This is a genomic window from Spartinivicinus ruber (genome assembly GCF_011009015.1).
In the GTDB taxonomy this organism is placed as follows: Bacteria; Pseudomonadota; Gammaproteobacteria; order Pseudomonadales; family Zooshikellaceae; genus Spartinivicinus; species Spartinivicinus ruber.
In genome coordinates this window covers 5790344-5905686 of record NZ_CP048878.1, presented here as the reverse complement: position 1 = coordinate 5905686, position 115343 = coordinate 5790344, and the positions used below count along the sequence as shown (strand labels likewise).

Below are 115343 nucleotides of genomic sequence, written 5' to 3'. Positions count from 1 at the left end.
ACCTGCGGTAGCTACTTTAATTTACATAAAAGTGCTATTGGAACTCATCGCTTGACGGCCGCCCCTAAAAACCCTTCGCTTTGGCTATATAGAAACTCTAAACCTTTAAATGATGACACGCAAAATTAGGGTATGTAAAAAACTAGTTAAAAGTTGCTAGTAAATCTTTGATGCAGGTTGAGATGAATAGTTTAAACCAATTGACTGCTGGCAAAAGAGGAACTCAGTTTGTAGCAAAGCCCTCAATTTGAGGGCTCTTAACTGAAGGCCTTATCAGATATAGGCTACAGCCTGCTACACACTGTAGTAAAGATCAAACTCAACTGGGTGAGTGGTTTGATTAACCCGCTCGCATTCTTCATGTTTTAGCGCAATATAGCCATCAATCATATCATCACTAAATACGCCGCCTTCTTTCAGAAAGTCGCGATCTTGATCCAATGCTTCTAATGCTTCTTCCAGACTAGTCGCGACTGTTGGGATTTCTGCCGCTTCTTCTGGTGGCAGGTCATAGAGGTCCTTATCAGCAGCATCACCAGGGTGGATCTTGTTTTTAATTCCGTCCAAGCCTGCCATTAGCATGGCTGCAAAAGCCAGGTAAGGGTTGGCGGTTGGGTCGGGGAAGCGTACTTCAATCCGGCGAGCTTTTGGGCTGTTGACATAAGGAATCCGAATAGACGCTGATCGGTTGCGTGCTGAGTAAGCCAGCATGACTGGTGCTTCAAACCCAGGAATTAGGCGCTTGTATGAATTGGTGGAACCATTTGTGAACGCATTTAGTGCTCTTGCATGCTTAATAATCCCGCCTATGTAGTACAGGGCTGTTTCAGAAAGTCCTGCATAGCCATCACCCGAGAAAACATTTTCACCATTTTTGGAGATAGATTGGTGAACGTGCATGCCATTACCATTATCGCCAACTAATGGCTTGGGCATAAAGGTAGCGGTTTTGCCGTAGTGGTGAGCAACATTATGAACGCAGTATTTTAGAATCTGGGTTTCATCTGCTTTTCTAACTAACGTATTAAAACGAGTGCCAATCTCACATTGCCCGGCTGTACCCACTTCGTGGTGATGAACCTCAACTGGTAGATCCATGGCTTCCATGGATGCGCACATTGCTGCACGCAGGTCATGCAGTGAGTCCACGGGTGGTACTGGGAAATACCCCCCCTTTACTCTAGGGCGGTGACCGATGTTGCCGCCTTCAAATGCTTGTGAAGAGGCCCAGTGTGCTTCTTCTGAGTTAACTTCGTAAGAGCAGCCGGAAATATCGGCTTTCCATTTCACATCATCAAACACAAAAAATTCAGGCTCGGGGCCAAAATATGCGGTATCACCGATGCCAGTTGATTTTAGGTAGTCTTCTGCACGTTTGGCGACAGAGCGAGGGTCTCTCTCATAACCTTGCATAGTCGCTGGCTCAATAATGTCGCAGCGTAAAATTAAGGTGTTTTCATCAGTAAAGGGGTCAATAACTGAAGTGGAGTCATCAGGCATTAGCATCATGTCAGACTCATTAATGCCTTTCCAGCCGGCGATTGATGAGCCATCAAACATTTTGCCCACCTCAAAAAATTCTGAATCAACCTCACTAGCTGGGATGGAAACATGCTGTTCCTTTCCCTTGGTGTCGGTAAAGCGTAGGTCTACCCACTTTACATCGTTTTCTTCAATTAACTTCAGAGTATTCGCTGACATGCTGTTTCCTCCAGAGGTCTATAAGCCGGTTTCGGTCTAACTTGTTTCTTGAACTACTAATTTGGTTAATGCACTGTTGGCCACTCCGGTTGAGATGAAAGCTAACAGCTAAAAATTTCATTGCGGCTATCAGCAATAGTCATGCCATTACACAAACTTACGGCTAAACCAGAAAAATCAGGATGAGTGCACTGAAAAAGCTTGAAAAAATAAAATAGCAATGCACTTAAGTAGTGCGCTAAAAACAAAATGCACCACTCAAGCGCTTTATAATCGTAAATTTTTATAAGTGACTAGCAAATGGAACTTCTTAAATAGGACTGCCTTGACGTAGTGATCATGATAGCTGGTTTTTGTATAATATTTTGCTACATATTAGTTGCAAACAGATGAAATCCCCTCCATGAAATTCATTGTTAAACTGTTCCCTGAAATCACCATTAAAAGTAAGCCTGTGCGCCAACGCTTTGTAAAGCAGTTGCGGCGCAACATTCGCTGGACATTAAAGCCCATCGACCCTGAAATTGAGGTGATAGGAAGCTGGGACAAAATCGAGGTTGTTACTCAACAGCAAGAAAAATCCATCACCCAGCAAATAGCAGAAAAGCTGTCCCATACCCCTGGAATTTGCCAAATTTTGGAAGTAGTGGATTACCCCTTAGTTGACCTTGACGATATGCTCGATAAAGTGGCGGCCATTATTGGGGATTCGCTGGTTGGCCACTCTTTTTGTGTTCGTTGTAAGCGTTCTGGCCACCATGAGTTCACCTCAACCGATGTGGAAAGATATATTGGGGGGGGCTTGCACCAAAGAATTGCAGACACCTCGATTAAACTAAAAGGCCCTGATATTACGGTAAAGCTGGAGATAAAAAATAAGCGCTTTTATGTAGTGAAGTCTGTATTACCTGGGCTGGGAGGGTTTCCACTCGGTACGCAAGATGGAGTTTTATCGCTCATCTCTGGTGGGTTTGACTCAACCGTCTCTAGCTTTTTAACCATGAAACGCGGCTTACTCACCCATTTTTGTTTTTTCAATTTAGGTGGCCATGCCCATGAGATAGGGGTTAAAGAGGTTGCCTATTACCTCTGGAATAAATTTGGTTCTTCTCACCGGGTAAAGTTTGTCACTGTGCCATTTGAGCACGTTGTAGCTGAAATTCTGCAGAACGTTGATAAGTCCTACATGGGGGTGGTGCTAAAAAGAATGATGTTGCGTGCAGCTAGTAAAGTGGCCGAAGGCTTAGAGGTAGAAGCTCTGGTAACCGGAGAAGCAATTGCGCAAGTCTCCAGCCAAACGCTGGTGAATTTATCAGTAATTGATGAAGTGACTAATAATTTAGTGTTGCGCCCCCTAATTACCATGGATAAGCAGGATATTATCAACACCGCTAGAGCTATTGGCACTGAAGACTTTGCTAAAAATATTCCTGAATATTGTGGCGTCATATCGGTTAATCCAACTACTAGGGCAAGGCGGCATAAGGTTGAGGATGTTGAGTCTAATTTTAATTTCGCGGTATTAGATCAGGCTGTTACAGACCGTCGAGAGGTGTTAATCAACGATATAATTCAGGATGACTTGAAAGCCGCCGAGGTTGAGGTATTGAGCATCCCTTTACCTAATAGTGTAATTCTTGATATTCGCCATCCTACCGAGGAAGAGCTAAATCCGTTAAAAATGGATAACAATGAAGTAAAAACCATCCCTTTCTATCAACTAAATACTGCATTTAAACAGCTTGATGCTAGTCAACAATATATGTTGTATTGCGATAAGGGTGTGATGAGCCGGCTGCATGCGATGCATTTAAAAGACGAAGGCTACAAAAACATCAAAGTTTATCGTCCTTAGTGAACTTTCTTAGTGGATCGGTGGTAAACTACCGCACCAAAATTTTCTGGATTTTCTAGCTGAAGACGTTGAATTGGTAAGACAATCTACCAATTCTGGCATTTACTGTAAGAATGCACCTACTAACATGTCTGTTTCTAGGGTGCTGCTCTTTGGCCACTTCAGATTGTAGTTGTTTTACTGTAGAGGCACCCTCTGTGATTGAGAAGTTAAGAAATATTGCCATTATTGCTCACGTAGACCATGGCAAAACTACTTTGGTAGATAAACTGTTACAGCAGTCTGGAACGTTGGAGCGCCGCGATGTTGGTACTGAGCGGATTATGGACTCTAACGACCAGGAGCGTGAGCGTGGTATTACCATTCTGGCAAAAAATACCGCAATTAACTGGCAAGACTACCGCATTAATATTGTGGACACCCCAGGACACGCAGACTTTGGTGGTGAGGTCGAGCGAGTACTGTCGATGGTTGATTCCGTATTGCTATTGGTTGACGCGGTTGATGGTCCAATGCCACAAACCCGTTTTGTTACCCAAAAAGCGTTTGAGCGCGGTTTAAAGCCAATAGTAGTAGTCAATAAGATCGATCGCCCTGGTGCCAGACCTGACTGGGTAATTGATGAAGTGTTTGACTTATTTGATCGTCTAGGAGCTACCGAAGAGCAACTCGACTTCCCTGTTATTTATTGTTCTGCACTAAATGGTATTGCTGGAGATGACCCTGAGTCGTTACAAGATGACATGACGCCTTTGTTTGAAATGATTGTCGATAAAGTACCTGTACCCAGTGTAGATATCGATGGGCCTTTCCAAATGCAAGTCTCTGCATTGGACTACAGCAGCTACTTAGGTGTTATAGGGGTTGGCCGGGTAACCCGTGGTCAATTAGCACCAAATACACCTGTAGCAGTAGTTGACCGTGAAGGTAAACAGCGTTCTGGCCGTATATTGAAAGTGATGGGTTATTTAGGTCTAGAACGGGTTGATATCGAAAAAGCTGAAGCGGGTGATATTGTTTGTATCACAGGTATTGATGGCTTAAATATTTCCGACACTTTATGTAACCCAGAAAAACCAGAAGCTCTACCACCTTTAACAGTTGATGAGCCTACAGTGAGCATGACTTTCCAGGTCAACGACTCTCCATTTGCTGGTCAGGATGGTAAGTATGTCACCAGCCGAAATATTAAAGAGCGTTTAGATCGTGAGTTGATCCACAACGTAGCTTTACGGGTTGAGCAAGGTGATACCGCAGATAAGTTTGTTGTTTCTGGTCGTGGTGAACTGCACTTGTCTGTATTGATTGAGACTATGCGCCGTGAAGGCTTTGAGCTTGGGGTTTCACGCCCTGAAGTTATCACCAAGGAAATTGATGGTGAGATGTGTGAGCCCTATGAGCAAGTAGTAGTGGATGTGGAGGATGCACATCAAGGCGCAGTCATGGAAGAGATGGGTAATCGGAAAGCGGAATTAACCAATATGGTACCTGATGGTAAAGGCAGAACCCGCTTAGAGTTCATTATGCCTGCTAGGGGTTTGATTGGTTTCCGCTCTCAGTTTTTAACCATTACTTCAGGTAGTGGTATTTTAACCCATATTTTTGATCACTTTGGCCCAGTTAAGGCTGGCGAAGTAGCTAAACGTCAAAATGGCGTGTTGGTTTCAATGGTTAACGGTAAAGTGCTGGGCTACTCGCTGTTTAACTTACAAGACCGTGGTCGTCTATTCCTAGAGCCAAACGTTGAAATCTATGAGGGAATGATCATTGGTTTACATAACCGTGACAATGATTTGGTAGTAAACCCAACCAAAGGTAAGCAGTTAACCAACGTTCGGGCATCAGGCTCAGATGAAAATATTATCTTGACTCCACCTATTAGGCACTCACTGGAGCAGGCATTAGAGTTTATTGAAGATGATGAACTAGTTGAAGTAACGCCTAACCACATTCGGCTGAGAAAGAAATTCCTCAAAGAGCACGAACGTAAGCGGGCTTCTAGAGCTAAATAATCTTTTGCATTGCCTTTAGGTTTTCGCAAAAGCTAAAAGATATGGAGTAACAGGGTATTCTGTAGCAGCGACATGGATGTTGCTTTAGCTCTTGATAGGCTATGGGTTGGTCCTTCAAATACCCTGTTATTCTACATCAAACATCTCACTCCCAACTCACACTACTCACCAGCCATTCACTATCTTCTTTAACCCACTCTGTTTTGACTTTGTAAATGCCTGACTGATTAGGCAGAATACTTTCTGCACCAGTAACTGTTACTGCAGACTCTGAGGTTGCTACGTTAGGGTAGGTAGAGTTATATGTAATGTTATTGTTAGTAATATAAATTTTTATATTTTTATGACGCAAAAAATACCCTAATAAAAGGCGTTTTACTCCTTTACGATCCAGTCCATTATTAGAGTTAAAGCTTTCACTAAGTGTTTCTAGTACTTTTTGACTATTCTTATTCTCTATAGCTGTTTGTATTTTTTCAATTTGCTGAGCGATGGCAGCTTTTGCTGGCGTTTCAGTACAGCCAGCTAATATAGAAAAAAAACTAAGGAGGAATATCAACTTTAGCATGAACTTGGTGTAATGTTTAAAATTAGCTTTACTCATATCAATGGTCTTTATTATTGCTGAAATAGTAAATTAACATAGCAGGTCAAGCTGAAGGACAAAAAATGTATACCCTTTATCCTGCAATAAAACCTTATGCACGACATACCTTAGAAGTAGGTGAGCCGCACCAGCTTTATCTAGAAGAAAGTGGTAACCCTAATGGTATACCTGTCTTATATCTTCATGGTGGACCTGGTGCAGCATGCGATAAATTCAGTCGTCGTTATTTTAATCCAGAAATTTATCGGATTATTTTATTCGATCAGCGAGGCTCTGGCCGATCAACTCCACATGCTTGTATAGAAAACAATACAACACAAGACTTAATTGCAGATATTGAAGCAATCAGACAGTTTTTGAATGTTGACCAATGGGTTCTATTTGGTGGATCTTGGGGAGCAACCTTGGCTTTACTGTACGCAGAACAAAATCCACGAAAAGTGTTGGCGATGATTCTCCGGGGAGTCTTTCTATGCCGAGAGCAGGATATTAACTGGTTTTATCAAGAAGGTGCGAATCAGATTTTTCCTGATTATTGGCGGGATTTTACCTGTTGGATAGCAAGTGCAGACGCCCACGATGTCATTGGTGCTTATTATAAGAGGCTAACAGGTAACGATGAGCTGGCAAGGATGTCTGCAGCTAAAGCCTGGGCACTGTGGGAGGGACATTGTGCAACACTAAGACCTAACCAGGCGGTATTAGATGCATTTATTGACCCTCACAAAGCCAGAGCACTGGCTGCTGTTGCTTGTCATTATTTCAAAAATAAAGGGTTTTTAGAGCCAAACCAAATTTTAGAAAACCTTGAACCTATTAGAGATATTCCAGGCATAATTGTCCACGGACGTTATGATATGGTATGTCCATTGGAAAATGCTTTTAGATTACAAGTGCAATGGCCGGCAGCAGAGTTACACATTGTACGAGATGCTGGACATTCAGCCGCTGAGCCGAGTATCTCAGATGCTTTGATTAGAGCAACGGATGATATTGCTAAGCAGCTAAAACCTGACTTAATGCCTGATGAAGGTTAGCTCGTCATGAATAACTTTTAGGCTTTGTTATCATCGTTCTTCACCCCAGTCACTTATTTCATATAAGCTCCTGGGGCTTCATCACTCGATGACCTCGCCTAAAAGCCATGCATTTTGAGCTAAAAATGTAACATGAAGGCTGTGCTGAGAAGGCTGGGCACAGCTTTGTTTATTTTTTCCCTACCTATACCCGTCGCAAATCATTTTTAGGTTTTGTTATCGTCATTCCTCACCCCAATCACCTATATGTAGGTGATTGGAGCTTCGTTGCTTGATGATCTCACCTAAAAAACCCTTCGCATTGGGTATATTTTAAAAACCAATAAGAGCTGTCTATTTATTAACCTTATTGCACTAAAGTGGTAACTTTTTTTTGCGAAAATCGGTAATAAACTCAATTAAATCAGCTATAACAATATTATAAATCTGTTGCCGTTTATATATTAGGTAGTAGATTTATTGTGGGGCTGTTGCAAACTTAAGCTCCTTCACCATAAGGGGGGATTGTTAGGATAAGTGTTGCTTTTTAGTAAATACACCCTTGCCCAGAAGGATAAGGATTAAATACATTTTTCGCAACAGCCTGCTGTGGGAATAGGCTTAGGAGTTAAAATTACTTTATTATTAAACAAGGACGAACATGAAAAAAATTACAATAGTAGCAGGATGCGCATTATTGATAGCCAATTTTGCAGTTGCTGAAGTACCTACACCTGGCGTATATGATATGCACTTTGATTGGGGGTGTGATGGTAGTTATTCCGTTTCTAAAAACTTCACTTTAAAAGATGATGGTACCTTTGAGTCTGGAAGCTTAAAAGGTACCTGGATGGAAATCGACAACACCTTAACCTGGAAGTACAGTAACAACACTTTTTATACAGGCTACCACACCAGCCGCTCAGCCACGGGAGTTGCAGTTGGTTACAATGGTCTGAAAGGCTGCTTCTATATGATAAAAATGAGTAAACCACTTAATCAGCAGCGAGCCCAGCAACAGTATGATATAGCAGAGCCTCAGTTTGATAATGGTATTGGAGAAGCAGGGGAGGAGGCACTTTTCTGACGGTATTTGAGTAATTAATTACTTTTCTCTTTTGTAATATAAAGCCGGCTATTTGCTGGCTTTATGTTTTTATAGATATGATATGCCACTTAATTTGTAATGATAAAAATGAGTGGCAAAAAAATGCGAGCACTTATTCAGCGGGTAAAGCAAGCCAGTGTCGGTGTTAATAACGAAGTGGTTGGCTCAATTGATCAAGGGTTACTGGTTTTACTTGGTGTACAAAAAGGGGATGACCAGGCCAAAGCCACCAAGCTGCTTGAAAAAGTGTTGAAATACCGAGTTTTTGCTGACTCAGAAGATAAAATGAATCTCAGCCTAAGAGATATTAATGGCGGCTTATTGGTGGTTTCTCAGTTTACTTTAGCTGCGGACACCCAAAAAGGCTTACGTCCTAGCTTTAGCTCTGCAGCCCCCCCTGTAGAAGGCGAGAATTTGTATAACTATTTCGTGGAGCAAGCGAGAAACCTTCATCCAACAGTTGCTACTGGGCGCTTTGGTGCCAATATGCAAGTTAGCTTGGTTAATGATGGGCCAGTGACTTTTCTTTTGGAGGTTTAAAGTTGTCAGGAAGTCTGGTTAAGCAGACTTCCGTTTAGCGACTATTCCCCCCATCAGCACCCCGGTTTCAAACAACAGCCACATAGGGATAGCGAGTAATGACTGTGAAAATACATCAGGTGGTGTCAGTAACATGCCAACTACAAAGCAGCCAACAATGATATAAGGGCGTTTTTTTCGTAGGCTGGTGACACTGCTAATCCCTGACCAAATTAATAAAACGGTAGCAATAGGGATTTCAAAGGCTATTCCAAAAGCAAAAAACAGTTTGAGGACAATGCTTAAGTAACTATGGATGTCCGGCATTACCGATACATCTTCGGGACCTATAGTGGTAAAGAAATTAAATAACAGTGGAAATACAACGTAATAAGCAAAAGCAATCCCCAGATAAAACAACATAACACTTGATGCTAGTAGGGGGATCGCCAGTTTACGTTCATGCTGGTATAGCCCTGGTGCGATAAAACCCCACACTTGATGCAGAATATAGGGAATAGCCAGAAAAATAGCAGCCACAACGGTTAGCTTAAAGGGGGTAAAAAAGGTTTGGGTAATTTCAGTTGCGATCATTGACGAGCCTTCAGGCAGGATTGACCGCAGTGGCTCTGAAATAAAACTGTAAATATCATTAGCAAAATAAAATAAGCAAGCAAATGCAATCAAAACTGCAACCAGGCAGCGGAGAATGCGAGACCTAAGCTCAACCAAGTGTTGTACTAAGGGTTGTTCCTGACCAAGCTCAGGGTCATCTGAGTTGTAGTAACCATCCGATTGATCTGTCATAAATGCTTAAATCACTAATCGTTGAGAGACGAAGTGGTTGAGGGTGATTTGGTCTGGGAAGCCTGGTTAGGCTCGGTACTATGGGTATTTTCTACTGGGGTAAAACTACCCGTTTGAGAGGGCTTGCTTGACTGCTCGGTACTGCTTTCAAGTCCTTCAACTGAACTATCTATCGACTGCTTGAAATCACTGATTTGTCGGTTTACGTCGGCTTGAGCTTGTTTTAGATCTTGCATGATGGATTCATTATGCAGCTGGCGTCGAATATCATCAGCACCTATTTCCCGCTCGATTTCTGACTTCATGGCCGCAAAGCCACGTTTGAGCCGCCCAACCCATAGCATCAGTGTTTTTATTGCATGGGGCAACCGCTCTGGGCCTAGCACTAGCAACCCAATGATAGCGATAACAATCAGTTCTGCAAAACCAATATCAAACACAATTCACCTGAACGCTGCTTAGTGGCTATTTATTTTCTGACTGTTTTGCTTGCTGTTGATCAGTAAGAGGCTTGTCATCATTAGGCTTATCAAGCTGCTGTTGAGAGCTGCTGTCTTCATCGCTTACTGCTTTTTTGAAGCCTTTAATAAAAGAACCTAAATCGCCACCTAACGAACGTAAGCGTTTGCCACCGAATATCAACAGAACAATCACTAGAATAATAATTAACTGTGGAACGCTAATGCCAAACATCCTTAATCTCCAAACTATTTTGATACCCAGGTTTGCTACCAAACTGTGCCATTAACAGGACATTAGCTGTTAAGACCTCTCCATCTTACATGGGTTTTAACGCGCCGCCACCTAAAATATGAAAGTGTAAGTGGTAGATTTCCTGTCGGCCCTCTTGTCCTGTGTTGGTAATGGTACGAAAGCCATTCTCTAAACCTGCTTGTCTAGCTACCTCAGGAATAGCCAACATTAATTTGCTCATTATATCACGATGCTCAGAGCCAATGTCGTAAAGATTAGCGATATGTTGTCTGGGAATCAGCAGTAAATGCACAGGTGCTTTTGGGTATAGGTCGTTAAAGGCCAGACAGTGATCATCTTGATAAACGATGTTTGCAGGAGCATCACCACGGGCTATTTTACAAAAAATACAATCACTCACAGTACTTTCATCACACCTATCATGGATTACTATTTAGATATTGAGTCTATATCTGTATTTATCCAGGGTGTTTCTGCCTGGTGGCTTTTTCCTCTAGCCCTGATAAATCAAAGCGTCTTGCCAGCTCTTTAAGCACGTCTTCAGGGCCCAAACCAAGATGAGAGAGCATTACCAGAGTATGAAACCAAAGATCAGCGGTTTCATAAACCAAGTCAGATTTTGCGGCTGCTTTGTTGTTTTCGGCCTGATTGGCCAGGTCTTTGGCAGCTAGTAGCGTTTCAGTCGCTTCTTCGCCGACTTTTTCCAGAATTTTGTTAAGCCCTTTGGCATGCAGGCTGGCGACATAAGACTGATCAGGGGCGGCTTGTTTGCGGGCTTCCAGCACCTTGGCTAGCTCAGCTAATACATCATTCATAAGGCTATTTGTCTTTTTGGCTGTCTTTATTTGTAGCTTTTTGATAAATGGCTTCTGGGTCTTTTATTACAGGCTCAGTGGTTTGCCAAGTCCACCGATCACCTTGTTTGGCAAGTTTTCGGAAAAAACAGCTCTCGCGCCCTGTATGACAGGCAATGCCTCCCACTTGCTCTATTTCCAGAATAATCACATCACCATCACAGTCCAGCCGAATGGCTTTAATTTGTTGTTGGTGTCCTGATGATTCACCTTTATGCCACAGTTTTTGTCTTGAGCGAGACCAATAGACTGCATGACCTTGCTCAGCTGTTAGTGATAATGCTTCCTGATTCATCCAGGCCATCATTAACACTTTCCCGGATTGATGATCTTGGGCGATAGCTGGAATTAACCCATTTTCATCCCACTTAATTTGGTTAAGCCACTCCATTACAGCCATACTACAACACCTGCTTTACGCTTTTTTTTCACTGAAAATTAAAAATACGCCTACTGCACCAACTAGGATACTAGGTAAATTTGCTTGATTAAATAGTTGCATCCAGTTAGGCCAGACTATACTGGCCACAGAGCCAGTGACTAACAATAAGCCAATTAAATAGCGTTTGTTAGTGGTTTTAGGCTGCTTAGTTGTTTGAGTGGGTTCGTGGAGGTGTTGTTCCAGCCACTGAAGCATATTTTGGCTGATGATTGGGGCTTGTTCCAACCATTCTGGAGCCCGGTGGTGAATATGTTTTAAGACCCCTAGTGGGCCAACCCGGTCTTTCATCCACTGCTCAAGGTAGGGTTTGCCGGTGTGCCATAAGTCTAAGTCGGGGTAAAGCTGGCGGCCAAGCCCTTCAATGTTGAGTAGGGTTTTTTGCAGCAATACTAGCTGGGGTTGCACTTCCATATTGAAGCGTCGAGCGGTTTGAAATAAGCGCAATAACACATGGCCAAAAGAAATATCTTTTAACGGCTTTTCGAAAATAGGTTCACAGACAGCACGAATAGCAGACTCTAATTCGTTTACTCGGGTATGTTTTGGTACCCAACCAGAGTCGATGTGAAGCTGAGCCACCTGGCGATAATCCTGGTTGAAAAAAGCCAGCAGGTTACGAGCAAGGTAGCTTTGATCCTCTGCCGTTAACGAGCCGACAATGCCGCAGTCGATAGCAATATATTGGGGATCATCTGGTTCATAAGGTGATACAAATATATTGCCTGGATGCATGTCCGCATGGAAAAAACTGTCACGAAAAACTTGGGTAAAAAAGATTTCTACGCCCCGCACTGCCAGCTTTTGCATATCAATACCTTGGGCTTTGAGCTGATCTATTTCAGCAACTGGAATGCCATAAATCCGCTCCATGACCATTACAGAACGAGAACAATAATCCCAAAACACTTGTGGTACATATAGTAAATTGGAATTAGCAAAATTACGCCTCAGTTGTGATGCATTAGCAGCTTCGCGTTGTAGGTCTAATTCATCGAAGATGGTGTGTTCATAATCCGCCACCACTTCTAACGGGCGTAGCCGCCTGCCTTCGGTAGAAAAAGCAACCAGCAGTTTGGCCATAAAGTAGAGGATGGTCATATCCTGCTTGATGATTTTATTAATACCCGGTCGAATGACTTTAACTACTACCTGTCTGTCATCGGGTAATTTGGCCAAATGTACTTGAGCGACTGATGCAGAGGCCATCGGTTTGGGGTCAAATTCTGCAAAAAGCTCTGTAACTGGCTTACCTAAGCTTTGCTCAATTAATTTAGTGGCTAGCTTGCCGGAAAAGGGTGGCACTTGGTCTTGCAGTTTTTTAAGCTCATCAGCAACATCATCAGGCAACAGGTCGCGCCTAGTGGATAATAATTGACCAAATTTAACAAAAATAGGGCCAAGCTCTTCTAGGGCCTTTCTTAGCCTTTCTGCTCGGGGAGCGGGGTTTTTAATCCATCGCCAGGGAAGTAATAGTAATGCAAAGCGAAGATACCAGGGAAGTTGTGGGTGGTAGACCAACTCATCTAAGCGATACTTGGCAACAACAAGGGTGATTTTAAACAAACGAGGCAGTTGGACCACGGCTTACTCTATAGTTGTGGTTAATCTAGGTGTTTTACATTGTCGTTATGCTGGTCAGGTTCGTCAATAAAGGGTTTGCTTCGATGCCGAATAATCGGCTAACTGTTGTACAGTTTTGTACTCTTTGAAGGGCTTGATTAATCTGTAGCCAGGAAAAAGGCTCAGAACTTTGGTTGGTGAAACTGAAAAAAAGTGAATCAGTTAGTAAGCATTCAGGGGAGCATGAGAGCTTAATTAACCCTCTTTAAAACAGTAAGGCCAAATAACTTTTTGTAGCTCTGATGCAAACGACTCCAGTGGTATATGGCGATCCTGCATTCTCTGATAGGTACACCCCACAGCCGTCCATGCCCATTCTTCCCAATCAAGGATATAGGATCGTAACCCTGTTTCGAATAACCCTTTATTATGTCGGTAACATAACTCTAATAGAGTCTTATGTTGCTCAATGAGCTGTTCAATTATTTTAGTTTGCTCATCCGAATATAACTTAGCTAACTTTGACGGCACATCCATTAAGCATCAGTCCTTAGTGGCTATATACTTTTCTTTTTGACTATAGATATTACAATCTAATGCTGATTAACTAGCAGAAGACTTCTAGCTAAGTTTAGATCGTTTGAGGGTTTTTCCTAGTTTCTTTGAATATAGCAAGAAAAACTTCCAAACTACTCCATTATGTCGTTAAATTAATAAAAGATTTGATTAACAATGTAATATGCGCAAAATTACTTCTTTAAATACGAAGGTTATGTTGCAGTGGTACTTGTAACGTGGTTTGAAAAAATATCAGTGAATAAAAAAATGTTTACTGCTAATAAAGCCTAATCAGTTTGTTTGGTTATTACTTGTTTTATATTTAAATTTTTGCTGTAGAGAGCTTTTTGTTTTTCAGTAAGTGTTAGTGAAGTAAGTGGAACTGTGCATGCCAGCTATATTTTAATAGACGTTAGAAAGTATGCTTGTAGAAATAAAAATAATGTCTGATGTGTATTTGTTGGAGAGATAATATCTCATATAAAAGAAAACGACTAGAAAATAAAAAATATTTAGTAAATTAGATATTTCTTATTATTTACTGTAAAGGTTATGTAAATCTTTTCATTGTTTTTGAGTCAAGAATGTGTTTGTAGGTATGCCTGTAAGTATTTTCTGCTATATCTTGTCTAAATAAACTCAAGTAGCCTGTATTTTTTTAAAAACTCTTAACAAAATTTACTATAAATTTTTTGTTGTATGTGTAGTTGGATGTTATTAAAAATCACATACTGAAGGTTTGCTTGAGAGGTATTTTATGCAAGTAGTTCGATTAATAGGCGTGTTGTTTCTTGCAATTATTGCTGTGCAGGCAAATGCTGGTGGGCGTTATGGGTTAATTAAGTCTGCGACAGGTAAGTGTTTGGATGTTGATGGTGGCAGAGCAGGTAATCACACCCCTGTTATTGCTTGGGACTGTCATGGTAGGGCAAACCAACTTTGGAAAATGGACCGTAAAGGTCGGTTGAGACCAAGTCATGCACCCCATATGTGTTTGGAAGCAGGAAAAAACTTACAGCAAGGGGATAGAGCATTTATTTATGAGTGCCACTCAGGCAAGCATCAGCGTTGGCGTTGGAATGGTAATACCCTGCAAAATAAGGCAAATAGTTGGGTAGTGCTGGACTATTTTGTTGATCAAGGTCGAGTAGGTGTTTGGCAGCGTCATAATCGCGCAAATCAACAATGGTATTGGCAAGCACAGCAGTCAAGACGCCACAATAATTCTTTTTACCAAGAAGAACCGCAATATAATTATAGACCGGCTTGTGAAACAAAAAATCGAAAAGCAGGTCCGCTTTGGAATCAGCGCCATGCAAATGAAGCCTGTCCCAATATTTGTGGAAACTATAATAGCCGTTGGACAGGCCACTGGAGCACAGTAGAGTGGGGAGTAATGTCAGTTTGTCAGTGTAAACGGTGTTAAAAGTAGAAAAAGAAAAGGCTGATTTAATCAGCCTTTTGGTAATATTAAAGGCTATGATATAACTCTGCTAATGATGATAATTTTTCATCATGTAAAATATGTTGTCCCTGCGACACTATTTTTATACCACCCGTATAAACGTCTTTTACAACCTCTCGGCCTCCAGCAAAAATTAATTCGTCCCATAAAGTATTAGTGTCTAATCTTAATGTTGCTGGGTGATCTTCTCTCAGTACGATAAAGTCGGCATAGTGTCCCTCGTGAAGTGAGCCTATATTTAGTTTCAATGATTGTTTTCCTCCTAAGTAACACTCATAGGCTAACCTTAACCCAGGTGATAAAAAATCGGTATTTGCTAAGCAAGCTCGCTCGTTGTCCTGATAGCGTTGGCTGTATTCAATTAAACGCAGCTCTTCAAATGGGTCAATACGTATATGAGAGTCTGAGCCTATTGCAATCTTACCACCTTGCTCAAGATATGCTCTCATTGGAAAAATACCATCTCCTAGATTAGCTTCGGTAAGTGGGCATATTCCTACAGTAGCGCCAGCATTTAAAATGCCTTTGAGTTCTTCTGAGTTAATATGCGTGGCATGAATTAAACTCCAATTTTTATTAACTTCAACATTATCAATTAAGAGTTCAACAGGTCGCTTACCATAAAACTTTATTGCATCGGCAACTTCCGCTGGTTGTTCAGCAATATGGATATGTATTGGAATATTTTTATTATTATAAATATTTGTGAATTCCTGTAGTGTATGCTTATCAATAGCTCTAATTGAATGAGCAGCTACTCCCAGTTGAAACCCGTTTGGAATATGTGAATGAAGTGAGTGATGGTATTGAGTATATTCTTCTAAGCTAGCCATGCCAAAAGGGTGTTGCTTTGGTTGTAATGGAACACCAAATCCTCCCTGTTGGTATAGTACAGGTAAGAGACATATTCTGATGCCTGTTTGTACGCCTGCATACAATAACTGTAGAGCCATTTCAATTGGTGTATTATAGGCGTGTCCATTAGGTTTTTTATGTAAATAATGAAATTCGCCTACTGATGTATAACCAGACTCTAACATCTCTACATATAACCAGTCTGCAATTGTTTTAAAGGATTCAGGGTCTAGAGTTTGAACTAACTGGTACATTTTATCTCGCCATGTCCAGAAGCTATCTTGCTTTTGGTCAGCGGAACGCTTTTCTCCCAAGCCTGCCATTGCACGCTGGAAACTATGAGAATGACAATTGATAAAGCCTGGAATAACAATACCAAGCTCTTCACATTGCTCTTTCATAACCGTGGTTGTCGGTAAATCGTGGAATATTCCGTTTGGGTCCACTTGGAAATATTTTGATTTAAGCCATTGTTGTCCATCAAACAATAATTGAGCATGAAAAATCTTCATCACTATATTCCTTTATTCATGGCTAGCAGTATTTCAGTAAAGTTCTCCACAATCTCTTGTAAAACTTTCGTTGTTTTTTTCCAAACTAATGGTATTTTTTCTCCAGTGGTTTCATCCATATAAAGACGTTGGCTAATTTCCATTTGAAAACTGATTATGCCGGATTGATGATTACAAAAGTGACGAGTTATATTACCTCCTTGAAAAGGCCCGTTGGAGGAATAGGTGCAATGATGGCTACGAATGATATCTTCGGCACATTGAATAAACTCATTAGGGCAAGTAACACCTTGACGATTAGCTGGCATATAGTCAGCAAATGGGGCTGACTGTATAGATTTAACTTGTCCTTTTATACTGTGGCCGTCATAAAGCATGACTAATGGAAACTGTTGGCGTAAAGCAGTCAGAACTTGACTAATTTTTTGATAATAAGGATGGTAATATTTTTCAACTCTACGAGAGATCTCTGACTCGCTTGGTTCCATACCCTCTTTATATATTGGACGTCCATCAAAGCTGTATAATGGAACTAATTCAGTGACTCTACTTTTTTTTGTATATAAGCTCTTTTCACCAGGCAGTTGACGATTAAGGTCAATGACATAACGAGAGTAAACTGCATGTATCAGGGGAATACCTAATGGAATGGCAAAGTCATATAACTCATTTACAAACCAGTCAGTATCAGGCAGATTCAATATGTCTGTGTCAGCTACACTTTCAGTAAAATCTTTGGTGAGTAAGGTGCCACAGTGGGGTACACTAATCAGTATGGGTAATTTCAGTTCGCCTGGTTTAAGTAGAGTATACGGTTGGTTTTCTGTCACTAATGTTGGCATATCACGATCCCTTTAATTTTATAATGAAACAAGTAAATTCTCTAAAAGAATAGTTTTAGTTGAGGTGTAAACTTCCTTGTTTCCTGATGCTATGTCTTTATGATAACTTCTGTGTTAAAAGTAAGATACCACTAGTGAAGTGTGTATGCAGGCAGTATAAAAACTATCTAGAAAGCATTTCAAGTAACTACTTACTTTTAAATGAAAATCCATATTATTAATTCATTATAATAAACATGCCTGCAAAATATTTTTAGACAAACCATTTTGTCATTCCATTAGTCCTATCTTTTTTAGTCCTCAGATGTTGAGTGAAAATAATCTAACGAATTATTTCGATAACATCTTTAATTAACGAGGCCAAAAATAAAATGGGAGAGATATTTGCAAAAGGCTATTATGCCAACAGCTTCAACGTTGCATAATCAACTTGCGTTTAAATCAGTTCAAACACTTATTAATAATTGATGTAGACTGGCAGTTACCATTAAAGCTAAATTCGGCTGGAGCATGTATTGGCTACAAATTTTTCGAGGTTGTTGATTTATCCAACTGCTCAGCTAACCTTTTCACCCTAGCGGTTAACCGGTCCGTTGCCAGCTTTAACTCGTCTAAATCATCAAAAAAGCATTCTACTTCGTTGCGTGAGGGGAGTTGGCGTAGCTCCTCTTGCAGGTATTCAGAAAGGTTTTTCTGGAAAGTATTAGCGGTTTTTTGGGCAAAAGACAGGCCGCCACGGAGACTTTGTCCTAGCGTATGAGCGAATACTGGGCCGGTATACTTTGCCAGCCAGCCTTCCCAGTCTAGTTGGCTATTTTGCAAAATTTGCTGGATTTGCATAGCAAAATCGCTACTGCCTATAATCTGTACTGAGTTGCCAAACAGTTGATTATTCTTATCCTGACTAACTAACAGCTGCAATAAAGCTGGGCCTGTGCCAGATAGGCAACAGGTAACTTCTGCTTCGTGGAGGCTTTTCAGTCTGACGCCTTCAGCAGATGGCTCTAGATAAATTACCAGTTGGGGTAAAGTGCACTGAATACACAGGGTTTTTCCGGATAATTTAGCCAGCTGCTCTAAAGCAATCGGATCAAGACGCAAAATCCGGTTAATAGCGGTTTCTATTGAAGCAAAAGCGGCAGTTGTGATAATTGAGCTGGCCATTATAAAAATACTATCCTATTACTCCATATTTCCAATTTTGTGCTTAAGGTTTTATTCCTTTGTGCACGGCAACAATCCCACCCGTTAAATTATGGTAGGTAGTTCTGACAAAGCCGGCATCTTCCATCATTTCTTTCAGTGTTTCTTGGTCTGGATGCATACGAATAGACTCTGCCAGATAGCGGTAACTGTCAGAATCACTCGTCACCAATTTGCCTAAAGCAGGCAAAACTGAGAAAGAATATAAGTCGTAGGCTTTACTTAGCAAGGGGTTTTCAGTTTTTGAAAACTCTAATACAAGCAGTCTACCACCAGGTTTTAATACCCGTAACATGGAGCGTAATGCTGCATTTTTATCTGTTACATTACGAAGGCCAAAGGCAATAGTGATGCAGTTAAAAGTATTATCAGCAAAGGGTAAGCACTCAGCATTAGCTTGGACAAACTCAGTGTTATCAACAATGCCACGATCGATTAGCTTATCTCTACCTACTGTCAGCATAGAGTTGTTAATGTCTGCTAAAACTACCCGACCAGCAGGGCCTACCAACTTAGCAAATTGGAATGCCAAGTCACCTGTGCCACCAGCAATATCCAGCACCTGATGACCTTGTCGAACAGCGCTGAGCTCAATGGTAAACCGCTTCCATAAACGGTGAACGCCAAATGACATCAAGTCATTCATAATGTCGTATTTTTGGGCAACGGAATGGAAAACCTCAGCTACTTTTTCGGCCTTATCTTTTTTGGCGACAGTTTGATAGCCGAAGTGAGTGGTATCCTCTGTTTGCTCTTGCTGCTTTGTCATCACATGCCCTCATTTTACAGATCAACTAACTTTACCACACTCGTGTCTGGGTCTCGACTAGCACCAGCCTGGTGTAGTTCTGCCAAGTATTGCTGCCATAGTTTATCCTGGTTAAGGCTTAAGTAGTGTAAGTATTCCCAGGTATATAGCCCACTATCATGACCATCATCAAAAATAAGTTTTAAAGCATAGTTACCCACTACATCAATACCTGTAATGGCTACATGCTTTTTCCCTGTTTGTAAGATGGGTTTACCGTGGCCGCGCACTTCTGCTGAAGGGGAGTGAACACGCAGAAACTCGCAGCCTAGGGTGTAACTTTGGTCTGAATAAACCAATTCTAAGGTTTTAGAGCGCTTGTGCAGTTTAATATCTTGTGGAATGGGTGCTGTGGTTGCCATGGTTAAATCAGTTTTAATAACAATTTAACCCAGTTTACACCGAAATAAAGCTTGGAGAGATAGGTTTTTTCCAGCTGCTTGATTGAGGCAAAAAAGGTGCTGTTGTAGCAGCACCTCTTAACAATACTTAAATTACTTTGCGGCGTAGAAGTAAAGCAAGTGATAGCATCAATAGCCCTAATGTGGAGGGGGTTGGGATGTCAATGATTGGGTCTCTTGCCCAAAGACTAATGTTAGATAGCCCTGCTGGGTTGCCACCTTTATTAATTAAAGTATTACTGGTATCCCAGGTTCCGGCGAATTTGAAGTTAAATTCCTCTGCAAGTACTGGGTCTAGCCCGAGGTCACTTATATTAAAGTTATATATAGCAAAGTAATTAGAACTTTTGAAAATGACTGACACCTGATCAAAAAACATACCGCCGAGCAAGTCCAGTAATTCTTCTGGGTTAATGGCGGGTGGGTTCCAGGACCAGTCGCCCATTATTGCATCGCCCCCTACACAGTCTGTACTGCTTCCATCTTTATCTTTGCAATTAGTCAACAGAAGAAGGTCATCAATAAACTGATAGCTTGTTACACCATCGGTACTAGTCGCCCCTTTAAAACCTTGTCCATCATCTTTACCTAAATAAACCCAGCCGGGATCATCAGTCTGGCCATCATTGTCTAAGTCTTGTAGCTCACTTTCTACCGTGAAAGCTGCTGGTAAGCCAGGCCAGTACGGTGACTCTTTATTAAACCAGCCATCATTATCATAACCTAGGTTTAGAGTTGGATTTTCAAACCCACTGTTATTTCCTTCAAATGCACCAATACAGTCACTGGCATTGAAAGGTGGATTTATTGTTGTGCCTGGATCAGTTCCATCTAATCGTTGCACAAAGTTAAGTTGTATGTCTGAGACATCACAAGGCATAAAAGTTGCGTAGGCATTATTAACTCCTATAAATAACCCCACAGCAACCAATAACGTACGACACTTCATGGGTACAACTCCACGATTTTTTTGGTTGAGGTATTCAAAAAGTGTCACGCATTATTAATGCCAGCAGAAAAACGTGAATTTAATCAATAGGTTGGATTAGTTGTGTAAGTTGGGTGTAAAAAATTTAAACTCAAAAAAGAAAACTCACCATTAGAATTTGTTTAATAGCCGTTAAATTCGAAAGCAAATGATGTTATGGCTGCTTTACTGGCAGGTACTATCGACTGTAAGTGTCGAGAAACTTCTCCTAATGACATGCCTGGTTGAAATCGCTGCATTAACTGCTGAAAAACATTATTGGGGCTATTGTAGGCCTGATTGATTTGGGTGACGTTTTGCAAGTAACTGACGGTTGGTTGGTTTTGTGCTAGTTGCTTAAAGCGTTGAGTAAATAATTCATCACTATTCAGTTTGGCAGCAATAGCATTAGCCATGTCGGGTGTTAGGTAAGAATCTACTTTAATTTCATTGGTTTCATTTAATGAAACTTTAAGATAGGTAGATTCCATTAGCCCCATTTCCTTCAAAGTATGCTGCAACTGTGCCTTTAATGAGTCAATGGTTTGGCGAAGCTCTGACTGATAGTTGGCCAGTTTAAAGTCACGGTGTAACTTCAGGCTGGAAGAGCTGATTTGTCCAGACAGGTGAATGGACTCAGAACTTGTCGCTTGATTCCCTTCGTTTTGCTGCTGATTACCTTGAGGGGAAACCTTTGGTTGCCTACTCCCTTCGTGCCTGGCATGGTCAATAATCGGATGAGTATTGGTTGTTAAGTTCATAGTTAAGCGGTAATTGTTTGCCGTTAATTGATAGTTAGTAACTATCCAGCAATAACTGTACCGGGTTATTTCATGCAGTTCCTAAGTTTAATTTGGAGTTGTATTGGTGATATATCGATGATGTTCTAATCTAGAGAAATTGTAGGTATTGAAATAAACTCACTTATTAAATGGATATTATTCATATGTTAAGGACTACACTATTATTCTTTCTGATCTTCTTTTCTATCATTAGCTTTGCTGAACCACCCAAAGAATATCAATGGACACAGGGGCGCTATGAGCAGCAAATGGGCTTAACGGCTTTTAATGTTTGCTATTTAACAGGCATTAAAGGGGCTTTTGAAAGTAGAAATGAAATTGTAAGAGTTTATCAAAATAATGGTAAATATTATTTAGGTGGTACTTCACATCAGCAGGGAGTGGGTGGCTGGGCTATGTGTGTGGGTTCATTTTATGGTAGCTCCTCATTGACAGCTTTTAACTGGGTAAGTAGTCAAGGCGGTGGCACTCAAATGGTTCCAAGTAATACTCATCGTTGTTTTTTTACTGGCTTAGCAGGAGCATTTAACAGCAATCAAGATCAAGTGGATATTAGCCGAATTAATAACAGCTGGGTTTTAGGTGGTAGTGGAATCAGTCAAGAATTAGAGTCCTGGGCTGGTTGTGTTAAAAACCCATTATCTATTTTTTTGACACAGACTTTTACCTGGCATCACGGTAGTCCAGAAGTGGCCATGACAAATGCAAATGACTCAATATGTTTTCTACATAGTGTCAAAGGGAAATTTGACGCTTTTTACGACTGGGTAAGAATTGCTATAAAAAATGGTAAATTTGTTTTGTCGGGTTCATTTTTTAGACCAGGAGTCTCTGCAACAGCGGTTTGTACTCCTAGGTTGTTGTAAGTAGGGGAGTAGTTTTCTGTCTTGTGTCTGTTTTATTAGGTTTGGTCACAGCCGTTTAAAAGTATTTATTCCCGAGGATTTCCACTATTTTTCTAAAGTGAAAACTCCCTCTCAATTAAATAGACGCAGCTTAATTATTTGAAATATTTTAATAACAGCTTTGATCTCGATTATATAACTACTCCTGTGGTTGTCTTTCAAGTAATCGTTATTAAAGGTGCTGTTATGCTTTCTTTTAAAAAACTGCCGTTAAGCTTATCGATTTTATTATCATCTACTTTTGTGAGTGGGGCTTCTCTACATAACCCAAAAATTGAACATCAGCCTAAAGATGGGGTTGTGACGGTGTTTGGTCCAGGTGGACCGCACACGGCTTTAATTAGGGCAGGCAAGGCCTTTCAAAAGAAGACAGGGACTAAAGTTGAAGTTGTTTTTGGGCCAGAATATAAGTGGACTGAAGATGCACAAAAAACAGCGGATATTATTTTTGGCTCATCTGAACAATCAATGACAGCTTTTACTGAAAATTATAAGTTTTTTGATGAAAAGGATGTTGAGCCTATTTATATTCGTCCTGCGGTGATTATTGTTAAAGAAGGTAATCCCAAAAAAATCACTGGTTTTAAAGATTTGCTTAAGCCTGGAATGAAGGTGGTAGTGACAGAAGGTAAAGGTGTGTATAACACTTCAGGTACTGGTGTTTGGGAAGATATTGCTGGTCGGTTGGGTAAATTAGAGGATGTGAAAAAGCTTAGGCCCAATATTGTTTCATACGAGAAAGGCAGTGGCGCCAGTTTCAGGGCTTTTAAAGAGAAAGAAGCGGATGCATGGATTACTTGGGCTCATTGGGCACTAAATAATGCGGATAAAACCGATTATGTAGAAATTGAACCGGAGCGCAGAATTTATCGTGACATGAATATTGCTATCTCAACAAAGGCAGACAAAGAAGCAACCAAATTTGCAGAGTTTTTAAAATCTAAAGAAGCATTGAAGATATTCGAGTCTGAGGGGTGGAAAAAGTAAATAAACAAGCTTATACAACAAAGTAAAAAAGCCACCTCTTATTAAGGTGGCTTTTTTGAGTTCTACAGAATATAACGACTTAAGTCTTCGTCTTTAGCTAAGTTGCCTAGATGTTTATCAACATAGCTTGCATCTATTTTTAATGGCTTACCATTTTGCTCAGTACCTAAATCTGCTGCACTAAAGGAAATTTCTTCTAGTAGTCGTTCGACAACAGTATGTAAACGACGTGCGCCGATATTTTCTGTGCTTTCATTTACTTGCCAAGCGACCTCAGCTACTCGGGTGATGCCATCTTCAGTAAATTCTATAGTTAAACCTTCGGTATTTATTAATGCTTGGTATTGTTCAGTTAATGAAGCATCAGGCTCAGTTAAAATACGCTTAAAGTCTTCTACTGAAAGAGCATTTAATTCCACACGAATTGGTAGGCGGCCTTGTAATTCTGGGATTAAATCAGACGGTTTGGATAAGTGGAATGCACCAGAGGCAATAAATAAAATATGGTCGGTTTTAATCATACCGAACTTGGTGTTTACCGTGCACCCTTCGATTAAAGGAAGTAAGTCGCGTTGGACGCCTTCACGGGAAACATCGGCATTGCTGCCAGAAGAGCGTTTAGCCACTTTATCGATTTCATCAATGAAAACTATGCCGTTTTGTTCGACAGCATTGAGGGCTCTGGCTTTTAGTTCATCTTCATTGACCAGCTTGGCTGCTTCCTCGTCTTGAACTTGTTTGAAAGCATCTTTAATTTTCATTTTACGGGTTTTTTTTCGGCTGCCAGACATGTTAGAGAACATACTTTGCAATTGGCTGGTCATTTCTTCCATACCAGGAGGCGCCATAATTTCAACCCCAACTGGGTTTTCTCGCACTTCAATATCAATTTCTCGCTCGTCCAGTTCACCTTCACGTAATTTTTTACGAAAAACTTGACGAGTTGCTGAATTGTCCTTTTCTTCTGCATTTTCTTCAAAACTGCGTGCAGGGGGAAGTAGTGCATCTAGAATTCTATCTTCAGCAGCATCTAGGGCGCGGTGTTTAACTTTTTCCATTTCTACTTCACGCATCATTTTGATTGCTGCATCTGCTAAATCGCGAACGATGGACTCAACGTCGCGACCTACGTAGCCTACTTCGGTAAATTTTGTGGCTTCTACTTTAATGAAAGGCGCTTTAGCTAATTTGGCCAAACGGCGGGCAATCTCTGTTTTACCCACCCCAGTAGGACCAATCATTAAAATATTTTTAGGAGTAATTTCATTGCGTAATTCTTCGTCCAACTGCATCCGGCGCCAACGGTTCCGCAAAGCAATAGCTACGGCACGCTTGGCTTCGTTTTGGCCGATTATATGTTTGTCTAATTCATGGACGATTTCACGAGGGGTCATGTTGGCCATAATAAACCTGTTTGCTACTGATCAGTGGTTATTCGCAGTCTAGTTCTTCGATAGTGCGGTTGTGATTGGTGTAGATACAAATGTCAGCGGCTATTTCCAATCCTTTTTCCACAATATCTCGTGCGCTTAGCTCGGTGTTTTCTAGCAGTGCTCTTGCGGCAGACTGGGCGAAAGGACCGCCAGAGCCAATAGCAATTAGGCTATCTTCTGGTTCGATCACATCTCCATTACCGGTAATAATCAATGAGGCTTTTTCGTCAGCCACTGCCAGTAAAGCTTCTAATCTTCTTAACGCTCTATCAGTCCGCCAGTCTTTGGCTAGCTCAACGGCTGATCTCACCAAATGACCCTGATGTTTTTCAAGCTGTGCTTCAAACCGTTCAAATAGAGTAAATGCATCGGCAGTGCCGCCAGCAAAACCAGCAATAACTTTTCCGTTAAATAAGCGGCGTACTTTTCTGGCATTACCTTTCATGACGGTGTTGCCTAGTGAAACCTGGCCATCTCCACCAATAACTACTTTACCTTGACGACGAACAGATAAAATCGTCGTACCTCGATATTGTTCCAAACTTGATTCCTCTTCATTGATGAGGGCTGCATACTCATTAACTTGCAAAAAAGCAGTTGCTGAAACAACTTCTTACAGTTTAGTTAACAGGAGAACATGCACCACTATTTTAGAGGTATATGGGGGAAAGCTGCTGAAATTCAAGCAATTGACCAGATTTCTACACTTTTGTATGACAGTAACTTTGTGTAACAGCATAACCTGATGAGTCATACGAGTTAGAATAGATACATTGCTGCTCTCGCAGCAGGTGTAGCGTTTGTAAAAGTGTTACCTGATTCGTACAGCTAAAGAGTCTATTTTATTACTGGCAAGTAGTGTTTTGGCTTTGCCAAGTTTGTCTTTGGTTTTAAACGGTCCAACCTGCACTCTGAACCAGGTTTCGCCATTTTTTATATTCACTCTTTGGGTTTGAGCGGATAACCCCATCAAAATTAGCTGTGCTCTACGTCGTTCAGCATCTGTCTTATTACGAAATGAGCCTGCTTGAAGTACATAGCTCTCATTAACTGACTGCGGTGCTTGCACAGCCTTTGGCTGTTCTTCTTTGTTGTCGTTTTGATTGGTAACAGGTTTTGCTGTGGGCTTTGGTTTTGGTGGAGCGGGGTCTGAAACAATAGTCTCATTCTCAGTAAGGATTGTATAAAAATCAAACACTGCTTTTGTCGGCTGTTGAGAATTAGCCGACTGTTGTTTGGTAGGGTTACGCTGTTGACTGTTGTTTGCTACAGCTTGTTTCAAGTCAACGGCATTAGGTGCCAGTTTGAACAATAACGCAATAAATAGTCCAACTACAACACCTGTAAATAACCACATCCAAGGCGGCATTGCGGGTTTACTGGCTGCAGTTTTTTTTCTGCTGGCACCTCGTTTGGGTGAGTTGCTTTTGGTTTTGCGATTAGATTGAGCCATAGTTACAAATAAATTGCTCTTAATACTCCTCATTTCTCAGAATGTAAGTGTATCATTCATAATCATTACTGACACAAAATTAACTAATTTTGTTTTTAATACTAGGTATATGGTCATATTGAGTTAGTACAAGGATTTAGGTACCATTTTTCCATGAACGAATCATCCTCCTCATTATCCCAACGTTTGCAGGTTGCTTTTATCAACTGGCAGCCGCAGTTTGCCAAGCGACGACGATAATCACACCTAGCGATGCAACTCCAGGCAATAACTTGCTGTCCTTAATCCTTTGATTGGGCGTGCTAGTATGCCTTTATCCAGTACCATAATGTTGACCTTAGCCCCAGTGTTTGTAAGGAATTGTAATGAATATTCGCCAGTACCTAGAAGCGAAAGTAAGTGAAGCCCTAGTAGCGGCAGGCGCACCTGAAGGAGCACCTGGAGTAGTAAGGCCTAGCTCCCGAGCCAACTTTGGTGATTATCAGGCAAATGGAGTCATGCCTGTTGCGAAAAAGTTAGGTATGAATCCTCGAGAGTTTGCAGAGTTGGTGTTAGCCAAACTGGATTTGAAAGATGTGGTAGATAAGCTTGAAATCGCTGGCCCTGGCTTTATCAACATGTTTTTAAAACCAGACTGGATGGCTGGTCAGCTGACCACAGCTCAACAAGATGACCGGGCTAATATTCAGACAGTTGCTAAGCCACAAACAATAGTAGTTGATTTATCTGCTCCTAACCTGGCGAAAGAGATGCATGTGGGCCACTTGCGTAGCACTATTATTGGCGATGCTATGGCGAAAACGTTGGAATTTTTGGGGCACAAAGTAGTTCGGCAAAACCATGTGGGGGACTGGGGAACTCAGTTCGGCATGCTGATCGCTTATATGGAAAAGCTTAGTTCTGAAAACCCTGATGCACTCTCCATGGAGCTGTCTGACCTGGAAAATTTTTACCGGGAAGCCAAAAAGCTGTTTGATGAAAGCACAGAGTTTGCTGATCAAGCCCGTGAATATGTAGTTAAACTGCAAGCTGGTGACGAGCACTGTAAGAATCTATGGCAGCGGTTCATAGATATTTCACTATCACATAGTGAAGAGGTGTATGAGCGGCTTAATGTGTCATTAACACGTAATGATGTAATGGCCGAAAGTGCGTATAACGATGACTTGCCTAACATCGTTAATATTCTGTCAGACAAAGGTCTATTAAAAGAAGACAAGGGAGCTAAAGTCGTATTTCTGGATCAATTCAAAACCAAAGATGGTGACCCAATGGGGGTAATAATTCAGAAAAAAGATGGTGGCTATTTATATGCAACAACTGATTTGGCTGCAATTCGCCATCGGTGCTTAACCCTGCATGCAGATCGGGTACTTTATTATGTCGATGCCCGTCAGTCTCAGCATTTTCAACAGGTTTTTGCGATAGGTCACCAAGCAGGTTTTGTGAGTAAAAAATGTTCATTGGAGCACCACGCGTTTGGCATGATGTTAGGCGAAGATGGTCGGCCTTTTAAAACCAGAGAAGGTGGAGTGGTTAAGCTGGCTGAGCTTCTAGATGAAGCTGAAGAGCGCGCTGCAGTAGTGCTTGCAGATAAAGGCACTAACCTGGATGAAGAACAGAAAGTTAAGGTCATTCAAGCAGTAGCAATGGGTGCTGTTAAGTATGCGGATTTATCAAAAAACCGTACCAGCGATTATGTGTTTAGCTGGGATAATATGTTAGCCCTTGATGGCAATACGGCACCTTATTTATTGTATGCCTACACACGTATTCAAAGTATTTTCCGTAAAGCTGGTGTTGATTCGCAATCATTAGAAGGCGATATTCAGGTGGCAGAGCCATCAGAACGACAGTTGGCTATCCAGTTGCTAAGGCTTCATGAAACCATTGATGCAGTTGCTTTAGAAGGTCTGCCACATTTGTTATGTGGTTATCTTTATGACCTGGCAGGTAGCTTTATGAGCTTTTATGAAAAGTGCCCGGTCAATAAAGAAGGCGTTCCGGCTGATATTAAAAATAGCCGACTACTGTTGTGCGCATTAGTAGCAAAAACCTTGAAAATTGGTTTAGATGTATTAGGGATTGAAACAGTAGATCAGATGTAATTAGTAGTTTCTTTGCAAGGGCTAAATAAATGATTCAGAACCTTATGTGGCATGGATGCTGATTTTCTGAATTGTTTATTTAGCCTTATTTCATTAGTAACATGAAATTAACTGTCACATTTTATTGCTAAAACTATTAATTCTTCTAACCATGCAAGACATTTTGTTCGTAGTTTTCCAATAAACTATCCATCAAATTATTGTGATTATTTACTAGAAGAGCGTTATTATGGTGCTCATCATTACTTGCTGTTGATGGTAGTTCGGAGGATTGATTGGCTATTGGAATTAGTTGGTTAGCCTCAGTTATTTGGTCTGATAGTACGTCCTGTAAATTAAGTGGCTCAGGCAGAGCAAAGCTTGATACAGTAGGCTCTTCGACGGTTTGTGAGTTGTTTGGCTGGTTATTGTTATCGTATTGATTTTTGTTGGATTGGTTGGTTTCTGTCGCGGGGGTAAATAGATTGTCGCTTTCAACTAAAAAATTACTGTTACTTACTAGGTCATGATTAGCTGTATTTACTTCAAACGGCACTTCATAGGGCATTGGTGTGCTGTTTCCAGCTTTGTCAAAACTAGTCAGCGTTAGGGTGTAGCTACCGTCAGCTAGGTTGATATGAGTGTTATCGAAAACCCAATTTCCCTCAGAATCTGTTGTTGTAGTACCGATGCTGGTGCCATCTAAAAATAGCTCGATAGTTGCTTCAGGTTCAGCTTTGCCACTGAATATCAGCTGATCATCATCAATAAAACCATCACCAGCACTGTTACCATTTTCACCTCGAATATCCCATAACTCAGGCTCTATAGGTTTCTCTGTATCAACTGTGATGGGGAAGTTTTCTGAAACAGGGCTTTTAGTGCCATTTAAATTAGTACTTTGGGCAGTAATAGTGTAGTCGCCATCAGGTAAGACATTTTTTGTATAATCCAGAACCCACATACCTTGGCCATTTGAAATCGTAAAACCAATACTCACACCATCAATAAAAACTTCAATAGTACAGTGTTCCCCTGCTGTGCCGAAAAAATAAAGCGTGTTGTCAGAAGTAATGCCATCAAAGGGGTTACCGGTGTCTATTGAAATATGAGTTACGACAGGCGTAATAATGTCTGGAGCTTCTGAGTCGGGTGTTTCAGAGCCTGGTTCAGGTTCATCAGGCTCCTCAGGTGTTGGTTTCTCGGAAGTAGGTGGCTCAGGCTCAGATGGTTCTGGTGTTGGTTTTTTAGAAGTTGGAGGTATAGGCTCTGAAATAGGTGGCTCTGGTGGGGTAATCACAGGAAGCGGAAGGGGTGGCGCTAGTGGTTCAAAACTGTGCTTGGGTGAGACTAGTACTATTGAAAACTCTTCATTCTGTCCGGGTGTTTTCAGTTCATAAGTAAAAGATGCTGTCTGAAAGCCGCTGCTGGCGATAGTATCATTACCGTCACGCAAAATGTAAGCCACCTCTTTGGTGCCTTCAGATAACAGCTCTTGCCTAAATGAATAGCTTCTAATGGCATGAGTAGCTGGTAGTAGCTTGCTAGGATCTGCTCCTTCATCGATTAGCTGCTGAATGGCTGCATAAGAGTTTGGAGTTGAGGTATTCAACAGTGCTACAAAGTTAGGGGCAAATCCACTACTACCAGCCAAATTGATAATGCGTTCTTGAGCTTCTGTCGTGGTGTGTTCAGAAATAAAATTAAGCATACCCATTGTAAAATCCTCCATGATTTTTTTGGGCCGTCCTTATCAGGCATATGCTGGGCGGGCTTTTTTCTTGTGATTATGCTTTAACATTAGTTTGGGTGATGGAGGCTACCAGGTAAGTAACTCTGAACTGTGAATGAGTTAACGTGAGTGCAGCTTAAACTACCAACTCAATCACAGTTTTAGTTCATATCTTGAGGGTCCACATCAACTGACCAACGAACTTGGCGACTGAGTTTGCTATTTTCTAGATGTTGGGTAATCAAGCTAGTTAGTTGGTGTAAAGGCTGGCGATGTTGAGCTTGGATTACCAGCTGATAGCGAAATCGGCCCTGTCGCTTTTCCATTGGAGCAGGTAATGGGCCAAGTACTTCAACACTTTTGAATGTGTCATAACTGGCTTCAGCCTGTTGAGTACATAGGTAAGCTTCGTTCAGTAATGCTTCTGCTTTTTGCTGGTAGGAGGACTCGGCTCGAAACAACACCATGTAACCAAACGGCGGAAGCAATAGTCGCTGTCTTTCATTGAGAAGTGATTGTGTCATTTCATCATGCCGGCTTGCTTGGAGAAGTTGCAACATAGGGTGATTTGGCTGGTGGGTTTGAATGATTACTTCACCTTGAGTAGCTGCTCTGCCTGCTCGCCCTGCTACCTGGGTAAGCAGCTGGATGAGTTTTTCAACACCACGAAAATCACTACTGAACAGCCCGCTATCTGCATCGACAACAACCACTAAGCTCACTTTAGGAAAATGATGGCCTTTGGCCAGCATTTGAGTGCCTAATAAAATGGCAGGTTTTGCTTGATGGACTTTTTCAAGTAACTCCTGCATCGCGTATTTGCGCTGGGTAGTGTCACGATCAATGCGGATTAACTCAATATCTGGAAACCATTGATTTAGGGTTGCCTCGCAGCGTTCTGTTCCTGTGCCGACTGGATGCAAGCTATTTTGCTGACACTTTGGGCATAGGTGGGGAATGTTTTCCTCAACACCACAGTGATGACAACGCAATAAAGGGGGGTAGCGATGTAGAGTTAAATGGGCATCGCACTGGCCACAATCTGCCAACCAGCCACATTCATGACATATCAATGTTGGTGCAAAACCCCGCCGATTAATAAAGACCAGCACTTGATTGCCTGCATTTAAATGGCTAGCGATTACAGGCTGTAAGTCGACGGCTAAACCATCGGAAAGGGGCTTACCTTTCAAATCCAGCATGTTAATAGAGGGTGGTTCTGCATCACCGGCTCGGTCAGGTAACTCTAGCTTTTGATACCGGCCTGCAGATACATTAAATAGTGACTCTAATGATGGGGTTGCAGAGCCCAGCACGATTGGAATCTGTAATTGGTTGGCTCGATAAACGGCTACATCTCTGGCGGAGTAGCGCAGATTGTCTTGCTGCTTGAAAGAGCTGTCGTGTTCTTCATCGATAATGATCACGCCTGGCTTTGCCATTGGGGTAAAAATCGCTGAGCGAGTACCAATGATGATCCCTGCCTGCCCTGATGAGGCTGTTTGCCAGGCTTGCCAGCGCTCCAAATCTGTTAAGTTTGAGTGTAGTGCAACTATTGGTACACTGAATCTGGCTTTAAACCGTTGTAAGGTTTGTGGGGTTAAACCAATTTCAGGTATCAGTATCAAAGCTTGGCATTTTTGCTTTAAACAAGCCTCAATAATTTGTAAATACACTTCTGTTTTACCACTGCCAGTCACCCCTTTTAAGAGAAAACAGTGAAACTGGTTCAGTTGATTGGTTACTGTAGTGACTGCTTGTTGCTGTGATTGATTGAGTGTGAGTGCTGGTTCATATAGTAAGCTACTGGGCCAGGGTTTGATGAGTGTGGGTTCAGTAGTTTCCACTTCCTCAATTAACTGCTTTTGTTTTAATCCCTGAATAATGTGGTTGGCGATACCAAGCCCTTTCAGACCAGCTAGGGTAAGACCTGCTGGGTGCTCTAAAAGGGTTTTATAAGCAGCTAACTGCTTAGGTGCGCGGGATAGGGCGATAGTCTGATCTTGATTAGCAGTAACTGTATTATAACGTATGCTAGTGCCATAATTGGATGTTTTACCCTGTCTCAGTACAGCAGGCAGAGCGACTTGAAGAGTTTCTCCGAGGCTGTGGTGGTAGTATTTGGCTGTCCACTGACATAACTTGAGCAAGTCATCTGGAATAATAGGCTGCTTGTCAATCAGTTCAAGTACAGGCTTTAGTTTGTCAGTTGGCCAGTCTGACTGTTGACTGATGGCAATTAGCACCCCAATAAGCTGGCGATTACCAAAACTGACCTTTACTCGAATGCCTGGCTGTAAAGGTTGGTTATCCTTTTGACAGGGTTGTAAATAATCAAATAGGCGTCTAAAGGGTACGGGAAGAGCAACTTGTAAAAATACGTCTGGTGCCTGAGAGTCTTGCTGGCTCATTGAGTGATGGCTACTGGGCTGGGAAAAACCACTATCTTGACAGAAGTTGGTACGTGAGCCAATGCTTGTATACCAGTCCTGAAAACTTAAATCCTTAGTGCGCACAGCTTGCTTATTTAGTGCACTCTGGTAAGATGCGCGGTCTAATTTAAAAGACAGAATTTTCGTGCGGTGCTTGACGGCGAATCAGAGGTTTTGAGAGTTGATCAAGTGGCGGTACAGTTCCCTGAGGAATAATCCATGAAAGCTGATATTCATCCAAATTACGAAGAAATTACTGCAACTTGTAGCTGTGGCAATGAAATCAAAACTAGCTCTACTCTATGCAAGGATATTCACCTAGACGTTTGTTCTGCGTGTCACCCTTTCTATACTGGCAAACAGAAAGTACTAGACACTGGTGGTCGTATTGAACGGTTTAACAAGCGTTTCTCTGTGCGTGGTCTTAAGAAGTAAAATCATGCATTTCAGCTCAAAAAAGGCGCTACTGATTAGCGCCTTTTTTGTTGTCCAAATTTTTTCTGCAAGTTGGGCTAAAAATAGTTGTCAGCTAAAAGGCCCTTGGCATTCTGCGACACTGGCTAAAGTGTTAGATGGCGATACGCTACTATTGTCAGACGGTGAAAAAGTTAGACTGATTGGTGTAAACACGCCAGAACAATCAACTGATAATAGACCAGCAGAGCTTTTTGCTAACCAAGCCACTCAGCAAGCAAAAGCTTTTTTCAATGGTCAGCACGCCATTAAACTGCAGCGAGGGAAGCAGCCAAAAGATCACTATGGTCGAACCTTAGCTTATGTTGCACGTAGTGATGGTAAGTTGCTAAGTGAGTTCTTAGTGGCCCAAGGTGCGGCGTTTTATCTGGCAATACCTCCTAATTTAGAGTTGCTTTCCTGCTTAATTAAAATAGAACAACAAGCTAGACACCAGCGAAGTGGTCTATGGCATCATTATAATTCAGCTGACTCAATAAACATCAACAAGTCTGGCTTTAGCTTAGTAACCGGCAGGGTGGAAAAGGTTAGTCACTCTGCAAATGGTATATGGGTGGATTTGGTGGGGGAGCTAGTGCTGTTTATTCCTAAGGCCAGCAAAAAATACTTCAGTGGAAGTACACTTAAACAAGCGCAGGGTCGTTTAATCGAAGTGAGAGGCTGGCTGATTGACCGCAGGGCAAAGGGGCGTAAACTTAAACGAGGGAGGAAGCGGTGGATGATGAAAGTTTTTCATCCAGCGGCGATCATATTTAAATAAAGGTCACTGAGGTAGGAATGTCTCTAATGTGTCGTTTATTAGCGATTTCTTTTGTTTTATTGGCTGCCTTGCTTTCAGGCTGTGCTGTTAACCCCGCGACGGGCAATCGTGACTTTGTCATGATGTCTGAAAGTGATGAAATTTCCACTGGTCGCCGCCATGCGCAGCAGGTTAGCCAGCAATTGCCGATTTATCCAGATAAAAAGCTTCAGGCATATGTGCAAAGGGTTGGTCAGCGTATTGCCTCCAGAAGCCATCGGCCTAATATTGTTTATCAATTTACTATCGTCGACACACCAGACATAAACGCTTTTGCTTTGCCAGGAGGGTATATCTATATCCATCGGGGACTGATGGCTTATCTTAATTCTGAAGCTGACTTAGCTGCTGTTTTGGCTCATGAAATTGGTCATGTCACAGCTAGGCACAGTGTTCGTCAGCATAGCGCTAGCTTTGCAACCAGTGTGTTAGGTCAGGTGGTAGCTGCTTATACAGGTGTAGGTATGGCAGGAGATCTCACGAACTTATTAGGAACGGCGGTAGTAAGAGGGTATGGACGGGAGCATGAGTTAGAAGCTGATCGGTTAGGCGCTGAGTATCTGGCTAATGCAAACTATAACCCTCAGGCAATGATTAATGTGATTGGGGTGTTAAAAGACCAGTCAACATTTTCAGCGAAAAAGGCTAGAGCAGAAGGCCGAGAGCCAGTTTCTTATCATGGGGTTTTTGCCACCCATCCACGCCATGATGAGCGTTTGCAACAGGTAGTCAATAGTGTGCCCCAAGTGTCGGGTGATGATGGGCGAGAGCGCTATTTACGGGCAATTGATGGTTTGGCATTTGGTGATAGCACTCAAGCAGGGGTAAGAGTAGGACGGGACTTTTTACATAAGCCTATGGATTTGAAGATGACTTTTCCCAAGGGCTGGAAGATTCAAAATAACCCGGATAGTGTCGTTGCTTTATCTCCAAATGAGCAAGCAATACTAGCAATGAAACTGCTGCCTATTAAAAACCAGGTACAACCAGTGGAGTATGTTCGTGAGTTAATTGGTAGCGACCAAATGCTGGGTGGGCATGCTATTCAAAAGTCACAGATAAAGGGCTACTCAGCAATTGCCAAATCTGGTTTTCAGGGACAACCAAAACGAGTAGCGATTATTTACTATAAAGGGAAAGTATTTTTATTAGTAGGTGCTACTAAACAAAGCCGCTATTTCTCTAATTATGATCCACTAATGTTAGAGGCCATTCATAGCTTTCAAGTATTGCCACGCAAAGATTATAAAAAAGCGGAAGGCTTAAGAGTTAGGTTAACTCGTGCAAAACGTGGTGAAAGCTTTGCCCGACTAGCTAAACGTAGTGCTTTAACAGAATATTCAGTTGAGCAACTACGGCTGCTAAATCACTACTATCCTAGTGGTGAGCCAAAAGCGGGTGAGTGGCTAAAAGTAATACAGTAGTTGCAAGCGCAGTAGTTTTGCAAAAGCCTAATTGCGGAAGTTACCAGCTTGTTAGGCCCCCCCCTTTTTTATATGCTTCTTCCCACAAAATAAACAACTGGAATCATCGCCATGTCTGAGGATATGAAACAAGCCGCACTTGATTATCACGCCTATCCCAAGCCAGGGAAAATCAGTATTGAACTAACCACTTCAGCAGAAACCTCACGAGATCTCTCCTTGGCTTATAGTCCAGGTGTAGCAGAGCCCGTGCGTGAAATCGCTAAAGACCCAGAGGCTGCTTACAAATACACAGCAAAAGGTAACCTTGTTGCTGTTATTAGTAATGGCTCAGCAATTCTAGGTTTAGGTAATTTGGGTGCGTTGGCCAGTAAACCTGTAATGGAAGGCAAGAGTCTTTTATTTAAAAAGTTCGCGGGCGTTAATTCGATTGATATCGAAGTAGACTCAGAAAGTCCTCAGGCATTTATTGATACAGTCAAACGCATAGCAGACACTTTTGGTGGAATTAACTTAGAAGATATTAAAGCCCCTGAGTGCTTTGAAATTGAAAAAGCACTTATTGAAAAGTGTAAAGTGCCTATTTTTCATGATGACCAACACGGTACTGCGATTGTTACCGCGGCAGGCATGCTTAATGCCTTAGAAATAGCGGGTAAAACCATTGAAGATGCAAAAATGGTATGCTTGGGTGCTGGAGCTGCTGCTGTCGCTTGTACTAAGTTATTAATCAGTTGTGGAATGAGGCCAGAAAATATCTTGATGCTGGACCGTAAAGGTGTCATTCACAGTGGCCGTGATGACTTGAACCAGTATAAAGCAGCTTTTGCTAATGATACTGATAAACGGACATTGGATGATGCTATTGAAGGGGCTGATGTATTCCTCGGTTTATCAGGTCCAGATTTGTTAAAGGCAGCGCAGCTTGCCAAAATGGCTGAAAACCCAATTGTATTTGCTTGCTCTAACCCTGATCCTGAAATTAAGCCAGAATTAGCAAAACAAACCCGCCCAGATGTGATTATGGCAACCGGTCGTTCTGATTATCCAAACCAGGTAAACAATGTACTTGGCTTTCCCTTTATTTTTCGAGGTGCGTTAGATGTCCGAGCGACTGTGATCAATGAGGAAATGAAGATAGCGGCTGTTCATGCCATCAAGAACTTGGCAAAAGAGCCAGTGCCAGAGGAAGTGATTAAAGCTTATGGCGGTGAGAAAATGACTTATGGGCGGGAGTATATTATTCCTAAGCCAATGGATTCTCGATTGCTGGGTGAAGTTGCTGGTGCAGTGGCTAAAGCAGCAGAAATGTCTGGTGTGGCGAAAGCACCTTACCCTGAGCACTACCCGTTAAAGAGTATTGCTGATATCAAATAATTTCTAGTTAATGCTTATAAATAAAGAAGCCTCCAAGTGGAGGCTTCTTTATTGGGTTGTTTATTATAAAATTTTAGCCAAAGTGAGTGTTTTTTAGGGTAGGCCGTCAAAGTGATGAAGCCCTATGAGCCTATAAATAGGTGACTGGGGTGAAGAACGACAACAACACCCCTTAAAATTCACTCGCGAAGGATATACTAGAAGATATCTTCGGTTTTTAATGCCCCCTCATCATCTAACCCAGGTAGTTCACTTGATGGGTCATACTTAGGGACGAATTCCGTTCTGAATATCTCGAAAATAGTGTTATGAGCACTGGCTTGTGTAGGCTTGCCAGTATTGGCATTTATTTTTACTTTGACTAGTCCATCAGGTTGCTTTAAAGGCCGTTCTGACTTGCCTTCTAAGGCTTTTGCCATGTATTTAATCCAGATAGGAAGTGCAGCAGTACCACCAAACTCTCTACGACCTAAAGTGGATGGCTGGTCATACCCTACCCAAACAGTTGTGGTTAAATCACCATTAAAGCCAGAAAACCAAGCATCAACCTGATCATTGGTGGTGCCCGTTTTTCCTGCAATGTCAGAGCGTTTCAGTACTAAAGCCCGGCGCCCTGTGCCGCGCTTTATTACGTCCTGCAACATCGTGTAGAGAATATAATTGGCTCGCTCGTCCATAATGCGAGGGGCAGGCTTAAATGCGCCTCCTGCTTCTACTGAGCCGGCCAGATAAGGCTGGGCTTGATAAACAGGTTTATTTAGGCGCTCAATATGATCAATAAAATAAGGCTCAACTCGATATCCACCGTTGGCTAAGCTGGCATAGCCTTTAGCTAGGTCGATGGGAGTCATTGCCCCACTTCCTAGGGATAAGGATAAGTCTCGAGGTAAATGCTCTTGATCAAAACCAAATTTATTGACATAGGAAAGCATTTTATTAATGCCTAATGCCTGTAATAGTCGTATTGAAACTAGGTTGCGGGACTGGTACAGCGCTTTACGCAAGCGAGTAGGTCCAAGAAATTTACCACTAGAGTTTTTGGGGCGCCAGGCTTTATTCGTGCTTGTATCGTTGTAAATGATAGGGGCATCATTAACAGTACTGGCAGCTGTGTATCCATTCTCGAGAGCGGCACTATACAAGAAAGGCTTAAAGTTAGAGCCAGGTTGTCGTGCTGCTTGAGTCGCTCGGTTAAATTTACTGAGGTTAAAATCAAACCCGCCAACTAAAGCCTTTACTGCAGCATCTGACGGTCTCAGTGATACTAAGGCTCCCTGGACTTTAGGAATTTGCGCTAGATAAAGTGTTTTATCAACCTGAATAGTCCGAATTAAATCACCAACAGCAAGTACGTCGGCTGCTTTTTTGGGTGCGGGACCTAAGCTGTTAACGGTTTTATGGAGGCGTGCCCATTTCAACCCATCCCAGCTTAGTGTTTGCTCTCCGCTATCAGTTAGCACAGTAGCTGAATTTTCATCGAGGCTAGTAACAATTGCAGGTACTAATCGGCCAATAGGGGATACTTTGTTAAGCGCCTGCTGCCACTTTTCCAGATCAAAGCCTGCTTCAGGAGGCATTTGCTTTTCTGGGCCACGGTAACCATGACGCCATTCATACTCCACAAGGCCATCCTGCAGCGCTTGAGTTGCCATTAGCTGATTACTACTGGATATAGTCGTATAAACCGAATAGCCATCTGTGTAAGCGCTAGGGCCATAACGATCAACCATGGCTTTCCTCACCATTTCAGCAAGATAAGGTGCGTAAAGTTCAATGGTCAGTCCATGATATTTGGCAACTGCTGATGTGTTGGAGGCTTGCTGAAATTGCTGATCATTAATAAAACCCAGTTCATTCATACGGTGCAAAATCCAGTTACGCCTCTCTAGAGCGCGTTCTGGATTGACAATGGGGTTATATCGGGACGGCGCTTTGGGTAGGCCGGCGATCATAGCTATTTCTTCCAGGCTAAGCTCATTGAGGTCTTTGCCGTAATAAACCTGAGCGGCAGCAGCTACACCATAAGCGCGGTTGCCCAGATAAATTTTGTTCAAGTAAAGCTCAAGAACTTCCTCTTTAGATAGCTCGCGCTCAATTTGTAAAGCCAACAAGATTTCGTTGAACTTACGGGAGAAGACCCTTTCCCGGCTGAGAAAGAAGTTTCTTGCTACCTGCATGGTGATAGTGCTTCCCCCTGTTCTAATCGAGCCGCTTTGCAGCAACTCAACCGCCGCCCTGGCTAAACCTTTAGGGTCAACACCATGATGGCTGTAAAAACGATTATCTTCTGCTGCAACAAAAGCTTTAATTAAAAGTTCTGGCAGGTCGCTATACTTGATAGGGGTTCGACGCTTTTCACCAAACTCAGCAATGAGTTTCTGGTCAGCAGAGTAAACTCGCAGAGGTGTTTGTAATTTAACCTCTCTTAAAGTTTCCACATCCGGCAGACCAGGGCTAAGGTATAAGAAAGCGCTCGCTAAAATGAGGAATGTGCCACATATTGAAAGAAAAGTAGCCCATAGTAAAAATCTGATAAATGTCACAACTTTCCTCTAGATCCTACGAAATTGAATGGCTAAGCGTAAACATGGGTGATTGTGCCGCGATTTAATGATCATTATAAGGACTTTTTTAGCATTTCACAGAATTGCGGAATCACTGCTACTGTTATTTAATGTAGAAAAGTAACTTTCATTTGTAAGTACCCGGTGCTGATAGGAAATTGGCTGTGATTGGAATGCTAAAAAAGAAAACTCCAACAGTCCTTGGTATCGACATAAGTTCAACCTCGGTCAAGCTAATTCAGTTGAGCAGGTCTGGCAGCCGATACAAAGTAGAAGCTTATGCAGTGGAGCCACTGCCCGATAATGCTGTCGTTGAAAAAAATATCAACGAAGTGGAGGCGGTGGGTGATGTCATTGCAAAGGCATTTAAAAAGTCTCGAAGCAGCTGCAAAGATGTTGCAGTGGCAGTTGCTGGCTCGGCAGTTATCACTAAAGCCATTGAAATGGATGGTAGCCTGAGTGAAGACGAGATGGAAACCCAAATCTCGGTAGAGGCTGATCAGTATATTCCTTATCCACTGGATGAGGTGTCTATTGACTTTGAGGTCGTAGGGGCTGCTGAAAAGAACCCTCAGATGGTGGAAGTATTGTTAGCTGCCTGCCGAAAAGAAAATGTTGATATGCGTGAAGCGGTGCTCACTCATGCAGGTCTAACTGCTAAAGTGGTTGATGTGGAAGCTTACGCGATGGAGCGTGCTTTTGAGCTGCTGGAACCACAGCTCAAAGAGGTAGATGAGCCAACAGCTGCAGTGGTTGATATTGGCGCTACCATGACAACGCTCAGTGTGCTTAATAACGGTAAAACCATTTATACCCGTGAGCAACTATTCGGTGGCAAACAGCTGACTGAAGAAATTCAGCGTCGTTATGGGCTGTCATTTCAGGATGCAGGCTTGTCGAAAAAGCAAGGTGGTTTGCCTGATGACTATGAACCTGAAGTGTTGAGGCCTTTTATGGAGGCAGTGGTTCAACAGGTGTCAAGGTCGTTGCAGTTCTTCTTTTCTTCCAGCCAATTTAATGATGTGGACTATATTATTTTGGCAGGTGGCACTGCGTGTATTCCAGGTTTGGCTGCTATGGTTCAGGAGAAAATAGGTACCAGAACAGTAGTTGCCAACCCTTTTGCAGATATGTCATTAGCGAGATCAGTTAATTCTGCTGCGCTGATGAATGATGCCCCATCACTGATGATTGCTTGCGGTTTGGCAATGAGGAGCTTCGACTAATGGCTCGGATAAACCTCCTACCTTGGCGGGAAGAATTACGCGAGGAGCGCAAAAAACAATTTTTGGTTGTTTTGGCAGCAACGTTAGCAGTAGCTGGTGTCACAATATTTTTAGGTGACATGCAAATAAACGGTGCTATCGATTATCAACAGAGCAGAAATGAATTTATGAAGCAAGAAATTGCTGCTCTGGATAAAAAAATTGTGGAAATTAAAGAGCTCAAAAAAAAGCGTGAAGAATTGCTGGAGAGGATGAAGGTTATTCAGGATCTTCAAGGAAACCGGCCTATAATTGTTAGAGTATTTGATGAGCTGGTTAAATCTGTTCCTGATGGTGTTTTCTTTACCTCTTTGGAAATGAAAAAAAATCAGCTGTTGGTGAATGGTTTTGCTGAATCTAACAACAGAGTTTCAAACTTGATGCGAGACTTTGATAACTCAGACTGGTTTAACAACCCTAACCTTACTTCAGTAAAGGCTGCTGAAAAAAGTGATCTGGCTAACCAGTTTGTCCTGACCGTCAATCAGACAACTCCGAAAGCCCTTCAGGAGCAACAGAAGAAGGAGCAGGAACAATGAGTTTTGCTGATTCCTTTAAACAGTTAAATGACTTAGATCCTGAAAATATAGGGTCATGGCCGACTTTTGCAAAAGCCTTTGTAGTCATTGTTATTTTTGTGGCAGCAGTAGCAGCAGGCTATTACTTTCACTTAAGTGAACTTAAAAAGCGCTATGATCGGGTTCAGGGGGAAGAATCTACTTTAAAAGAGCAATACCGCCATAAAGCCTTTCAAGCTGCTAATCTTGATGCATACAAAACACAAATGGTTGAAATGGAAAAAACCTTTGGCGCGTTGGTGAAACAATTACCTAGTGATACTGAGGTGCCAGGTTTGTTAGAAGACATAAGCCGTGCAGGTCTGGGAAGTGGACTATATTTTAATGCTATTCAGCTACAGCCTGAAAGAGCTCAGGAGTTTTATATCGAGCTGCCGATTAATATCAGTGTACGCGGCAACTACCACGACTTGGGTAACTTTGTTAGCTCCGTGGCCAGTTTACCAAGGATTGTAACTTTGCATGATTTCAGCATAAAGCCTTCAGCTGATAACCCTGAAATTTTGAATATGGAAATAGTGGCCAAGACTTATCGTTATCATGATAAGTCTGAGGAAGCGAGCCAATAGGAGACGAGGCACCAGATGAGCAAACCGATGCATGTGAAATTGATTGCCCTGAGCGCCCTATGTGTTCTGGCTGGCTGTTCTCCCAGTGGCCAGTTTGCTGATTTAGAGCAGTATATTGAAGAGGTGCAAGCGCAACCGAAGGGGCAAATTCCACCACTTCCTAAATTTAGAACTTATGAAGCATTTACCTATAGCGCTTCTGGGTTACGTAGTCCTTTCCTGCCGCCAGTTAAAATTGAAATTGCTAAGGAAGATCAAGAAGAATCAACAGTACAGCCAGACCCAAACCGGCAGAAGGAGTACTTGGAAAGCTTTGGTATAGAGTCATTTGAAATGGTTGGAACCATGAGTAATGGTGCTCGTTTTTTAGGACTGGTTAAAGGAAGTGATGGCGTTCATAAGGTAGAAGTGGGTAATTACCTTGGCCGTAATCACGGTAAAATAATAGATATTACTGAAACAAAAATCAGTGTAATGGAAATTGTTCCAACAGGAAAAGACCGTTGGGTCGAAAGGCCAAGAGAAATAGAGTTAAAAGAAGGTGGCTAATCAGCACAAAATTAACTATATCGTTTATAGGGGGAATAAGGGTGCTGCTGCATTAATTCATCCCAAACGATATGAAGAAAAAAGAGGCTGATAAAATAATAAAGTTTTCTACCACTGAAAGTTTTATTACTAGCAAAAAATAAATACCTTTCGATTTATCTATAAATTGATAGTAGCGATTTGGTTTTACAAGCTTGACTTATTCACCAGTTTATAAAGCTTTTGGGGTGTGGTGAAACAACCAAGCTTGTTGGCAGAAAGTGGTACTGTCCAAGTAAAAAAATAGTAGCCATTACTGAAGTTTTGTTTGGCTACAATATAACTATTTATCCGGGCTCTGGGGATTTTTGATATTTCCTGAATTAAGAGCATTTAAACTCAATGAATCTGACAAAAACAACAACTGGTGGGTAGGTATGAGCACCAAATTAATAAAAAGTGCGGGAATTTCGTTGTTGGCTGCAGTGTTTAGTTTCGATTCACTGCAGGCACTTGCCGCAACTATTAAGGACCTAGAAGTAGCTTCTCTGCCTGGTGAAAAGGTTGAGCTAAAACTGGAGTTTGATGGCGGTGTACCTCAACCACGAGGTTACACAATAGAAAAGCCAGCCCGGATTTCAATTGATTTGCCTGGCACTAACAGTGCTTTGCCAAATAAATATAATGAAATTGGCTTTGGCAGTGCTAAAAGTTTAACCATTCTGGAAGCGAGAGACAGAACCCGTCTTATTGTTAATTTGGCGAAACCTTCTAAGTATGCCACTCGTATTGAAGGTAATAGCCTTTACATTTTGATTGGCTCTGATGTGACAGGGGCTGTAGCGGCTGCCAGCCAACAGACCAGTGAGTCGGCTGGGTCACAAGCAACAGCAACTACAAGGTCTTTGGCTCAGGCAACTAGCACTAGCAGAAAAATTAAAAAAGACTACGGTAGAAAAGCAATCACTAATATTGACTTTGAACGTGGTGAGAGTGGGGAAGGTAATGTAGTGATCACCTTGTCAAACCCCAGTGTGCCACTAGATATGTCTGAGGAGGCTGGGCGAATTAGACTTGAGTTTGCGGGTGCTGAACTACCTACCGAATTACGTAACCGCTTAGATGTAGTTGACTTTGCAACGCCAGTACATTTTATTGATGCCACTAAGGAGCGCAGTGGTGCAGTTATTGTCGTTGAGCCTGAAGGTTTTTATGATTATCTCGCTTATCAGACAGATAATACGCTGACAATCAGTGTTAAGCCATTAAAAGAGCAAGAAGTTGAACAAAGAAAGCGGGACCGGTTTGTTTATACTGGGGAAAAACTGTCGCTTAATTTCCAAAATATCGAAGTGAGAAACGTTCTCCAGCTAATAGCTGACTTTACTGATCTTAACTTGGTTGCTAGTGATACCGTAACTGGCGATATTACTCTACGGCTTCAAAACGTTCCTTGGGATCAAGCTTTGGATTTAGTACTAAAAGCTAAGGGATTGGATAAACGTAAAGTGGGCAATGTACTCATGGTGGCGCCTGCGGATGAAATAGCTGCCAGAGAAAAACAAGAGTTGGAAAATGATAAACAAATTGCAGAGTTGGCTCCCACTTTTACTGACTTGATACAAATTAATTATGCTGATGCGGCTGAGGTTGCTGTGGTATTACAAGGTAGTTCAGAAGGTGATGTTGGGCTGTTAAGTGAGCGTGGCACGGTTCAGGTGGTTGAAAGAACCAACAGCATATTAGTTCAGGATACCCGGAAAAAGTTGGATGAAATCATTGAGCTAATTAAGAAAATAGATATACCTGTCCAACAGGTACTTATAGAGGCTCGCATTGTAGATGCAAGTGATGATGCCGCAGAAGCGTTAGGTGTTCAGTGGGCAGGCCATTCAGACCGAACTAAAAAATGGACTGCTGAAGGAAATGATAAAAACGACTCAGGTGGATTAAAATTAAATTCAGGTGGAGATGAAGATCTATTACTAACAGATTTGGTACCTACAGGGACATTTAATCCCACTTCAAATCTATTATTAGGGTTTTCAACAGATAACACAGTTCTTTTTGCTCAACTCTATGCTTTGGAAAGTGAGGGGAAAACCGAGACTCTATCACAACCCAAAGTATTTACCACTAATAAAAAAGAAGCCTTAATTAAAACAGGCCAAGAAATAGCTTATCAAGAAGCCAGCTCTAGTGGAGCTACTTCAACTTCGTTTAAAGAGGCTGTACTCTCACTGAAAGTAACTCCACATATTACACCTGACAACCAAGTATTTTTGGATGTAGTTGTTAATAAAGACTCTGTAGCGACAGATATAGCGGGAACAGTACCAGGGATTAATACCAATGAGGTACAAACACAAGTGTTAGTACCTAATGGGCAGACAGTTGTCATTGGTGGTGTATTTGAGCAAGAAATAGAGCAAAATTCTTCTAAAGTACCTTTCCTTGGAGACATTCCCATTATAGGCCGGCTCTTTAGAAAAGATGAAAAGAGAGATAATAAGGATGAACTCCTCATTTTCATTACACCAAAAATCGTTGATAATGCTCTGACGTCGCGCTAACCAGTTATGTAATAGATGTCGAAGTACAATATATTTTTAATTGGCCCGATGGGTGCTGGCAAAAGCACCATCGGGCGTTTGCTTTCTAAAGAGCTGAACTTGCCGTTTAAAGACTCTGATCGAGAGATTGAAGCACGGTCAGGGGCGGATATTCCCTGGATTTTTGATGTGGAAGGTGAAGAGGGCTTCAGGCTACGGGAAACCAGTATGTTGGAGGACCTGGTTCAAGATGAGCAGGTAGTATTGGCTACTGGTGGTGGCGCTGTGTTGAAGCAGGAAAACCGACAGCTGTTGACTACCTATGGTACAGTGGTCTATCTGGAAACCAGTGTTGAACAACAGTTGGAGCGTACCTCTCGAGACAAGCGCAGGCCATTACTGCAGCAGGCTGACCCTAGAACAGTTTTGACTGAACTACTTGCTGTGAGAGGCCCTATTTATGAGTCGCTAGCAGATATCACCATTCACACAGATGGTATGTCACCTCGTGGGGTGGTGAGTGAAATAGTGGAAGCACTGAACCAACTGGATAGAATCCAATAACTCAATTCATCAATATTAAAGTGCTGTAAATCAAGATGGAAAAGTTAATTGTAGATTTAGCTGAAAGAAGTTACCCCATATACGTCGGAAAACAATTAATTGATCAGCTTGAGTACTATCAGCCGCATATTGATGGAAAACAAGTTTTAATAATCACTAATGAAACTATTGCCCCGTTGTATTTAGAACGGGTCAAACAAGCTCTGTCTGATCGCTATCATGTGGCTGAAGTGATTTTACCTGATGGTGAGCAATATAAGACATTAGTGACAGTTGAAAAAATCTATGATGCTTTATTAACCAATAAATTCAATCGTACAGTTACCTTAATTGCTCTAGGTGGTGGTGTTATTGGTGATATCACAGGCTTTGCTGCTGCTACCTATCAACGAGGGGGTAACTTTATTCAGGTACCAACCACGTTGTTAGCTCAAGTGGACTCATCAGTGGGTGGCAAAACCGGAGTCAATCATCCACTGGGTAAGAATATGATTGGTGCTTTTTACCAGCCTAAGTGCGTGATTGCTGATACTACTACCTTAAATACATTGCCAGACCGAGAGTTGTCAGCGGGTATTGCTGAAGTCGTAAAATATGGTTTAATTTGCGATAAACCTTTCTTTGGCTGGTTAACTGACCATATGGACTTGTTGGTTAACAGGAGCCTTGGTGATTTAAGCTATGCTATTTTGCGCTCCTGTGAAAATAAAGCCAAAGTCGTCGCTGAAGATGAAAGAGAAGGTGGTATTCGCGCTATTTTGAATTTAGGTCATACCTTTGGCCATGCTATTGAAAACTATATGGGCTATGGAAAGTGGTTGCATGGTGAAGCGGTTGCCGTAGGTATGGTACAAGCAGCTGAATTGTCTCATAGAATTGGTTGGTTAACTGAGTCAGAAGTAACCAAGATCAAGTCGTTATTACAGCAAGCAAATTTACCAGTGGTACCGCCGACTGAAATGTCTGCTGATGATTATTTGGAATTAATGGCAGTGGATAAAAAGGTTATTGATGGCCAGCTACGGCTTGTATTGCTAAAGTCTATTGGTAAAGCCATTGTGACAGCTGACTTTGACCAGCAGCACTTACTTGATACTTTGGTAGTCTAATAGTTAATTTGTATTCTTATTTTGTTTAGTTAGGTCAATGTTATTTTGTGATAGATGATTTTCAGCAGCACCTGCAGCAAGCGAAAAAACTTATAGCAAAACATAGCAGTTCATTTTTTTGGAATGGTGCTGAGCGGGGCAGAGCTGTTGAACAAATAAATCATCTGGTCAACTTTAGTCAGCTACTGCTATTAGTCGCTGGTCCTACTAGCAGTGGTAAAACCACTGTTCTTCAACAGGCTAATCAGACGCTACAAGAGCAGTGTCGCATTTGCTTTATCACTGCAGCGCCAATGATGAATGCTAGCCAGTTATTTTCTCAGCTATGGAAAAAACTGGTTGATCAAACCCAGCCCGTTAGTGTTAAAACCCCCGAAGCCCTATTGTTTGCTGTTAGAGATGTTTTATTGACCGAACAGCAGGCTATCGTATTGATAGATGATGCCTTATTACTCGATGTGGACGCATTACGTCTGTTAGTGGTGTTAGCAATTAAAGCCAATGAGCATAGTTTGCCTATTCATTTTATCATTTCGGGGAGTGAAACATTAGCTAACAAACTACAGCAATGCAATCAATTAGCTAAGACTGACCTGTTGTATACCATCCACTTAAATCAATTAACACTGGAAGAAACTGCTGATTATTTGCGTCAGTACTTAAAAATAACAGCAGCTGGAGAGGTAAAGGAACTTACGACAACTGACTTAGACAAAATCCATAAGCAGGCACAAGGTAACTTTAGCAAGCTGAATATGCTTGCCGATGAGGTATTAGCACGCAAGATGGATATCAGTGAGCCAACTAAGCTAGGGCTACCGAAGGGGCATCTCTATGCTATCGCTATAGTGGCAGGTACTTTATTAATATTGCTGTTAGTAAATTCACTGTTTTTTTCTGAAGTTCCAGAGCCAGCTCAATTTAAAGCAGAAATCAGTAGTAAAACCACAACTATCGAAGTGCCCCTTTGGGATGAGGAGGCTGCTGTAACAACCCCAGAGCTACCTATCGTTGAAACTGAGTTAACCACTGAAGTATCTGAAGCTGATAAAAAACAATTTGATCAACCTATTGAAAATAAAGTTACTAACACCGTTATTAACATAGAAAAAACCAAAGTAGATTCAAATGATCAGAAACAAGTTGCAGTAGAAGAAAAAACTAAAAAGCCGTTTAATGGTGAACAGACACCAGTAGAAAAAGCTGATTCAAGTGCCCGACAAAAGCAGTCTGATTCTATTGCTAGCACTAGCCTTGCACCTGATCAAAAAACAGTAGAAAAAAAGCAACCAGTAGAGCCTAAGGTTAACAAGCCACAACCAAAACAACAGGTTAAGCAAACCAAACAACCAGTTAAATCTCCAGTAAGAGTTACTAAGAAAAAATCACCAGTTTTTTTTGCTGATGAAAACTGGTACTTAAGGCAGCCTAAATCAAGTTATGTACTACAGGTGTTAGGTGTTAGCTCAAGTCGGGGGGCTAAAGCATTTATTAAGAAACACTGGGCTGCTGGCAAGTTAAAGTATTTTCGGACTTATTATAAAGGCAAACCGTGGTATGTCGTCACTATTGGCTTGTATCATAATCGTGATTCTGCACTAACAGCTTCTCGCCAATTACCACTAGAGCTTAGACAGCAAAAACCCTGGGCTAGAAGTGTTGCGAGTGTTCAGGCGGATATTCGGAAAAACTAATAAGCTGTTATTCAAGACGGTTATTGCTCTTCAGCTACAATATGTTGTTGAGATTGAATGTACTTTCACTATCCTGTAACCCAATCCACGTTGCCTGCCTATTAATCAACTGGCTTTTAAAACGCAGTAAGTAGATAAGAATAAGTGGGTTTTAACTAAAAGCACTTCTAAAAGACTTGGTATGCTCTTATTGAAAGAGGGAGACCAGTAACTTCTACTTTATGGGTGAGATATCACCAACAATTGCAATATGAGCTGTCTAATAAAATTATGACTATGAGACACCTATTTGTCTCAGATGGACATCATGTGTAGAATGTTTGCCCCTTGCACCAAAATTGCTACCGCATAATAACAACACCAAGGATAGCTAAGTAACTAAAAAATCAAGAAATTCCTGGTGAGAGTGTGCCATATGAAAGTTTTGTATCACCCTGAGCAGTATAGGGATAACTGTGGATTTGGTTTAATTGCACATCGTGATGGGCAAAAGAGTCACCACTTACTGCAAACGGCTATTGAAGCGCTAACTTGTATGACTCATCGTGGTGGAATTGCCGCCGATGGTAAAACAGGTGATGGCTGTGGTTTGTTAATTCAAAAGCCTGATAGTTTTTTTCGTGCTGTTGCCAAAGAGACTTTCCAACAAGCTTTAAATCAGCACTATGCTGTGGGGATGGTGTTTTTAAGCGCAGAAGATGCCATTGCAGATAAAGGTCGTGAGGCACTTAATCATCACTTAGCTGACCAAGGGCTAGAAGTTGTGGGCTGGCGAACTGTGCCAACTAATCCCGAGTGCTTAGGTCCTATCGCCAAAGATATCCTGCCTAAAATAGAGCAGGTATTTGTTAACTGTCCTTATGGAATGTCTGAAGAACAGTTTGAAGTTGGCCTGTTTATGGCCAGGCGTCGGGCTGGCTTAGTTATTAAGAACAATAAGCACTTTTATATGTGCAGCCTAGCCCAGCGAGTCATTTCCTATAAAGGCCTAATGATGCCGGTGGATTTGCCCAAGTTCTATCCAGATTTGGGTGACTCCCGGTTTGAGACGGCAATTTGCGTATTTCATCAACGCTTTTCCACTAACACCATGCCTGAGTGGCACTTAGCCCAGCCATTTCGGATGTTGGCTCATAACGGTGAGATCAATACCATTAGCGGTAACCGCAACTGGTCAGTGGCAAGAAGCAGCAAGTTTCGTTCAGAACGTTTGCCTGAGATGGATACGGTTAAACCAGTAGTCAACACCACCGGGTCAGACTCATCCAGCCTGGATAATATGCTGGAAGTATTGGTGAATGGCGGAGTGGACATTTATCGTGCCTTGAGAATGCTGATTCCACCTGCCTGGCAAAACGTAAATACGATGGATTCTGATCTGAGGGCATTCTATGAGTACAACTCCATGCATATGGAGCCTTGGGATGGCCCAGCAGGCTTGGTAATTACTGATGGCTTAAAAGCGATCTGTATGCTGGACCGTAATGGTTTGCGGCCTTCTCGCTGGGTAATGACCAAACAAGGTTATATTACGGTTTCATCAGAAATTGGGGTTTATGGCTATCAGCCGGAAGATGTAATTGCTAAGGGCCGGGTAGGGCCAGGTGAAATGCTGGCCATTGATACTGAAACCGGCCAGATCCATGAAGCCAAAGCCATCGATAACTACCTGAAAACCAAACAGCCCTATAAAAAGTGGCTAAAAGAGCACGCTTATCGCATTCAATCAAAATATTTTGAAGAGCCCCACCGGCTTGATCAGCATTTCGATCGTGAAGAGCTGAAAACCCATATGAAAATGTTTCAGGTTACTTTCGAAGAGCGAGATCAAGTACTGCGCCCATTAGCGGAAGGTGGCCAGGAAGCAGTGGGCTCAATGGGTGATGATACGCCAATGGCCGTATTGTCTCAGCGAGTACGCCCAGTTTACGATTATTTTCGCCAGCAATTTGCCCAGGTAACCAATCCGCCCATTGACCCGTTACGAGAAGCGATTGTGATGTCGCTGGAAACCTGTATTGGTGCGGAGAAAAACCCGTTTGAAGAAACGCCGCAACATGCCGCGCGGGTAATTTTGGGCTCACCAGTATTGTCGCCCATCAAGTTTTTAAAGCTCTTTGATATTGAAAAACCTGGCTTTGAAGCTACCACTATTTCACTTAACTACCCTGAAGAAGAAAGTCTGGAAGGTGCTATTAACAATGTTTGCAGGCAAGCAGAACAGGCTGCTCGTGATGGTAAAGTGATTTTACACTTTACTGATAGAGATATTCAGCCAGGTCAGCTGCCTATTCATGCAGCAATGGCAACAGGTGCAGTGCATCATCATTTAATAGCAAAAGGCTTGCGTTGTAATACTAATATTGTTGTAGAAACTGCCACTGCCAGAGATCCTCACCACTTTGCGGTATTAATTGGTTTTGGTGCAACTGCTGTATACCCCTATTTAAGTTATGAAGTGATTTATGACTTAATTAGAACTGGAGAATTGTTAGCTGACCCTATCCCTGCTTTTAAGGCCTATCGAAAGGGTATTAATAAAGGGTTGATGAAAATCCTGTCAAAAATGGGGATTTCTACCATTGTTTCCTACCGAGGTGCTCAGTTATTCGAAGCCATTGGAATTAGCAGTGAAGTAGTGGATCTGTGTTTTAAAGGGGTGGCCAGCCGAATCGAAGGCGCTAACTTTGAGCATTTTGCTTATGAGCAACAGTTGTTGGCTAAAGAAGCTTGGAAGCCTCGTAAGTCAATCCAGCCCGGTGGGTTACTCAAATATATTCATGGCATGGAATATCATGCGTTTAACCCTGATGTTGTACAGACCTTACAAAATGCAGTTAAAAACAGTGATTACCAAATATTTAAAGAATACTCACGACTAGTCAATGAAAGACCAGTCGCAACTATCCGTGATTTGTTCAAGCTTGAGTCTGATCGAAAGCCGATTGCCATTGATGAAGTGGAGTCAGTTGAGCAAATTGTTCGCCGCTTTGATAGTGCAGCCATGTCGCTAGGGGCGCTTTCTCCTGAAGCTCATGAAGCGTTAGCTGAGGCGATGAACCGACTGGGGGCTCGTTCTAACTCAGGAGAGGGTGGTGAAGACCCTGCTCGATTTGGTACCAATAAAGTATCCAAGATTAAGCAAATAGCTTCCGGCCGGTTTGGGGTGACGCCTCACTACTTGATGAATGCGGAAGTTTTGCAAATTAAAGTAGCTCAGGGGGCTAAGCCAGGCGAAGGTGGTCAGCTACCCGGCAGTAAAGCTAATCAGTTGATTGCCCGGCTACGTTATTCCGTACCAGGGGTGACTTTGATATCACCGCCACCTCATCACGATATTTATTCGATTGAGGACCTGGCTCAGCTGATTTTTGACTTAAAGCAGATCAACCCTGAAGCGCTGGTTTCAGTCAAGCTAGTATCAGAGCCGGGAGTCGGCACTATTGCTGCAGGTGTGGCAAAAGCCTACGCCGATTTAATCACTATTTCTGGCTATGACGGTGGTACAGCCGCGAGTCCACTTAGCTCGATTCGTTATGCTGGGTCGCCCTGGGAGCTGGGCTTAAGTGAAACTCATCAGGCGCTGCGAGCGAATGACCTTCGAGGCAAAGTCAGAGTCCAAACTGATGGTGGTCTGAAAACGGGATTGGATGTTATCAAAGCGGCTATGTTAGGGGCTGAAAGTTTTGGCTTTGGTACAACTCCGATGGTGGCAATGGGCTGCAAGTATCTACGTATTTGTCATCTCAATAACTGTGCGACAGGCGTTGCCACCCAGGACAAGCACCTTAGAGACCACCACTTTATTGGCACAGTGGAAATGGTGATTAACTTTTTCACTTATATGGCCCAGGAAGTGAGGGAGTTATTAGCGTCGTTAGGCTATCGCAGTTTAGATGAAATCATTGGTCGTACAGATTTATTAACAAGCGCTGAGGGCACGACACCTAAACAGCAGAACTTGGATCTATCGCCAATTTTAGATCATAGCCATATCCCTCAAGACAAGCCTCATCGTTGCTTGGTTGGACATAATAATCCGTTTGATCGCGGTGAGTTAGCTGAACGAATGGTGCAAGATATTCTGCCTGCTATAGAAAACCTGACTGGTGGTGAATATCAATATCGAGTGAGTAATTGTGATCGGTCAATAGGTGCCAGACTTTCTGGGGAAATAGCCAAGCGTTATGGTAACCAAGGTATGGCTGATAGCCCTGTGACCTTAAAACTGATAGGAACAGCGGGTCAGTCGTTTGGTGTGTGGAATGCTGGTGGTTTGGACATGTACCTGGAAGGGGATGCAAATGACTATGTAGGCAAAGGAATGACAGGGGGTAAGCTGGTTATCGTTCCACCAAAGCAAAGTGAGTTTAAGTCTCAAGATACTGCGGTTATTGGAAATACCTGTTTATATGGAGCCACTGGCGGAAAGTTATTTGCTGCTGGTAGAGCTGGTGAGCGACTGGCGGTAAGAAACTCTGGTGCCCATGTAGTTGTTGAGGGAGCTGGCGACCATTGTTGTGAATATATGACTGGGGGTGTAGTAACAGTATTAGGACAGGCTGGACATAACTTTGGTGCAGGGATGACCGGCGGTTTTGCTTATGTACTGGATTTAGATCGACATTTTTTTGATCGCTACAACTATGAGTTAGTGGAAATTCATCGCATTGATACAGAAGCGATGGAGCAATATAAAAGCTATCTCTACACGATTATTGAGGAGTATGTAGCGGAGACGGGCAGTGAATGGGGTAAAACCATTCTTGATGATATGTACGACTTTATTGGTAAGTTCTGGTTGGTTAAACCGAAAGCTGCGAACTTAGACCAGCTGTTGTCAAGTATTCGTACCCGTCCCGAGTAATTTAAGAGGTTTGTAACAATGAGCGATCGATTAAATAACAACTTCCAGTTTGTTGATGTGGGGCGGACAGACCCAGATAAAAAAGATATTTTAGTAAGAAAAAAACAATTTGTAGAAATTTACGATAGTTATACCCCCCGTGAAGCGGCTGGACAAAGCCACCGTTGTTTAGCTTGTGGTAATCCCTATTGTGAATGGAAATGCCCTGTTCATAATTATATTCCTAATTGGCTTAAATTAGTGGCTGAGGGGAATATTATTGAAGCGGCAGAACTTTCTCATCAAACCAATTCTTTGCCAGAAGTCTGTGGGCGGGTGTGTCCACAAGACAGATTATGTGAAGGTGCCTGTACTTTAAATGATGGTTTTGGTGCAGTGACTATTGGTGCTGTGGAGCGTTATATTACCGATACCGCATTTGCTATGGGGTGGCGACCAGATTTATCTAATGTGGTTAAAACTGATAAAAAAGTAGCAGTCATTGGTGCAGGCCCTGCTGGTTTAGCTTGTGCTGATGTGTTAGTGCGTAATGGTGTTAAACCGGTTGTATTTGATCGTCACCCAGAAATTGGTGGGCTGCTCACTTTTGGTATTCCAGAATTTAAACTGGAAAAAGATATTATTAAAAAGCGTCGTGATGTTTTTACCAAAATGGGTATGGAATTTAAATTAAATACCGAGGTGGGAAAAGATATCACTATTCAACAGCTGTTGGATGATTATGATGCGGTTTTTATGGGGATGGGTACTTACACCTATATGAAAGGTGGCTTTCCTGGAGAAGAGTTACCAGGGGTATATGAAGCATTACCTTATTTGATTTCGAACGTAAACCGCTGTTTAGGATTAGAAAAAGCCTCTGATGAATTTGTTGATATGCGTGGCAAGCAAGTCGTGGTATTAGGTGGTGGTGATACCGCAATGGACTGTAACCGCACGGCTATTCGCCAGGGGGCTCGTTCAGTGATTTGTGCCTATCGGCGTGATGAAGAAAATATGCCTGGTTCTCGTCGTGAAGTAGCAAACTCAAAAGAAGAAGGTGTAGAGTTTTTATTTAACCGTCAACCGGTAGCGATTGTGGGTGATAATAAAGTAAAAGGAGTTAAAGTTGTCACCACTCGCCTTGGCGAGCCTGACAAAAATGGCCGCCGTAGCCCAGAACCCATTCCAGGTAGCGAAGAAATTTTACCAGCAGATGCAGTATTAATTGCTTTTGGTTTTAGACCCAGCCCTGCAAATTGGTTTGAAGATGTAACAATTGAAACAGACGCATCTGGTCGAGTAATAGCTAAAGAAGAAACTGAATTTAAATTCCAAACCTCTAACCCCAAAATATTTGCTGGTGGTGATATGGTTAGAGGATCTGATTTAGTGGTAACGGCTATTTGGGAAGGTCGAGAGGCAGCAGAGGGAATATTGGATTACTTAGAATTGTAAAGTGGCTTGTGAAGAGTGCTGGGTCTTAGCTACACGGCTTACAGAGGTTGCCCTTATTGGTGGGGCAGCCAGTTTTAGTCCATAAGTCTAACAGTTCAATATCGCTTTGAGGTAAAGGAGGAAGAGTAAGAGGCATACCTGATGTAACTGAATTTTTTAGACCTCGCCATTCTAAATGTCGATCTTTTAGTCGACTGACGATTTGACTATCCTTACAATCTGGTCCTGGCTGTAATATTTCAATTGAGTATTTATCAAGCTGGTTGTAGTTAATCGTTGTTTGAGGAAAATAAGCTAATGACTGTTTTTTAGGATCTGAAAAAATTGATAGTGATATATTTCTTGATTGTTGATCGCCACTATGACAGTGCTTACAACTTCCATTAAAAATACGCTTTTGCACTTCATTAAATAATTTCCTACCAAAAAAGACAGTGTCATCTGCTGATGCAGTATAAGGTGGTAGGTCCGAACGGTCATTTACAATGTATGTATACAGCGCTTGTAATTGCTCGATGGATAAAGGGTAAGCTGGCATAGCGACTGTTGGATCTGGTGCACGATACCATTTATCTTGTTTTGCCTCCCACTTCTGTCCATGTAGTTGATTTTTATTTGAAGACCCTTTAATTACTCTTTTCTTAAAGTATTTAAAGCTGAATAATGGTAATCCTATACGAAGCCTGGGAATTTTATGGTTTATGTTTTTTGAGTTATGACAAGTATCACAACCGTAACTGTTAAACAAACGAGATCCTTTATTTAGTAAGGTATTATTATTGACAAAGTTTGGCACTTCTTCAAGTTGATTGTTAATAGTTGATAAAATATCTTTAAGTTGATTTTGTGGTAGTGGGTACATTGAAGACGTTGAGTTGAAATAGCGAGGGACTGGATTAGTTAAGAACTGTTCTAGTCCAATTTTTGTATACCTGGCAACCTCCATATGAGTAAACTTGAGTGGAGGAATACCATAATAAAGATCATTATCACTAAACTGTTTTAGTGTTTTTTTACTAAAAGGAATTTTTGGAGCTTTGCCATACTGATAAGCAAGGCCAAGGTTCAGATGGCAAACTGAACATTGGCTATCATCAGAAGACACATATGTTAAAAAAGCAAGCTCACTCTGCATTGCATTAACTTGGTTATTTTCCTGAAGATGACAGGAAGTACATACTTTTAAATTTGCCTGAGCTGAAATAGAAATTTGCAGAAAGGTAAATAAAAGTAATAGTTGTCTCACATTACCCCTCTTTCCTGCAAATATAATCGATTTGCTACTTTCCTTAACTCACTATCAAGAAGGTGAGACCAGAGAAAAACAACTTCTTCTCCATACTCTGTTGATAAATCGAATTTTTTCATACTAACTTTAACTGGATAACGATAGTCAAATCCTCCAGTATATGAAAAATCATTTAAACATAAATGATTTTGAAGTTGATCTTCTTGGAGTACTGCTTGGAATGAAATAGTTAAGTTACACCTAGCTGGGTTGTCAATAAGTATTTCAATAGGCTCACCAGTTTCCTTTTGGTCCAATACTGCAACTAGGGGGGCGTTCAGCATTAGCTTATCAACTGACTTTTGGTAAAGGGTAGGGTCTTTTTTTAGTGCTGATTTCAGTATTCTTCTTTGCAGTACTTCAAGTTTGAAAAGAGCTTTTGCTTTTTCATTTTCGATAGGAACCTTCTTTTCTCCTAATTTACTATGAAAGTCTTTAATTTGAACTTCACTCGTTGCTATTTCTTTTAATCTATCCAAAACTTCTTTATCACTAAGTTTACTAGAAGCTTGATAAGTAAAGCAGGCTGTTAAGGGGGTAATTAACAAACAAAATAGTCCAATTTTTCGCACTATATTTACTCCTGGTTTTATTGCTAAATAGGCAGTAAGAAAAGGTTTTCATTAAGTATTCTTCGTTGAAACTCCTTGGTTATCTCTTTTGACATTTTTCTTTTAACTTTGTTTTGTTTGAGTATTTTATTAAGGTATTTTTTATAAAAAGAAAGATTGTCATCATTGATATAAAGGTTTCTTAATTGAAAGTTAGTAGTAATTTCCAGTGAAAGCTTACTTAAAGTCATTTCTAAGTCACCGTTGAAGTTGGCTTGAAAAGACCTACCCAAATGAGGAATGTTGAAGTAAATGGTGCCGCTAAAGTTTGGGTTAGTAGTAAGACTAGTGACGGTTACTTGCTCGCTGTTATCTGTTAGTTTGAATTGATTGTCTATAAAGCTTCCTTTAAATCCACTGTTGGTAATATCAAAACTCATAAAACCACCTAATGAGTAAGTACCATTAATAAATCCTCTAACACTAACATGGTAATCAGTAAGATTTCTATGCATCCACTCTTTCATGCTAAATTGTTTAAAGTCACGAAATTTGAGATCTTCTGCATTGATATTAACAGCGATAGGGGCTGTAGTTATTTGCTCACTGAATTGATCTTGATAACGATAGCTAACAGAGCCTGTCAGTGTTAAGCCCCCATTAGCTAGCTGTCGGAATGCTTTAAATTGGCTCTCATTAAAACGCAATCTATAGTACATAGTACGGTTAAAGTTAACTCCAGCTTGAGGCTCATAGGAGGCCTCTATAGAACCAAGAAGATTAAAAAGTACTAACTCACAATTTAATACCTCCATACTTAATGGAAAAAAAACTGCCTCGGGGTCATTTTCTTTTATTCTGATGAAGTCAGTTAGATAGTCATCATAATCTGGTACTATAGTCATTCTTAGATCAATAAAGTTGACACCATCTTCTTGTACTTCACGTAAATAAATTTGTCTGTCTTGGTCAATATTTTCTACTCGCCAACTTTGTGGAGATGCAAGATAAGTACTGGGTTCGTTGGTTGCAAAGCCAATAATTACCCCTGTATCACTAGTAATCGGGTGAGTAGGCTCAATAGTTGCACAAGCAATTGAAGCGCTAATAATAAGATAAAATAGTATTATTTTTTTTAGCATAGTAAGTTCTTTATAAGTTCAACAAATCGATATAAGTTGCTTCATTAGACTCGCATGGTTGCTCACAGGTAAAAGTATACTTTTCGTCCAATGTATCAATATCTATTAGCTCTAAGTGGTTGATATCACCTCTAAATAGTATTTGATATAGAAACTCAATAAATCGTTGTTTCTCATCGTCATTTGCTAGAGTATCGTATTTCTCTTTAAGCTCTTTATCTGAAAGAAAAGCACTACCTAATAAAAAGTAACTAGTTGCTTGAGTTAGGTTATATTTTTGTGAAATAAACTCAGAATTGTAAATATTTTTATGGAGTTGTGAAAGATTAATACTTATTGAGCCACTTAATTTAGATATTAAATTTAGACTTCCAAATGGATTTTCTATTAATTTATTCTCAGTAACACCTGTTAATAACTTTGCTTCCCAGTCCTGCCAGCCTGTGTTTGTCTTAAGAATGCGAACATCAAATGTACAGATGATTTTTGTTAAATGGAACTCAGCACCTTTAATTTCAGAGCCTGCTGGAGACAGTTTAGAAAGTATTCGACGCTCATTTTGAGGGTTTTCATCATCTTTTAAGGAGAATGTACAGTTTTCTTTAGCTGTGAGAGTATCGCCATATATGATAAATGAAGAATATTCCGGGTGTTCATTTCTGAAATTATTTATACTAAAGTCTCCAAACCCCATACTAACTTGATATTGGTCAAATCTTGAGCTTTCATAAGTCTTACGAATCTTGGTTTTAAGTTTTGGTAGATAGTAAATTGATCCAGGAAAAGAGGTTTTTTGGTAATAAATGCTATGCTTATTTGTGCCATAAAAGTTAACTGGAATGGCTGTTGTATTGCTTGCTAGTATAGATGAAGAAAAAAAAATGAATGTTAAAATAGTAAGCTTGATAAGTTTCATTTTTCCCGTCTCGAAGTTAAATAGCATGAGTCCTTCCTGTGCTAAATATAAGTAAAGCATGATATATAATAATTAACCTACATCGGGCTAATTTGGTATTGTATTAATAAGGCTTAATTGTCAGTGAGTATAAATTATCAATTTAAATTTGCATAATATCAAAATATATGAGGCTTAGGGTAAATTATAGGAATTGGGGGTTGCAATCAGCAACCCCCAATCACTTTACTGTGCTACTTGACTTTATAACTGAAGCTTTTAATCCCAGTCATCCCAATCAAGGCCCGGTTCGTCTACTGGGCGATCAATAGGTGTTACTGAAATAATTTGGTTTGGATTAATGTCACGACTCCAGTAGCTTGCACATTCGCTATTAACTAAGATTGGTGAGATTAATCCATTTGATTCTACATTTATACATCCAATAGTGGCTGGTATAACAGTCTTTTTCTCAATAGAACGACCCATCATATTGCGAGAAACAGTGAACTCTTTACGTTGTTCTTTTTTTACATAGTCACGTTTGTAAGTCCAAACTGTAGAGGAGGTTTTATCAACTTCTGCGGTTCGAATTTTTAATGGCTCTAGCATTTCATCTTCGAATTTAGTTCTTAGTCCCTCAACTACTGTCTTAAAGTTTTCTAACTCGGCTCTATGAGAGTCAATAAATTGCTTATAGGCAACATTATCATCTACATCAGGAAGTGACTCAAGGGTATACATATTTTCCACTTTATTGCCATGGTTATCTGTTAATGTTATTTCAACAGAACAATCCCGATTATTTAAGTTTTTGGCTTCTCCAGTCACCCTATTTCGATTACATAGGAATTCTTGTTCCCAGTAACGGCTGACTTCTACATCCATACAAAAACCATTATGGTAAGCAAAGAAGGATGCCATACTTTCTTTAAGTTTATCCCATTTTACATGAATTGTTGCATTATAAGCAGGAAATGCTTGCTGGTAATAGGCTGTCATATTTACACCTAATGCAGCTCCACCTTTTAACAGGCTTGGAATAGCGGCTGCACCCCAGGGAGTGAGTAGACTTGATACATAAAATTTCTCACCCAGCTTTGGTCCATTTTTTGAGTATTTTGCTTTAAAAACCATAGAAAAACACTCGTCCACTTCAATAGGGTTCCCAAAGTCATCTTGTTTGACAACTTTAGCACATGCATCCCCAGCTTGAGCTTCATCATATCCAGCGACAGCTAGTTCCATTTTTGTGCGGGTAAATGCTAACGGTGTTAATTTTTTACCTGCGGCGTTTACTGCAGCTTTCAAGTCGCGAAAATCATCAGTAGTAATCGAATAGTCGAATAAAACATTTAAATAAGCATACTCTTGATTATCTGAAGGGTTGGTGATTTTAGCAAAAGACAGTTGAGGCTGTTGCCCTCTTTGTGCAATGAAACCTTCTCTGGGGCCTACATAAATGACACTGGGATCATTATTATCTATCATTAAGCGATATCCTGATAAATGGTCAGGTAGCTCAACTCCAGGCGGTGTAATTGCTGGATTCATAGGGATAGCCTGTACCAAACAGGGTAACAGAGTTGATAGTGCTGCAACTTTTTTTAACATTATAACTAGACTCCTTTATATTATGTGTTTTTTGAAAAAACCAACTTCGTAAAGAGCCGCTAACTGATAATAGTAGGTGCTACTTTTTCAATATGCGACCCGTTATGCGTAGGCATAACTCTTTAAAACTATTTTTAAGTATATTGATAGGATATTTTTTAATGTGATGAAACTGTCTAGTGTATCCATACATTATATAATGTACCTGTTTGTTAACTTAATTCCTTGTTATTTGTATAGTGCTGGTTTGTTGTGGGAAATAATATTGAATAAGTATAATGAACGCTTGTTCTGTTTTGCTGTCCTTGCTGGTTTATTTGAAGCTATATAGTAATGTAAAATTACCAGGTGTCTATTAGCAAAAAGTAGTAATTTTTTCTTAATATAATTAAGTAATATTTTGTATGATTATTTTTTGTTTGGTTGTCTTAAATATTATAAAAGCTGAAGTTTCTTAGAGGTGTTAGTATTTTGTTAGACTGTTGTAATATATAACATTAGTTCCTATGATAAATTTAGATAATGAAGGAGATATAATTTGAAAAAGTGTATGCAAGCCATAGAAATTACGCAGTTTGGAGGTCCAGAAGAGCTTGCATTGTATGAACGGGAGATACCAGTACCTAAGACAGGCGAGGTATTAATTAAGGTAGCCGCTGCAGGTATTAATGCCCCGGATTTATTGCAACGAAAAGGTAAATACCCGCCACCACCCGGTGCTTCTGATATTCCTGGTTTAGAAGTAGCTGGTGAGGTGGTTAGGGTGGGCGAGCATGTAACTCAGCTGAAAGTGGGTGACAAAGTTTGCGCACTACTTGCTGGTGGTGGTTATGCAGAATTTGCTGTGGCTTCTGCGGATTTATGCTTACCGATTCCAGATAGCTTTTCCATGGTAGAAGCTGCAGCATTGCCAGAAACCTTTTTCACCGTTTGGCATAATGTATTTGAGCGCGGCCAGTTAACAGCAGGGGAAACCTTGTTAATTCATGGTGGTACCAGCGGTATTGGTACCACGGCTATTCAATTAGCGGTGGCTAAAGGTGCTACTGTATTTGCCACTGCCGGTACCAAAGAAAAGTGCGATTTATGTTTAAAGCTTGGTGCCAGTGCAGCAATTAATTACAATGAAGAAGACTTTGTTGAAAAAATTAAAATTTTTACAGAAAATGAAGGCGTTAACTTAATTCTAGATATGGTGGGTGGTGATTATTTTCCACGAAACTTATCTTGTTTAGCTGTAGAAGGCCGGCTGGTGCAAATCGGTATGCAGCATGGTTCAGCTAGTGAAATTTCACTATGGCAAATAATGTCAAAAAGACTAACCATTACAGGTTCTACCCTAAGAGCAAGAAGTGTTGAGGATAAAGCTAAAATAGCGGCTGCGTTAAAAGAAAAAGTTTGGCCGTTATTAAATTCAGATGTTGTTAAACCTGTTATTCATGTTGTTTTTCCACTGGTTGAAGCCAAAAAAGCACATCAATTGATGGAGAGTGGTAAGCATGCAGGGAAAATTATATTAACAACCTAAAAATAATTCTCAAAAAGTATAAATAGTGAAGGGCAAGTCATGAAACTCTCGACTTGCCCTTATAGAGTGGTGGAAAGATAGCTTGTTATTCTATATCAACCATTAAACTTTTTCCTGTTGTAATCTTCTTAGTAAAAATAAACCCAACAAGCAAATAGCGAGTATTCCTGCTGTACTAGGCTCAGGCATTGGAGTAGGTTCATCGGGTGATGATATTTCATTTAATATTTTTTGTTTAATTGCTGCGGCAAATTGAGTTTCATCAAAATCGGTTGTCAGGACAAACCCTTCTTCAGTAATTAAATTTTGCTCTAAATACTCTTGTAAATTTGCAGGTAAACCCAGCATATCCACAACTTCTTGCCCTAAAATGTCAATGAGGTCCGATAAGTAATCTTGAGCCATTTCAGGATCAAGAATAGCCAGGGTATTTATCATGATACCTTCTATTGCTGCATCATCTCTTGCTCCATTAATGGCAACATCAAAAGCTGCTAAACAGGCCAGTAACTGTTCTTCAGTTGGTGGAAGGTTATTTATGTCAATACATAAACTTCCATCTCTAAAAAGGTTTTGTACGCCATCCGTTGATACATCAACAATTAGCATGTCACCTTCATAGTCATTATTTAGCATGGAATTAACAGCAGAATCGACGCCACCAGCAATATTGGTACCTTGGGCATCTCCATCGGGAATCATACTAATTGCACTAGAAAATGCCATGGCTGAAGTAGCGTCAGTTACTTGAAACCATGGGGTTGAGTTTAATTCGAAGCTCATGGGTGCCATTGGATTATCTGCACCAAACGCAGCAAAAGGAAAAGCTGCAATTGCAATTCCATTAGGCAATGCTTGGATTGCACTAATTACCTCGGGATCTTGGAAAGCTGCCGCATAGCCATTCATTTGCAAGGCAAATTCGCTTGCATCAATACTACTGGATACATCAATGGCGAAAGCTAGCTCTTTACTTACTGGTACAGCTTGCGCTGTATTCATGAAGGTAAATGGTAGTAGTGCTGCAGCTAAGGCAATGGTTTTTATAGGTTTCATTTGCTCCACCCTTTTAATATAATTCAATAATCGTGTGGCAAGATCTGTGCCGTTATTTTTATTCTTATAAATCAGTTGTTTATATATTTCGCGAAGACAAGTGTTGTAATTTATTTCAACATAAAGAAATAAATATTAAAAAGCTTGTGTGGTATTTGTTGCTTTTTAAAATTAATAAAAGGCTGACTCTGTCAATGCTTTAGTCAGGTTTTAATTTCTTATTAAAATAGCAATACAATTTTTAGTCTTTAAAAAGCATATTAAGTGTAGAGCGCGTGAAAATAGCAAAATTTTATTATTGTAAATAAAATAAACACCAGTTGATGACTATTCCTTTCCAGAAAGTTTTAAAGTTTGGTGAGATATTTGCTATTAAACTATGAACAAAGTTCTAGTGTCTTGATTCCTAAGATGAGGGTTGGGTATCTTATGTTTGTGTAGGAAGCAACAGACGCTTAATATTGGTTGAAAAATGACCTGTTTAGCTATTGTTAGCCTTCTAGAGAGAAGTCAAGCGCGATTGAGAGGAATCTGTTATAGTTCGGTTAAAATAGCTTCGTTAAATTGGCAAGATTATATAGACGACAGGTTCCCAATGGCTGCATTAAAAAACGATCGCTTTTTGCGAGCTTTACTCAAACAACCCGTAGATGTAACCCCGGTTTGGATGATGCGCCAAGCGGGTAGGTATTTACCTGAATATAAGGCGACAAGAGCAAGTGCCGGAGATTTTATGGCTCTTTGTCAAAACCCGCAATTAGCTTGTGAAGTCACCTTGCAGCCTTTAGATCGTTTTCCTCTTGATGCTGCTATTTTATTTTCTGATATTTTAACAATACCTGATGCGATGGGCTTGGGGCTTTATTTCGAGCAAGGGGAAGGCCCTCGTTTTAAAAAGCCTGTTCGTACTGAAGCGGATGTTAATGCTTTGTCGGTACCAGACCCATTAGCTGACCTTGGCTATGTGATGGATGCAGTCAAATTAATTCGTCAAGAGTTGAATGGCAGGGTGCCATTGATTGGGTTTGCTGGTAGCCCATGGACCTTAGCGACTTATATGGTTGAAGGTGGTAGCACTAAAGATTTTCGTGTGGTGAAAGCTATGCTATATGATCAACCAGAAGCCTTGCATCAGCTGTTGGGTAAATTAGCTCAAGCGGTAACTGTTTATTTAAATGCACAAATTGAAGCTGGTGCCCAGGCAGTACAAATATTTGATACTTGGGGAGGCGCGCTTAGTCATGCTGCTTACCAAACGTTCTCGTTGGATTATATGCAACAGATAGTCAATGGCCTGATTAAAGAGCGAGAAGGCCAACGCATCCCAGTTATTCTATTTACCAAAAATGGTGGTCAGTGGTTGGAGCGAATAGCAGCAACAGGTTGTACAGCTGTTGGTTTAGATTGGACGACTGAAATTGGTAATGCCCGTGCTCGCATTGGGAATCAGGTAGCGTTACAGGGCAACATGGACCCTTGTGTGCTATATGCATCCCCTAAACGTATTAGAGAGGAAGTTGCGACTATCTTAAAAGCTTATGGCAAAGGTTCGGGGCATGTATTTAACTTAGGCCACGGTATTCACCAATTTGTGAAGCCGGAACATGCTGGTGCTTTTGTCGAGGCAGTACATGAGTTATCCCAACCTTACCATCAATGACACCTTTTAAAATTCACTTTTTCAGGAAAGCTGTGTTAGTTCTGTACCCAGGCCATCAAGTGTTCCTTATACACTATGGCCCTGGACAACTGCTCGATGGGTTGTTCTAACTTCTGCATCTATGCGGTCGTCCGTGCGGTGCTGTCTTGATCTCATGAAAAAATTGCTATTTTTAGAGATATCCTCAATATAGGTGGACTAAAAATGCTAATGCGCCAACTTTATTTGCCGGTTGTTTTTAGTTTATTACTAACGCCTGCTTATGCCAGTGAAGCAGAAAAGCCTGCATCAGAAGGGTTGTGGGAGTCACTGCAGAAAACAGCAGATGAGTTTGCCACTGATATACATAAAAAAACGTCTGAACAGTTGTCTGTGGCAAAAGAAAAGCTTAAGCAGGCAAATGCCAACAAAAATCAGCAGCTAGAGCAGCTGCTAGAAACGCTTGATCAGAATATGCAAGTAATAGAGCGGGCTGGTTTTAAATTGACCGACTTGTATTTGCAAATGAGTTTAGTGCCAATGGTTACTGGTAAATTTGCTCAGGTTAGTGAGTTAAGTGAAAAAGAGTGGCAACTGTTACTTGAAGAAGTTAAGGGCGAGCTGGTATTGAGTCAAATTTTAAAGTCACTGCGCAAAGCTTATGCTGTTGAACTTGAAAACTACAAAGTCGCAGATGTACGTATTGAGGCGACAATACCTCCTCGAACAGTCGTACATTTTCAACATAAGAGTTATCAAAAAGAAGATGATTTATAAAAGTGATATTCAAAAACTATAGCTGTTCAACTCCAAGATGTTTTTTATATAACTTTTTAACTTCACCACTATCTATTAATTGTTGAACAATTTTATCATAGTTATCAATGACTATTTTTAAATCAGGATTTTGGGATGCACGGCTGAATGCATTGTAATAGGGCTTGGATTTTAGTGGTTTGGGTAAAAAACTAATCCGATTCATAAGCCCTTTCTCTTGCAGGATGAGTAAAGTGGGAAAAGTATTAAGAGGAACAATATCTATCCTTTTTTTGAGCAGTTTGGGGATATGTAAATCATTATTAGACACAATATCTAAGTTTAATCTAGCTTGCCAAAACTCAGGTGTATAAGCCCAGTCTTGGGTTGCGCCTACAGTTAAACCAGCTAAATCTTGAAGGTTATTGTAAAATATTTTGTTTTGGTCCTCTTTGCGAATAAAAAAATTCCAAGTGAAATCTTTGTAAGCAACAGCTGGGTAAATCAGGTAAGATTCTCTGGATGCTTTTCTTGAAAAGCTCATCACAACATCAACTTTGCCTTCTTGGGCAAACTTTATAATTCTGGAACCTGCCTTAATAAGGCTGAACTCACAAGATATTGACAGTTTATTGAAGATAATTTTGAGAATCTCTGCGTCAATTCCAATCACTTCACCATCAGCTGCCATATAACGAAAAGGCTTTTCAGGGGTACCTACCACTTTTATGGGCTCGTTTGCAAAGGATATATTACAAGTAAAAAATATAATTAAGGTACTTATAATACACTTATTGGTGTTGCTTGCATTAAGATAGCTTTGCATAGTCGTTAGGGTTGGTTGAGAATTTGGGTGTTGTAGATTTCTTTGATCTGGATTAGATCATTTTTATCTAACCAGCTTTCAAAAATTATTTTCTGGTATTTTCCCTGATGAATTAAAGTTTTCAGCATGTTGTTAATGTCTGAAATGACTTGCTTACCCCAGTCATTTTTGGGGCAAACAGCGTAAACCAAAAAATAGGGAGTGATCTCATCAATTTGGATACTGGCGTATTCATTAATATCTTTGAAATATTGCTTACCATGATAGGAGGCAATAAAGGGGTATTCGATAATATAATTGATCCGGTCATGATCAAGCATCTTGAATAAACTATTGGCTGCAATAGTAATTTTTTGGTAATTACCATTTTCTTCATATTTTTTGAAAATCGCATCTAAATCTTTTGTATAGGAACGTTGACTTTCAATAATGCCCTTAAACTGATTGTCAGTAATCAATTTTACAATTGAAAATGAAATAGGATGCTTTAGTAAAGCAGCATTAGTTTTTTTCATAATAATACGGTGAGATACAGCGACATCGACTGGTGTCGAAAAGTAGGCAATTTCAAGGCGCTCAGGTTTTTTCAAATGCATTGGGCTACAAATTTTCTTCCCTGCTTTTATATCATGCCAAAACCTTCCCCAATTCATTTCAAGGGTCTTATACCAATCCTGTTTATTAGCTTGTTAAAACAGCCCAACATCTGGAGCACAAGCTTTTAATGTTATTTTTCTTATTCACAAATACATTCCATGCCTCACAACAAGACTCAACAATATCATTGAAATTTTTAAAACAACGATTTGCCAGTGAATCTTCTCTCAGTTTTTCCCATATCCGCTCTACCGGGTTAAGCTCTGGGGAAACGGGTGGTAAATTTAATAGCGTGATATTCGCAGGTATTTCTAGGCGATGAGTCGTATGCCATGCCGCTTGATCAACGATAACCAGTCCGTGTCTTCCCTTAGAAATGGCTTTTGAAATTTCTGTTAAGTGCAACCTCATTGCTTCTGTGTTAGCAATAGGTAATACAAGAGCCACTCCTCTATCTTTAGCAGGACACACAGCGCCAAAGAGATAAGCTGACTCAAACTGTTGTTGCTTTACCACTCGTGGACGCGTACCTTTCTCTGCCCAAATACGCGTACAGGTATTTTGCTGACCCACTCTGGCTTCATCTTGAAACCAAATATCAACTTTATCTGGAGAAACGCATGAGGGAAGTACTTTTAAGGCCTCTTTTTCAAAGTTTTTTTAAATGCTTGCTGTTTATCTGGGCGATGATTAGGATGTTTAGATCTTGATGTAATCCAAGAAAGTCCTGCTTTATGCAATACTTCATAAATACTACTTAAGCTGTAGTCTATATTAAATTGTTCCAGCAGCAACTGTTGTATGTCTTTACCCTGAACTCTACCGCCTTGACGATGGTTTTGTAAGGTAATAACCGCTGCTTTAAATTCATTATATTGTGAAGGACAAAGAAACGGTTTTTTTCCTCTACCGGGTTGTTCATAAAGTCCTTCAAGGCCATCTCGTCTAAAACGGTTGAGCCAGTCCTGAATGGTATTGTTTGATTTCCTTAATGCTCGTGCTATTTCAGTTTGAGACCAACCTGCTTGTAAATGAGCCATCGCTAATAAGCGAAGCCGTGTTCTTGGATGTGGTTCTCTGTTCAGTAAGGCATCAAAGTCGTAGTCATACAATTCATCTGGAATAGAAGCAATCCTTGCCATTATTAAATTCCTAGTCAAATTAAGTGAAATACTGTGACCAGGTATTTTACAGATTATTTACCACGATTGGTATTATGATTGTATTGGGACAATTCCGTTTGATAGAGCTGTAGCCGCATATCAACTCTACCGGTACCTTTATCTTCGCCTTTTAGCATCATAAGTGGGGGCCAATGAGCTGCAAACCAGGTAATTGTGTCTTTTTCCACAGCATACACAGGTATTAGATTAAACAGTGCAATAACAGTTGAGATCAATGTAATCACTAACTTTGATCGGCATATAACTAAAAACTGTACACTACTCATGCTTAACTTTTTTACTATCTAACCAACTGCCATAGGTATTGAGGAAATATGCAACTGTCCACTAGATAAAGGCAAAAACTGTATCTATTAAGACAATATAGAAGCTAATACTATTAAGGAAAGAATACATTGAATTTAGGGGGATAATATGACACAAAAAGTAGCGTTTATTGGCTTGGGAGTTATGGGTTTTCCCATGGCTGGCCATTTAGCTAATGCTGGTTTTCAAGTAATGGTTTATAACCGAACAACTAGTAAAGCTAAAAGCTGGTGTGAGCAATTCCCTGGTAATTATGCAGAAACACCTGCTGAAGCAGCAAAACAAGCTGATATTGTATGTTGTTGTGTTGGTAATGATGATGATTTACGTCAGGTGACTGTAGGCCCAGAAGGTGCTTTTGCAGGGATGCAGGCGGGAACAATTTTTATTGATCATACCACTGCGTCAGCTGAAGTAGCGCGCGAGTTAGCTCAGGAAGCGGGCAATAGACAAATAACCTTTTATGATGCGCCTGTGTCTGGTGGGCAGGCTGGTGCTGAAAATGGGCAGTTAACAATAATGATTGGCGGGCCTAAAGAACAGTTTGAGCAAATTTTATTATTACTTAACTGTTATGCCAGGTTTGCTAAATTAATGGGAGAAGTAGGTAGCGGCCAGTTGACTAAAATGGTTAACCAAATTTGTATTGCCGGAATCGTTCAGGGGTTGTCCGAAGGCATGCATTTTGCTAAAAGTGCAAACTTAGATGTTGCAGCAGTTATTGAAGTCATTTCTAAAGGTGCAGCTCAGTCTTGGCAAATGGAAAATCGTCATCAAACCATGTTAGCGGGTGAATATAATCATGGCTTTGCAGTGGACTGGATGCGTAAAGATTTAGCGATAGTGTTTGATGAAGCACGAAGAAACCATTCCCACTTACCTATTACTGCAGTAGTTGATCAATTTTATTCAGAAGTGCAAGCGATGGGCGGTTCCAGATGGGATACATCTAGTTTATTTGCAGTATTGGAGAGTAAGCGTTTTAAACATTAGGTAGTCTTTTTAATCTGGCTAGCAGCTGATTAATATCTTCTAAATCATGCTGCAGGCCAAAGCCAAATCTTAGCCGATTTCCCCGACAGTCAACCTTCACTTTCAGGCTATTTAATGCCATTGATAAATTTTTACAAATTGCTCGGTCTGCCAATTTAAATGTTAAAAAGTGGCCATGAACATACTCAGGGATATAAAGTAAGTTGCGGTAGTTTAGTAACGGATGATTAGAATTGTTAATTGATTGTAAAAAAACTTGTTGTAATGCTAATACATGTTGATGAACAGCTTCAACAGTTAGTTTGTTTTCCTGCCACAAATCGAAAACCGCATTCAGCCGATAGATTCCTGTTGGGTCAAAAGTAGCGCCAGCAAACCGTTGGCCGTAATTATCATAAGTGACAGTTTGTTCATTTTCTTCCAGCTGTGAAAAATTGGCAAACCAGCCAGTATTCCAAGGTCGCAATTTATTTGCTTTAGGTGGTGATAAGAGGAAACAACAACCTTCACCAGCTTGTGCATATTTATAACCACCAGCCAAAAAAAAGATATTGTTAGCAATTTCTGATAAGTCTATTGGAATCGCTGCAAAACTATGGTAACCATCGACGATGAATAAACTACAAAGAGGAGATAGCTTTTCAGCAACTTCATTTAAATCCTGAACAACATAACCAGAATTAAAGAAAACATGGCTAAAAAATATAATATCAAACTTTTTATTATTTGACGCTTGATAAAATCGCTCTATAAAACTATCAAAAGGTTCAGTATTGATAATGGTTGCATTAATCCATTTTTCTTCTATTAAGCGCTTTAATTGTCGACTAAAACTATGAAATTCAGCATTAGTTGTGAGTATTTTTAACTTTTTTTGGGGAGGGAAACAGGAAAGTATTCTCACTAGTAGCTCATGAGTACTAGGAGCAAAAGTGATTTGTTCTGGATAGGGGTAGTTGAGAATGCGACTAATATGCCGTTGTGCTTTAGGAATAATGCTAGAAAATATATGTTGCCACTTATCATCAACTAGCCGAGCAGAATCATGCCAATAGCGGTTCATTGCCTGCTGGGTAACATCAGGCCAGAAGTGATGGCTATGGGCTGTAAACCAAAGCGTATCAGCATGATACTGATTGAATTGTTGATACCAGTGCTTGTACATCAAATACTTCACTACTGCTGGTTTAAAGGTGTTCTATAGGATAGCAAAGGAATCAACAAATTGCGTTCACTCAACAGAATTTGGCATCGACTGCTGAATAGAATTCGAATTTAGAGATGCCCTTTTTCCTTTCCTGAGAAATAAAAGCCCAATGACTGTTTAATTGCATCTGGTAACTCAGGTCGACTTGAGCTAGGGATTAAAAAAGTAGAAAGTGTAAATAAGTCTGTGAACACTTTATTATGATCTGCAGTTCTAGAGAGATATTCATGGCCAGAAGATCCACCGGTACCTACTTTGCGACCTAGCATGCGTAGGGCCATTTGAGCATGACGGGTTCGCCAGGCAGTAAATCGTTCATCAATATCCATCAGGCAAGTCAGTAGTTTAAAAGGTTGTTGGAGCATTGGCTCATCCCGGTATAGGCTGATAAACAAGGCAGCTAAAAAAGCATCTTGGCTAATTCGGTAAAACCCAGTATCAAACTGCATCTGATAGGCTTTGGGTTCAAGTAATTGCTTAAATTGGTTACGGGTATCGGCCAGATTTTTGAGCTGTTTTTCTCGCTCTTGAGCATCTAAGTGTGGATTGTTGATAATGATCTGCTCATCACTATTTAGCATTTTATCGACAGCTTGTTGGTAACTATGCCAGAAATTAAACTCACCAAAATGTAGAAAAGGGAGTCTGGCTAACCATTCATCTATTTGCTCGAGCAAGCTGGGTTGTAACTCGAGCTTTTTTAAATAATCCTGATGTTGTGGAGTTAGTCGACGATAAAAGCTATGCTGGTCAAAAGCAATACGATAACAGCTTTTAAGTCCTAAACGGATTTCTATTTCTTTAAATTGCACGCTTTGAAAGCCAGAAGCAGGAACCAGGTAGTCTCTAAAATCTAGGAAGTCCAGTGGAGTCATGGTTTCGAGAACATTTACCTGTTCAATTAATAATGTTTGTATCGCTAATATGCGTTGTAGCCTATGCGTAGCTACACCAAGCTGCTTATCATCCACGGGCTTTTGTTCAAATACGGCTTGAATAGTACGTAGTTCGTGAAGTATTTGTTTAAACCATAGTTCATAAGCCTGATGGGTGATGATAAATAACATTTCATCATGGGCCAGATCATCATAATCGCTACTTAGTAAGTGCTGGCTATCAAGTAGCTTGTTAAGTTGCAAATAGTCACTGTAATAAATATCTTCTTTTATTGTTTTTTTCATCGGCATCCTGCTTTCGTTTGTTATAAGTTGATATATATCAAAAATTACTAAATTGTATAGAACTAAATTTAGATTTATCGAGTCAACGTGTTTAGTCTTTACTTTTTAGTAGAGCTTAAACTCTTTATATGGCTAAGCAAATGGAGACTTTCTCTATTGCCACTTGTGAAAGGTATATAACATCAAGGAAGTGAAATAATGAAAATTCTGCTATTGGTGTCTGCATTTAATGGCTTAACCCAACGAGTTTATGCTGAACTCAAGCAAAGAGACCATTGGGTATCTGTAGAATATGCTTGCACTAAGCAGCAAATGGAAGAGGCAGTCACTTTATGTAAGCCGGATCTGATTATTTGTCCTTTTTTAAAACAGGCTATACCAAGCTCTATTTGGCAGCGTTATTTATGTTGGATTGTTCATCCAGGTATAAAGGGAGATAGGGGGCCGTCAGCGCTAGATTGGGCAATTCAGCGACAATTAAGCTGGTGGGGAGTTACATTAGTTGAGGCTGCAACAGATTATGACGCAGGGAGTATCGTAGGTAGTAAGGAGTTCAGATTGCCAGCTACTAATAAGTCTACAGTCTATCGCCATCAAGTAACTGAGGCAGCAGTAGAATTGATTTTAGCTGCAATTGATCAATTACAAAATAAGTCTTATAAATCAGATCCTTTAGATTATAGCAAGCCTGACGTGAAAGGTAGTTGGCAGCCGCTAATGAAACAAAGCCAGCGTAAAATAGATTGGCAACAGGATACTACTGAGAAAATCTTAGCTAAGTTACATGCAGCTGAAAGCTTTCCTGGAGTAAAAGATTCCATTAATGGAAGGACATACTATTTATACAATGGTTATCAAGAAAAAAAATTATTGACTAATAGTAATGTCTTACCAGGAGATATTATTGCCAAAAAAAATCAGGCAGTTTGTCGGGCAACCCGTGATGGTGCTGTTTGGATCACCCATTTAAAGCAAGCTAACATGGTTGAACCACAAATTAAACTACCTGCCACAGCCTATTTAACTGATTACTTACAACAGACACCTGAGTTATTTGACCATGAGCTGCCAAGCTATGATCCTACTACCTGGCAAGAAATATATTATGAAGAAAACGATCATGTAGGTTATTTGTACTTTAATTTTTATAATGGAGCAATGAGTACTGAGCAGTGTTACCGCTTGCTGAAAGCCTATAAAAAAGCTGTAACAAGACCAACACGGGTACTTGTTTTAATGGGAGGAAGTGACTTTTGGTCAAATGGTATTAACCTCAACACTATTGAGGCAAGCTCTGACTCAGGTTTAGAAGCTTGGGAAAACTTAAAACAAATAAATGATTTAGTTGAAGAGATTACAACTACAGTCAATAAAGTCACTGTGGCAGCCTTAAAAGAAAATGCTGCTGCTGGGGGCGTTATGTTAGCATTAGCCTGTGATATTATATTAATAAGGGATGGTGTAGTCTTATCACCTTACTATCAGCACATGGGTTTGTATGGCTCCGAATACTGGAGTTTTAATTTACCACGAAGAGTGGGTGAACGGCATGCCAGCCAGTTAATGGCAAACTGTCTTCCTGTTTTGGCAGCTGAAGCGGTGAGTATAGGTTTGGCTGATGAAATATTACCAGCACAAGAAAAAGTATTTTTAAGCAGTTTAGCTAAGGTTTGTACATGGTATAGCCATAAAAAAACTACAGAACGCTTGGTCCTACGTAAACAACGAATCTACCAGCTAAACCAACAACTAAAACCATTAAGGCAATACCGTGAGGAAGAAGAAAGGAAAATGTGGCAGTGCTTTATGTCAGCCGATAGTGATTTTCATCAAGCAAGGAAACGTTTCGTTTATAAATCACCACTAATTACTACGCCTACTTATCTAGCAATTCATCGACAGGCTGTTAAATACTGGGAGGAAAAGCCGCACATTATCAAACGAATGGCTTGCCTATAGTTGTCAATTTTTATTGCTAATCTACCCTAAAGTTTGTAATAAATAGTGATCAACTATGAGTAGTTATTATTATCCAGTTATCCTAGGAGTAGGAGAGTTTAACAAGCATGTAAATTAAAATTGAATTAGTAGGACAGATATAGTCTTATTTTCTACTATTGATATGGTTAGATGTGCCAGATAAAGTACACAATAGGCTATGGAATAGGTAGTGGTTATTTGAGAATATTTTACTGGGTAGTTGGTTTGGTTGTGCTGGGTACGACTTTAAAAAGGATCTCAGGTCAGCATCGAATTGTAATTAAAGATGGTAAACCGCTACTGCGGCTAGGCTTTTTTTATAGTATGGATAGGTTGCTACCTATTATTCAGCTAAGTCCTCGATATTATCAAGTCGATTTAGCTGGAATTGTACGTTACGATTTTTATTTTCACCAACTTATGGGGTATGTTTTGGTTGGTTTTGTTATTGTTAGGCTTGTTACTAGCACTTGAGATTATTATCTATAGGATGTGATTGTGGTATAGGCCACTGTTATTTTAACCCAGCTAGATTTCTCATCGACTATAATGCTAATCTTTGTAAAGCTGTGTTGTAGGATAATTAACAATGAAATGGTTGGGTATTATTGCAGTATTTGTAGTTATCACGATTGTTGTACTGGCAAGCAAAGGGCAACTACCAGCAGAAGTAAAAGTCTTATATAATTTTCCTGGAGGTGACAAAGTAGGCCACATACTGTTAATGGGGGCATTAAGTTTTTTTGTTAATCTTGCTGTAGTGAATACCGTAACAGAGCGACCAACCCGAAAAATAATAGTAACTACTATCATTCTTGGGTTGGCCATTACCTTTGAGGAGATAATGCAGCTGTTTTTTTCAACTAGAACCTTTTCTTTGCTTGATTTATTGGCTAGCTTTTTGGGTTTAGTTATGGCTGCCTTTGTAGTTAATATTTTAGTCTCAAGAAAAGTTCGTGATAAAAAGGAGTCAATCAAGACCTAAATAGTGTTTTATTCTTTCCCAGGAAACCAATTTAAAATTGGTTTTATCTCGTTGTTTTCCTTCGCTATTAAAGCTTGATGGTTGATCATCACCATCCTGCACTACCATTAAACCATTAGGATATTGATTGCCAATTGCTTGAGCGGTTATCGCTATGCCATCAGTATGACTGGTGCCGTCAATTACCCTACTCTTAATTTGAAAGCGGTCTATAAACACTGGCTGTTGTTTCAGCTGATAGATAGCATAATGATCATCTCCTTGACTTGAAGCAACTAAGTATTGATCCCCTTTGGCTGGTTGATATAGGGCAAGTCCTTCAACATCTGCTTTTAAGTGAGGATTTTTAGGCAGTGTGTTGAGCCAATGGCATTGATATTCTTCTTCTAGTGGGTCCCAAATACGCTCATAAGGTACGCCATAGCTGGCTACAGTATCAATTAACATTGGTAAGTTTGGCTTAGTGCTATATGGCGGCAATTGAAAAGGAATTTGCCAGATCCCCACTTGCTCCTGGCTGGCATAAAGCACTTGTCGTTGATAATCTATAGCTAACCCTTCCAGTTGCGGTAAGTCTCCATCATCTTCTTGGCATGGAGACCAGAGTGGGTCACTCTCTGTATTAAAAGTATCTGGCAAAATATAATATTGAACTATTTTATAGCTTATTGTTCCTTCTGGTGTAGTATAAAAAGTAACTTGTGCTATTTTGGTTTTGTTTGCTTGAGTAACAAAGCCGATGCCTTGCTGCTGTTTACTATTGTAGTGAGCAGATAATCCATATGCTGTTTGCTCCGTTTTAATGTCATCGATTGATTGGCTGAATAGCATTGGTGCATTATCAGCCGTAATATCTTCTAATATTGGTTTATTTTCATCTTGATAATTAATTAAAAATATTTTTAGTTTATCGAAACCTCTATCACTTGCTATCGCCAAATCAATTTTGTTATTTTCCAAAAAATAGCTCGTTATAATATCGACATTATTATAGCTTCCTTGCAGTTTGTTAATTTGATCTTGTTCAGGAATAACCTGTTGAAGCATTTCACCTTGCAAGTTAAATACAGCAAGCCCGCCATGTTTTAGCGTACCAATTATTAAGCTTTTTGAATTGTCATGAGGGTTAACCCAAATTACTGGGTCATCTGCATCAGACTCATTGTCCCATTTATCGTCAAAAAAAGCCCGCGTTTCTTGGTTGGCGGTTATGGAGTTTGTAGCTGGATTGTTAGAGTCTGAGTTATTTATAGCGAATGCAAAGTTTGTTAATAAAATAGTTGAATAAAGTACTGTGCCCGCTATGTATTGCTTTATGTACATTGAAAGTCCTTTTTATTTTTTGAAGATAATTGATCTTTTTGATCACAGGCTGTTAATTCACGATGAAGCTTACACTAGCGCTAGTGTATTACAAAGCAAATTATTAGAGCATAAGTGAATAAGCATTTTGTAGTTACCAAGTGATGTTTTGTTAATACTGATTAATTGACGCTATAGTAGTTTGTAGGCAGTTACTCGTATTTTGGGTGTTTGAAATGAAGCTTATTCAATCATTTTTTATTACTTTAGCTGGGCTGATGATGTCGAATTTTTCAACGGTAATGGCAGAGACAGATCCTCCTATTGTCGTAACAGGGGATTGGGCCCCATTTACTGGGCAGGACTTACCTAATGGTGGCATGATGGTTGAGATTGTAGAGTCGGCATTGAAAGCAGCCAAGCAACTTTATAAGCTTGAATATTTACCCTGGAAGCGTGGATATCAGTATACAATTGATACAAAAGTGATGGCGGGTTTTCCTTGGATGAGAACAGAAGACCGGATAGCACTATTTAAATTCTCACTGCCATTTTACCAAGCCAATGAACGTTTTTTTGTTCATAAAAGTTTTGATCGAGTGTATGAAAAAGATGAAGACTTAAAGGGGTTAACTGTTTGTTTGCCAATGGGGTGGGCTGTAGAACCAATGAAGCGGTTTATAGATAAAAAAATATTAACATTATACCAGCCACATACTGATGATGCGTGTTTTAAGGGAATAAAAACAAAACGTGTTGATTTGTATTCTATTAATGAAGTAACAGGTTGGCATTCAATAAAAAAAGCGAAACTTGATCCTAATGAATTTAAAGTGCTTAAGCCTGTAGTTAGAGAAAATAAATATTATATAGTAGTATCAAAAACACATCCCCAAGGAGATCAATTTCTTGCAAGCTTTAACAAAGGAATAAACGCTATTAAAGAAGATGGCACATACCAAAAAATTCTAGACAAACACATGAAGATAATTCAGGGTGAGCAGAAATAAAGCCGATAACACTGTTGTATAGCCAGACAGTTGGTGACACTGTTGCTGACATTCTTGATCAAACAGCCTACAATGCGGTTACATTAAGTTGCAACCTTAAATATGGGAGTGTTTATGCAATCGCATGTTCTTGCGGCACTGACTGAAGCAAAGCAAGCCTTGGACAACCTGTTGTCTAATGAGGCGATGATCGAGCAAATCACTAAAGCTGCTGCGGCATTAACAACTACCTTTAAACAAGGTGGGCATGTTTACAGTTGTGGTAATGGTGGCTCAATGTGTGATGCTATGCACTTTGCAGAAGAGTTATCAGGACGCTATCGCCTTAATCGTCGAGGGTTGCCCGCTATTGCAATTAGTGATGCCAGTCACTTGAGTTGTGTATCTAATGATTTTGGCTATGAACATGTATTTGCTCGTTATGTAGACAGCCATGCCCGAGCTGGAGATACGTTATTGGCTATTAGCACCAGTGGTACCAGTAAAAACGTAGTTGCAGCTGCAGAAGTTGCTAAACATAAAGGTGTTTCAGTGATTGGTATGACGGGTAAAGCAAATTGCACATTGGGAGACTTAGCTGACTACCATATATGTACGCCAGGAGGGCAGTTTGCTGACCGTGTGCAAGAGCTACATATAAAAGTAATCCATATTTTTATGGAGTTAGTAGAGCGCGAATTATTTCCTGAAAATTACCAGTAATTGCCAATGCCTACTGCTAATAATCGGGGGGAGTGGTAGGTAGCAAATTTCTAGAGGCGTTAAAACATTAATAAACATTGTAGATAAAATCTATAAAATACTATGTTTGGTATTTGTGCACATTAAAACAAAACAATTATTCAAGCACAACTACACATCCTACTTCGTATAAGTATACTTTCCTGAAATGGTTTCAGCGTATTTTTCCTAGAATAAAAACGGTTAGCGATTTAGATGCGACCTGTTTTCAGGTTTGTATTGAATATAATTCATAGAGTTCCTTTCTTATTTATTTTCAACTGTAAAATAGGATAACAGTCACGGAACCTGCTTACCTGACCTTTTATTCTATGCTGCAGAAACTTGTTAAATCCAAGGTATGCAGTGATGAAACTCATTTTACGCTGGAGCATCATGGCTGTTTTGGGTACTGTCTTATATGGAGGTCCAAGCTATGCTGACTTATCCGAGCCAGACCAAAGCACATTAACAAAAAATCTTGAGACACTTGCAAAAGGTTGGAGTCAGGCTGATGCAAGTAGTGCGTTCAAAATTTTTCGGCAAGAAAGCTATGTGAGAGAAGACTACAGTAAATTTTTTAATGGTTTTTTTCAACGTCAAGTTTTTACTGATCACTTAAAAGTTTACTTTGGTTACCTAGGTTTTGTATGGTCTTATCAAGATATTCGTCAAAAAGTAAACCCAGCGTTAGCAGAGGTGTTGGCTAATAATCTATTGAAAGCATTTGATAAGCATGGGCAGCAGTTGGCTGAACACCTTGAGCGCTCGCCAGAAGAAGCAAGATCGTTTTTTAATCAGTTGGTGTTCTTAAATCAATACAGCCACACAGAGTTAATTGCTGGAAACCTGCGTCGAGTTTATCAATATATATGGCAACAAGTACCATTAGTTGATGCACCAATTAACCATAATAACTATCACTGGTGGCCGTTGATAAAACAACAGTTGGCTATTAACTATCTTGATGCTAACCAAGGCCAGGTACCAAGTGAGTTGTTAGGGCACTTTGATGACAGAAGACAAAAATTGTTAGAAGGTTATGGTTTATTATTGTTAGATGACAATCAGTTACTGGATCATGAAGTAAAACAAATAAGCCAACTGGTTTCCAAGTTACCAAATCAATTGTTCAATATTCGTTTTATTCGCATTCAATCACAGCACGCTAAGATAGGTAAAAACGCGGCTGTTAATGACAATCGAGTTATTAAAGCAAGTGATGTTAGTTTTCCTAAACTAACATCAGTTAATAGTGGTTTAGTGGTGAAGCGTCCAGTCATAAGCAGTATTGCAGCCAGGCAGCATTTCTTACAACTATTGCTAGCAGAATTAGGTAAGGAACTAGCTAAAAGACAAGCTGCTAACTCTCCCCGCAAAACTAAACTTGGTCAGGCTGTTGTTGTGGATGGTGAACTGGCAAGTTCTATCAGTAACTGGTTGTTTGCTACTCACCAAACGCTGGCTAATGCTGTCAAGGCTTGGCAGGGTGGTGAGCCTGGTGCTTTAAAACAGCTTTTAAGAGTTGTGGAGCTGTTAAGTGAAGGTAAAGCAAAAACGATAGCATTTGATTTTGCCAGTGAAAAAGTCAGTTTCTCGTTAGTGAAACTGGCCCGCAATGCAGATGGTAAAATTACTTCACTGGCGACAACCCAGGCGCATTATGACTTTATATATGATGAATTAGGTGCATTGGTTGATATTCTAAGTACTCCTGTTTAATAACTGGTTGCTATTCGCTCAACTAATGCTCTCTAGTATTAGCCTAATTTGGCGCCATTAGGTACTGTTTGGTCTGGAACAGCTAAAACCACTGCCTTATCTTCACGATAAAAACCAGTGATTAAAAACTCAGATTGAATGGGGCCAATTTGTTTCGTTGGAAAATTAACCACACCAATAATCTGTTTACCTTCAAGCTCTTCACATCGATATAAGTCAGTCACTTGGGCACTGCTTTTTTTAATACCAATGTCTTCACCAAAGTCGACATGTATTTTATAAGCAGGCTTCTTAGCTTCTGGAAATGGTTCTGCTTTGATAATAGTACCTACTCGTAATTCCACTTGAGTGAAATCATCCCAATTAATGGTTTTCATAGACTTCCTACAGTTTATGTATATATAGTTCATGATGTTAAATAATAGAACCCAATTGTACAAGACTTCTAAAAATAATGTACTCAACAATATACTTACAGAGAGGAATTATTAGATTAGCCTAATTGCTATGCAGTTTTTGGGATTATCTTATTTTCAGTAGTTTAATGATTAAATTGAGCCGTTATATTCTAAATATAATGGCTCAATAGGTGAGGATTAACATAAGATTATAGTTTTTAACCAAGTGGCTATTGATTAAACCAAGTGTCTTTACCACTATTGAATGAACCTTTATCAAGATGATCTGATGTCTCCATTGGTTCTAACTCCCAGCTTGGTGCATCTTTATTAATATTGCTTTTGAAATGGCAAGAAGTACATCCAATAATTTCGAAATCGATTTTGTTTACTTGAGTTGAACAGTTAGGGCAGGTCACCTCAGGCTCGTATTCTTTGTTTGTTTTTTTATCATCAAACATAAATGATCTCCCTATTGTTATAATATTGCGTCTGTTTTATGAAATGTCTTTTTATCAGTTTTTAGTGTAAAAACAAAATTTTTAATTTTATCGAGCAATCAGTGAAACTAAGTGTTTAAAGAAAATCTTTTAAAAAACAGTGCATTAAAAATCATATATAATAGAAATGATAGAATACTATTATGCATATAGCCAAAAAATATATAATTAGTTATTTTTAAATTAGGTTGTTCTTATGTTTCAAGTAAATGTATCCATAAATAGTACGTCAAGTATTGCTTGTTAGTACTTTTTATAAGCTACAGATGACGGGTGGTTTATGCTATAACATTGAGGCTACTATATACCTAAGATTGCTCTTGGATATATAGAGTTGCATATGGATACAGAAAAACCAACGGCTAGTATCAACTTAAAACAAATCCCAGCTAATCGTCGTTTAGTTGAAGAACTTTACGCGCAGGGTTATCTTTCTGCGGAGGGTAAAGTCTATGCCCTGAATCGATTGTATCCTCATAATCAGTGGGGTATATGGGTTTCAAGACTATTACTCTTATTGGGAACAGCATTAGTGCTTTCAGGGGTAGTTTACTTTTTTGCTTTTAACTGGGCCAAACTGACACCCCTAATTAAATTTTCGACGGTTCAAATAGGGCTGGTAAGCTGCTTGATAGCAGCTTATGGGTATTCTTTAAAAAAACTGGCTGGCCAGCTCTTTTTGTTAGCTGCTACAGTATTAGTTGGTGTTTTTTTAGCTATTTTTGGCCAAATTTATCAAACTGGTGCTGATGCCTACCAGTTGTTTATGGTGTGGGCGCTGCTAACTTTTGGCTGGACCGTTATCGCTAGTTTTTCTGCTCAGTGGTTACTTTGGTTGATTGTCAGTAATATTTTTATCTGGCTATGGTGGGAGCAAGCTGCTTTACCAAGCAGCTCTATGGAGGACTTGTTGTATAGCCTGTTGCTTGGCTTCAATGGTCTCGCTTTAGTTTTAAGAGAATTTACTGTGCAACATAACTACAATTGGTTATCTGCAGCATGGTTTAGGGTAATGCTGGTGTTTGTGTTAGCAGTATTCCTGATTATTCCAATAGAGCACTGTATCATTGATCCTGATTCTGCTCGTGTTTCAACTTATCTCAGTGCCTTATTGGGTAGTATTATTTTAATATCAGGTTTTTGGTTTTATCGATTCAAACTGTTTGATATGTGGGTGTTGGCAACTATTGTGTTAACTTGTTGTATTATTGCCATTACTGCAATATTTAAATTATTTTTTGAAATATTTGGTGACAGTGAGTCCATAACCTTTCTTTTATTGGGGTTTGCTACCTTAGGTGTATTTACCGTTGGCTTAATTTATCTTCGGGCAGTAGCCCATAAAATGGAGGCTGCTCATGATTAATTCATCTGTTAACAAGCAGTCACCCAGTACAGCTGAATTGCTCTCTGAATTAGCTAATCAGTCTCTCATTATTGGCAGTCTTGATAAGCTTAAACAGTTTGCAAAAGAGCAACAACAAGCACCGGAATTGCCATTATATATCCGTTGTTTAATTGGAGTTGGTGCATTCATCGCTTCATTTTGTTTTATTGGATTTTTATATGTAGCTAAATTTATTCACTTGAATAGTGAACTTGAGCTGGTTGTATGGGGAATACTTTTTTCTAGTGTAGCGATTGCTCTTTTAAAGATCGCAGGAGATAAGCTTGATGCTAAACAAAGCTTTTTGATGCAGTCTTCCTTTGTGGCAATGGCTACGGGTAAAACTCTATTTGTAACAGGAGTAGGTATTTTCACTGATTCTGCTTGGGGAGTAACTTTTGCAGCATTGATAATCACTCTTATTGGTTATCCACTTTATCGGGTGTCTATCGATCGATTTTTATCTAGCTTTGTTGTATTGGCTTCCATATTGATTAATATCTTGTGGGAAAGAGAATTAGCTGAAATAAGGGAAATTGCATTTAATATTTTCTTATCTGTTCAGCTATTGATTGCAGCATTTTTACTTTGCTATGGGAAAGTAAAGCGCTATTTTATTCCACTATCTTATGCGTTTGCTTTTTCTATTGTTTGTAGTGTCTTGACATTAATGGCGACGACTCAGTTTGGCTATGGAAGTGAAAAGGAGTTTATTGATATGGCTATACCCAGTTATATGTTAGTTATTAGCTTGATTGCTGTGATTGGTTGGGTTGCAGGAGATTTCTTTAAGCTAAAAAGTATGCCGTTAATGTTGGCAGTTTTGGCTTCAATTATATTGGGATTACTATCTGTGCCAGGTATTATTTTAGCCATTATTTTGTTGATACTAGGCTATGCTAAACATGAAAATGTCTTAATGATTATGGGAGCTTTATTATTACCTTACTGTCTTGTTGTGTTCTATTACAATATTGATATTACCTTGATGCAGAAATCGATATTACTTGTATTGAGTGGCTTATTACTATTAGTGGGACATTTTTATCTTAGGTATCAAGGGTGGGATAGATGCAAAGAAAATTATTAATCATTTTTTCATTCTTGGTGATGATAGTACTTAATTATGGTATATACCAAAAAGAACAAATACTTGCCCATGGCGAAACTTTGTTAATAGAGCTAGCACCGGTTGACCCGCGTTCTTTGTTACAAGGAGATTACATGGCATTAGACTATGCAATCGCTAGAAAAGCATCGTCTTTGCCTCTAACTAGCAGTCAGCAACGTGGCTATATTGTAATTAAAAGTGATAACAATAAGGTTGCTCAGTTTGTTCGTTTCTACAATGGTGAGCCTTTAACCGATAATGAGAAGCTATTACGTTTTCATCGAAGATATAATCAAATAAATATAGTGCCTGACTCATTTTTATTTCAGGAAGGTCATGCTAAATATTATGAAAATGCCAAATATGGGGTGTTTAAGTTTACTGATAAAAGTCGACTATTAGTTGGTTTGGCAGATGACGATAGAAAAATAATAACACCATCAGAATAAATAATAAGTAATATCATAACTTTAAAATGTAATATGACAGAATCCACTCATATGATGCCAATAATAAAGAAAAACTAAGGCTATACTATAAGAGTTAGTTTTTTGGAGGAAATATCCATTTAATCGATGAGGCTTATCAAGGTTCTTGCATTATCATGTATTTGGATATGTTTTCCGGTTAATTCAGCAGAGACATTGTCCTTTGCTGTTGCTGATTGGCCCCCATACTTTGATCGAGATTTACCTGGATATGGAGTTTTGGCAGACCGTTTAAATTCAATATTCTCGAAAGCTGGTATGCAGGTGACTTATCCATGGTTTGATAGCTGGAAAGCTGCATATAATAATACTCTGGCAGGTAAGGTTACTGCCAGTCCTGGTTGGATTTGCAACCAAAAGCGATCAGAGTATTTTTATTTTAGTTACCCAGTTTACATAATAGAGACTGTGTTGTTTCACTTGAAATCTAATCCAATTGAATGGGAAAGCTGGGAAGATCTAAAAGAAATTGGTCCTATTGCAATAACAGAGTCTTATTATTTTGGTAATGAGTTTGAAGAAGCTGTCAAAAAATATAAATTACAGTTAAGGCAGGTTAGGTTAGAGAAATTAGCTTTTAATTTATTACTCAAGGACAGGGTGGCTGTAGTACCAATGCCATTAGATAACGGCTTATTGATTTTAAATAAATATTATACAGAAGAAGAGCGTAATAAAATTATTTATCATCCCAAAAAAGTAGGGAGAGACTACTTGCATATTATGATTTCAAAACAAGCGCCAGGAGCTATATCTTTGTATCATAAAATTAATAAAGAGTTAATAAATTCTTCTGATACTCAGGGGCGATTTATTGGTAGTCAGATGAAGGTATTAGAAATATGCTCTGGTGTGAGTCAACCTGACTGGCATGTCAAATAGCGGGGTATTTAGTTAACTTATTCAGAGATAAGCGCAATAGTCGCTATTACTTTTTATTATGAGAATCATATGGTGCCTGTCTGGAGAAATGATATACACTTCAAGTTCTGGATACTTTTAAGCCAGAGGCTGCTGGATAATTTATGCATTGGTTATTGGGTAGCGCTAGCTCAAGCAATGCATGTTACTGAGACATGACAAATGAATATATATGTTGGCAACTTGGCCTATAGTGTTACTGAAATTGACTTAAGAAAGATGTTTGAAGCATTTGGTGAAGTATCGAGTGCGACCTTGATAAAGGATAAAATGTCAGGAAAGTCTAAGGGGTTTGGTTTTATTGAAATGCCAAACAATGCTGAGGCTGAAGCAGCAATAAATGAGTTGAATGATAAATCCATTTCTGGTCGTAAAGTAAAAGTTAACCAAGCTAAGCCAAGAACTGAAAACCGCCAACAACGTAGACCAAGATATTGAAAATAAAATAAGCAAATAGCTATACCAAAAGCTTCTTGCTATTGTGAAGTCATCGATAATAGCTATTACAAGCTCTGCTGTAAGCTTGATGCCTGTATTATGAGGGTTGTAACTTCTAAATACAGGCAGTCTATTGGCTACAGATTAAGTGTTTTTATAATCAACCACAATTTTGGTCATGCTTAAATCACTATAGTGGCTGTTTTACTGTTGGTAAGTTTTGCTTAGTCTCTTTTTTAGTCCAAATCATAAAAAACCAGGCTGCGCTGCCAAATAGGGTGAACCCTGTAGCTAAAGGAATGACGGTCATATTAAAACTTTGACCCACCATAAGCCCCAATGGCATAGAAATAAGCGTTGATATTGCTGAAATAACAGCTGCAGCAATCCCTGCTATTGCCCCCATTGGTCCCATTGCTAATGCATTCAAATTACCAAACACTATCGCAACAGCGATGAAGCCAATCATTGCATAAGTCATAAACATTAAGAATGGTGGTACACCGTCAGTTGTTACACAAACAATCAAGAAACAAGAAGAACTAAACACTAGTACTTTAATGGCTATTAAGGATAACTTAATCATCCCATATTTTATAACAAGTCGAGCATTAACTAAGGAGGCTGCACCAAAACCTAAAGCCAGTAGGGCGAAATAAAGTGGAAACTTGTCTCCGGTTAAATAAATGTCTTGAAAAATTTGTTGCGAGGAATACAGATAACCAAGGAATCCACCAAACATACATCCCATTGCTATTGTATAACCTAGGGTTATTTTATTTGTCAGCACAATTTTGACTGATTTAATTATTGTTGTTACGTGAAATTGAGATCTTTTATTAACAGGCAAAGTTTCATCCTGACGCCAAGAAAACCAGATTAATACAATAAATCCAAGCACCAAGAAAAATACGAAAATACCATGCCAACTTGTAAATTGTAGTATTGCCTGACCAACACTGGGGGCTATGGCAGGCACTAGAATAAACACTGCTGTTACGAAAGACATCACCCGGGCCATTTCGGCACCTGTGAATAAGTCTCGAACCATAGCCATGGAGACAGTACGTGGACCTGCTGCTCCTAACCCTTGTAATACTCTTCCGGCTAGCATTTGTTCAAAGGAATAAGAAAACAAACAGATTAATGAGCCAGCTAAAAAGCATACCAAACCCAGTAGTATAGTTGGCTTTCGACCAATACTGTCAGACAATGGGCCAAATATAATAGGTCCTATTGCCATTCCAATAAATAAAAAAGCAATAACTAACTGGGCATCATTATCATTGGTAAGCGTTAATGATGTTCTAATGTCAGGTAAGGCTGGAAGCATAGCATCAATAGCAAGTGCAACTAAGGCTGACATCATGGCAACTAAGCTAATAAACTCAGAAAATGAGGTTGAGTTTTTACTAGAGAAATTTTGGTTCATGAATACCTTTTGCTTCTATAACAGTAGAGGGAGAGCCTTTCTTTTATACCATAATTTAGTGGTTGCTCGCTCTTGAAATAAGAAAAACATGCTTAAAATACAACTAAAGTTTACCTGAAGTTAAGTAACTATCATTATATATTTAACAGTGAGATGTGATGAGAGTATTTAGATGTTAGTTGGTAAAATCAATATAAAAGAAAAGTTTTCAAAATTTTCAGAATACTGGTCCCCACGAATAGTTGCTGAAATGAATGAATATCAGTTTAAGCTGGTGAAAATTAAAGGGGAATTCACATGGCACGATCACAAAGATACGGATGAAGTCTTTATTATTATTGAAGGATTTATGAGCATTGAATTTAGAGATGGGAAAGTAGACCTCTCCGAAGGAGAAATGGTTGTTGTTCCCAGAGGTGTAGAGCATAAACCTTTTGCTAAAGACGAGTGTAAGATTATGCTTATTGAGCCAAGAGGGGTAGTTAATACAGGGGATACAGGCGGTAAATTAACTGCTGATAGCGATGTTTGGGTATAAAAAGTGAGTGATTTTTGGGGGCTTTAGTTAGTCGATTAGTGGTGGACTTGCAGTGATACCTATTTAGTTAGGATATCACTGCAAAATTATTAACAAGTTTAACTGTTATTTTAAAACAGTTCTGGCATTGAGTGGCTGAACAGGACGATTATTAGGGTGATTTAAAGTTTCTACCAGTTGTTTAGCTTGGTCTATGGAGATAGTTATCGGTTGTTTTAACACTAACCATAGTACTCCTTCAGAGCAAGGGGGCGTGGTTAATGATCCATTAAACCGGTAGTAGTCATGAGACTTAGGCAATAAATCTATTGCACTAAATGGGTTAGCTAAATTTTGTTGTGTATTGGCTTGCTTAGGCATGTTCTGCCAAAGTTCAGCTATTTTTTTGTTGTCTTCACCATCTTTAAACATTACCCCAACGACTGCAAGATTGCCTTTATCATCAGCATGAACAAAATGAGCTTCTAAAGGATAATGTTGACCGTCGATAGTATTTTCACTAGGTGAGTGAAAGTGAAATTGTTTCAACTCATATTGCGTGCCATTTAGGCTGATACTGTTACCTGCTGGGTAATCCACTTGTACAGTGTGGCCGTTATTTTTGATGGTAGAGGCTTGTTTAATATAGTTAAATTTAATCGGGGTTAGGTCAGTGTCGAGGCTAGCTTTGATATCAATTGGGGACTGGTTTTTACCTTTCTTGCACATAGCATATTGATCAGCCAGGTCACCCCAGTTAGCTGGGCCTGACTTACCAGTATACCCCCAATGGACATCTTCTGCTGCATAGCTATAGCTGAAGAGTTGGGTTAATAGAATGGTGGGAACAAACAGTGTGTTTTTAAAAAGTTGCTTCATCAGTATGCTACCTTACAATGGGTTAGAAAAGGTCGTTATATGTTTGTAGCACACCTTATAGTAGTAGTGAAACTTATGAATTACTTCTGCTTGTCATGTTCACAGAGCTTCTCTCTGTTAGAAAACTAACACTCGCCTGGTGATGTCGTATTGCTCAATTACTTCGTAGTTTGCTTTAAGTAGGCGTTTTCGGTGCCAGTTGTTATAAATTACAGCCCAGGTAATAGCGACGCAAAAAATAATAAAACCATCCAGAGTGTGGGTATAACCTCGTAGAATAGTCATCAAAGTATTCAAGCCAATAGCGGCCAGCATACTGACTAGCCAAAAAATAAAACCTTGTATATCTTGCCGGATTAGCATAGGGATAGGGCCAAAAAAGAACACTGTGTAAGACATGGCATCGTAAGCTTTGGCAAACTTGCCTGCGTCTGACTTTAGTAGGTATTGGGTGTCTGCCATAGTGATCACCTACTCGGGTTGGTGGTGTTGCAAAAACCTAAGATGAACAACTTATAACCAGCTTTTTTCCCCATTCTGGTGGAAGTTTGGCGTAGTGCTCCATAACGGACTGTTCGGCAAACGGTCTCTGTAATAATTGTAGCAGTTGGTTTACTTCACTGAAATCTTGCTCTTTGGTTGCTTTATCTATGGCTTGTTGAGCTAAGTAATTACGCAAAATATATTTAGGATTAATAGACTTCATTTGTTGAGAGCGGCTCACTTGATTATCGGTTTGTTGCGTTAGGCGTTGTTGGTATTGCTTGGCCCAACTGTCAAACCCATCCCGGTCTATAAATAGATCTCTAATAAATGTATTCTGCTCATTAGGAATAAAGTCGCAAAGATGTCGGAAAAATAAAGTGTAATCGACACTATTTTTTTGCATCAAAGTAAACAGTTGTTGTACTAGCTCTTGATCTGACTCTGTTAACTCAATTAACCCCAGTTTCTGGCGCATTAAGTCAGCATACTTATGTACAAAAGCTATTTCGAATTCATTTAACAGTTGTTTGATAGTATCAGGCTTAACAAAAGGCACGAGTACCTGACCAAGGCAAGCGCAGTTCCAATAGGCAATTGAAGGTTGCTGGTTAAAGGCATAACGACCTGTATGGTCGGAGTGATTACAAATAAATCCTTGGTCGTAATCATCCATAAAGCCAAATGGACCGTAGTCAAACGTGTCGCCTAATAAAGACATATTGTCTGTGTTCATTACACCGTGGACAAAGCCAAATGCTTGCCAATAAGCAATAAGCTGAGCGGTTTTTACGACAGTTTGGCGGTAAAATTCTTCATATTGATTATTGCTACCAACTAGTTCGGGGTAGTATTGCTGGATTGCAAAATTAACTAGTTCTTTTAATGCTTTTTGCTGGCGGGTGTAATAAAAATATTCAAAACTACCAAATCGTAAATGGGTTTTGGCTACCCGAATTAAAGTGGCAGCTGTTTCTACTGTTTCTCGATAAACAGGTTCATCACTGCCTACAATGCATAATGCTCGTGTAGTGGGAATACCAAGGTGATGCATAGCTTCGCTACACAGGTATTCACGAATAGTTGAGCGAAGTACTGCTCGGCCATCCCCCTGGCGAGAGTAGGGTGTCATTCCTGCCCCTTTCAGGTGGAGGTCCCATCGGTCTCCACTGGGCGTGCGAACTTCACCTAGCAATAGCCCTCGTCCGTCGCCCAGCTGAGGGTTATAAACGCCAAACTGATGGCCTGAATAGACCATGGCGAGTGGCTCTGCATCTGGCCAAAGCTTTTGACCGCTGGCAATGCTGACTAAGTTGTCTACATCTTTTTTCTCTGTTGTGAGCTCAAAACCCAATGAATTAGCTACTGATTTATTAAAGCTAACTAAATGAGAATTGCTTAGAGGGGTAGGTGATTGCTTTGTATAGAAGCAATCACTAAGTTGAGCAAACTGGTTATCAAATGTCAGTTCAGTTATTGGTATCACAGCAGAGTCGGCCATAGGTGTTTGAGTACCTGACTATTTTACTTGGTTTTTGCTGCTTTGTGTAGGAGTCAAAAAGGTGGATACTTATGGAGGACGTAGATGTATAACCTGGAAAGGGAGGAGTGTAGGAATATTAATTAAGTTATTAGTGTGGGTTAATTGAATGAAAAACAATTAAGATTGTGCTTTAGTAAATATACTTAAGAATACTATATCAGTAATAATAAAATTCGCCCTATTTCTAAATAGTATGAATATTAAATAGCCTATACTGGGCAATGGTGTTGAGCTTTGCAGGTTGTTTTTATAAGACGACAGGGCTGGCGCAGGGTCAATAGCAGTTTTTAAATATTATGTGGAGAAAATGCTTTGGCTGACAATCAACTAATACTTTCCCTCAATGTACGACCAACGGATCACATAAAGCCAGCTGAAAGAAATGAGGGGTGGAACTCTACTCAGGCACAATATAAAGGCTCAACCATTCGGTTGGTAGATGTTTGCGCCAGTGATGTTAACAATCTATTTAAACAAAGCCAGGAATCTGTCAATGTTGATCAAGGAGCTGAGTCACTAAATGGTAGAGAGTTTAAAATATTAAAAACAGACATAAAGTCGTCCATAGACAACGTTAACTACCCACAACATTTTTCTGAGTCGCGTATATCAAAAAGCCCTGATATCCAGTCTGCAGCTGCATTTTGGAGAGGCATAGTTAGTAGTGATACGCGGATTATTATTGGATTGAACAACACTAGTTATAAGCTACAACATGATCCTCACTCGCAATATGGTAATTTAAAAGATTATGCCATTGTGACTAAAACTACGCTGGATTCGCAGCAGAAACAAGCTGAGCATGGAGTAGCAGTATATGAAAAAAAGATAACTGACACTGCGCTTATGTATGCAAAATTTAATGTAGAAAATCATCATATTGAAGGGGCTTTGCGTACTATAAATATTAAACAGGTTAATGCATTTAACTTTACTCAGTGGCCTGATAAAGGAATAATTTCAAAAGAACAATTACAAGAACTAATAGAAAGCATTAATGTTGTTAGACAGGAAGGTAAACAGGGGCAAGGTAATCTTCTGGTGCATTCGGTAATACAAGATGGCCGATCTGAAGTAGTTGTTATCGCAGAAAAGCTTTTTCAACTAAAACAGCGGGGAGAGCTGAATAAAGAAACACTGTGTAATACGATTGATGATCTAATAACCAACGCAGGCCTTACATCGTTGCAACAGCAAGAACTTTTGCAGGAATATGGCAGGTTGTTGTTTGAAGAAGCTGGCTAGTCCAGAGGTCTAGCTGAACTTAATATTTTAATTAATAGCTAGATTTACTACTAATGTATTAGGTGACTCTCTCCCGAATCAGTTTGCACTTTGATTGAAGGTTTGGCTGTAGAATTTGCAGTTTTTGGCGCAAACATTTTGTTCCCCCAAACGTTATTGGTGTGTAAATTAGGGTAAATACCTAAAGTATTATTGCTGTGTAACGCCTAGAATCCTCTGTTTTATGTGTAAATGCGAATCATGTTTAAGCGATCCTTAAGGTAAATGATGTTTAAGGAAAGTAGCTTTTGGTTTAAACAGCAGAGTGTCAAAGGGTTTCCAACAAGACTGGTTACTTCTAATACTGATATTCGTTGTGCTTCTCTAGTTGGGGAGAATAGTCAAGCCGCAATCAAACAATATCTAGAGGGCGATAAGAGTGCTGTCACTGTGCTGCATACTGATCGGCGTCGAGAGGCTGTAATGATTGCTGGTGAGAGCAAGTATGTGCTTAAACGCTGTCTGCTCAATGGTTTTAATAAGAGGTTTAGAAATACCTTTGCTATAGCTAGAGTATACGGCTATCCAGGGTTGTATAATGAGCTTATTAATACTCAACAAGCCAATCAGATTTTACCTAATACACCAAAAGTTGTTGGTTATGGGGTCAGCAAGCAAAATGGCTTAGTAATCGAAGAGTTTTTGTTATTCGAGTTCATTGAAGACTGTGTTCCAATGGAAAAGCTATTTGCATCAGGACAGTATCCTACTGAGCAGTTGCTTGATGTAGTAGTTGATGAATATTTAAAAGCACTATCCAAACAAGTCATTCACTTAGATTTGAACCTGACCAATATAATGGTTAGTGAAGATTTGACAGAAAGGTGGTTGATTGACTTTGAGTACTGTTCTTTTGCTGATTTAAATGCAAGCAGTAGTTTAGGCTTTTTACTAGGTTACTTTCATCACTATTGGGCACATCAATATATTGATGAAACCAGCTATGATGACTATATAACCAAAAAAGTTGAGGATATTGAATGGGTCGATCAGGGCGTTTTTTGGCCTGTTTATAATATGTTCAAAAACACCTCAGTACCAAAAAAGCTACGATATATAGGTTTTGCTAATAGAAAGAGCCATACTGATATTATCGAGGCTGCCAAAGAGTATGTGCTAGGTAAGTGTTAGTTTTTTTTGGGTGAAATGTTCGAGCTAAAGATATAGAGGCTAAAGCCTCATTATACAAAATTACATGATATAGCCAAGGCGAATGGTTTTTAGGGGCGGCAGTCGAGTGATGAGGCCTCATGAGTTTATGTATTTATAAATGATAGGGGTCAAGACTGGCGACAACAAATCCTAAAGATCATTCGCGAAGGGTATAATAGAGTCGTCGTTAAGGTGAATGATGTTTAAGGGAAGTAACTTTTGGTTTAAGCAACAAAGTGTAAAATCGTTTTCGACAAGGTTATCTGTTTCTAATATTGATATACGTTGCTCGCCTCAATTACCAATAGGCTGTCAGGAAATAATAAAACAATACCTGCAAGGTGATAAAACAGCAGTCACAGTGCTTCTTTCTGAGCCTAATAGGGAAGTAGTGATGCTTGAAGCTGAAAAAAAATATGTTTTTAAGCGCAGCATGCTGAGTGGTTTCAATAAAAGGCTGAAAAATACTTTAACTATAGCGAAAGTATATGGCTATCCAGGGTTGTATAATGAGCTTATCAACTCTCAAAAAGCTAATCAGACTTTGAGTAATACACCCCGTGTTGCAGGTTATGGGGTTAGTAAGCAATTTGGCCTGGTAAATGAAGAGTTTTTATTATTTGAGTTCATTGAGGACTGTGTTCCTATAGATGAGTTATTTTTATCGGGGCAATATCCGGTTGAGCAGTTGCTTGATGTGGTTGTAGATGAGTATGTAAAGGCATTGGATCATCAAGTAATACACCTTGATTTGCATCCAAAAAACCTATTAGTTAGCAAGGATCTAACAGAGCGTTGGATAATTGACTTTGAACAGTGTTCGTTTGTTAACTATAACAATAGCAGTAGTTTAGGGTTTTTACTTGGTTACTTCCATTATTATTGGGTACATAAATATATAGATGGAAGTGATTATGATGAATACATTAAGCAAAAAGTAACAGCTATTGAGTCACTTGATCTAGATGTTTTTTGGCCGGTTTTTAATATGTTTAAAAATAAGAAAGTATCTAGAAAAACACGCTATGCCAGTTTTATCTGTAAAGAAAGCAACGACGCTATAATAACGACAGCTAAAGAATTCGCTTTAGTAAAAAGCTGATAAGTTAATAATATCGGTGTACCAGTTATTAGATGTGCCCTTGTCTAAAGAAGAGACATGATAAATCGACCATATTGTACTAACAGTGCAGGATATTGAGCGTGCTTATGTTCTTCGCTCGTTTATTACAGGACATGGCTGGAATAATAGGCAGAACTGCGCAGAGTTTTGTCCTAAAACCCATTTTTATAAAGTTGCAGACAATGAATATTCAAGGGAAGTGTGGCGAACTGATTGCTCACAGACTAAGACGGATGGAGTACAACGGGGAACCTGGCGATATTCCAGAGCGGGCTGGTGCCCAGGTGCACAAGTACATCCTTGGGAAATGGATGTTACCAATGCATTTATCGGCAGAGAAACGGCTAAGCTTTCTTATCGATTAGAGGACTTTGAGTGGCAAGGTGATGGTGATGTGCCCTTCTATTATATGTCTGGAGTATTAATTGTTTACTAGACTAGTTTGGACAAATTATTCAACGGTCTAGTGATGGAGGAAAAACCTGGGAACAACCGGGTACACCACCAGGTGAGCTTACCACCACAGCATTTAAGAGCATTAGCCCATGTAAATGCTGAAGTGCAGCTTGAGGTTAACTTGCGCTCAACCCTTGATGTACTTGAAGTATGTTACCCAACAACGTCGTCCTTATACCAATCGTGGTAAATAATCTGTAAAATACCTGGTCACAGTATTTCACTTAATTTGACTAGGAATTTAATAATGGCAAGGATTGCTTCTATTCCAGATGAATTGTATGACTACGACTTTGATGCCTTACTGAACAGAGAGCCACATCCAAGAACACGGCTTCGCTTATTAGCGATGGCTCATTTACAAGCAGGTTGGTCTCAAACTGAAATAGCACGAGCATTAAGGAAATCAAACAATACCATTCAGGACTGGCTCAACCGTTTTAGACGAGATGGCCTTGAAGGACTTTATGAACAACCCGGTAGAGGAAAAAAACCATTTCTTTGTCCTTCACAATATAATGAATTTAAAGCAGCCGTTATTACCTTACAAAACCATCGTCAAGGCGGTAGAGTTCAGGGTAAAGACATACAACAGTTGCTGCTGGAACAATTTAATATAGACTACAGCTTAAGTAGTATTTATGAAGTATTGCATAAAGCAGGACTTTCTTGGATTACATCAAGATCTAAACATCCTAATCATAGCCCAGATAAACAGCAAGCATTTAAAAAAACTTTGAAAAAGAGGCCTTAAAAGTACTTCCCTCATGCGTTTCTCCAGATAAAGTTGATATTTGGTTTCAAGATGAAGCCAGAGTGGGTCAGCAAAATACCTGTACGCGTATTTGGGCAGAGAAAGGTACGCGTCCACGAGTGGTAAAGCAACAACAGTTTGAGTCAGCTTATCTCTTTGGCGCTGTTTGTCCTGCTAAAGATAGAGGAGTGGCTCTTGTATTACCTATTGCTAACACAGAAGCAATGAGGTTGCACTTAACAGAAATTTCAAAAGCCATTTCTAAGGGAAGACACGGACTGGTTATCGTTGATCAAGCGGCATGGCATACGACTCATCGCCTAGAAATACCTGCGAATATCACGCTATTAAATTTACCACCCGTTTCCCCAGAGCTTAACCCGGTAGAGCGGATATGGGAAAAACTGAGAGAGGATTCACTGGCAAACCGTTGTTTTAAAAATTTCAATGATATTGTTGAGTCTTGTTGTGAGGCATGGAATGTATTTGTGAATAAGAAAAATAACATTAAAAGCTTGTGCTCCAGATGTTGGGCTGTTTTAACAAGCTAATAAACAGGATTGGTATTACTTACGTTTATTTGCCTGTGGACAGGATTTATCTCATGAGCCACCCGACACGCCATTACCAGAAGAAATTGCCACAGGCATAAAGCCATTTATGATTATCCATGCAATAGCGGGTAGTTAGCGCTTGTTAATACTATTCAAATAGTGCTGGCCCTAGTTTAATTCACTTGTTAATAGGCGTTGTAACTCTGGTAAAGACGAAACTTGATAGTGAGGGATAATATTTTTAGGTGTTGGTTTATTATGGATATTTAGCCAGCAGGTATCTAAGCCTGCGTTTATTCCACCTAAAATATCTGTATCAGGATTATCTCCCACCATTAATACTTTATTGCGGGCAGGGTTATCCATATTAGCAAGAGCATGTTCGAAAATATCTTGGTGAGGTTTGGCAACCCCCACTTGCTCTGAAATGACTAACATATCGAAGTAACCTATTAACCCAGTACGTTCTATGCGTATTTGTTGCAATTCGGCAAAGCCGTTAGTAATAATGCCTAACCTTGCTTGATCCTTTAGTGAGTTTAATAGACTAATTGCACCTTCTAATGGTGTGCATATTTCTGCCATAGCAGCAAGAAAGGCACTGTTTAAGTCTTTAGGCGTAATTTGTAGTTTATTTGCCCAGTCATCAAATCGCTTATACTGCAGCTGTTGTGTAGTAATGCTGCCATTTTGATAGTCAACCCATAGTGGTTTATTAACCGCTTGGTATTCTTTATAGTCCTGCTCTGTAAAGTTAATACCAAACTCAGCAAACATCTGTTGCAGACCACTAAACGCATCAAAATGAAACAATGTTTCGTCTGCATCAAATACAATCCACTCATAGGTTTTCATTTTTACTCCACTTATATTACCTGCTTCTTACATGGCTGAGCCCAGGGCAATCGCATATAAAAATACAACAAAATCAGTATAATAGGATAAAAAGCAACTGATATAGAGTGCAACATTGGTAAAAAATAGTACAGTTTTAGATCATTTTGAACAGTTAGATGATCCTCGAATGGAACGCCATCGTCGCCATAAGCTCATTGATATTATTACTATTACGATTTGTGCCGCTTTATGTGGAGCAGATGACTGGGTAGCTATTGAGCGATTTGGTAACGCCAAAGAATCATGGTTTAAAAGCTTTCTAGAACTACCGAATGGAATACCCTCTCATGATACCTTTGGTCGTTTTTTCTCACGCCTTTGCCCTATCTCGTTTCAAAGCTGCTTCATCCAATGGATTCAGTCAATCACTGATAGCTTACCTGGCAAGCTGGTAGCAATTGATGGTAAAACCCTTAGACGATCATTTACTGAACCTGATAAGAAGAACGCTATTCACTTGGTTAACGCATGGTCAATAGAAAATAAGCTGGTGTTAGGCCAACTTAAAACTGATAGGAAATCCAATGAAATCACCGCCATTCCTGAACTATTAGAAGCAATAACAGTTAAAGGTGCTGTTGTATCAATAGATGCGATGGGATGTCACAAAGCCATTGCTGAAAAAACTCGTGAAAAAGAGGCTCATTACTTGTTGGCAGTTAAAAATAACCAACCTCGTTTATATTCTGCTATTCAAGAACAACTGTATTCTAAAAAAGCCAAAGTGTATCAACGTCCCGCTATAGACTTTCATTCTTCAGAAAAAGAACAGCATGGCCGTCATGAGATACGGCGCTGCTGGGTTTATCACTCAGTGGCTAAACTACCTATAGCAACAGAGTGGATCGATTTAGCGGCTGTCGTTAGGGTTGAAACAGAGCGCACCTTGCAAGGCAAAAAAGCAAAAGAACAACGCTATTATATTTCTAGCCAGCCCTTGTCAGCAAAAGCTGTCAGTGAAATGATTCAGCATCATTGGCAAATTGAGAATAGCCTACATTGGAGTCTGGATGTTGCATTTAGGGAAGATGATAGTCGAATTCGTATAGGCCATTCAGCTGAAAACATGTCCAGGATTAGACAAATAGCCCTTAATATACTTAAACAAGATGACACTTATAAAATTGGTATAAAAAATAAGAGGCTGTCTGCTGGTTGGGATCATGAGTATTTAATGAAGTTGATTTGTTCCGTGTAAATTTATATGCGATTGCCCTGTGGCTGAGCCCCAGACAAATATTACTGTAAAAGCTTTTGAAAGACGACAAATTTATTACATCCTTTATTTATGGCGCTTTATAAAAATTATTGTGATGGCTGATGGCACTTGACTATCCTTACCAGTGCTGAATTTTTGTACTGTGATGAGGATACAAGGGAATGAACAACAGAGCATTTGATCATGTCATTATAATCATGTTTGAAAATGAGTACCGCAGTTACGTATTACAAAACCCCTACATGCAATCGTTAGCCCGGCAAGGAATAGAGCTAACGCAATACTATGGTGTCATGCATCCTTCACAAACCAATTATATTGCATCAATAGCGGGTGAGTTATGCAATATGAGTGATGATGATCCTCCCCCTAAGTTATTAACTCAAAAAACCATTGTGGATTTAATTGAAGAGTCTGCCGAGAATATTGACTGGCGTGCTTATATGGAAAGCTTTAACCCGCAAAGTAATCCTTGGCATCCAGACTTTAAACCAAAAGATGATTATCCCTATCTAGAAAAACATAACCCTTTTTCTTCTTTTGCACAGATAGTTCAGAATGAACAGCGCTGGCAAAAAATAAGAAATGAAACAGAATTTTGGAAAGATATATCCCATGGAACTTTGCCAGAATATGCCTGGTTTACACCAAATATGTGGAGTGATGGCCACTACCTACTTGGTACTGATGAATCGCCACATGAAAGAGCACCAGCTTTAGTTGATCAGTTAGCGTTGTGGTTGGAAGGCTTTTTCAGTGATTTAAAATTTCCAGGCCCCAACAGTTTATTGCCTGAAAAAACCTTAGTAGTAGTTACTTTTGATGAAGCTGATTTTGAAGCGGACTATGACCAGCACCGAAAATATACCTATGATGGGCCAAATCAAATTTATACTGCTTTGTTAGGTGATATGATCAAACCAGGTCAACAGCATGAAGGGTATAATCATTATAGCTTGTTAAAAACTATAGAAAAGAATTTCAACCTCAATAGTCTTGGTAAAAATGATCAATATGCAAACTGGTTCCAGTTTTTATGGGGCAAGCAGTTTTCCTGGGAAAGAAAACAAGAAACACCAGTTAAAGATGTTAAAACATTCTCTATTACAGCTTATAATGGGCGTTTATACTGTGTTTCTGTTAAAAACTATAATGTTGTTTATCACATTTATGATGGAAAATATTGGAGTGATGAGATATTTATAACAGAAGCCCAGGTATGCAATGTACAGCTTTTATCAATGCACGATGAGCTTTGTCTATTCTTAGAAACAGCAGACCATAATTTAATTGTATTTAATTATACATTGTCATCAGGCTGGAACGAAAATTCACCATTATGTGCAGAAAAAGGGTTTATTAATAACTTAACTACTTTGAGTCAATCAATAATGATTGATAACAAAGAAATAGCAGCAATTGCTTTTAAAGATGAACAAAACCAAGTGCAATGGCAGCTGTATCAAAATGGGCAATGGCAGGCACCGGAAGCTATAGGGCATCAGACTGAACTGCCAATTCAACTGACAAACCTGGGTGGTTGTCTTTACTTGATTTATCCAGAACAAGAAACAACACTTGTTACTGCTACATGTAATTTAGCTCCATGGAATGTGGTAACGGTTGCTGAGAGTAAGTATGCTGGTTCCCAAGATGATGCAGTTCAATTCCAGTGGTCACAAAATGCATTTCCCCTTCGCCACTACTCCCATGAACCTGATCCTGTGACACCTGATGAAGATGAGCCGGTTGTTACTCAGATTAAAGGTCGAGCACCGTTAGCTTGTGCTGAGTTAGATGGAGTTTTGCATCTTGTGCATCCCGGTGTCTCTCAACAGCAATTAATAACAGAAACCTTTTCAATACCAGGTATTTTAACTACAAAAGATAAAGTGTCTTATAATCCTGAGCAGGATAAAACAACGTCTAATGGCTATGGTACTCAATTAGAAGTAGGTTGGACAAAGCCAACATTAATTACAGGCGGCCAGTTAGCAGAAAATGGGATAATAAGAATGGCTCGGTGTGGTAATTCACTTTATCTATTTTTCCAAGGTGCAAAAGATGGTCGAGTAGAATTTATAGAAGGGAAATATAATGAGATGTAAGAAGGTGTTTTAAAAAGAGTGAATGCATACAAAGTTGTATTGTAAGAGATAACTACCAAGGGGTTACTCGTACCGCGGGCATATAGGAATAGGCTCCCTTACTGTTTATTATTGGTTTCGCAAAAATCAAAGATAAACAATAAAAAGAGACTAAATGGATTATCCAACAGATTTAACTGATACACAATGGGAAATACTGAGCCCTGTATTACCTGCATCCAAATGGCAACCTGGCAATAGAGGCAGACCACCCGTTAATAGACGCCTAATCATGAATGGCTTGCTTTATGTCCTAACAACTGGCTGTCAGTGGCGAATGGTGCCTAAAGACTTTGGCTGTTGGCAGACAGTATACGGTTATTTTAATTCCTGGAGCCAGCAGGGGGTTTGGGAAACCATTATGGATACCTTCAGGAAATGCTATCGTGAAAAAGTAGGAAGAAAAGCCGATCCCAGTGCAGGTTGTATTGATAGTCAAAGTATTAAAACTCATACGCAAGGTATTCATGTTGGTTTTGATGGTGGTAAAAAAGTAAAAGGTCGCAAACGTCATATTTTAGTTGATACGCTTGGTATTATTATCTGTGTTGTAGTGACTTCAGCTGCCGTTGGTGAGCGAGAGGGATTAAAACAGCTACTTAAGGGCTATGTTGCAAAAGGCATGACGAGTTTACTCAAAATTTGGCTGGATAGCGGTTATTCTGGCACGCCTATTATTGATTGGGTTAAAGACTTTCATCAAGCTACTCGAAAAATTATTCTAGAGGTGGTTGAAAGGGCAGGTAAAGGATTCAATGTTATTAAACAGCGCTGGGTGGTTGAGCGTACTTTTTCTTGGCTAATTAACTATAGACGACATGCTAAAGACTATGAGGCTCTAACAAAAAATAGTGAAGCAATGATACAGATCGCCATGTTACATATTTTAGTCAGGAGAATCGCTTAAGCTTTTATTTTAAAACACCTTCTAATGTCACTTAAGTCCTATGAAATGCTATTATTACCAATAGATGGCAGTTATATGTGATATTTAAATCTATTGGTTTTAATAGAAGGATGTAACAATGGACTTTTTTAATAAACTTCGTGGCGAATTTATCGATATTATTGAATGGACTGACGATAGCCGCGATACCATGGTTTACCGGTTTGAACGATACAATAATGAAATCAAAATGGGTGCCAAGATTATTGTGCGTGAATCACAAGTGGCTGTTTTCATTAACAAAGGTAAGTTGGCAGACATATTTGAACCAGGTGACTACACACTGACAACTGACAATTTGCCGATTTTATCAACCTTACAGGGTTGGAAGTATGGTTTTAACAGCCCATTTAAAGCAGAAGTTTATTTTGTTAATACCCGCCGCTTTACTGACCTGAAGTGGGGAACCAAAAATCCCATTACCTTGCGAGACCCGGAGTTTGGTCCGGTGCGTATTCGTGCGTTTGGTACTTATGCTATTCGTATATCTGATGTAGCTAATTTTATCAGAGAAATTGTCGGTACCGATGGGCACTTCACAACTGACGAAATTACTAGTCAACTAAGAAACCTAATTGTATCCCGGTTTGCTGATATTATTGGTGAAGCAAAAATACCTGTGTTAGATATGGCGGCTAATTATGATGAATTAGGTGAGTTTATCACTAAAAAGATTCACGATGACTTTTTAGCCTATGGTATTGATATTACAAAAATGTTGGTGGAAAACATTTCACTACCACCTGCAGTTGAAGAAATACTGGATAAACGGACCAGCATGGGAGTTATTGGTAATTTACAACAATACACTCAGTTTCAAACGGCTAATGCAATAGAAAAAGCTGCAGAAAACGAAGGAGGTTTAGCTGGTGGTGGCATGGGAATGGGTATGGGGTTTGCCATGGCTAATCAAATGGGGCAAAACATGCAGCAAAATCAACAGGCTCAACCCAATACCCAATCTTCAGCTCCAATGCCACCACCATTACCACAAGAAAAACCATACTATGTAGCCATTAATGGACAACAGCAAGGGCCTATGCCCATTAGCCAGTTACAAGCATTGGTCAATAATGGTACTGTAACGAGAGAAAGCTTAGTTTGGTGTGAAGGCATGAATAATTGGGCTAAAGCGTCTGAAGTGGATGCATTAAGTAGATTATTTGCTGCCACACCACCTCCATTACCACCTCAATAATGGGTAATAACCAGGGAGGGTTAAGTATTACAGATAAATCGAGTCGTTTTATTATGGCAATTACTCCACCACCTATCCCTCAGGAACAAATACTTAACGATAAGCCAACAAATAAGGCAACCAGTGAATTTAAGTGCCAGCAGTGTGGGGCCAAGCTCACTTATAAACCGGGTAGCCGTGCGTTAGTGTGTCAATATTGCAGTTTTGAAAATCATATACAAGAAAGTGATGTAGAGATTGAAGAGCTTGATTTTCATGAGTATTTAAGAAGAGCAGCAGCTGAAGATATTTCTGAAGAAAAGTTATATATAAAATGTGATGCCTGTGGAGCAGAGTCAACAACAGGCGCAAATGTAATATCACAAGCTTGCGCTTTTTGTGATAGTCAAATAGTTTCCACTGCACATTCAAAAAAAATAATCAAACCACGCTCGTTACTACCATTTAAAATTACTAACAATATTGCCAGAGAAAGCTATAAAAAATGGCTACATGGATTATGGTTTGCACCTAATGCATTAAAAAAGAAAGCAAAGTTAGATGTGGCCCTAAATGGTGTTTATGTACCACACTGGACTTATGATACTGATACAACCAGTGACTATACTGGAGAACGTGGTGAGTATTATTATGTATCAGTGACGAAAACTCGCACTAACTCAGAAGGTGAGCGAGAAACCTATACAGAGCAAGAAAGACGTACTCGCTGGTATTCTGCATCTGGAAGAGTTGCTAATCAATTTGATGATGTGTTAGTGCTGGCAAGTCATACTTTGCCGAGAAAGTATACTCAGGCACTGGAGCCGTGGGATCTAAAAAATCTAGAACCATATCAAGATGATTATTTAAGTGGTTTTAAAGCAGAAAGTTATCAAATTAATCTTGAGCAAGGTTTTGAATTGGCTAAGGATATTATGGATGATGAAATACGCAGTAATATTAAGCAAGATATTGGTGGAGATGATCAACGAATTCACTCAGTCAATACTCGTTATAGCAATATATCATTTAAACACATTTTATTACCGGTTTGGATTAGTGCCTATCGGTATCATGAAAAAGTATACCGTTTTTTAGTGAATGCTAGAACGGGTGAAGTACAGGGAGAACGACCTTATAGTTGGATTAAAATTACCTTAGCTATATTAGTAATTGTTGCATTGATTATTGGTGGTTATCTCTTACATCAATCATTTCAGAAACAGTAGACTTGAATAAAACCAAGTTATTTTTATAGGTGCTTATTAGCTTGTGATAAGTTTGTCATTTTGTTACCTTTGTTAGCTTTATGCCATCTACAACCATTTGCCACTCTCCATTTACTTCTTGAGGTGGCTTTGATACATCAAAAGTTGTATCAAAAAATAAAAAACCTACAATAAAGTCGTCTCCAATAAATTCTTTTATTGGAGCATTGATTGAAGTGGTTGAATTGCCCTCAACTCTTTCATAGGCCACACTTCCATCTGTGGAAATATATAAATACATATTTTCACTTTGCCACTCGCCAACATAGCTTTGTTTATCTTCGGGTACAGGTTTACTGCATGCAGATATCAGCATAATAGTGATGATAGAAAAAATAATTTTTAATAAAGTCATCGATAATCAAACCTTATTAGTATAACTACTTACTTATTGTAAGAGGTAGATTTATGTATTTAAAAAATATATCTTACTAACTGTAGTCAGTGGAGTTAGATAAGCGAGCTATTTAAAATATATTATTTTTATTCCTAAGCCTCATGAAATGTATTGCTGGAAGTTTGAAGTTGCAATAAATATTACGTTGTTGTGGCCAGTTTGGCTTATTTAATTGAAAGGGTATAGCAATGAATTTTTATCTTATATTTAGTTGTTTGATAATCTTCTCTTGATGTTTCGTTGACTCTAATACGACGAGTTTTCACAAAATATAAATGTTAATAAATCTACTGGTTATATTCAATAAATTAAGGAAATTTTTTTAGTTGATAGGAAATTAGTATCTAATAAAGCCAAACTTTATCAAGACCTATTTGAAAACTGCATTAAGAATAGAGCTAAGTTAACGAGTCTTGATAATTAGGTAAATGTAAGACAAAGCCAACATTTTAGTTATTACTCTAGATTTGTGAGTCTTTCACCAAACTGACTCATCCACAGTGTATCAGGGTCCCACTGGTGTTTTACTTTTATCCAGTTGTTTAGCCTTGGATAAGCCTGCTTTAATTGATTGTCGGTATAATTTTTTCTATAGGGTAAGTAAAAAGAGCCTCCTAGATTTAGAACATCCTGGATGACTGTTTGAGTGAATATTTTCATCTTTTCTTCTTCTTTTTTGGTTGGCTTGTAGTTAAAAAAACAAACTAATGCAAAGCTGTCTTTCTGAGCGTAACTGAGCAAAGATAATTTGTCTGCCAGTACTTCTCGAATGGTAACATTCAACAAATTAACAGAATGCTCTGACACTCTTTTTTCAAAAGTTTTTAGAAATAAATCTAAAGCAGGTTTAGGAATAAAATACTCTTGTAAAATATCCTGCGTCCCATTTTTTAAAGGCCAAAGCACATGAATATCAGCATTCATTGCTGTATTTCTAGACATTTGTGTAAATTTACCTAATGAAGTTGTATATAATTTTTCTGAAGTCCAGCGTAGCTCTTTGCCCATTTCTGAATATTGTGACTGTCTAAATATAGCTCTTTTAAGTGCAATAAGTGATTCGGGCTCAAGTTTTTGATCTGATGACATATTGACTCGCTCAAACCAAACCAGCTCTGCTTCATTAAATAAATAATCCTTAGCAACTGATAATCGACCGTAGGCGAGTTCTACATTAGAATTTTGGTTTACTTGTTGGGAATACTGGCTAGAAAATTTATGCGTAGGAAAGAAGGCAGAATACATTTTCAGGGTACTATTTGGTACTGTCTCTAGGCGCGCTTCCAAAATTACACCAAGTTGTCCATATCCTCCTATTGCTGCACGAAATAAGTCAGAGTGTTTGTTTGGAGAAGCTTCTATAACTTCACCATTAGCAGTGGCTATTTTAAGTGATTTCACCGATGAAACGACAGGTGGCTGCTTTACTTGCCAGCCATGAGCATTTACGCTAAGAGAGCCACCTACAGTAAAAATATTATCAGATTGCATAATTTTAACAGAGCGGCCTTCTTTATCCAAAAGAAGCTGTATTTGCTTCCATGTTGCACCTGCCCCAGCAATCAGCTCTTGATGCTCTGCATCATAATGTATCTGATTCATCCCCGTCATATTTAAATGGATTGAGTTTGATAGTAAAGTTTGTCCACCCATAGAGTGTCGGCGGCCCCCTACACTTATCTTCTTACCTTGCTGTTTGGCATCTCTTATTGCATTTAAAACGTCAGACACAGTCCGTATATATCTAACATCTGATATTTTCGCAGATACACCACCTGCATCGAATAGATGATTTGGTAGAACACTAAATTGAGTAACCACCTGTAGAGGCTTATTGGTTTGAATACTCTTTATTCCCATTTCTAAAAACTTGTGGGTAGTTTCTTTAGAAGCCAGTGTCCAAGTAATTATGGGATAACCATGGGTTATTAGTTTTTTTAAGTCTTTTACAGGTACGGTCCATCTTGGACCTAAATAATCTGGTCGAATTATTCTGCGAAGTTGTTTTTGCACGAAAGCTTGTTTTAACAGCCATGGTATTTGGTCGAATTGAGACTGACTTTCTTCTCCTATAGCATTCGAATCAAAGGTAAAATCTAACATCAGTTGCACATCACGTGCTTCTAGTCTCATAGCAGTTAGAAAAAATGGGTTAAATGACTCAATAATTACTGATTCAAAAAGTAAGTGCTCTTTAATTAAATTAATGATTGAATTAATTAATACTTCATTATCAATCTTTCTCGATTTTACATCAAGAAAGATCCATTTTTGAGAGTCTACCATTTTGAAGAGCTCTTCTAAAGATATGATATTTTCTGATGGGGTATTACGATATTGTATTGCTTTCAATTTTTCCCAAGTAAATGATTCTGGTAATCCGATATCATTAGTGCTTTCCTCTAGCAGATCATCATGAAATAAAAAAGGAATGCCATCTTTAGAAATGCGGACATCAACCTCTATTGCATTAACATTGCTTGCTAATACTTCTAATAAAGCTCCTCGTGAATTTGCTGGGTAGAGGGATGTTTCTAAACGACCTTTATGAGCAATTACTTTAGGTAAATTTAATTGGCTTGTTGGTACTGGGATTGCTGTAGGTAGATAGGCTGGTTCAGTATCCAGATATAAAATTACAATGGTTAATAAGGCAAGGATAATAAACCATTTTTTACGAGTAAACATAGTTGATAAAGGCATACCCTAGTTCAAAAGCAGCTATCATTTAGAATGACTCATTGATTGTCAACTGATAAATATAAGCTATAAAAAAGTATCATATGGTGATACTTTAAGTATTATTTTGTTAAGTTACAAACTATGATAGAAACATTTAATAGGAAGATGAGTGTAAAAAATGATCAGCTGTTGTTTGTTTAAATCTCATGGTATAGAAATATTATAAATTAGGCTCCATATGGATTTCTGAAAGAGAGTAATAACCCTTAGGAAATCATATGGAGCCAATATTTTAAGCCGGTTGCACTGCTTCCACTAACTGCGCTCTTTGCTTGAATAATAAGAAATAAATTACCGCATAAAGGCCAATCACCAGTAACCCAACCCACTCAATATCAAAGGGTGTAAATTGATAAGCTAAGATTAAGCCATACATTGCGATAAAATTACCCAACATATAGCGGGTTTTACCAAACCGTTCTACAGTGATACCCATGTTGGAGGTGTATAAGCGGATTAATGAATCTAATGAGTTAATGACAAAAATAACTCCAACAAATACCATAGCGATTTTCATGATTTGTACGATTTCAATGGCACTAGCATGGTAGTAGTAAAGTACGGAGAACCAAACAGCTAATGGGATGGAAGGGATAACTAATAAAGCGATACATAACTGCCAGGTTTTTAAGCCACCAACAAAACGGGCGACAAACTGGCCGATCATAATGCTCCAGCTAAACCACCAGAAAAGATAAAATTGATGATAATCGGAAATTGGGCTGACAAATTTATCTAAATTAGCAAAGTAGCCACCAATGTTAGCCATAGTGCCAAACATTTCTTTTACACCCAAACCTGGTGCAAAAAACATAACGCCAGCAATTAAAGCAAAAAATACCCAAGTTGATGAAATACTTAGTAGTTTGACGTAGTTGATATCAGTGCTGGAAAATACAGCAATAGCTACTACCACAGCAACCAAGCTAAATCGTGCCCAGTCTGGAATGCCTTCGATATAGCTGGGTAGATAAGAAAGAAATAGATAGCCAGTAAAAGCACAAGTTCCAATAATCACTAGATTATTAACCAACTTTACAAAAGGAATTTCAAATAACTTGACTTTTGGCTCTATCACACAGAAATAGAAAGTTGTTAAAAAATAAAATCCCCAAACTAAAAAACCCCAAAAACCAAACTCAATAGCTAGTGGATTTGTAAATTGATAGGCTTCTTCCTTAGCATAAGTGGGGAACTCAGTCAGTGGGAACATAATAAGCCCAACATCTAAGCCTGAGGTAAACAAAATAGCGATAAAAGCAAATAAAGAACTCGGTATTGCACCTTTACAATTGACATTACCTGCTTTGATTACAATAAATGCAGAGGTAATTAGCGTCACTACTATGGCGACAGAGAGGATGCTAGTCATTGGGAAATACTCCTTATAGTTATACCCTTCGCGAATGAATTTTAGGGTTTGTTGTTATCGCTTAATGGTATGGCTGCCCCTAAAAGCCATTCGCTTTGGCTAGATATATGGTTGCCCCTAAAAATGCCTATTTTTAAGGCAACTCTGATTTCTACCCTAAATGCTTTGGGTAGTTTAATAATTATTATTTTTGGCTAACGGTTAAATTGATTACATTAAGCCAAACCGGGTTGGTGAAAGCCCGCTTTCCTTTGCTATCTTCCACTATCAAACTATACCAACTGTCTTGTTTGGAACTGACTGTAAATAATACGTCAGTGATTTCCTGACCGTTGTTAAAAGTTTTTTCTTGTATTACTTTTCCCTGTTCAATAAGTTTGACGGATTTAAGTCCATCAACTGCTTGCACATCAAAGCCTAGCAGCACTTTGGCTCCTGGAAGTGTTTTAATTTCTTCCCCAAAGGGTTGATGTGGATAAATTAATGGGCCAAAGGTGGCGTATGCATTGCCAGACTTAAGGGATTTAACGAAGCTTTCTGCAGTTACTTCGCCATTAATTTGAGTGTACATTCTTACTTTACCTGACTGCTCATTCCATACATCGTGAGTATCAGAGCCTGCAGAAAGGTAATAACGGTTGCCGTTATTCCATTGTTGCCAAACACGTTTAATTGTCTTGTCGTATTCGACCGCTGAATTGACTTCTAATAACTCGAAATTAGGGTTAAAACCTCCTGGTACTTTTTTGTTATCAGTATTTTTAAAGTAACCATAAGCAATCATGGGATGGTTAGCTTGAATAGCAATAGCACCTAATTCAGTAGCTGCAGTAAGAACTTCCTTGGCAGATGCTGTGCCGGGGTCAATGTTCAGTGGTTTACCCAGTTGTAGTGGGTAAGCATTAAAGTGCCCCCAGGAGGGAGAAATTTCCATTGATGGAATAAACGGCACTTTACGGCTACGAGATAAATCTGCCATTGTATAATGATTTTTCGCCGTATCATGATCACTTAAAAAACTAACATCAAGTCCAGCGGCTAGCTGTGATCGAAGTACATATTCTGGAGCAGTAAAACCATCTAATACATCAGAATGGTGATGTAAGTCTGCACTATACCAATCACTTGTATTAGGATTTGCTTGTGGACTAATTTTTGCTGTTAAATTTTGAATGGCACCTGGGTTAATACTGATATCGTAGTACTTTGCTTTAGCCAGGAAACCTTCAGCGTGGGCAACTTTTAGTTTGTATTTTCCAGGAGCGATTGTAATTTTTGCCTGTCCAGCTGGGTGAAGGTTAGTAAAAAATGTTTTTTTACCAAAATATTTTATAAGTGGTTTATCACCTTCCTCAATGGTAATGCGTGCATCCAAAGGTTGACCAGATGCTATGGATTTAACATTTACTTGCAATTCACCAGGGGCTTTTAGATCATTAAAATTTTGGGTAACGGTGTGTTTTTTCTTTAATTCAATAGTGATTGGAGTACTGTTGGCATGGCCCTTTGCTGCAGCATATAAATTATATTTTCCAGCAGGTAGGCGCAGGCTATACTTGCCTTTATCACCAATTACCCAAGTATAAGGTTGGCCATTTTTTTCTACGACAATTGCTGGCTTTTCTACATCTTTTCCAGAAACAGTGGTTACACTGCCTTGAATAGTACCAGCAGCTAGATTTTTTAATTTAATTTCACTGGCCACCATGGGGGATAAATCGCCATTAGGCCCAACTTGTAACCAGCCTTCAAAACTACGTTCTTCACCTGGTTGCAGTTGATGGGAAAGATACATATCCCGAGAGCCATAGTTAATAAAATTAAAATAAGGGGCGTGTAGGCCAAGGCTCCAGTCTTCATCGTAAGCCGCCATCCAATCAGTCAGTGCATGGGTAGCTTTGCCTTGCTTGGCGCCTTTCATCCCTGGCACACCAAATAAGTAGCCACCATCTGGCCACAGCACATAACCAGACAGAAGCTTGTCATAGGCTTTTTTACTGGTGTTTTTCATTTTGGTGACAACATGCACTTTGTTGTCATTAGATTTAAGGCTATAGCGGGTGGACAGGGTAACGCTTTCCCAGTCTCTCTCAGTGGTGACTACAGCTTCTTTGGGGGTATTTTTTACCACTGTTACTTTTTGGTAAGTGGTTGGCCAGCTTGACCAGTTGTTGGGAATAAAGTCCATTAATGAAGCTTTATCAGAGTTAATTACACCATCTTTGACGGTGGCAACATCAATAATGCCGCCACGGGCAACGCCCCAGGGCGGGGCCGTTTCTACAGCGATGGCAATTGCCAGCTTGCTGTTTTGAATCGTGATATCTTTTGCGGCAAGGGCGTTACCTTGGGGAATAGGGGTAGGGCCAACCTTGACAGATACATCTGCAGTGGCGAAAGGTAAGGTTAACCCACTAAGCACTAGGTTGGTTGCTAGTGCAAGCGTGGTTTTTTTGTTCATAAAACACTCCAAAATACTTGGTTTTTAGGCGTCCACTGCCGTGTTCTTATTTAGTTATGAATTGGTTGTGGCAGTAATTGCTTCTTGTTGTTCTTGACTATGTTCTAAAGCCATTGCTCGCATAGGAGAGTTAAGTCGCTGGCGCTGTTGCCAGTCCGGATCAATCCAGATATCCACTGGCTCGACTGACAGTGGCTGACTACCCAAAATCAAATCGGCTGCTTTTTCGGCCACCATGATAGTGGGCGCATTCAGGTTGCCGTTTGGAATAGTTGGGAAGATGGAGGAGTCCACTACCCTGAGTGACTCAACCCCGCGCACTCGACATTGCTCATCAAGCACGGCCATTGGGTCATCATCTGCACCCATCTTGCAGGTACAGGAAGGGTGATAGGCACTTTCAACATTGGCTTTCACCCAGCGGTCGACTTCTTCATCGCTGCTGATATCCACTCCAGGTTGAATTTCTTCTCCGCGGTATTCATCCATAGCAGGTTGATTGAGGATTTCGCGGGTTAGGCGAATGCAGTCGCGCCAGTCCTGTTTGTCTTGCTCAGTGCTAATGTAGTTAAACAAAATGCCAGGTTTGGCTTTGGGGTCTGCAGATTTGATCCAAACCCGACCACGACTTTCTGGTTTGTTCGGGCCGACATGGACCTGAAAACCATGGCCATCAATTGCCTTACCACCGTCATAGCGCATGGCGGCAGGAAGAAAGTGATACTGAATATTGGGCCACTTCAGCCCTTCGCGGGAGCGAATAAACGCACAGGACTCAAAGTGATTGGTGGCACCCAAGCCGTCTTTGAACAGAATCCAGCGGGTACCAATCATGCCTTTGCTGATCAGGTCCAATTTGCCGTTCAGGGTAATGGGTTGTTTGCAGTGATATTGGAAGTAAACCTCTAAATGATCTTGCAGGTTTTCTCCCACTCCAGGTAATTCATGTACAACTTTTACACCAGCATCTTCCAATACTTTTGTTGGGCCAATGCCTGACAGTTGCAGCAATTGTGGTGAGCCGATTGAGCCGGCAGCTAGAATGACTTCCTGACTAGCATGAGCCTCAACGAGTTGGCCATTTAACTCATAGCAAATCCCAGTGGCCCGTTTGCTTTCTAAAACAACCTTATGAGCAACCACATTACTAATCAGGGTCAGGTTGCTGCGCTTTAAGGCGCGACGTAGATAGGCATTAGAGGTGGAGGCACGTACGCCGTTATCTACTGTCATATGCATGGGGCCAAAGCCTTCCTGACGGTAGCCGTTATAGTCGTCGGTAGTGGGATAGCCCGCTTGCTCTCCTGCATCAATAAAGGCCTGATACAGCGGGTTTAGTTTCATATTGTTGCCGTTGCAGGTGGCTAATGGTCCATCTCCACCTCGATAGGCATTACTACCTTTGTACCAGCTTTCAGCTTTTTTGAAGTATGGCAGGCAGTGTTGATATCCCCAGCCTTTGGCACCATGGGCTTCCCATTCGTCAAAGTCGCAGGCATGTCCACGCACATACACCATGCCATTAATTGATGAACTTCCCCCCAGCACTTTGCCACGGGGGCAGTGCATCGAGCGGTTATCTAAATACGGCTCTTGCTCGGTATGGAACTGCCAGGCGTACTTTTCGGTATTCATGGGGTAGGAGAGGGCTGTGGGCATTTGAATAAAAATGCTCTTATCGCTGCCACCGGCTTCAAGAATCAGCACTTTATGCCGACCATCTTCGGTTAGCCGGTCTGCCAAAACACAACCGGCGGAGCCAGCCCCTACTATGATGTAATCGTACGTTTCTATACTCATTACTCGCCTCCCCTTAGCTGTATGGGCACTCGACGTCACCCAGTTCCACAAACACGCTTTTGGTTTGGGTGTATTGATTGAGGGTTTCAATACCATTTTCACGACCGATACCAGACTGTTTATAGCCGCCTACTGGCATTTCAGCAGGGGATGCACCCCAGGTATTGATCCAGCAAATACCAGCTTGAAGTTGGGCTATGACTCGGTGTGCACGGGCAAAGTTGCTAGAAAAAACACCGGCTGCCAGGCCATAGTCGGTGTTGTTAGCTCGCTTAATAACCTCTAGTTCATCGCTAAAGCGAAGGATTGACATAACTGGACCAAAGATTTCGTCTTTGACATGAGGCATTTCATCAGTGCAGTTAGCAAATACAGTAGGTTTAACGAAGTTACCTTGATCCAGGCCATTTTCGGTGGCGCGTTCACCACCACAAACTAACTGGGCACCGCTGGCTTTAGCAGCTTCAATAAAGCCCAGCACTTTTTCCATGTGTTGGCTGGAGATCAGTGCTCCAATCTGCGTGTTGATATTTGCGGGGTCACCAATAATCAGCCGTTGGGTACGTTCAGCTACCTGGCTAACAAACTGGTCGTAAATGCTTTCGTGAACAAATACTCGAGTACCATTAGTGCAAACTTCACCTTGGGTGTAGAAATTGGCGAGTAATGCTCCTGAAACGGCGTTATTTAGGTCTGCATCTTCAAAAACAATCAGTGGGGATTTTCCGCCCAGCTCCATGGTGACTTCTTTTAATGAACCTGCAGCATCAGCCATGACTTTTTTGCCAGTACTGCACTCACCAGTAAACGACACTTTGGCTATTTCTGGATGGCGTGATAGAGCTTGACCTACTCGGTAGTCACCTTGTACAACGTTAAATACGCCATCGGGCAAGCCGGCTTCGGTAAATATTTCCGCCAGTTTCAGGGCGGTTAATGGGGTTTCTTCTGAAGGCTTGAAGATCATGGCATTGCCGGCAGCCAGGGCTGGGCCAGATTTCCACATAGCGATTTGAATGGGATAGTTCCAGGCGCCGATACCAGCACATATACCCAAAGGCTCGCGACGGCTATAGAAGAAGTTGCTGCCACCTAAATCTTGTTGCTGACCATGAATGGTAGCAGCCAAGCCTGCGTAATACTCAATCACATCAGCGCCAGTGACGATATCGACACAGTTCGCCTCTTGCAGAGGTTTACCAGTATCCTGCACTTCCAGCATGGCAAGCTCATCGTTACGTTCCCGTAAAATAGCCACCGCTTTCATCAAAATGCGCCCACGTTCGGCACCACTCATTGCAGACCACACCTTAAAACCCTCTTGCGCCGCGGCCACAGCACTATCAACGTCGGCTAAAGAAGCTTGTTGGACTTCAGCTAATACTTCGCCGGTAGCGGGGTTGCGAGTAATAAAGGTTTCTCCAGAAGTGGCATCTTGATAACGACCATTGATGTACAGTGAGTGTTGCATGTAGTTGTTTCCTGGTGCTTTGGCTGTATTTTCAACCAGTTACGAAATATGACTTAAGGCAGGTTTGCTATTAAAAGACAGTATTTGTTGTGCAGTAGATGAGAAGTAGTAATAGCTAAGCCTAAAGTTTAATTTTTATACGGCTTTAATTTAATTAGTTGTTCAATTAAAAATAATTCTGACTGTTTTTTACTCAGAAGTCAAGGGGGAGAAGACTAAGCCCCTAGCAGTGACTGAATACTCCACATTTGAAGGAAATAATCTTTGTGTTAGTGATAACTAATATTAACTATTGAAAATACGAACTTCGCAGGAAAAGATCAGAACTACTAATATAATAAGTCATGTGTATTACAACTTTTATCGAATAAAAAATATCCTAATATTGAGGTGTCTTTAAACGAAACAGTATATATTTAAAACAATAGACGGCTAAAAACCATGGACGGTAATGTGTTTTGAAATTGTAATATCATTTTATTAAAAACTAAAGCGCTAAGAACATCGAGATTTTCGAGTTGTCTCATGTTTACAAGGAGCTTATCTCATGGATGAGTTAATTGCATTTATAAGAGAGATAGAAATTAATCAAAATATTGCTGTTTTATCTGTACTTGGTTTTGGTGTTTTTGCAATTATTCAAATTTTCAATCATATGAAAAAAGATTTTGGTGTATTTAATATCAGGATCACCGGTATTGTAATTGTGGCTACTTTTTCCACTATTCTTGCTGTTTTAAACCCAAGTACGGACAACGCAGCAATTGGTATTTTAGGAGCTATAGTTGGGTATTTATTTGGTTATGGAGTGCCAGCAGAAAAAAAGCAGAAAACTGAACCGATAATTGATCATAAACCTATTGACTACCTATAACAGTTAGGGGGCACAATGTCTGTACAACAAATTCTATATGAAGATGCGCGTGCAAAAATGCAGCCAGGAGATGTAATAGCATTTGGCGGGAAAGGTCATTTTTCTGAAATTATAAAGTTTGCTACACTTTCAGAAGTTTCTCATGTTGGGGTTATTGTACAAACAAAAATTACTGATGAGGAAACAGATAAATTTTTTAACCAAATTATAGAGTCAACTTCATTACATGGATTTAATGGCGTTGTGATTTCAAGATTTAGTGATAGATTAGAGCATTATAATGGTGAACTTTGGTGGCTACCCTTAAAGGAGGAGCTTAGAGAAAGTCAGTTTAACCAAAAAAAATTTATGACTTCTTATTTAACCAAGCTAGAGCACGTAAGCCCTATGATATGCCTCAAGCAATAAAGTCTGCATTGGATCTGCTTGATACCCTTCCTTTTGGTATGCATGGTATAGGTTACAACAAAGAGGATTTTAGCAAGTTTTTTTGTTCTGAGTTACTCGGAGCAGGCCTGGAGGTTGCTGGTACTGTAGGGAGTATTAATGCTTCTGAAGTAACCCCTATTGATTTATGCCGATGGAAAATCTACCAAGATACTTACTATCAACTTAAGGGAAATAAAAGTAAAAAAATATCACGATTTAATACAGCTTCTCCTCTTGACTGGAGTGTTTGACTAAATGATTAAAAAGAGGAACTTCCTCCTTTTAAAAACTTATAGTTTTTGTAGCCATATTCTTTTAGATAGTACTGTAACCACTGGTTTTGTTTTCCGACAGCATCAATAAAAAGCAAGTTCTCGTCGGCTATCATTTTTCTTTTCAGGAGAGGTCTTATCCGTTGCATTGGTATTCTTTTAACATTCTTTAACGGTAGTTTCTTTTCTCCTCTTTGAAAAAAGGTTCTGGTATCAATTATATTAAAGTTTGCCTGATGCTTTAAAGCCTCTTCTTTTGAAATTTCGTGTTTAGAATATTCTTTTTTTGAAATCAGTTGGGTGGAGTTCTTTAGCTGTTTGCCTAAAAGAATTGTTAGTGTACTGTATTTATGTGCCCAGTCAAATATTCCTGCATCAAAAGCATAGTTATTGGACGTTAGTGTTGATTTTCTTGCTGCTTTGTAAGATTTTTGGCAAGTGTGGCCATTACAATAAAAAACAACACAGGATTTCTTCTGGCTAGACTGCTGGCCGCTAACCAGCTGCTCGAAACTATTTTTACTTAGTGGAATATGAAAAGAGTTTTTTATATGAATAACTGAATATTCTAATTTTGATCTGACGTCTACAATTAAACACTTGTTTTTAGAGCGAAATAAATTATCAATTTCCATTACTTTAATGTCAGGGTAATCTTTTCTATAAGGAAAGTCTTCAGCATAAGTTGTAGTAAGAGAAACACCTATAAGAAGAATTATAAAATAGTGAAAAATTTTAACTGCTAATATACTCATTTCATTAGAGCCAAAAAATCGAAATATCAATAAGCATGGCATGAAGATAAGAAATATCAAGATTGTTTATATTGTTGTGAATACGCTTATTGGGAGGGACGTGCTGAAATCACGTTAGGCGGGGGTTATGATAGTAATATTCACTTGGATTATCTAATGCTATCATTTTCTATTATGTTTTTTCAGACTATAAAAGCTCGTAATACTTTCAGCATTTTTTAGTCGATACTTGGTTTTTACCATTCTTTTTAGCTTTATATAAGGCTTTGTCTGCCATATTGATGAGCTTGGTTGGAGTATTAATAGATTTGCTGGAGCTACTCAAACCTATACTGACTGTGACGTTAAAACCATTGAATTTTAATTGTTCGATATTTTTTCTTATACGATCACCAGCATTGAATGCATGTTGTATGTTGGTATTAGGCATAATAATAGTAAGTTCTTCACCTCCATAGCGGGCTGCCAGATCCATTTCTCTGACTGAGTCATTAATTGTATCCCCTATTTTACTTAAAACCTCATCACCTTTTTGATGACCATAGGTATCATTAACTTCTTTAAAGTTGTCTATATCTATCATTAATAAGCACAAGGTTGTATTGTTTCTTTTGGCTACATCCATTTCCTTTTTTAAAACGACCTCAAACACATCGCGAAGATAGAGGCTTGTTAACTCATCTTTGGTTGTTGCTTGAGCTACATAAGTAATTTTATCTTCTTCTATTATTTTAGGTTCAACCAACGTGCATTTGATATTAGTGAGGTAGTCAAG

The 115343-nt window shown here is 39.8% G+C and carries 104 protein-coding genes and 1 pseudogene (1 of these 105 cut by a window edge); 53 read left to right on the top strand and 52 right to left on the bottom strand.

What is annotated here, in order from left to right:
• Positions 1-294 precede the first annotated feature (294 nt).
• Positions 295-1701: a glutamate--ammonia ligase gene (glnA, locus tag G4Y78_RS26570; RefSeq protein WP_163835979.1), complete on the bottom strand. Its 1407-nt coding sequence runs from the start codon at positions 1699-1701 to the stop codon at positions 295-297.
• Positions 1702-2104: 403 nt separating this feature from the next.
• Here glnA and thiI point away from each other — a divergent pair, with 403 nt between their 5' ends.
• Both thiI and typA read left to right on the top strand, forming a co-directional pair.
• A complete protein-coding gene (thiI, locus tag G4Y78_RS26565; RefSeq protein WP_163835978.1) occupies positions 2105-3556 on the top strand; it encodes a tRNA uracil 4-sulfurtransferase ThiI in 1452 nt (483 codons plus the stop codon).
• Between the two features lie 197 nt (positions 3557-3753).
• Entirely contained in the window at positions 3754-5568 is a 1815-nt protein-coding gene (typA, locus tag G4Y78_RS26560) for a translational GTPase TypA (protein WP_163836616.1), read from the top strand.
• A gap of 145 nt (positions 5569-5713) precedes the next feature.
• On the opposite strand, the gene G4Y78_RS26555 is transcribed toward typA, so the two are convergent.
• A complete protein-coding gene (locus G4Y78_RS26555; protein WP_163835977.1) occupies positions 5714-6172 on the bottom strand; it encodes a hypothetical protein in 459 nt (152 codons plus the stop codon).
• A gap of 65 nt (positions 6173-6237) precedes the next feature.
• Between G4Y78_RS26555 and pip the strand changes: the two genes are divergently transcribed.
• The 3 genes from pip to dtd all read left to right on the top strand — a co-directional run bounded on the left by pip (position 6238) and on the right by dtd (position 8839).
• Positions 6238-7212 carry a prolyl aminopeptidase gene (pip, locus tag G4Y78_RS26550; RefSeq protein ID WP_163835976.1) on the top strand — a complete coding sequence of 325 codons (975 nt, stop codon included), beginning with the start codon at positions 6238-6240 and terminating at the stop codon, positions 7210-7212.
• 640 nt (positions 7213-7852) lie between these two features.
• Positions 7853-8278 carry a hypothetical protein gene (locus G4Y78_RS26545; RefSeq protein ID WP_163835975.1) on the top strand — a complete coding sequence of 142 codons (426 nt, stop codon included), beginning with the start codon at positions 7853-7855 and terminating at the stop codon, positions 8276-8278.
• A gap of 123 nt (positions 8279-8401) precedes the next feature.
• Positions 8402-8839, top strand: coding sequence for a D-aminoacyl-tRNA deacylase (dtd, locus tag G4Y78_RS26540; protein ID WP_163836615.1), 438 nt, complete (start codon positions 8402-8404; stop codon positions 8837-8839).
• 18 nt (positions 8840-8857) lie between these two features.
• Here dtd and tatC read toward each other — a convergent pair whose 3' ends face one another.
• From tatC to G4Y78_RS26500, 8 genes are all read right to left on the bottom strand, one after another.
• Entirely contained in the window at positions 8858-9625 is a 768-nt protein-coding gene (tatC, locus tag G4Y78_RS26535; protein WP_163835974.1) for a twin-arginine translocase subunit TatC, read from the bottom strand.
• 14 nt (positions 9626-9639) lie between these two features.
• A complete protein-coding gene (tatB, locus tag G4Y78_RS26530) occupies positions 9640-10065 on the bottom strand; it encodes a Sec-independent protein translocase protein TatB (protein ID WP_163835973.1) in 426 nt (141 codons plus the stop codon).
• A 25-nt stretch (positions 10066-10090) separates the two neighbouring features.
• On the bottom strand, positions 10091-10318 hold the full coding sequence (gene tatA, locus G4Y78_RS26525; RefSeq protein WP_163835972.1) for a twin-arginine translocase TatA/TatE family subunit: 228 nt from the start codon (positions 10316-10318) through the stop codon (positions 10091-10093).
• 85 nt (positions 10319-10403) lie between these two features.
• Positions 10404-10739, bottom strand: a complete 336-nt coding sequence (locus G4Y78_RS26520; RefSeq protein ID WP_163835971.1) for a histidine triad nucleotide-binding protein — start codon at positions 10737-10739, stop codon at positions 10404-10406.
• Positions 10740-10797: 58 nt separating this feature from the next.
• Positions 10798-11154 (bottom strand): phosphoribosyl-ATP diphosphatase, encoded by a 357-nt coding sequence (locus G4Y78_RS26515; RefSeq protein WP_163835970.1) that lies wholly within the window; start codon positions 11152-11154, stop codon positions 10798-10800.
• A gap of 4 nt (positions 11155-11158) precedes the next feature.
• On the bottom strand, positions 11159-11593 hold the full coding sequence (gene hisI, locus G4Y78_RS26510; protein WP_163835969.1) for a phosphoribosyl-AMP cyclohydrolase: 435 nt from the start codon (positions 11591-11593) through the stop codon (positions 11159-11161).
• A gap of 15 nt (positions 11594-11608) precedes the next feature.
• Complete coding sequence (ubiB, locus tag G4Y78_RS26505) at positions 11609-13216, bottom strand: ubiquinone biosynthesis regulatory protein kinase UbiB (protein WP_163835968.1); 1608 nt, start codon at positions 13214-13216, stop codon at positions 11609-11611.
• A 234-nt stretch (positions 13217-13450) separates the two neighbouring features.
• Positions 13451-13732, bottom strand: a complete 282-nt coding sequence (locus G4Y78_RS26500; protein WP_163835967.1) for a hypothetical protein — start codon at positions 13730-13732, stop codon at positions 13451-13453.
• A gap of 778 nt (positions 13733-14510) precedes the next feature.
• Between G4Y78_RS26500 and G4Y78_RS30890 the strand changes: the two genes are divergently transcribed.
• Positions 14511-15179, top strand: coding sequence for a ricin-type beta-trefoil lectin domain protein (locus G4Y78_RS30890; RefSeq protein ID WP_222937594.1), 669 nt, complete (start codon positions 14511-14513; stop codon positions 15177-15179).
• Positions 15180-15223: 44 nt separating this feature from the next.
• On the opposite strand, the gene hutF is transcribed toward G4Y78_RS30890, so the two are convergent.
• From hutF to G4Y78_RS26460, 7 genes are all read right to left on the bottom strand, one after another.
• Positions 15224-16585 carry a formimidoylglutamate deiminase gene (hutF, locus tag G4Y78_RS26490; RefSeq protein WP_163835966.1) on the bottom strand — a complete coding sequence of 454 codons (1362 nt, stop codon included), beginning with the start codon at positions 16583-16585 and terminating at the stop codon, positions 15224-15226.
• A 2-nt stretch (positions 16586-16587) separates the two neighbouring features.
• Positions 16588-17427, bottom strand: a complete 840-nt coding sequence (locus tag G4Y78_RS26485) for an N-formylglutamate amidohydrolase (protein ID WP_163835965.1) — start codon at positions 17425-17427, stop codon at positions 16588-16590.
• A 519-nt stretch (positions 17428-17946) separates the two neighbouring features.
• The gene (locus G4Y78_RS26480) at positions 17947-18591 is read right to left on the bottom strand and encodes a ubiquinone biosynthesis accessory factor UbiJ (protein ID WP_163835964.1); all 645 of its coding nucleotides are present in this window, start codon (positions 18589-18591) and stop codon (positions 17947-17949) included.
• Positions 18592-18634: 43 nt separating this feature from the next.
• Positions 18635-19399, bottom strand: coding sequence for a bifunctional demethylmenaquinone methyltransferase/2-methoxy-6-polyprenyl-1,4-benzoquinol methylase UbiE (ubiE, locus tag G4Y78_RS26475; protein ID WP_163835963.1), 765 nt, complete (start codon positions 19397-19399; stop codon positions 18635-18637).
• A 14-nt stretch (positions 19400-19413) separates the two neighbouring features.
• Positions 19414-19800 (bottom strand): gamma-butyrobetaine hydroxylase-like domain-containing protein, encoded by a 387-nt coding sequence (locus G4Y78_RS26470; RefSeq protein ID WP_163835962.1) that lies wholly within the window; start codon positions 19798-19800, stop codon positions 19414-19416.
• A 127-nt stretch (positions 19801-19927) separates the two neighbouring features.
• Positions 19928-20788 (bottom strand): hypothetical protein, encoded by an 861-nt coding sequence (locus G4Y78_RS26465; protein ID WP_163835961.1) that lies wholly within the window; start codon positions 20786-20788, stop codon positions 19928-19930.
• A 161-nt stretch (positions 20789-20949) separates the two neighbouring features.
• Positions 20950-21567 carry a hypothetical protein gene (locus tag G4Y78_RS26460; RefSeq protein WP_163835960.1) on the bottom strand — a complete coding sequence of 206 codons (618 nt, stop codon included), beginning with the start codon at positions 21565-21567 and terminating at the stop codon, positions 20950-20952.
• Positions 21568-21752: 185 nt separating this feature from the next.
• On the opposite strand from G4Y78_RS26460, the gene G4Y78_RS26455 reads away from it, so the two are divergent.
• Positions 21753-22475 (top strand): hypothetical protein, encoded by a 723-nt coding sequence (locus G4Y78_RS26455; protein ID WP_163835959.1) that lies wholly within the window; start codon positions 21753-21755, stop codon positions 22473-22475.
• 138 nt (positions 22476-22613) lie between these two features.
• On the top strand, positions 22614-23501 hold the full coding sequence (locus G4Y78_RS26450; RefSeq protein WP_230425652.1) for an extracellular solute-binding protein: 888 nt from the start codon (positions 22614-22616) through the stop codon (positions 23499-23501).
• 62 nt (positions 23502-23563) lie between these two features.
• On the opposite strand, the gene hslU is transcribed toward G4Y78_RS26450, so the two are convergent.
• From hslU to G4Y78_RS26435, 3 genes are all read right to left on the bottom strand, one after another.
• On the bottom strand, positions 23564-24904 hold the full coding sequence (gene hslU, locus G4Y78_RS26445) for an HslU--HslV peptidase ATPase subunit (RefSeq protein ID WP_163835958.1): 1341 nt from the start codon (positions 24902-24904) through the stop codon (positions 23564-23566).
• Positions 24905-24932: 28 nt separating this feature from the next.
• Entirely contained in the window at positions 24933-25475 is a 543-nt protein-coding gene (gene hslV / locus G4Y78_RS26440) for an ATP-dependent protease subunit HslV (protein WP_163835957.1), read from the bottom strand.
• 270 nt (positions 25476-25745) lie between these two features.
• Complete coding sequence (locus G4Y78_RS26435; RefSeq protein WP_163835956.1) at positions 25746-26387, bottom strand: SPOR domain-containing protein; 642 nt, start codon at positions 26385-26387, stop codon at positions 25746-25748.
• A 365-nt stretch (positions 26388-26752) separates the two neighbouring features.
• On the opposite strand from G4Y78_RS26435, the gene argS reads away from it, so the two are divergent.
• A complete protein-coding gene (gene argS / locus G4Y78_RS26430) occupies positions 26753-28495 on the top strand; it encodes an arginine--tRNA ligase (protein ID WP_163835955.1) in 1743 nt (580 codons plus the stop codon).
• Positions 28496-28640: 145 nt separating this feature from the next.
• Here the strand turns inward: argS and G4Y78_RS31455 are convergent, their stop codons facing one another.
• Entirely contained in the window at positions 28641-30191 is a 1551-nt protein-coding gene (locus G4Y78_RS31455; RefSeq protein ID WP_163835954.1) for an Ig-like domain-containing protein, read from the bottom strand.
• Between the two features lie 176 nt (positions 30192-30367).
• Positions 30368-32722, bottom strand: a complete 2355-nt coding sequence (locus G4Y78_RS26420; RefSeq protein ID WP_329604916.1) for a primosomal protein N' — start codon at positions 32720-32722, stop codon at positions 30368-30370.
• A gap of 135 nt (positions 32723-32857) precedes the next feature.
• On the opposite strand from G4Y78_RS26420, the gene rpmE reads away from it, so the two are divergent.
• From rpmE to G4Y78_RS26400, 4 genes are all read left to right on the top strand, one after another.
• A complete protein-coding gene (rpmE, locus tag G4Y78_RS26415; RefSeq protein WP_163835953.1) occupies positions 32858-33073 on the top strand; it encodes a 50S ribosomal protein L31 in 216 nt (71 codons plus the stop codon).
• Positions 33074-33077: 4 nt separating this feature from the next.
• Complete coding sequence (locus G4Y78_RS26410; protein WP_163835952.1) at positions 33078-33872, top strand: thermonuclease family protein; 795 nt, start codon at positions 33078-33080, stop codon at positions 33870-33872.
• Positions 33873-33898: 26 nt separating this feature from the next.
• Complete coding sequence (locus G4Y78_RS26405) at positions 33899-35335, top strand: M48 family metalloprotease (RefSeq protein ID WP_163835951.1); 1437 nt, start codon at positions 33899-33901, stop codon at positions 35333-35335.
• Positions 35336-35446: 111 nt separating this feature from the next.
• A complete protein-coding gene (locus G4Y78_RS26400) occupies positions 35447-36712 on the top strand; it encodes a malic enzyme-like NAD(P)-binding protein (RefSeq protein WP_163835950.1) in 1266 nt (421 codons plus the stop codon).
• Positions 36713-36909: 197 nt separating this feature from the next.
• On the opposite strand, the gene G4Y78_RS26395 is transcribed toward G4Y78_RS26400, so the two are convergent.
• Positions 36910-39150, bottom strand: a complete 2241-nt coding sequence (locus G4Y78_RS26395; protein WP_230425651.1) for a penicillin-binding protein 1A — start codon at positions 39148-39150, stop codon at positions 36910-36912.
• 299 nt (positions 39151-39449) lie between these two features.
• Between G4Y78_RS26395 and G4Y78_RS26390 the strand changes: the two genes are divergently transcribed.
• The 10 genes from G4Y78_RS26390 (at position 39450) to G4Y78_RS26345 (ending at position 54439) form a co-directional block, all read left to right on the top strand.
• Positions 39450-40502, top strand: a complete 1053-nt coding sequence (locus G4Y78_RS26390) for a pilus assembly protein PilM (RefSeq protein ID WP_408022104.1) — start codon at positions 39450-39452, stop codon at positions 40500-40502.
• Positions 40502-41080, top strand: coding sequence for a PilN domain-containing protein (locus tag G4Y78_RS26385; RefSeq protein WP_163835947.1), 579 nt, complete (start codon positions 40502-40504; stop codon positions 41078-41080). The genes G4Y78_RS26390 and G4Y78_RS26385 overlap by 1 nt, the downstream gene beginning before the upstream one ends.
• Positions 41077-41688, top strand: coding sequence for a type IV pilus inner membrane component PilO (locus tag G4Y78_RS26380; protein WP_163835946.1), 612 nt, complete (start codon positions 41077-41079; stop codon positions 41686-41688). Before G4Y78_RS26385 ends, G4Y78_RS26380 begins: the two co-directional genes overlap by 4 nt.
• Before the next feature lie 15 nt (positions 41689-41703).
• Entirely contained in the window at positions 41704-42237 is a 534-nt protein-coding gene (locus G4Y78_RS26375) for a pilus assembly protein PilP (protein ID WP_230425650.1), read from the top strand.
• A gap of 416 nt (positions 42238-42653) precedes the next feature.
• Entirely contained in the window at positions 42654-44789 is a 2136-nt protein-coding gene (gene pilQ / locus G4Y78_RS26370) for a type IV pilus secretin PilQ (protein ID WP_163835945.1), read from the top strand.
• A 15-nt stretch (positions 44790-44804) separates the two neighbouring features.
• Positions 44805-45332, top strand: coding sequence for a shikimate kinase AroK (gene aroK, locus G4Y78_RS26365; protein ID WP_163835944.1), 528 nt, complete (start codon positions 44805-44807; stop codon positions 45330-45332).
• Positions 45333-45367: 35 nt separating this feature from the next.
• Positions 45368-46441: a 3-dehydroquinate synthase gene (aroB, locus tag G4Y78_RS26360; protein ID WP_163835943.1), complete on the top strand. Its 1074-nt coding sequence runs from the start codon at positions 45368-45370 to the stop codon at positions 46439-46441.
• A 47-nt stretch (positions 46442-46488) separates the two neighbouring features.
• Positions 46489-48135: an AAA family ATPase gene (locus G4Y78_RS26355; protein ID WP_163835942.1), complete on the top strand. Its 1647-nt coding sequence runs from the start codon at positions 46489-46491 to the stop codon at positions 48133-48135.
• Between the two features lie 415 nt (positions 48136-48550).
• On the top strand, positions 48551-53002 hold the full coding sequence (gltB, locus tag G4Y78_RS26350) for a glutamate synthase large subunit (protein ID WP_163835941.1): 4452 nt from the start codon (positions 48551-48553) through the stop codon (positions 53000-53002).
• 18 nt (positions 53003-53020) lie between these two features.
• Complete coding sequence (locus tag G4Y78_RS26345; protein WP_163835940.1) at positions 53021-54439, top strand: FAD-dependent oxidoreductase; 1419 nt, start codon at positions 53021-53023, stop codon at positions 54437-54439.
• 25 nt (positions 54440-54464) lie between these two features.
• On the opposite strand, the gene G4Y78_RS26340 is transcribed toward G4Y78_RS26345, so the two are convergent.
• The 5 genes from G4Y78_RS26340 to G4Y78_RS26320 all read right to left on the bottom strand — a co-directional run bounded on the left by G4Y78_RS26340 (position 54465) and on the right by G4Y78_RS26320 (position 59929).
• Entirely contained in the window at positions 54465-55685 is a 1221-nt protein-coding gene (locus G4Y78_RS26340) for a hypothetical protein (RefSeq protein ID WP_163835939.1), read from the bottom strand.
• Positions 55682-56299 carry a hypothetical protein gene (locus G4Y78_RS26335; protein ID WP_163835938.1) on the bottom strand — a complete coding sequence of 206 codons (618 nt, stop codon included), beginning with the start codon at positions 56297-56299 and terminating at the stop codon, positions 55682-55684. The genes G4Y78_RS26340 and G4Y78_RS26335 overlap by 4 nt, the downstream gene beginning before the upstream one ends.
• 23 nt (positions 56300-56322) lie before the next feature.
• A complete protein-coding gene (locus G4Y78_RS26330; protein ID WP_163835937.1) occupies positions 56323-57420 on the bottom strand; it encodes a hypothetical protein in 1098 nt (365 codons plus the stop codon).
• A 10-nt stretch (positions 57421-57430) separates the two neighbouring features.
• Complete coding sequence (locus G4Y78_RS26325; protein WP_163835936.1) at positions 57431-58336, bottom strand: hypothetical protein; 906 nt, start codon at positions 58334-58336, stop codon at positions 57431-57433.
• Positions 58337-58594: 258 nt separating this feature from the next.
• Positions 58595-59929 (bottom strand): hypothetical protein, encoded by a 1335-nt coding sequence (locus G4Y78_RS26320; RefSeq protein ID WP_163835935.1) that lies wholly within the window; start codon positions 59927-59929, stop codon positions 58595-58597.
• 538 nt (positions 59930-60467) lie between these two features.
• On the opposite strand from G4Y78_RS26320, the gene G4Y78_RS26315 reads away from it, so the two are divergent.
• Positions 60468-61457 carry an NAD(P)H-quinone oxidoreductase gene (locus G4Y78_RS26315; protein WP_222937593.1) on the top strand — a complete coding sequence of 330 codons (990 nt, stop codon included), beginning with the start codon at positions 60468-60470 and terminating at the stop codon, positions 61455-61457.
• A 102-nt stretch (positions 61458-61559) separates the two neighbouring features.
• Here the strand turns inward: G4Y78_RS26315 and G4Y78_RS26310 are convergent, their stop codons facing one another.
• Complete coding sequence (locus G4Y78_RS26310) at positions 61560-62513, bottom strand: DUF1194 domain-containing protein (RefSeq protein WP_163835934.1); 954 nt, start codon at positions 62511-62513, stop codon at positions 61560-61562.
• A 595-nt stretch (positions 62514-63108) separates the two neighbouring features.
• On the opposite strand from G4Y78_RS26310, the gene hemE reads away from it, so the two are divergent.
• Complete coding sequence (gene hemE / locus G4Y78_RS26305; protein ID WP_163835933.1) at positions 63109-64173, top strand: uroporphyrinogen decarboxylase; 1065 nt, start codon at positions 63109-63111, stop codon at positions 64171-64173.
• 204 nt (positions 64174-64377) lie between these two features.
• Complete coding sequence (locus tag G4Y78_RS26300) at positions 64378-64929, top strand: hypothetical protein (protein ID WP_163835932.1); 552 nt, start codon at positions 64378-64380, stop codon at positions 64927-64929.
• 16 nt (positions 64930-64945) lie between these two features.
• On the opposite strand, the gene G4Y78_RS26295 is transcribed toward G4Y78_RS26300, so the two are convergent.
• The 5 genes from G4Y78_RS26295 to G4Y78_RS26275 form a co-directional block, all read right to left on the bottom strand.
• The gene (locus tag G4Y78_RS26295; protein ID WP_268935026.1) at positions 64946-65734 is read right to left on the bottom strand and encodes a substrate-binding periplasmic protein; all 789 of its coding nucleotides are present in this window, start codon (positions 65732-65734) and stop codon (positions 64946-64948) included.
• A gap of 5 nt (positions 65735-65739) precedes the next feature.
• Positions 65740-66330 carry a transporter substrate-binding domain-containing protein gene (locus tag G4Y78_RS26290; RefSeq protein ID WP_163835930.1) on the bottom strand — a complete coding sequence of 197 codons (591 nt, stop codon included), beginning with the start codon at positions 66328-66330 and terminating at the stop codon, positions 65740-65742.
• A gap of 85 nt (positions 66331-66415) precedes the next feature.
• The gene (locus G4Y78_RS26285) at positions 66416-66928 is read right to left on the bottom strand and encodes an IS630 family transposase (protein ID WP_163836355.1); all 513 of its coding nucleotides are present in this window, start codon (positions 66926-66928) and stop codon (positions 66416-66418) included.
• Between the two features lie 38 nt (positions 66929-66966).
• Positions 66967-67473, bottom strand: coding sequence for an IS630 family transposase (locus G4Y78_RS26280; RefSeq protein ID WP_163832145.1), 507 nt, complete (start codon positions 67471-67473; stop codon positions 66967-66969).
• A 53-nt stretch (positions 67474-67526) separates the two neighbouring features.
• Entirely contained in the window at positions 67527-67781 is a 255-nt protein-coding gene (locus G4Y78_RS26275; RefSeq protein WP_163835929.1) for a hypothetical protein, read from the bottom strand.
• A 148-nt stretch (positions 67782-67929) separates the two neighbouring features.
• On the opposite strand from G4Y78_RS26275, the gene G4Y78_RS26270 reads away from it, so the two are divergent.
• Positions 67930-68814 (top strand): NAD(P)-dependent oxidoreductase, encoded by an 885-nt coding sequence (locus tag G4Y78_RS26270; protein WP_163835928.1) that lies wholly within the window; start codon positions 67930-67932, stop codon positions 68812-68814.
• Here G4Y78_RS26270 and G4Y78_RS26265 read toward each other — a convergent pair.
• Positions 68804-69979 (bottom strand): aminotransferase class V-fold PLP-dependent enzyme, encoded by a 1176-nt coding sequence (locus tag G4Y78_RS26265; protein ID WP_163836609.1) that lies wholly within the window; start codon positions 69977-69979, stop codon positions 68804-68806. The genes G4Y78_RS26270 and G4Y78_RS26265 overlap by 11 nt on opposite strands.
• A gap of 110 nt (positions 69980-70089) precedes the next feature.
• Complete coding sequence (locus tag G4Y78_RS26260) at positions 70090-71202, bottom strand: tryptophan 2,3-dioxygenase family protein (protein ID WP_163835927.1); 1113 nt, start codon at positions 71200-71202, stop codon at positions 70090-70092.
• A gap of 198 nt (positions 71203-71400) precedes the next feature.
• Between G4Y78_RS26260 and G4Y78_RS26255 the strand changes: the two genes are divergently transcribed.
• Both G4Y78_RS26255 and G4Y78_RS26250 read left to right on the top strand, forming a co-directional pair.
• A complete protein-coding gene (locus tag G4Y78_RS26255) occupies positions 71401-73161 on the top strand; it encodes a hydrogenase maturation protein (RefSeq protein WP_163835926.1) in 1761 nt (586 codons plus the stop codon).
• 610 nt (positions 73162-73771) lie between these two features.
• Positions 73772-74167, top strand: a complete 396-nt coding sequence (locus G4Y78_RS26250; RefSeq protein WP_163835925.1) for a VanZ family protein — start codon at positions 73772-73774, stop codon at positions 74165-74167.
• Here G4Y78_RS26250 and G4Y78_RS26245 read toward each other — a convergent pair.
• Positions 74153-75490 carry a phytase gene (locus tag G4Y78_RS26245; RefSeq protein WP_163835924.1) on the bottom strand — a complete coding sequence of 446 codons (1338 nt, stop codon included), beginning with the start codon at positions 75488-75490 and terminating at the stop codon, positions 74153-74155. The genes G4Y78_RS26250 and G4Y78_RS26245 overlap by 15 nt on opposite strands.
• Before the next feature lie 215 nt (positions 75491-75705).
• Between G4Y78_RS26245 and G4Y78_RS26240 the strand changes: the two genes are divergently transcribed.
• From G4Y78_RS26240 to G4Y78_RS26230, 3 genes are all read left to right on the top strand, one after another.
• Entirely contained in the window at positions 75706-76479 is a 774-nt protein-coding gene (locus G4Y78_RS26240) for a substrate-binding periplasmic protein (protein WP_163835923.1), read from the top strand.
• Between the two features lie 114 nt (positions 76480-76593).
• Positions 76594-77181, top strand: a complete 588-nt coding sequence (locus G4Y78_RS26235) for an SIS domain-containing protein (protein WP_163835922.1) — start codon at positions 76594-76596, stop codon at positions 77179-77181.
• Between the two features lie 387 nt (positions 77182-77568).
• Positions 77569-78921, top strand: coding sequence for a hypothetical protein (locus G4Y78_RS26230; RefSeq protein WP_163835921.1), 1353 nt, complete (start codon positions 77569-77571; stop codon positions 78919-78921).
• 38 nt (positions 78922-78959) lie between these two features.
• Here G4Y78_RS26230 and G4Y78_RS26225 read toward each other — a convergent pair whose 3' ends face one another.
• Together G4Y78_RS26225 and G4Y78_RS26220 are read right to left on the bottom strand one after the other, a co-directional pair.
• Entirely contained in the window at positions 78960-79298 is a 339-nt protein-coding gene (locus tag G4Y78_RS26225) for a tRNA-binding protein (RefSeq protein ID WP_163835920.1), read from the bottom strand.
• A 251-nt stretch (positions 79299-79549) separates the two neighbouring features.
• Positions 79550-79780 carry a hypothetical protein gene (locus tag G4Y78_RS26220; RefSeq protein WP_163835919.1) on the bottom strand — a complete coding sequence of 77 codons (231 nt, stop codon included), beginning with the start codon at positions 79778-79780 and terminating at the stop codon, positions 79550-79552.
• A 379-nt stretch (positions 79781-80159) separates the two neighbouring features.
• Between G4Y78_RS26220 and G4Y78_RS26215 the strand changes: the two genes are divergently transcribed.
• From G4Y78_RS26215 to G4Y78_RS26195, 5 genes are all read left to right on the top strand, one after another.
• On the top strand, positions 80160-81185 hold the full coding sequence (locus G4Y78_RS26215) for a DUF2157 domain-containing protein (RefSeq protein WP_163835918.1): 1026 nt from the start codon (positions 80160-80162) through the stop codon (positions 81183-81185).
• On the top strand, positions 81178-82296 hold the full coding sequence (locus tag G4Y78_RS26210; RefSeq protein WP_163835917.1) for a DUF4401 domain-containing protein: 1119 nt from the start codon (positions 81178-81180) through the stop codon (positions 82294-82296). The genes G4Y78_RS26215 and G4Y78_RS26210 overlap by 8 nt, the downstream gene beginning before the upstream one ends.
• Entirely contained in the window at positions 82278-82766 is a 489-nt protein-coding gene (locus G4Y78_RS26205) for a GDYXXLXY domain-containing protein (RefSeq protein ID WP_163835916.1), read from the top strand. The genes G4Y78_RS26210 and G4Y78_RS26205 overlap by 19 nt, the downstream gene beginning before the upstream one ends.
• A gap of 258 nt (positions 82767-83024) precedes the next feature.
• Positions 83025-83687, top strand: coding sequence for a substrate-binding periplasmic protein (locus G4Y78_RS26200; protein WP_230425648.1), 663 nt, complete (start codon positions 83025-83027; stop codon positions 83685-83687).
• 201 nt (positions 83688-83888) lie between these two features.
• Positions 83889-84164, top strand: a complete 276-nt coding sequence (locus tag G4Y78_RS26195; RefSeq protein ID WP_163835914.1) for an RNA recognition motif domain-containing protein — start codon at positions 83889-83891, stop codon at positions 84162-84164.
• Between the two features lie 190 nt (positions 84165-84354).
• Here the strand turns inward: G4Y78_RS26195 and G4Y78_RS26190 are convergent, their stop codons facing one another.
• Positions 84355-85596, bottom strand: coding sequence for a multidrug effflux MFS transporter (locus G4Y78_RS26190; protein ID WP_163835913.1), 1242 nt, complete (start codon positions 85594-85596; stop codon positions 84355-84357).
• A gap of 172 nt (positions 85597-85768) precedes the next feature.
• Here G4Y78_RS26190 and G4Y78_RS26185 point away from each other — a divergent pair, with 172 nt between their 5' ends.
• Positions 85769-86134, top strand: a complete 366-nt coding sequence (locus G4Y78_RS26185; protein ID WP_163835912.1) for a cupin domain-containing protein — start codon at positions 85769-85771, stop codon at positions 86132-86134.
• Between the two features lie 105 nt (positions 86135-86239).
• On the opposite strand, the gene G4Y78_RS26180 is transcribed toward G4Y78_RS26185, so the two are convergent.
• The 3 genes from G4Y78_RS26180 to G4Y78_RS26170 all read right to left on the bottom strand — a co-directional run bounded on the left by G4Y78_RS26180 (position 86240) and on the right by G4Y78_RS26170 (position 88976).
• Positions 86240-86992, bottom strand: coding sequence for a carbonic anhydrase (locus G4Y78_RS26180; protein ID WP_163835911.1), 753 nt, complete (start codon positions 86990-86992; stop codon positions 86240-86242).
• Positions 86993-87109: 117 nt separating this feature from the next.
• Positions 87110-87454 carry a hypothetical protein gene (locus G4Y78_RS26175; protein WP_163835910.1) on the bottom strand — a complete coding sequence of 115 codons (345 nt, stop codon included), beginning with the start codon at positions 87452-87454 and terminating at the stop codon, positions 87110-87112.
• Positions 87455-87491: 37 nt separating this feature from the next.
• A complete protein-coding gene (locus G4Y78_RS26170; RefSeq protein WP_222937591.1) occupies positions 87492-88976 on the bottom strand; it encodes a protein adenylyltransferase SelO in 1485 nt (494 codons plus the stop codon).
• A gap of 354 nt (positions 88977-89330) precedes the next feature.
• On the opposite strand from G4Y78_RS26170, the gene G4Y78_RS26165 reads away from it, so the two are divergent.
• The 7 genes and pseudogenes from G4Y78_RS26165 to G4Y78_RS31445 all read left to right on the top strand — a co-directional run.
• On the top strand, positions 89331-90263 hold the full coding sequence (locus G4Y78_RS26165; protein ID WP_163835909.1) for a protein-tyrosine phosphatase family protein: 933 nt from the start codon (positions 89331-89333) through the stop codon (positions 90261-90263).
• Between the two features lie 264 nt (positions 90264-90527).
• The gene (locus G4Y78_RS26160; protein ID WP_163835908.1) at positions 90528-91433 is read left to right on the top strand and encodes a lipopolysaccharide kinase InaA family protein; all 906 of its coding nucleotides are present in this window, start codon (positions 90528-90530) and stop codon (positions 91431-91433) included.
• 217 nt (positions 91434-91650) lie between these two features.
• The gene (locus tag G4Y78_RS26155; RefSeq protein ID WP_163835907.1) at positions 91651-92556 is read left to right on the top strand and encodes an RIO1 family regulatory kinase/ATPase domain-containing protein; all 906 of its coding nucleotides are present in this window, start codon (positions 91651-91653) and stop codon (positions 92554-92556) included.
• Between the two features lie 85 nt (positions 92557-92641).
• Entirely contained in the window at positions 92642-93013 is a 372-nt protein-coding gene (locus G4Y78_RS26150) for a peptide-N-glycosidase F-related protein (RefSeq protein WP_163835906.1), read from the top strand.
• Between the two features lie 33 nt (positions 93014-93046).
• Positions 93047-93223 carry a hypothetical protein gene (locus G4Y78_RS26145; protein ID WP_163835905.1) on the top strand — a complete coding sequence of 59 codons (177 nt, stop codon included), beginning with the start codon at positions 93047-93049 and terminating at the stop codon, positions 93221-93223.
• Between the two features lie 57 nt (positions 93224-93280).
• Positions 93281-93787 carry an IS630 family transposase gene (locus G4Y78_RS31450; RefSeq protein ID WP_163831121.1) on the top strand — a complete coding sequence of 169 codons (507 nt, stop codon included), beginning with the start codon at positions 93281-93283 and terminating at the stop codon, positions 93785-93787.
• A gap of 23 nt (positions 93788-93810) precedes the next feature.
• A pseudogene (locus tag G4Y78_RS31445) lies at positions 93811-94338 on the top strand (IS630 family transposase); the annotation flags it as partial.
• 171 nt (positions 94339-94509) lie between these two features.
• On the opposite strand, the gene yjjG reads toward G4Y78_RS31445, so the two are convergent.
• Entirely contained in the window at positions 94510-95196 is a 687-nt protein-coding gene (yjjG, locus tag G4Y78_RS26130; protein WP_163835904.1) for a pyrimidine 5'-nucleotidase, read from the bottom strand.
• A 115-nt stretch (positions 95197-95311) separates the two neighbouring features.
• Here yjjG and G4Y78_RS26125 point away from each other — a divergent pair, with 115 nt between their 5' ends.
• From G4Y78_RS26125 to G4Y78_RS26105, 5 genes are all read left to right on the top strand, one after another.
• The gene (locus tag G4Y78_RS26125) at positions 95312-96436 is read left to right on the top strand and encodes an ISAs1 family transposase (RefSeq protein ID WP_222937590.1); all 1125 of its coding nucleotides are present in this window, start codon (positions 95312-95314) and stop codon (positions 96434-96436) included.
• A 182-nt stretch (positions 96437-96618) separates the two neighbouring features.
• Positions 96619-98565, top strand: a complete 1947-nt coding sequence (locus tag G4Y78_RS26120) for an alkaline phosphatase family protein (RefSeq protein ID WP_163835903.1) — start codon at positions 96619-96621, stop codon at positions 98563-98565.
• Between the two features lie 154 nt (positions 98566-98719).
• Positions 98720-99511 carry an IS5 family transposase gene (locus G4Y78_RS26115; RefSeq protein WP_163835902.1) on the top strand — a complete coding sequence of 264 codons (792 nt, stop codon included), beginning with the start codon at positions 98720-98722 and terminating at the stop codon, positions 99509-99511.
• Between the two features lie 118 nt (positions 99512-99629).
• Positions 99630-100748 (top strand): SPFH domain-containing protein, encoded by a 1119-nt coding sequence (locus tag G4Y78_RS26110; protein WP_163835901.1) that lies wholly within the window; start codon positions 99630-99632, stop codon positions 100746-100748.
• Positions 100748-101956 carry a hypothetical protein gene (locus G4Y78_RS26105; RefSeq protein ID WP_222937589.1) on the top strand — a complete coding sequence of 403 codons (1209 nt, stop codon included), beginning with the start codon at positions 100748-100750 and terminating at the stop codon, positions 101954-101956. Before G4Y78_RS26110 ends, G4Y78_RS26105 begins: the two co-directional genes overlap by 1 nt.
• Before the next feature lie 55 nt (positions 101957-102011).
• Here the strand turns inward: G4Y78_RS26105 and G4Y78_RS26100 are convergent, their stop codons facing one another.
• The 6 genes from G4Y78_RS26100 to betB form a co-directional block, all read right to left on the bottom strand.
• Positions 102012-102350, bottom strand: coding sequence for a hypothetical protein (locus G4Y78_RS26100; RefSeq protein WP_163835900.1), 339 nt, complete (start codon positions 102348-102350; stop codon positions 102012-102014).
• Positions 102351-102848: 498 nt separating this feature from the next.
• Positions 102849-105080 (bottom strand): FAD-binding protein, encoded by a 2232-nt coding sequence (locus tag G4Y78_RS26095; RefSeq protein WP_163835899.1) that lies wholly within the window; start codon positions 105078-105080, stop codon positions 102849-102851.
• A 286-nt stretch (positions 105081-105366) separates the two neighbouring features.
• The gene (locus tag G4Y78_RS26090; protein ID WP_163835898.1) at positions 105367-106506 is read right to left on the bottom strand and encodes a BCCT family transporter; all 1140 of its coding nucleotides are present in this window, start codon (positions 106504-106506) and stop codon (positions 105367-105369) included.
• 184 nt (positions 106507-106690) lie between these two features.
• Complete coding sequence (locus G4Y78_RS26085) at positions 106691-108967, bottom strand: CehA/McbA family metallohydrolase (RefSeq protein WP_163835897.1); 2277 nt, start codon at positions 108965-108967, stop codon at positions 106691-106693.
• A 54-nt stretch (positions 108968-109021) separates the two neighbouring features.
• Positions 109022-110767 carry a choline dehydrogenase gene (gene betA / locus G4Y78_RS26080; RefSeq protein ID WP_163835896.1) on the bottom strand — a complete coding sequence of 582 codons (1746 nt, stop codon included), beginning with the start codon at positions 110765-110767 and terminating at the stop codon, positions 109022-109024.
• A gap of 13 nt (positions 110768-110780) precedes the next feature.
• A complete protein-coding gene (betB, locus tag G4Y78_RS26075; protein ID WP_163835895.1) occupies positions 110781-112238 on the bottom strand; it encodes a betaine-aldehyde dehydrogenase in 1458 nt (485 codons plus the stop codon).
• A 547-nt stretch (positions 112239-112785) separates the two neighbouring features.
• Between betB and G4Y78_RS26070 the strand changes: the two genes are divergently transcribed.
• Genes G4Y78_RS26070 through G4Y78_RS30880 form a run of 3 tightly spaced genes read left to right on the top strand, consistent with a single transcriptional unit; the run spans position 112786 to position 113792 of the window.
• A complete protein-coding gene (locus tag G4Y78_RS26070; RefSeq protein ID WP_163835894.1) occupies positions 112786-113112 on the top strand; it encodes a hypothetical protein in 327 nt (108 codons plus the stop codon).
• 15 nt (positions 113113-113127) lie between these two features.
• Positions 113128-113520, top strand: a complete 393-nt coding sequence (locus G4Y78_RS30885; RefSeq protein ID WP_222937588.1) for a hypothetical protein — start codon at positions 113128-113130, stop codon at positions 113518-113520.
• Positions 113505-113792, top strand: coding sequence for a hypothetical protein (locus G4Y78_RS30880; RefSeq protein ID WP_222937587.1), 288 nt, complete (start codon positions 113505-113507; stop codon positions 113790-113792). The genes G4Y78_RS30885 and G4Y78_RS30880 overlap by 16 nt, the downstream gene beginning before the upstream one ends.
• 8 nt (positions 113793-113800) lie before the next feature.
• Here G4Y78_RS30880 and G4Y78_RS26060 read toward each other — a convergent pair whose 3' ends face one another.
• Both G4Y78_RS26060 and G4Y78_RS26055 read right to left on the bottom strand, forming a co-directional pair.
• Positions 113801-114568, bottom strand: coding sequence for a rhodanese-like domain-containing protein (locus G4Y78_RS26060; protein WP_163835893.1), 768 nt, complete (start codon positions 114566-114568; stop codon positions 113801-113803).
• Between the two features lie 208 nt (positions 114569-114776).
• On the bottom strand, positions 114777-115343 hold the 3' portion of the coding sequence (locus G4Y78_RS26055; protein WP_163835892.1) for a GGDEF domain-containing protein. It continues 348 nt past the right edge of the window; only the last 567 of its 915 coding nucleotides appear in the window; its start codon lies beyond the right edge, outside the window; the stop codon is at positions 114777-114779.

Coding starts and splice junctions, on each gene's coding strand:
- glnA (WP_163835979.1), bottom strand. CDS start 1,701: ATGTCAGCGAATACTCTGAAGTTAATTGAAGAAAACGATGTAAAGTGG.
- thiI (WP_163835978.1), top strand. CDS start 2,105: ATGAAATTCATTGTTAAACTGTTCCCTGAAATCACCATTAAAAGTAAG.
- G4Y78_RS26555 (WP_163835977.1), bottom strand. CDS start 6,172: ATGAGTAAAGCTAATTTTAAACATTACACCAAGTTCATGCTAAAGTTG.
- pip (WP_163835976.1), top strand. CDS start 6,238: ATGTATACCCTTTATCCTGCAATAAAACCTTATGCACGACATACCTTA.
- G4Y78_RS26545 (WP_163835975.1), top strand. CDS start 7,853: ATGAAAAAAATTACAATAGTAGCAGGATGCGCATTATTGATAGCCAAT.
- dtd (WP_163836615.1), top strand. CDS start 8,402: ATGCGAGCACTTATTCAGCGGGTAAAGCAAGCCAGTGTCGGTGTTAAT.
- tatC (WP_163835974.1), bottom strand. CDS start 9,625: ATGACAGATCAATCGGATGGTTACTACAACTCAGATGACCCTGAGCTT.
- tatA (WP_163835972.1), bottom strand. CDS start 10,318: ATGTTTGGCATTAGCGTTCCACAGTTAATTATTATTCTAGTGATTGTT.
- G4Y78_RS26515 (WP_163835970.1), bottom strand. CDS start 11,154: ATGAATGATGTATTAGCTGAGCTAGCCAAGGTGCTGGAAGCCCGCAAA.
- hisI (WP_163835969.1), bottom strand. CDS start 11,593: ATGGCTGTAATGGAGTGGCTTAACCAAATTAAGTGGGATGAAAATGGG.
- G4Y78_RS26500 (WP_163835967.1), bottom strand. CDS start 13,732: ATGGATGTGCCGTCAAAGTTAGCTAAGTTATATTCGGATGAGCAAACT.
- G4Y78_RS30890 (WP_222937594.1), top strand. CDS start 14,511: ATGCAAGTAGTTCGATTAATAGGCGTGTTGTTTCTTGCAATTATTGCT.
- hutF (WP_163835966.1), bottom strand. CDS start 16,585: ATGAAGATTTTTCATGCTCAATTATTGTTTGATGGACAACAATGGCTT.
- G4Y78_RS26485 (WP_163835965.1), bottom strand. CDS start 17,427: ATGCCAACATTAGTGACAGAAAACCAACCGTATACTCTACTTAAACCA.
- G4Y78_RS26480 (WP_163835964.1), bottom strand. CDS start 18,591: ATGGCCAGCTCAATTATCACAACTGCCGCTTTTGCTTCAATAGAAACC.
- ubiE (WP_163835963.1), bottom strand. CDS start 19,399: ATGACAAAGCAGCAAGAGCAAACAGAGGATACCACTCACTTCGGCTAT.
- G4Y78_RS26470 (WP_163835962.1), bottom strand. CDS start 19,800: ATGGCAACCACAGCACCCATTCCACAAGATATTAAACTGCACAAGCGC.
- G4Y78_RS26465 (WP_163835961.1), bottom strand. CDS start 20,788: ATGAAGTGTCGTACGTTATTGGTTGCTGTGGGGTTATTTATAGGAGTT.
- G4Y78_RS26460 (WP_163835960.1), bottom strand. CDS start 21,567: ATGAACTTAACAACCAATACTCATCCGATTATTGACCATGCCAGGCAC.
- G4Y78_RS26455 (WP_163835959.1), top strand. CDS start 21,753: ATGTTAAGGACTACACTATTATTCTTTCTGATCTTCTTTTCTATCATT.
- hslU (WP_163835958.1), bottom strand. CDS start 24,904: ATGGCCAACATGACCCCTCGTGAAATCGTCCATGAATTAGACAAACAT.
- G4Y78_RS26435 (WP_163835956.1), bottom strand. CDS start 26,387: ATGGCTCAATCTAATCGCAAAACCAAAAGCAACTCACCCAAACGAGGT.
- argS (WP_163835955.1), top strand. CDS start 26,753: ATGAATATTCGCCAGTACCTAGAAGCGAAAGTAAGTGAAGCCCTAGTA.
- G4Y78_RS31455 (WP_163835954.1), bottom strand. CDS start 30,191: ATGGGTATGCTTAATTTTATTTCTGAACACACCACGACAGAAGCTCAA.
- rpmE (WP_163835953.1), top strand. CDS start 32,858: ATGAAAGCTGATATTCATCCAAATTACGAAGAAATTACTGCAACTTGT.
- G4Y78_RS26410 (WP_163835952.1), top strand. CDS start 33,078: ATGCATTTCAGCTCAAAAAAGGCGCTACTGATTAGCGCCTTTTTTGTT.
- G4Y78_RS26405 (WP_163835951.1), top strand. CDS start 33,899: ATGTGTCGTTTATTAGCGATTTCTTTTGTTTTATTGGCTGCCTTGCTT.
- G4Y78_RS26400 (WP_163835950.1), top strand. CDS start 35,447: ATGTCTGAGGATATGAAACAAGCCGCACTTGATTATCACGCCTATCCC.
- G4Y78_RS26390 (WP_408022104.1), top strand. CDS start 39,450: ATGCTAAAAAAGAAAACTCCAACAGTCCTTGGTATCGACATAAGTTCA.
- G4Y78_RS26385 (WP_163835947.1), top strand. CDS start 40,502: ATGGCTCGGATAAACCTCCTACCTTGGCGGGAAGAATTACGCGAGGAG.
- G4Y78_RS26380 (WP_163835946.1), top strand. CDS start 41,077: ATGAGTTTTGCTGATTCCTTTAAACAGTTAAATGACTTAGATCCTGAA.
- G4Y78_RS26375 (WP_230425650.1), top strand. CDS start 41,704: ATGAGCAAACCGATGCATGTGAAATTGATTGCCCTGAGCGCCCTATGT.
- pilQ (WP_163835945.1), top strand. CDS start 42,654: ATGAGCACCAAATTAATAAAAAGTGCGGGAATTTCGTTGTTGGCTGCA.
- aroK (WP_163835944.1), top strand. CDS start 44,805: ATGTCGAAGTACAATATATTTTTAATTGGCCCGATGGGTGCTGGCAAA.
- aroB (WP_163835943.1), top strand. CDS start 45,368: ATGGAAAAGTTAATTGTAGATTTAGCTGAAAGAAGTTACCCCATATAC.
- gltB (WP_163835941.1), top strand. CDS start 48,551: ATGAAAGTTTTGTATCACCCTGAGCAGTATAGGGATAACTGTGGATTT.
- G4Y78_RS26345 (WP_163835940.1), top strand. CDS start 53,021: ATGAGCGATCGATTAAATAACAACTTCCAGTTTGTTGATGTGGGGCGG.
- G4Y78_RS26330 (WP_163835937.1), bottom strand. CDS start 57,420: ATGCTAAAAAAAATAATACTATTTTATCTTATTATTAGCGCTTCAATT.
- G4Y78_RS26325 (WP_163835936.1), bottom strand. CDS start 58,336: ATGAAACTTATCAAGCTTACTATTTTAACATTCATTTTTTTTTCTTCA.
- G4Y78_RS26320 (WP_163835935.1), bottom strand. CDS start 59,929: ATGTTAAAAAAAGTTGCAGCACTATCAACTCTGTTACCCTGTTTGGTA.
- G4Y78_RS26310 (WP_163835934.1), bottom strand. CDS start 62,513: ATGAAACCTATAAAAACCATTGCCTTAGCTGCAGCACTACTACCATTT.
- hemE (WP_163835933.1), top strand. CDS start 63,109: ATGGCTGCATTAAAAAACGATCGCTTTTTGCGAGCTTTACTCAAACAA.
- G4Y78_RS26300 (WP_163835932.1), top strand. CDS start 64,378: ATGCTAATGCGCCAACTTTATTTGCCGGTTGTTTTTAGTTTATTACTA.
- G4Y78_RS26295 (WP_268935026.1), bottom strand. CDS start 65,734: ATGCAAAGCTATCTTAATGCAAGCAACACCAATAAGTGTATTATAAGT.
- G4Y78_RS26290 (WP_163835930.1), bottom strand. CDS start 66,330: ATGCATTTGAAAAAACCTGAGCGCCTTGAAATTGCCTACTTTTCGACA.
- G4Y78_RS26280 (WP_163832145.1), bottom strand. CDS start 67,473: ATGGCAAGGATTGCTTCTATTCCAGATGAATTGTATGACTACGACTTT.
- G4Y78_RS26275 (WP_163835929.1), bottom strand. CDS start 67,781: ATGAGTAGTGTACAGTTTTTAGTTATATGCCGATCAAAGTTAGTGATT.
- G4Y78_RS26270 (WP_163835928.1), top strand. CDS start 67,930: ATGACACAAAAAGTAGCGTTTATTGGCTTGGGAGTTATGGGTTTTCCC.
- G4Y78_RS26265 (WP_163836609.1), bottom strand. CDS start 69,979: ATGTACAAGCACTGGTATCAACAATTCAATCAGTATCATGCTGATACG.
- G4Y78_RS26260 (WP_163835927.1), bottom strand. CDS start 71,202: ATGAAAAAAACAATAAAAGAAGATATTTATTACAGTGACTATTTGCAA.
- G4Y78_RS26255 (WP_163835926.1), top strand. CDS start 71,401: ATGAAAATTCTGCTATTGGTGTCTGCATTTAATGGCTTAACCCAACGA.
- G4Y78_RS26250 (WP_163835925.1), top strand. CDS start 73,772: ATGAAATGGTTGGGTATTATTGCAGTATTTGTAGTTATCACGATTGTT.
- G4Y78_RS26245 (WP_163835924.1), bottom strand. CDS start 75,490: ATGTACATAAAGCAATACATAGCGGGCACAGTACTTTATTCAACTATT.
- G4Y78_RS26240 (WP_163835923.1), top strand. CDS start 75,706: ATGAAGCTTATTCAATCATTTTTTATTACTTTAGCTGGGCTGATGATG.
- G4Y78_RS26235 (WP_163835922.1), top strand. CDS start 76,594: ATGCAATCGCATGTTCTTGCGGCACTGACTGAAGCAAAGCAAGCCTTG.
- G4Y78_RS26230 (WP_163835921.1), top strand. CDS start 77,569: ATGAAACTCATTTTACGCTGGAGCATCATGGCTGTTTTGGGTACTGTC.
- G4Y78_RS26225 (WP_163835920.1), bottom strand. CDS start 79,298: ATGAAAACCATTAATTGGGATGATTTCACTCAAGTGGAATTACGAGTA.
- G4Y78_RS26220 (WP_163835919.1), bottom strand. CDS start 79,780: ATGTTTGATGATAAAAAAACAAACAAAGAATACGAGCCTGAGGTGACC.
- G4Y78_RS26215 (WP_163835918.1), top strand. CDS start 80,160: ATGGATACAGAAAAACCAACGGCTAGTATCAACTTAAAACAAATCCCA.
- G4Y78_RS26210 (WP_163835917.1), top strand. CDS start 81,178: ATGATTAATTCATCTGTTAACAAGCAGTCACCCAGTACAGCTGAATTG.
- G4Y78_RS26205 (WP_163835916.1), top strand. CDS start 82,278: ATGCAAAGAAAATTATTAATCATTTTTTCATTCTTGGTGATGATAGTA.
- G4Y78_RS26195 (WP_163835914.1), top strand. CDS start 83,889: ATGAATATATATGTTGGCAACTTGGCCTATAGTGTTACTGAAATTGAC.
- G4Y78_RS26190 (WP_163835913.1), bottom strand. CDS start 85,596: ATGAACCAAAATTTCTCTAGTAAAAACTCAACCTCATTTTCTGAGTTT.
- G4Y78_RS26185 (WP_163835912.1), top strand. CDS start 85,769: ATGTTAGTTGGTAAAATCAATATAAAAGAAAAGTTTTCAAAATTTTCA.
- G4Y78_RS26180 (WP_163835911.1), bottom strand. CDS start 86,992: ATGAAGCAACTTTTTAAAAACACACTGTTTGTTCCCACCATTCTATTA.
- G4Y78_RS26175 (WP_163835910.1), bottom strand. CDS start 87,454: ATGGCAGACACCCAATACCTACTAAAGTCAGACGCAGGCAAGTTTGCC.
- G4Y78_RS26170 (WP_222937591.1), bottom strand. CDS start 88,976: ATGGCCGACTCTGCTGTGATACCAATAACTGAACTGACATTTGATAAC.
- G4Y78_RS26160 (WP_163835908.1), top strand. CDS start 90,528: ATGATGTTTAAGGAAAGTAGCTTTTGGTTTAAACAGCAGAGTGTCAAA.
- G4Y78_RS26155 (WP_163835907.1), top strand. CDS start 91,651: ATGATGTTTAAGGGAAGTAACTTTTGGTTTAAGCAACAAAGTGTAAAA.
- G4Y78_RS26145 (WP_163835905.1), top strand. CDS start 93,047: ATGGAGGAAAAACCTGGGAACAACCGGGTACACCACCAGGTGAGCTTA.
- G4Y78_RS31450 (WP_163831121.1), top strand. CDS start 93,281: ATGGCAAGGATTGCTTCTATTCCAGATGAATTGTATGACTACGACTTT.
- yjjG (WP_163835904.1), bottom strand. CDS start 95,196: ATGAAAACCTATGAGTGGATTGTATTTGATGCAGACGAAACATTGTTT.
- G4Y78_RS26120 (WP_163835903.1), top strand. CDS start 96,619: ATGAACAACAGAGCATTTGATCATGTCATTATAATCATGTTTGAAAAT.
- G4Y78_RS26115 (WP_163835902.1), top strand. CDS start 98,720: ATGGATTATCCAACAGATTTAACTGATACACAATGGGAAATACTGAGC.
- G4Y78_RS26110 (WP_163835901.1), top strand. CDS start 99,630: ATGGACTTTTTTAATAAACTTCGTGGCGAATTTATCGATATTATTGAA.
- G4Y78_RS26105 (WP_222937589.1), top strand. CDS start 100,748: ATGGGTAATAACCAGGGAGGGTTAAGTATTACAGATAAATCGAGTCGT.
- G4Y78_RS26100 (WP_163835900.1), bottom strand. CDS start 102,350: ATGACTTTATTAAAAATTATTTTTTCTATCATCACTATTATGCTGATA.
- G4Y78_RS26095 (WP_163835899.1), bottom strand. CDS start 105,080: ATGTTTACTCGTAAAAAATGGTTTATTATCCTTGCCTTATTAACCATT.
- G4Y78_RS26090 (WP_163835898.1), bottom strand. CDS start 106,506: ATGACTAGCATCCTCTCTGTCGCCATAGTAGTGACGCTAATTACCTCT.
- G4Y78_RS26085 (WP_163835897.1), bottom strand. CDS start 108,967: ATGAACAAAAAAACCACGCTTGCACTAGCAACCAACCTAGTGCTTAGT.
- betA (WP_163835896.1), bottom strand. CDS start 110,767: ATGAGTATAGAAACGTACGATTACATCATAGTAGGGGCTGGCTCCGCC.
- betB (WP_163835895.1), bottom strand. CDS start 112,238: ATGCAACACTCACTGTACATCAATGGTCGTTATCAAGATGCCACTTCT.
- G4Y78_RS26070 (WP_163835894.1), top strand. CDS start 112,786: ATGGATGAGTTAATTGCATTTATAAGAGAGATAGAAATTAATCAAAAT.
- G4Y78_RS30885 (WP_222937588.1), top strand. CDS start 113,128: ATGTCTGTACAACAAATTCTATATGAAGATGCGCGTGCAAAAATGCAG.
- G4Y78_RS30880 (WP_222937587.1), top strand. CDS start 113,505: ATGCCTCAAGCAATAAAGTCTGCATTGGATCTGCTTGATACCCTTCCT.
- G4Y78_RS26060 (WP_163835893.1), bottom strand. CDS start 114,568: ATGAGTATATTAGCAGTTAAAATTTTTCACTATTTTATAATTCTTCTT.